The following is a 115,343-nucleotide window of genomic DNA, read 5'->3' on the forward strand; positions in this document are numbered from 1 at the left end:
GAGGGTGAGACCTGATGCCGAGCCGATTGTGGTGAAGTGGATGATCCTATGCTGTCGAGAAAAGCCTCTAGCGATGTTTCATGGCGGCCCGTACCCTAAACCGACTCAGGTGGTCAGGTAGAGTATACCGAGGCGTTCGGGTGAACTATGGTTAAGGAACTCGGCAAAATGCCCCCGTAACTTCGGGAGAAGGGGGGCCGCTTCCGGTGATGGCCTTTACGGCTGGAGCTGGGGGTGGCCGCAGAGACCAGCGAGAAGCGACTGTTTACTAAAAACACAGGTCCGTGCGAAGCTGTAAGGCGATGTATACGGACTGACGCCTGCCCGGTGCTGGAACGTTAAGGGGACCGGTTAGTCACCTTTCGGGGTGGCGAAGCTGAGAACTTAAGCGCCAGTAAACGGCGGTGGTAACTATAACCATCCTAAGGTAGCGAAATTCCTTGTCGGGTAAGTTCCGACCTGCACGAATGGCGTAACGACTTCTCGACTGTCTCAACCATAGGCCCGGTGAAATTGCATTACGAGTAAAGATGCTCGTTTCGCGCAGCAGGACGGAAAGACCCCGGGACCTTTACTACAGCTTGATATTGGTGTTCGGTTCGGCTTGTGTAGGATAGGTGGGAGACTGTGAAGCGGCCACGCCAGTGGTTGTGGAGTCGTCGTTGAAATACCACTCTGGTCGTGTTGGATGTCTAACCTGGGTCCGTGATCCGGATCGGGGACAGTGTCTGGTGGGTAGTTTAACTGGGGCGGTTGCCTCCTAAAGGGTAACGGAGGCGCCCAAAGGTTCCCTCAGCCTGGTTGGTCATCAGGTGGTGAGTGTAAGTGCACAAGGGAGCTTGACTGCGAGACTGACGGGTCGAGCAGGTGCGAAAGCAGGGACTAGTGATCCGGCGGTGGCTTGTGGGAGCGCCGTCGCTCAACGGATAAAAGGTACCCCGGGGATAACAGGCTGATCTTCCCCAAGAGTCCATATCGACGGGATGGTTTGGCACCTCGATGTCGGCTCGTCGCATCCTGGGGCTGGAGTCGGTCCCAAGGGTTGGGCTGTTCGCCCATTAAAGCGGCACGCGAGCTGGGTTTAGAACGTCGTGAGACAGTTCGGTCCCTATCCGCTGCGCGCGTAGGAGTCTTGAGAAGGGCTGTCCCTAGTACGAGAGGACCGGGACGGACGGACCTCTGGTGTGCCAGTTGTTCTGCCAAGGGCATGGCTGGTTGGCTACGTTCGGGAGGGATAACCGCTGAAAGCATCTAAGCGGGAAGCCTGCTTCGAGATGAGGACTCCCACCCCCATGAGGGGTTAAGGCCCCCTGTAGACGACGGGGTTGATAGGCCGGATCTGGAAGCCCTGTGAGGGGTGGAGGTGACCGGTACTAATAGGCCGAGGGCTTGTCCATAGCTGCTTGCGTCCACTGTGTGGTTCCCAGACAACAAACCATTGTTTGCTGGGTTGGCCTGAGTTTGTTCACTTAATTGAAGAGTGTGCTTGTTCGCTGACCCATTGAGGGTTTCGGTGGTCATAGCGTTGGGGAAACGCCCGGTCTCATTCCGAACCCGGAAGCTAAGCCCGACCGCGCCGATGGTACTGCATGGGGGACCGTGTGGGAGAGTAGGTCACCGCCGAACAATTATTGAGGACCTGTGGTCCCAGCGTGAGCGCTGGGACCACAGGTCCTTTTTGTTTGCCGTTCCGGTGCGACCGGAGTTAGAGGAGCGTAGTGATGACCACCAATGGGCCCGACCGGCGTGACGAGGACCGTGACGGCCGCGGCCGGCGTCGTGACGGTGACGGGCGTGGTTTCGACCGGCGGGACGGCGAGCGGCGCGGGAGTCCGCGTCGTGGGGACGGCGACCGGCAGGGGCGTGGTCCGTGGCGTCAGGATGACCGGCCGCGGCGTGATTTCCGGCGTGATGACGATCGGCCCCGTGGTCCCCGCCGTGACGACGACCGGCCGCGGCGTGATTTCCGGCGAGATGACGACCGGCCGCGCGGTCCCCGCCGTGACGACGACCGGCGGGGAGACGACCGGTCGCGGGGCTTCCGGCGTGATGACGACCGGCCGCGGCGGGATTTCGGCCGGGGCGACGATCGCCCGCGGCGTGACTTCCGACAGGGTGACGACCGTCCGCGGCGTGATTTCCGCCGTGATGACGATCGGCCCCGTGGTCCCCGCCGTGACGATGACCGTCCGCGGCGTGATTTCCGGCGTGACGATGACCGTCCGCGCCGTGATTTCCGCCGTGATGACGACCGGCCCCGTGGACCGCGGCGTGACGATGACCGGCCGCGGCGTGATTTCCGGCGTGATGACGACCGGCCCCGTCGTGACTTCGGCCGGGGCGACGACCGTCCGCGGCGCGACTTTCGGCGCGACGACGATCGGCCCCGTGGTCCCCGCCGTGACGATGACCGTCCGCGGCGTGACTTCCGGCGTGATGACGACCGGCCCCGTCGTGACTTCGGCCGGGGCGACGACCGTCCGCGCCGTGACTTCCGGCGCGACGACGACCGCTCCCGGGGTCCCCGGCGGGACGGGTACGCGCGTGGAGGGCGGTTCGAGCGGCGTGACGACCGGCGCGGCGGCGATCGGGCGCGTGGGCCTCGGCGTGAGGGGGAGCGGGCGCCTGTGCGGCGGCTGAGCATTCCCGAGGACGTCACCGGGCAGGAGATCGACAAGGCCGTACGGCAGGAGTTGCAGAGCCTGCCCAAGACGCTTGCCGACGACGTGGCGAAGAACCTGGTCATGGTCGCCCGGCTGCTCGACGAAGACGCCCCCCGGGCCTACGAGCACGCCAAGGTGGCGCTGCGGCTCGCGTCCCGCGTCGGTGCCGTGCGGGAGGCCGCCGGCTTCGCCGCGTACCACACGGGGCGGTATCAGGAGGCGCTGGCCGAGTTCCGGGCCGCGCGGCGGATGAGCGGGCGCCCCGACCTCTGGCCGGTGATGGCCGACTGCGAGCGCGGTATGGGGCGGCCGGAGCGGGCTCTGGCGATGGCGGGTGAGCCGGAGGTGCAGCGGCTGGACAAGACCGGGCAGGTGGAGATGCGGCTCGTCGCGGCAGGGGCGCGGCGTGACATGGGGCAGGCCGACGCCGCCGTCGTCACTCTGCAGAGCCCGGAGCTGGCGTCGACCGGTGTGCACCCGTGGACCGCGCGGCTGCGGTACGCCTACGCCGACGCGCTGCTGGAGGTCGGGCGCGAGGAGGACGCGCGGGAGTGGTTCGCGAAGGCCGTCGAGGCCGACCACGAGGGGCTCACGGACGCCTCCGACCGGTTGGCCGAGCTGGACGGCATCGAGTTCACCGACGCGCTCGACCCGGATGTCGAGGATGACGAGGACGACAACGACGGAGAGGCAGGCGGGGAGGAGCCGGCGGCTTCTGCGGGCGAGGGTGCCGGCGTGCCCGAGGTGAGTGACAGCGACGTCACCGACGACGACGATCCCGCCGGCGACGAGGATTCCCGTCGCTGACTCACTCCAGGTCCAGCGCCCGCAGGACCAGCCCGGTGGCCGGCTTCGGGCCGAACGACGTGGACTTGCGCGGCATGGTCACCCCGTCCCGCGCAAGCTCCCGCACCACGTCCTCCGCCACCGGCTTCATCAGCACGGCCGTTCCGCCCAGGCGCGCCGCCTGGGCGGCGGCGGCCCCGGCCTCGTGGACGTAGCCGATGTGCTCGGGGTCGTCGGGCAGTCGCCAGACGTGCTCGATGAGCGTGGCGTGCAGCACGGTGGCGTCGAGGGTGCGCCACGCCCGCGGGCGGTCGGTTCGTACGGTACGGGCCAGCAGGCCCGGATCCGGGCGGTCGACCAGGTGCAGGCCGTCCGCGCCCGCCAGGAGGAAGGCGTTGCCCCGCGCCTCTTCGAGTGCCGTCAGCGCCGCGGGCAGCGGTATGTCGAGCGGCCGGACGCGGGCGTCGTCGCCGAGGAGGCGCAGTGCGTCGGCGGGCGGGAGCGTGCGCAGGACGCGGTGGATGCCGCGGACGACGAGCGGGTGGCGGGCCGTGTCGACGAGGAGGACCAGCCCGTAGTCCCACGGCCCCGCTCTGTTCGCCGGCGCCGGTTGTTCGGCGCGTAGCCGCAGATACGTCGCCCAGCGGTGGTGTCCGTCCGCGATGAGGGCCTGCCGCCGGGCCAGGTCCGCGCGTACGGCCGCGATCTCGGCGGGGTCCGTCACCGCCCACAGCCGGTGCGCGTAGCCGTCGTCCGTAGTCGTGGCCAGCAGCGGGGTGCGCGCCGTGGTGCGGGAGACGAGGGCCGCCGTGCCGCCTGGCACGCCGTCGCTGCGGTACGACAGCAGCAGCGGCTCGGGATTGGCGGCGGTCTCGCGCATCAGGCCCGCGCGGTCGGCGACGATCTCCTCCATCACGTCCTCGTGCGGCAGTACCACGCCCTCAGCCGGCTCGCTGAGCGCCAGCAGCCCGATGACGCCGCGCTGCACCAGGTCGCCCCCGCGCTGCTCGTAGACGTAGAGCGCGGGCCGCGGGTCCGGGACGAGCACGCCCTCCGCGCGCCACCGGCGCAGTGTGTCGGCGGCCAGGCGGTGGCGGGCGGCGGGGTCGCCGGCCTGGGGGAGGATGAGCCGGACGATGTTGTACGGGTCGGCGGTCTCCAGGTGGTGCAGGCCGTCGGGCCGGACGACGACGTCGTAGGGCGGGGAGGTGACGGCGGCGAGGCTGCGCACCCGGGCCGGCGCGTAGCGCAGCCCGCGGAAGGGGCGGAGGTCGAGACCGGGTGAACGCTGCATGGACCGGATCGTATGCGCCGGGACCGGTGCGCGATGATCGAGGCGTGGATATCGCCCGTTCGAGGAGCCGCCGACGTGACCAGCCAGCTTGTCAGGACCCGTCCCGACGCCTGCGCGGAGCCGCTGTGCACGGCGTACGACACGGCGCTGCTGGACCTCGACGGCGTCGTCTACATCGGCGCTGAGGCCGTCGAGCACGCCGTCGGCGCACTGGGCGGCGCCCGGGCGCGCGGGATGCGGCTGGCGTATGTCACGAACAACGCCTCCCGCCCCGCGGCCGTCGTCGCCGAGCAGTTGACCGCGCTGGGCGTGCCCGCGGGGCCGGCGGACGTGATCACCTCGGCGCAGGCCGTGGCGCGGCTGGTGGCGGAGGAGGTGCCGCCGGGGGCGCGGGTGCTGGCGGTCGGCGGGGAGGGGCTGTACGGGCCGTTGCGGGAGCGCGGGTTCGCGCTCGTGGAGTCGGCGGACGACGATCCCGCGGCCGTGGTGCAGGGGTACGGCGGGCCGGGGATGCCCTGGGGGCGACTGATGGAGGCGGCGTTCGCGGTGCAGCGGGGGGTGCCGTGGTTCGCGTCGAACGCGGACCTGACGATCCCGACCCCGCGCGGCATCGCCCCGGGCAACGGCGCCGCGCTGGCCATGGTGCGGCTGGTCACGGGCGCCGAGCCGCGGGTGGCGGGAAAGCCGCTGCCGCCGATGCACCGGGAGACGGTCATCAGGACCGGGGCGCGGCGTCCGCTGGTCGTCGGCGACCGGCTCGACACCGACATCGAGGGCGCGTACAACGGCGGCGTCGACGCGCTGCTGGTGCTGACGGGCGTCACCCGCGCCGCGGACCTGCCGGCGGCGCCGCCGCGGCACCGGCCGGCGTACGTGGCGGCGGACCTGCGCGCACTGTCGGCCGCGCAGCCGGAGGTGGCGGTGGCGGGCACGGGCGGGGGCGTCGTGGCGCGGTGCGGCGGCTGGAGCGCGTCCGCCGGCGGTACGGAGCCGGAGCTGCGGCTCGACGGCGAAGGGCAACCGCTCGACGGGCTGCGGGCGTTGTGCGCGGCGGCGTGGACGTACGCGGGGGAGGGCTCCTGCGATCTCGACCCGGGCAAGGCGCTGGCGCGCCTCGGGTTGTGAGCGTCCGCACACTCCACCCATTGATCAGGGTAGGCTAACCTAACTGCGTGTTGGTCGACGCTGTTGCCCGTACGGATACCGCATCCAAGGACGCCCCGCCGCGCCGCCGGTGGCTCTCGCCGCGCGCCGCCGGCCTCCTCGCCTCCTGCGCCGCGCTGCTGCTCGTCTGCGTGGCCAGCATCGCGGTCGGCGCCAAGCCCATCCCGCTGGACCAGGTCTGGCACGGCCTCTTCGGCTACGACGGCAGCGACACCGACGTCGTCATCCGGGAGATGCGCGTCCCGCGCACGATTCTCGGGCTCCTCGTCGGTGCCGCGCTCGGCCTCTCCGGCGCGGTGATGCAGGCCCTCACCCGCAACCCCCTCGCGGAACCCGGACTGCTCGGCATCAACGCCGGCGCCTCCGCCGCCGTCGTCAGCGCCATCAGCTTCTTCGGGGTCACCTCCGTCGCGGGCTACGTCTGGTTCGCGTTCGCCGGTGCCGCCGCCGTGTCCGTCGTCGTCTACGCCCTCGGCGGCAGCCGCAGCGCCACACCCGTACGCCTCGCGCTCGCCGGCACCGCCGCCACGGCCGCGCTCTTCGGCTACGTGCGGGCCGTCGAGCTGACGGACACCGCCGCGCTGGACAAGATGCGCTTCTGGACCACCGGTTCGCTCGCCTCCGCCGACATGACGACCATTCGGCAGGTGCTCCCGTTCCTCGCCACCGGCATCGTCGTCGCGCTGCTCCTCGCCCGCCCGCTGAACGCCATGGCCATGGGCGACGACACCGCCCGCGCCCTCGGCGCGCATCTCGCCCGCACCCGCGTGCTGTCCATGCTCGCCGTCACGCTGCTGTGCGGCGCCGCGACCGCCGCCTGCGGGCCCATCATCTTCGTCGGGCTGATGATCCCGCACATGGTGCGGGCCGTGACCGGACCCGACATGCGCTGGATCCTGCCGTACGCGGCCGTGCTCGCGCCCGTGCTGCTGCTCGGCGCCGACGTGCTCGGCCGGGTGCTCGCCCGGCCCGCGGAGGTGCAGGTCGGGATCGTCACCGTGATCCTCGGCGGGCCGGTCTTCATCCATCTCGTACGACGCCGGAGGATGGCGCAGTTGTGAGAACGCTCAACGTACGCGGCACGAAGGGCGATCTGTCGGTCCGCCTCGACCTGCGTGCCCTGCTCGTCTGCCTGCTGCTCACCGCCGCCGCGCTGGCCGCCGCCGTCGTCCTCATCGGCACCGGCGACTTCCCCATCTCCTTCGGCGAGGTGGTGCGCACGCTGTTCGGCGGCGGCACGCCCGGGCAGGAGTTCGTCGTCCGCGAACTGCGGCTGCCGCGGGTGCTCGTGGGGCTGCTCGTCGGCGCGGCGCTCGGTCTCGCCGGGGCGGTGTTCCAGGCCATCTCCCGCAACCCGCTGGGCAGTCCGGACGTGCTGGGCATCTCGCACGGCTCCGCCGTGGGCGCGCTCGTGGTCATCGTGCTGTTCAAGGGCGGCTCCGAGGCGGTCGCGTTCGGCGCCGTCGCCGGCGGGGTCGCGACCGGGGCGGCGATCTACCTGCTCGCCTGGCAGCGGGGCGTGGCCGGCTACCGGCTCGTCCTCGTCGGCATCGGCGCCGCCGCCATCCTCACCGGCGTCATCAACTACCTGCTCACCAAGGCCGACCTGGTCGACGCCGCGCGCGCCACGCTGTGGATCACCGGGTCGCTCGGCGGGCGCGACTGGACGCACGTGTGGCCGCTGGTGGCGGTCTGCGCGGTGCTGGTGCCGGTCGTGCTCGCCTGCGGCCGGCCGCTGCGGATGATGGAGATGGGCGACGACACGGCGTACGCGCTGGGCGTCCCCGTCGAGCGGGTACGGCTCGTGGCGCTGGTGGCCGCCGTGCTGCTCACCGCCGCCGCCACCGCCGCCGCGGGGCCCGTCGCCTTCGTCGCCCTCACCGCGCCGCAGCTCGCCCGCCGGCTGACCCAGGCGCCCGGCCCCAACCTGGCGCCCGCCGCGCTCATGGGCGCCACGCTGCTGATCGTCGCCGACTGGGCGGCGCAGCGCGCCTTCGGCGCCGACCAGGTGCCCGTCGGCGTCGTCACCGGCGTGCTCGGCGGCGTCTACCTCCTCTGGCTGCTCGCCGCGGAACGACGGGCGGGCCGGATATGAACGACCGTACGCCGAACAGGAGCCCCGCAGTGAGCCGTCTCGCCGCCGAGAACGTCACCCTCGCCTACGACAGCCGGGTCGTCGCCGAGCACCTGTCGGTGGCCGTGCCCGACTCCTCGTTCACCGTCGTCGTCGGGCCCAACGCCTGCGGCAAGTCGACGCTCCTGCGGGCGCTGGCGCGGATGCTGAAGCCGCGCACCGGCGCCGTGCTGCTCGACGGCCACGCGATCGGCACGCTGCCGGCGCGCAAGGTGGCGCGGATACTCGGGCTGCTGCCGCAGTCGTCCGTGGCGCCCGACGGCATCACCGTCGGCGACCTCGTCGCCCGCGGGCGCTACCCCCACCAGGGGCTGCTGCGGCAGTGGTCGCGGGAGGACGAGAAGGTCGTCCAGGAGTCCATGGCGGCCACCGGTGTCGGGGAGCTGGCGGATCGCTATGTCGACGAACTGTCCGGCGGGCAGCGGCAGCGGGTGTGGATCGCGATGGCGCTGGCGCAGCAGACGCCGCTGCTGCTGCTCGACGAGCCGACGACCTACCTCGACATCCAGCACCAGATCGAAGTCCTCGACCTGTGCGCCGAACTCCACGAGACCCAGGGGCGCACGCTGGTCGCCGTGCTGCACGACCTCAACCACGCCGCGCGCTACGCCACGCACCTGATCGCCATGCGCGACGGGCGGATCGTCGCGGAGGGGCACCCGAACGACATCGTGGACGCGGAACTGGTCGAGCGCGTCTTCGGGCTCAAGTGCCAGGTGATAGCCGACCCGGAGACGGGCACGCCGCTGGTCGTCCCGGCGGCGCGCAAGGCGCGGGCGGCGGCGGCCGGCTGGGTCTGACCGCGGTCCTGACGGTGGTTCGGGGTACCGTCTGTGGCATGAGCGAGCCCACGCCGATGCCCGCAGCGGAGCCCGAGCCCGCGGCCGCGCCGCCGTACGCGCCGCAGCCTGCCGCGCGGCGGCCCGGGCCGGACGCGGCGGGCGCCGCGGAGCCGGCGGGCGGGGGCGTAGCGGAACGGGAGTACGGGGCCGGAGCGGAACCGGGCTCCGGGGGCGTAGCGGACGGGGCCGACGGGGCCGTCGCGCCCACCCGGACCGCACCGGAAGCGCGGCGGGAGGCCCGGCCGGAACCGGATCCGGAACCCGAGCCGGTGGACACCGGGCCCGAGCCGCTCGGGGTCGGGCGCACCCCCACCGGCAACGCCGACGTCGACGCCGCGCTCGACCGGCTGGCCGACGCCGACGAGCTGCCGACCGGCAGCCACCTGGAGGTCTACGAGGACGCCCACGCCCGGATGCGCGAGGCGCTGGAGGAGCTGGACCGCGCCGAGGGCCCGCCGCCCCCCGCTCCCGCCCACGCGCCCGGGACCACCGGCCCCGCGCACGCGCCCGGAGCCCCGCGCCCCGCAGGACCCGGCCCCGCGCCGTACGGCCAGGGCCACGCCCGTCCCGGCCCGCCCGCGCCCCCGCCTCCTCCCGTGTCCTACGGCCGCACCCCGCCCCACCCCGGGGCCCACCCGTCTCCGTACCGGCCGGGGAACCCGTGAGCGGTGCCCGGCGGCGCCGGCTCGACGCCGAGCTGGTGAGCCGCGAGCTGGCCCGCTCGCGCGAGCACGCCGGGCGCCTCATCGCCGCCGGCCGGGTCACCGTCGGCGGCCTCGTCGCCAGCAAGCCCGCGACGCAGGTCGAGACCTCCGCCGCCGTCGTCGTCGTCCCCGACGACGCCGACCCCGACTACGTCTCCCGCGGCGGCCACAAGCTCGCCGGCGCGCTCGCGGCGTTCGAGCCCCGTGGGCTGCGCGTCGCCGGCCGGCGCGCTCTCGACGCCGGGGCCTCCACCGGCGGCTTCACCGACGTGCTGCTGCGCGCCGGCGCCGCGCACGTCGTCGCCGCGGACGTCGGCTACGGGCAGCTCGCCTGGAAGCTGCAGAGCGACGAGCGGGTCAGCGTCCGGGACCGTACGAACGTCCGCGAGCTGACGCTCGACCACCTCGACGGCGAGCCGGCCGAACTCGTGGTCGGCGACCTGTCGTTCATCCCGCTCGGGCTCGTGCTGCCCGCGCTGGTGCGCTGCGCCACCCCCGACGCGGACCTCGTGCTCATGGTCAAGCCGCAGTTCGAGGTGGGCAGAGAGCGCCTGGGCAGCGGCGGCGTGGTCCGCAGCGCGGCACTGCGCGCCGAGGCCGTGCGCGACGTCGCCGGGCAGGCGGCGGCGCTCGGGCTCGGCGTGCTCGGCGTGACGGCCAGCCCGTTGCCCGGGCCGAAGGGGAACGTCGAGTATTTTCTGTGGCTGCGCGCCGGGGCGCCCGCGCTGGACCCGGCGGACGTGGCACGTGCCGTGGCGGAGGGGCCCGTATGACAGACCGCACCGTGTTCCTGCTCGCCCACACCGGCCGCCCGGCGGCGATCCGCAGCGCCGAGCTGGTCGTCCGCGGCCTGCTGCGCTGCGGCGTCGGCGTGCGCGCGCTCGCCGCCGAGGCGGCCGACCTGCCGCTGCCGCCGGAGGCGGAGCTGGTGGACGCGGGCCCCGGGGTGATGGACGACTGCGAGCTGCTCATAGTGCTGGGCGGCGACGGCACGCTGCTGCGCGGCGCCGCGTTCGCCCGCCGCTCCGGCGTGCCGATGCTCGGCGTCAACCTCGGCCGCGTCGGCTTCCTCGCCGAGGCCGAGCGGGACGACCTCGACAAGGTCGTCGACCGCGTGGTGACGAGGGAGTACGAGGTCGAGGAGCGGATGACGCTCGACGTCCTCGTGCGCAACGAGGGCCGGACCGTGCACGCCGACTGGGCGCTCAACGAGGCGTCCGTCGAGAAGGCGGCCCGCGAGCGGATGCTCGAAGTCGTCACCGAGGTCGACGGCCGGCCCGTCTCCCGCTTCGGCTGCGACGGCGTCGTCTGCGCGACGCCGACGGGATCGACCGCGTACGCCTTCTCGGCCGGCGGGCCCGTCGTCTGGCCCGAGGTGGAGGCGCTGCTGATGGTGCCGATCAGCGCCCACGCGCTGTTCGCCAAGCCGCTGGTGACGTCCCCGGACTCCGTCCTGGCGGTGGAGGTGCAGCCGACGAACCAGCACGGCGTGCTGTGGTGCGACGGCCGCCGCACGGCCGACCTGCCGTCCGGCGCGCGCGTGGAGGTGCGCCGGGGCGCGGTGCCGGTGCGGCTGGCGCGGCTGCACCACGCCTCGTTCACGGACCGGCTGGTGGCCAAGTTCGCGCTGCCGGTGGCGGGCTGGCGCGGGGCGCCGAACTGACGCGCGGCCCGTCCCACGCGCGGTCCTCCCGCCCGGCGCCGCGGCCCGGTGTCACCGCCCGCCCGCGTCGCGGGGCGGACCGCTGATCACGACGCCCCTCGCGACCCGGTGCCGGAACCTCGTATGGTCGTACCGTGTTGGAGGAGATGCGGATCCAGTCCCTGGGCGTCATCGACGACGCGGTCGTCGAGCTGTCGCCCGGCTTCACGGCCGTGACGGGCGAGACCGGCGCCGGCAAGACCATGGTCGTCACCAGCCTCGGGCTGCTGCTCGGCGGGCGCGCGGACGCCGCGCTCGTGCGCATCGGCGCCAAGTCCGCCGTCGTGGAGGGCCGCCTCGCCGTGGGCGACGGCTCGCCCGCCGCGGTACGGGCCGAGGACGCCGGTGCCGAGCTGGACGACGGCGCCCTGCTCATCAGCCGTACGGTCTCGGCGGAAGGCCGCTCCCGGGCACACCTGGGCGGCCGGGGCGTCCCCGTGGGGCTCCTCGGCGAGCTGGCCGAGGACCTGGTCGCCGTGCACGGGCAGACCGACCAGCAGGGGCTGCTGAAGCCGGCGCGGCAGCGGCAGGCCCTCGACCGGTACGCGGGTGACGCGGTCGCCGTGCCGCTGGCCAAGTACACGGCCGCGTACCGCAGGCTGCGCGCCGTCAGCGCCGAGCTGGACGAGATCACCACCCGGGCGCGTGAGCGGTTGCAGGAGGCGGATCTGCTGCGCTTCGGCCTGGAGGAGGTCTCCGCCGCGGAGCCGCGCGCCGGCGAGGACGTCGAGCTTGCCGCGGAGGCCGAGCGGCTCGGCCACGCCGAGGCGCTGGCCGCCGCCTCCGCAGCCGCACACGCCGCGCTCGCGGGTGAGCCCGCGGATCCCGAGGCGGTGGACGCCGGCACGCTCGTCGCGGGCGCACAGCGCGCCCTGGCGGCCGTACGGGCCCACGACCCGGCGCTCGCCGGGCTCGCCGACCGCCTCACCGAGGTCGGCATCCTCCTCGGCGACGTCGCGCAGGAGCTGGCGGCGTACGGGGACGGCATCGACGCCGACCCGCTGCGGCTGGCCGCGGTGGAGGAGCGCCGCTCGGTGCTCACCCACCTGACCCGGAAGTACGGGCACGAGCCGGCCGGCGGAGGAGCGGCCGGCGACGGCAGCGTGTCCGCCGTCCTCGCGTGGGCCGAGGCGGGCTCGGCCCGGCTCGCCGAACTCGACGGCGACGACGAGCGCATCGAGGAGCTGACCGCCGAGCGGGACGCGCTGCGCGGCGAGCTGGCGCAGTTGGCACAGGCGCTGACCGAAGCCCGCGCGGAGGCGGCGGAACGCTTCGGCGCCGCCGTCACCGACGAGCTGACCGAGCTGGCGATGCCGCACGCGCGGGTGACGGTCGACCTGCGCCGCACCGAGGTCGCGGCGGACGCCGACGGGCTGGAGATCGACGGCCGCCACGTCGCGTACGGCCCCACGGGCGTCGACGAGGCCGAGCTGCTGCTCGCCCCGCACCCCGGGGCCCCGCCCCGCGCGATCGCCAAGGGCGCCTCGGGCGGCGAGCTGTCGCGCGTGATGCTGGCGGTCGAGGTGGTCTTCGCCGGCGCCGACCCCGTGCCGACGTACCTCTTCGACGAGGTCGACGCGGGCGTCGGCGGCAAGGCCGCCGTCGAGGTGGGCCGCCGCCTCGCCCGGCTGGCGCGCGGCGCGCAGGTCGTCGTGGTGACGCACCTGCCGCAGGTCGCGGCCTTCGCCGACCGCCAGTTGCTGGTGGAGAAGACCAGCGACGGCGCGGTCACCCGCAGCGGTGTGACCGTCCTGGACGGCGAGGCGCGGGTGCGGGAGCTGTCGCGCATGCTGGCGGGCCAGGAGGACTCCGAGACGGCCCGCGCACACGCGGAGGAGCTGCTCGCGGCGGCCCGCGCGGGGGCGGAGTAGCCGGGTCCGGTGTGATCCGGGGCGCTCGCGCGGGCGGCGGGCCGCGCGTGGGCCGAACGGGTGCCGAGGGGCAACCCGGCCCCTTCACGGTGCGTCTACCGGGATGGTCGGGCGGAATGCACCGTGCTGTCCGCACTCGTCGCGCGTCACCCGGCGCGCAACGGGCGTGCGGGACATCGCCCGGAAGGGTGGTGCATGTCTGACCTGTACGCCCGTACAGAGCGGTTGGCGGCGCAGAGCCGGGTCCGGTGGCTCCCCGGGAGTGGCATCCTGGGCAGGCCCTGCGACGCCACGGACAGGAGTTCCGGCCCAGTGAGCAGCACCCCCGCACCGCCCCACGGCCCCGCCGCGCTGCACGCCGTGCAGCTCGTCGGCCGCGGCGAGGCCGGCAGCGGTGTCCATGTGCGCTCGCTGGCGGCCGGGTTGGTGGCCCGGGGGATCCGGGTCACGGTGGTCGCGACGCCCACCGCCGCCGAGCGCTACGGCTTCGCCGCCGCCGGCGCCCACGTCGCACGGCTGCCCGAGCACGGCGGGCTGGCCACCGCCCCCCTGTGCACGGCGACCGCGCTGCGCGCGGCGTGCGCCGGTGCGGACCTGGTCCACGCGCACGGGCTGCAGTGCGGGCTGATGGCGTGCTCGACGATCCTCGGCCAGCGCAGGCCGCTGGTCTTCACCTGGCACACCAGGAGCCATCCGGAGGGGGTACGGGGCCGGGTGCTGCCGCTCCTCGAACGACGGGTGTCCCGGTCCGCCCGCGTCGTCCTCGGCGCCACCACCGACCTCGTCGACGGCGCCCGCCGCCGCGGCGCCCGTGACGCCCGGCTCGCGCCCATCGCCGTCCCCGCGCCCCGGCAGCCGCACCCGGGTGGCGACGGCGCGGCGCTGCGCCGCCGGCAGGTACGCGCCGAACTCGGCGCCCCGGACCGGCCCCTGGTGCTCACCGCCGCTCCGCTCGACGCGTACGGCGCGTACGAGCCGCTGCTCGACGCCGCCCGCAGGTGGCGGGCGCTGCCGGAGCAGCCGCTGCTCGCCGTCGCCGGCGAGGGCCCGGCGCGCGGGAAGCTGCAGCGCCGTATCGACGCCGAGAAGCTGCCCGTGCGGCTCCTGGGCCGCCGCGACGACCTGCCCCGGCTGCTGGCCGCCGCGGACGTCGCGGTGCTCTCCAGCCCGTGGGAGGCGCGCCCGGTGCTGGCGCAGGAGGCGCTGCACGCCGGCGCCCCGCTGGTGGCCACGGCGGTCGGCGGCGTCCCCGAACTCGTCGGCGACGCGGCCGAGCTGGTGCCGTACGGGGACGCCCGCGCGCTCGCCGACGCGGTGACGGCCCTGCTCCACGACCCGGCCCACCGCGCCGCCCTGTCCATCGCGGGCCGCGCCCAGGCCGCCTCCTGGCCGACGGAGGACGACACCGTCGCCCAGGTCCTCGCGATCTACGACGAGCTGATGACGTAGACGGCCCGGGATTCCCGGTGCCGGTACGGGCCCGGCCCCCGGCGGGCCCTCGCGCGGAGCGCTACCCGTACGCGCCCGACGCGCTCAGCCGCAGCGCCGTGTCGATCAGCGGCACGTGGCTGAACGCCTGCGGGAAGTTGCCCACCTGGCGCTGCAGCCGCGGGTCCCACTCCTCCGCGAGCAGCCCCAGGTCGTTCCGGAGCGCCAGCAGCTTCTCGAACAACTGCCGCGCCTCCTGCACCCGGCCGATCATCGCCAGGTCGTCCGCCATCCAGAACGAACAGGCGAGGAACGCCCCTTCGTCGCCCGGCAGCCCGTCGCTGCCCGTCTCGTCGCCCGCCGTCGGGTAGCGCTTGATGAAGCCGTCGGGGGTGCCCAGCTCGCGCTGGATGGCCTCGATGGTGCCGATGACGCGTTTGTCGTCCGGCGGCAGAAAGCCGACCTGCGGGATCAGCAGCAGCGAGGCGTCCAGCTCCTGCGAGCCGTAGGACTGCGTGAAGGTGTTGCGCTGCCGGTCGTAGCCCTTCTCGCACACGTCGCGGTGGATGTCGTCGCGCAGCCGCTTCCAGCGCTCCAGCGGGCCGTCCGCCTCGCCGGACTCGATGAGCTTGATCGTGCGGTCGACGGCGACCCAGGTCATCACCTTGGAGTGCACGAAGTGCCGCCGCGGGCCGCGCACCTCCCACAGCCCCTCGTCGGGGCGGTCCCAGTTCTCCTCGACCCAGCGGATCATCTTGAGCTGCAGCAGCGACGCGTAGTCGTTGCGCGCGAGGCCCGTCATGTGCGCGAGGTGCAGCGCCTCGACGACCTCGCCGTAGACGTCGAGCTGCAACTGTCCCGCGGCGCCGTTGCCGGCGCGCACGGGGCGGGAGCCCTCGTACCCGGGCAGCCACTCCAGCTCCGACTCGCCCAGCTCGCGCTCGCCGGCGATGCCGTACATGATCTGCAGGTTCTCCGGGTCGCCCGCGACGGCACGCAGCAGCCACTCGCGCCAGGCGCGCGCCTCCTCGTGGTACCCGGTGCGCAGCAGGGACGACAGCGTGATGGCCGCGTCGCGCAGCCAGGTGAAGCGGTAGTCCCAGTTGCGCACGCCGCCGATGTCCTCGGGCAGGGAGGTGGTCGGCGCGGCGACGATGCCGCCGGTCGGCTCGTACGTGAGGGCCTTGAGCGTGATCAGCGAGCGGATCACGGCGTGCCGGTACGGGCCGTGGTACGTACAGTGCTCGGTCCACTCCTGCCAGAAGTCCTCGGTGGCGGTGAGCGAAGCCTCGGGATCGGCGGGCTGCGGCGGCTCCCGGTGCGAGGGCTGCCAACTGATCGTGAACGCCAGCCGGTCCCCGGGGCCGACGGTGAAGTCGGAGTACGTCGTGAGGTCCCGGCCGTACGTCGGCACCGGGGCGTCGATCCACACCGAGTCAGGGCCGGCGACGCCGACGGTGCGGCCGTCCTCGGTCTGGTGGACCCACGGCACGATACGGCCGTAGGAGAAGCGCATCCGCAGCGCGGAGCGCATCGGCACCCGGCCCGTGACGCCCTCCACGATGCGGATGAGCTGCGGCGAGGCGCCGTCGCGCGGCGGCATGAAGTCGATCACACGGACCGTGCCCCGCGGGGTGTCCCACTCGGACTCCAGCACCAGCGAGTCGCCCCGGTAGCGCCGCCGGGTCGCCGGCGGCGGGCCGGCCTCCGGAGCGTACGCGGGGCCCACGCGCCAGAAGCCGTGCTCCTCGGTCCCGAGCAGGGAGGCGAACACCGCATGGGAGTCGAACCGGGGCAGGCAGAGCCAGTCGGCCGTGCCGTCGCGACGGACGAGCGCTGCCGTCTGCATGTCGCCCAGAAGTGCGTAGTCCTCGATCCGCCCGGCCACGTGCCTCTCCAGCTAGAAGTGCGTTCCGCAGAGGATAAAGCCTTCGCGTGCGCGCGTGCGCCACGGTCGCGGAATCCTCCTGGGCCGATCGGGTCGGGCGGCCGGCCGGCGGTCGGCCGCGGGCGGTGACCAGGGGATCACTGATACCCTGGTAGCCCGTGGAGCGGAGGGCCGGCCGGGTATGTGGCGGCGGCGCTCGCCGAGCGACCCACCTCGATCTGGGGCACCCCGCCACGCACCTCGTCAGCGACCACGGGAGCCCCTCTTGGCCATGCCATCCACGACGTCAAAGCACATCTTCGTCACCGGAGGCGTCGCCTCCTCGCTCGGCAAGGGGCTCACCGCCTCCAGCCTGGGCGCGCTGCTCAAGGCGCGCGGGCTGCGGGTCACGATGCAGAAGCTCGATCCGTATCTGAACGTCGACCCGGGAACGATGAACCCGTTCCAGCACGGTGAGGTCTTCGTCACCAACGACGGCGCCGAGACCGACCTCGACATCGGGCACTACGAGCGGTTCCTCGACGTCGACCTCGACGGCTCGGCGAACGTCACCACCGGCCAGATCTACTCCAGCGTGATCGCCAAGGAGCGGCGCGGCGAGTACCTCGGCGACACGGTGCAGGTGATCCCGCACATCACCAACGAGATCAAGTCCCGGATCCGGCGCATGGCCTCCGACGACGTGGACGTGGTGATCACGGAAGTCGGCGGCACCGTCGGCGACATCGAGTCGCTGCCGTTCCTGGAGGCCGTCCGCCAGGTGCGGCACGAGGTCGGCCGGGAGAACGTGTTCGTGGTGCACATCTCGCTGCTGCCGTACATCGGCCCGTCCGGCGAGTTGAAGACCAAGCCGACGCAGCACTCGGTCGCCGCGCTGCGCAGCATCGGCATCCAGCCCGACGCGATCGTGCTGCGTGCGGACCGCGAGGTGCCGGCGGCGATCAAGCGCAAGATCTCCCTCATGTGCGACGTCGACGAGGCCGCCGTCGTCGCCGCCATCGACGCCAAGTCGATCTACGACATCCCCAAGGTGCTGCACGCGGAGGGGCTGGACGCGTACGTCGTCCGCAAGCTGGACATGCCGTTCCGGGACGTGGACTGGACCGAGTGGGACGACCTGCTGCGGCGCGTGCACGAGCCGGCGCACGAGGTGACGATCGCGCTGGTCGGCAAGTACATCGACCTGCCCGACGCCTATCTGTCGGTCACCGAGGCGATCCGCGCCGGCGGCTTCGCCAACAACGCCCGCGCGAAGATCAAATGGGTCACGTCCGACGACTGCCGCACGCCCCAGGGCGCCCGCGAGCACCTCGCGGACGTGGACGGCATCGTCATCCCCGGCGGCTTCGGCGAGCGCGGCGTGGAGGGCAAGATCGGGGCGATCACGTTCGCCCGTGAGAACCGCGTGCCGCTGCTCGGCATCTGCCTCGGCCTGCACTGCATCGTGATCGAGGCGGCGCGGAACCTCGCGGGCATCGCGGGTGCGAACTCCACGGAGTTCGACCGGGCCGCCACCGACCCGGTGATCTCCACCATGGAGGAGCAGCTCGACATCGTCGCCGGCGAGGGCGACATGGGCGGCACGATGCGGTTGGGCCTCTATCCGGCCAAGCTGGCGGAGGGCTCGGTGGTACGGGAGGCGTACGCGGACCAGCCGTACGTCGAGGAGCGCCACCGGCACCGCTACGAGGTCAACAACTCCTACCGCAGCGAGCTGGAGAAGAAGGCCGGCCTCGCCTTCTCCGGCACCTCCCCGGACAACAAGCTCGTGGAGTACGTCGAGTATCCGCGCGAGGTGCACCCGTACCTGGTCTCCACCCAGGCCCACCCCGAGCTGCGCTCGCGGCCCACGCGGCCGCACCCGCTGTTCGCCGGGCTGGCGAAGGCATGCGTCGCCAGACAGGACGAGGCACGACAGGAGGGGGCCGAGCGGACCGGGGCACGGCAGCCGGGCGGCGTACGGCAGCAAGCCGGTCCGCAGGGCGCGCGCGCCGGTGCGCAGCAGCGGGTGGCCGTGGTGCGCGAGGGGGGCGAGTGATGGCGGAGCGGCTGACGGACACGGAGGCCGAGTGGCGGGTCGTCGCCTCCCAGACGCCGTTCAGGGGCGCCAAGACCGCCGTGCGCACCGACGACGTGGTGATGCCCGACGGCACCGTCGCCCGCCGCGACTACCAGGTGCACCCCGGCTCGGTCGCCGTCCTCGCCCTCGACGACGACGACCGGGTGCTGGTGCTCAACCAGTACCGCCACCCCGTACGGCACAAGCTCTGGGAGATCCCCGCCGGCCTCCTCGACGTGCCCGGTGAGAACCCGCTGAGCGCCGCGCAGCGCGAGCTGTACGAGGAGGCGCACGTCAAGGCCGACGACTGGCGCGTGCTGGTCGACGTCTACACCACTCCCGGCGGCTGCGACGAGGCCGTGCGCGTCTTCCTCGCCCGCGGCGTGACCGAGGCGGAGGGCGAGCGGTTCGCCGCCGAGGGCGAGGAGCTGGACCTCAGGCTCGACCGCGTCCCGGTGGCGGACCTGCTGCGCGGCGTCCTCGCCGGGGATCTGCACAACAACTGCCTGGCGGTGGGCGTGCTGGCGCTCCAGGCGGCCCGCGCGGACGGCGGTCTCGACGCGCTGCGCCCGGCGAACGCCCCCTGGCCGGCCCGCCCGTTCACGCCCTGAGCGGGCGGGCGGCGGCCGCCGGGCGGTTGATCCGATGCGGTGATTTTCGTTCCGGCGTTCGGTCATGTGCCGTCACGTGACCCGCCCTTCACGCTGGGTGAATTACGCTCACCGGCGTGACGGAACAGGCCGCCCCCCACCGGTTCGTCGGCAGGACCCGCGAGCTCGACGCCCTGCGCGCCGACATCGCGCGCGCCGGGCTCGACACCCTCGCCGGCCGCCCCGCCCCCCGCAGCAGGGTGCTGCTCATCGCCGGGCGGCCGGGGTCCGGGCGCAGCGCGCTCGCCGCCGAGCTGGCCCGCTCCGTCGCGGCCGGCTACCCCGGCGGCGTGCACACCGCGCGGCTCTCCGGCCCCGGCGGCCAGGCGGTGCCGCTGGAGCGGGCCGTACGCGACCTCTTCGACGCCCTCGGCGTCCCGCCGGTCGTGGGAGCCGGCCCCGGCCACCTCGCCGCGGAGCTGCGCGGCGCGCTGGCCGAGCGCTCGGCGCTGCTCGTCGTCGACGACGTCACCGCCCCCGAGCAGTTGCTCGAACTGGTCCCCGAATCGCGCGACTGCCTCGTCGTCGCCGTCGCCGAGGGCCCGCTGAAGGGTGTGCCGGACGTGCGGCCGTGCACCCTGGGCGGGCTGGAGCCGGCGGCGGCGCTGGCGCTGATCGCCTCGTACGCGGGGGAGACCCGCATCGCCTGCGACCCCGAGGCCACGCACGTGCTGGCCGAGGAGTGCGCCGGCCACCCCGCGGCGCTGGTGCTGGCCGGCGGCTGGCTCGCCGGGCACCCGCAGGCGTGCGTCGCCGACGCCCTGCGGGAGCTGCGCCGCAAGGGCGAGAGCACCGAGGGGTCCGCCGGGCGGCCGTCCGGGCCGAAGGCGCTGGCGCGGGCGTTCCGGCTCGTCTACGAATCGCTGCCGCCGTCCGTCGCGCACCTGCTGCGGCTGCTGCCGCTGGCGCCCGCCGGGCTCGTCGACGCCCACTCCGCCTCCGCACTCGCCGGCTGCACGGTCGCCGCGGCCCGCGGCACGCTCGCGGACTGTGCGAGCCAGGGCCTGCTGCGCGCGGTGCCGCGGCCGGAGCAGGTGAGCCTCACGCAGTACGAGGTGCCGGGCTGCCTGCAGCCGCTGCTGCGCGGGGTGCTGGAGGCCGGCGTGAAGCGGGAGGAGATGCTGCTCGCCCGGGCCCGGATGCTGGAGCGGTACGTACGCCTGCTGCAGTCCTGCCGCGCCGTCACGGAACCCCCGGGGTCCGCGGTGCACACCCGGCTCGCGGGGCTGCCGCGGGCGCTGCGCTTCCCGTCGCCGGAGGCCGCGGCGGCGTGGCTGCGCAGCCGGCTGCCGTCGCTGCTGGCCGCCGCCCGGTCGGCCGTCGCCGACGGGGAGCTGGACACGCTGGCGCGGCGGCTGGTCGCCGAGCTGTCGCGGGCGCTGGGGGCGCACCGGGACGAGGCGGACGCCGCCCCCGAGCAGTACCGGCTGCACGAGCTGGTGCTGGGTGTCGCCGAGCGGCGCGGGCTGGTGCGGGAGAAGGCGGCGGCGCTGCTCAACCTCGGCGACCTGGACCTGCGCGCGGAGCGGCCCGGGGAGGCGCTGGGCCGGTACCGGGGGGCGCTGGCGGCGGCGCGGGAGGTGCGCGATCCGCAGCCGGTGGGCCGGGCGCTGGAGTCGGTCGGGTCGGCGTACCAGGAACTACGGGACTGGGGCCGGGCGGCGGACTGGTTCGGGCGGGCGCTCGCGCTGCGGCAGATGCGCGGCGAGCTGGTCGACGAGGCGCGGCTGCGGGCACGGCTCGGCGCGGTGCACACGTACGCCGGGGCCTGGGGCTGGGCGCTGCGCGAGTGGCGCGGGGCGGCGGCGGCGTACCGCAGGCTCGGGGACGCCGGCGGGCACGCGCGGGCGCTGGGCGAGGTGGCGCGGGTGCAGCAGTACGCGGGATACCCGCGAGAGGCCATGAGGACGTGCACGCGCGCGATGGACGCGGCGCGGCTCTCGGGCGACACCGCGCTGCGGGCGGCGGTGCAGCTCCGGCTGTCGGACCTCGTCGACGGCGCCGGCGACCCGCAGGCCGCGGAGCTCCACCGGGCGGCGGCGGGGCGGCTGGCGGAGCAGGTCCCCGAGGCGGCGGCGATGCCGGCCGCCGCGGCCGTTCCGCAACCGGAAGCGGAACCGGAAGCAGCACCGGAAGCGGAACCCGCACGTGCGGCCGAACCGGAGCCGGCGACCCCGGACGAGCCGGCTGAGCCGACTGGGCCGACTCAGCCGGCAGCGGAACCCGTGCCGGAGCCCGCGACCGGGCCGGAGCGCGCGGACGCAGAGACCCCGGGGGGCGCCGCGCAGGCCGGCTCCGGGACCCCGCCGGACGCCCCCGCGGAGCCGGCTCCCCGGCCCGCGGTGGTCGCCGCGGAGACCGGCCCCGAGGAGGGCCCGCAGGCCCCGCCCGAGGAGAGCCCGCAGGCGGGACCGGCGCCCCGGCCGGCCGCCGCGGACCTGTGAATCCATCGACGCAATCGCAAAAAACTGTCTGTTTCAAAGGCTAGACTCGGAGTATTCCTTTATTTAAGAATGACCGAGCCGCGGGCGGACACCCCGACCGGGGCCTGACGAGATTCCCTCACCCAAGGACCGTGATCCATCGTGAAGGTCGGCATCCCACGCGAGGTCAAGAACAACGAGTTCCGGGTGGCCATCACGCCCGCCGGAGTCCACGAGCTGGTCCGCCACCGCCACGACGTCCTCGTGGAGCAGGGCGCGGGCCTCGGCTCCTCCATCTCCGACGAGGAGTATGTCGCGGCCGGTGCGGAGATCCTGCCCACGGCCGACGCCGTGTGGGCCGCGGCGGACCTCGTGCTGAAGGTCAAGGAGCCGATCGCCGAGGAGTACCACCGCCTCCGCAAGGACCAGGTGCTGTTCACCTACCTCCACCTCGCCGCCTCCCGCCCGTGCACCGAAGCGCTGCTGGAGTCCGGCACCACCGCCATCGCGTACGAGACGGTCGAGGAGGCCGACCGGCAACTGCCGCTGCTCGCCCCGATGTCGGAGGTCGCCGGCCGGCTCGCGCCGCAGGTCGGCGCGTACCACCTGATGCGCTCGCAGGGCGGCCGCGGCGTTTTGCCGGGGGGCGTGCCCGGCGTGGTGCCGGGGCAGGCCGTCGTGATCGGCGGCGGCGTCTCCGGCTGGAACGCCACGCAGATCGCCGTCGGCATGGGCTTCCACGTCACGCTGCTTGACACCGACGTGCGCAAGCTGCGCGAAGCGGACAAGGTCTTCGGTACGAAGGTACGCACCCTGGCCTCCAACGCCTACACCCTCGGGCAGGCCGTCGTGGAGGCCGACCTGGTGATCGGCGCGGTGCTCATCCCGGGCGCGAAGGCGCCCAAGCTCGTCGACAACGAGCTGGTGTCGCGGATGAAGCCGGGAAGTGTCCTTGTCGACATCGCGATCGACCAGGGCGGCTGCTTCGCCGACTCCCGTCCGACCACGCACGCGGAGCCGACCTTCCGGGTGCACGAGTCGGTCTTCTACTGCGTCGCCAACATGCCCGGCGCGGTGCCCAACACGTCCACGTACGCGCTGACCAACGCGACCCTGCCGTACATCGTCAAGCTCGCGAACCTCGGCTGGCGCGCGGCGCTGCGCGGCGACGCGGCGCTCGCGCGGGGCCTCAACACCCACGAAGGACAGGTCGTTTACGGTCCCGTGGCGGAGGCGCACGACCTTCCGGCGGCCGAACTCGCGCGCGTGCTCGGCTGACTTCGCGCAGGTGCGCGGCACATCGACCACATCGGCGACACTGTCAACTCCTGTTCACCGGCCGAACCTTGTCACCAGCGGTTCGGCCGGCCGCCGTGCCGCGGAAAAGGATGCCCGAAGTGGTGTTCCACACCCGACACATCGTGCTCTGTCTGCGGGATTGTGTTGCTGCGGGACCCCGACACGCCATAGAGTCGCCAATCGTCGGCATGGTGCCACGCTGACCAATCGAGAAGTGCCCTGGTCACCTAGGAGGTAGGACGACTTGTGAATGAGTCGACATTTGCTCCCGGGGGTGGTCGTCCAGGCACGCCTGCGCGGGGCCACGGCCCCTCGGGGGTGGAGGCGCCTGTCGGCTCCGTCGCCGTCCACACCTTCTCGGCACACGCACACCAGGGCGGAAACGTATACCAGAGCATGGACGGTCATCACGTGAACGCCATGACCGGCAGCCAGAGCGGCGGCGAGGACACCACACGTCTCGCCGCATCCGCCGCCTCCGACTTCGAGGACCTGTCAGAAGGTCACTTCTACGATCCTGACGCGGACTACGAGCCGGACCCCGAGTACGCCGCCACGCTTGCCCCGGACGCCGCCCGGCAGCGCCGGGAGCGCATCGGTCCCACGGGCCGCCCGCTGCCGTACTTCCCCATCCCGGGCCCGGTCACCGACCACGGCCCGGCGAAGGTCATCGCCATGTGCAACCAGAAGGGCGGCGTCGGCAAGACCACGTCGGCCATCAACCTGGGCGCGGCGCTGGCCGAGTACGGCCGCCGCGTGCTGCTCGTGGACTTCGACCCGCAGGGCGCGCTCTCCGTCGGCCTCGGGGTCAACCCCATGGAGCTGGACCTCACGGTCTACAACCTGCTCATGGAGCGGGGCATGTCGGCCGACGAGGTGCTGCTCAAGACGGCCGTGCCCAACATGGACCTGCTGCCCAGCAACATCGATCTCTCCGCCGCCGAGGTCCAGTTGGTGAGCGAGGTGGCGCGGGAGCAGACGCTCCAGCGCGCGCTGAAGCCGCTGCTGCCCGAGTACGACTACGTCGTCATCGACTGCCAGCCGTCGCTGGGTCTGCTGACGGTCAACGCGCTGACCGCGGCGCACAAGGTGATCGTGCCGCTGGAGTGCGAGTTCTTCGCGCTGCGCGGTGTCGCGCTGCTCACCGAGACGATCGAGAAGGTCCAGGAGCGGCTCAACCCCGACCTGGAGCTGGACGGCATCCTCGCCACGATGTACGACTCGCGGACCGTGCACAGCCGCGAGGTGCTGGCGCGCGTCGTCGAGGCCTTCGACGACCACGTCTACCACACGGTCATCGGGCGCACCGTCCGCTTCCCCGAGACCACCGTGGCCGGCGAGCCCATCACCTCGTACGCGTCGAACTCCGTGGGCGCGGCCGCCTACCGCCAGTTGGCCAGGGAGGTGCTCGCCCGGTGCCACGCCGAGTGAGCCTGCCCGGGGCCGACGAGCTTTTCCGCACCACCGGGGGGACCGCGCTCCAGTCGTCCACGCCGCAGTCGGACCGGCAGCGGGCCAACGGCGAGGCGCCCGGCGGCAGTCCGCGGGTGCCCGCGCCCAGCCGGGAGGGCGACTCGGAGGCCGTGGCATCCGGTTCCGAGGCGGAGTCCGACGCCGACGCCGAGGAGGCGGGCGCGGAGGACCCGGGCGACTCCGGCGGTCACGGCGACGGCGCGCGGGGCGTACGCGCGGGCACCGGCGGCAACGCCGGCCCGGCGGCTCCGGCGGGCAAGCGCACCGCGGGAGCTCCCGCGGCCCGGCGCGACCCCGAGGCGACGGAGCACGGCGGCCGGGAGGCGAGCGCCGAGCCGGCCGCCGGCGGGCGGGCCCGGCAGGGCGAGCGGGAGCCGGCCGCCCAGGCGCGTACGAAGTCCGCGCGGCAGAGCGGCGGTTCGGCCGCGGCTGCCCAGCCCCGGCGCGGCCGGGGCCGCGGCGCGGCGCGGCGGCCCAGCGGCCGGGAGCGGCACGACGAGAAGATCACGGTCTACGTCTCCGCCGAGGAGCTGATGGACCTGGAGCACGCCCGCCTCGTGCTCCGCGGCGACCACGGCTTGGCGGTGGACCGCGGCAGGATCGTCCGCGAGGCCGTCGCGGTGGTGCTGGCCGACCTGGAGTCGCGCGGCGACGCGAGCATCCTCGTACGCCGCCTGCGCGGCCGCTGACGGCCCGCCCCTCCGCCCGGCCCGCACGCGCCGCCCGTCCGCGACGGCCGCGCCCTCCGCCCGGCCCGTACCGGATGACCTGGGCGCCGCCCCGCCGGACGGCAACCGGGCCCGCACCGCTCCGAGCGATACCCTGCGAGCGATGGACGACAGGCACGACGACCCGCAGCGCCCCGCGCGTACCGCCCGGCGCTCCCTCGGCCGCGGCCCCGGGGTCGCCGCGACGCCCACCAAGCCCGCGCCGCGGCCCGCCGACCCGGATCCGGTACGGGAGCCGTACCCCGAGCCGATGCCCCTGCCGCAGCCGGAGGCGCCGCCGCTGCCCATCCCCGCCCCCGCCCCGGGCCCCGACGAGCCGAGCCCCGCGCCCGGTCCTGCGGAGCCCGATCCGGAGCCGCGGCCGGACGACCCCGAGCCGGAGACCGAGCCCGCCCCGGCGGGCCCCGGCGGCACGGAGCCCGCCGAGGAGCCGCCCGGCGGCAGCGCCCCGGGACAGGCCGCGGAACCCGCCCCGGAGACCGGCGAGGGCGCCCCGGACGGCGAGCCGGACGACGCCCCCGACGACGGCGCCTTCCGGGTCCGGCTCGCCAACTTCGAGGGCCCCTTCGACCTCCTCCTCCAGCTCATCTCCAAGCACAAGCTGGACGTCACCGAGGTCTCCCTGCACCGCGTCACCGACGACTTCATGGCCCACATCCGCGCCATGGGCCCCGACTGGGACCTCGACCAGACCACCGAGTTCCTCGTCGTCGCCGCCACCCTCCTCGACCTCAAGGCCGCCCGCCTGCTGCCCGCCGCCGAGGTCGAGGACGAGGAGGACCTCGCGCTGCTGGAGGCCCGCGACCTGCTGTTCGCGCGGCTGCTGCAGTACCGCGCGTACAAGGAGATAGCGGGCATCTTCCACCGCCGGCTGGAGGCGGAGTCGCAGCGCCACCCCCGTACGGTCGGACTGGAGCCGCACCACGCGGAGCTGCTGCCCGAGGTGGTCATCAGCATCGGCCCCGAGGGCTTCGCCCGGCTCGCGGTCAAGGCGATGCAGCCCAAGCCCGTGCCGCAGGTCTACGTCGACCACATCCACGCCCCGCTCGTCAGCGTCCAGGAACAGGCGCAGATCGTCGTCTCCCGGCTGCGCGCCCACGGCTCCGTCAGCTTCCAGGAGCTGATCGCCGACGCCCCCGACCCGCTGACCGTCGTCGCCCGGTTCCTGGCCCTCCTGGAGCTGTACCGGGAGCGGGCCGTGGCCCTGGACCAGGAGGGCGCGCTGGAGCCGCTGACGGTGCGGTGGACGGGGCGGGAGGATGTGGTGCCGGTGGTGACCGACGAGTTCGACACGGCGCCCGGCGACGCGGACGCGGCCGGCGGGAACGAAGGCGAAGGCGAGGACGAGCGATGAGCGACGCAGGGGTGGACGTGCCGGACGCGGCGGAGGCGGACGGGGCGGACGTGGACGGGGCGGACGCGACGGACACGGCAGCCGCCGCCGAGGCAGCCCGGCAGCCGGAGGAGGAGACGGAGACGAGCCCCACCGCGGGCCTCCCGCTGCGCCCTGCCCTCGAAGCCGTCCTCATGGTCGTCGACGAGCCCGTCACGCCCGAGCACCTGGCCAAGGTCCTCGACCGCCGCCCCCGCGAGATCGCCGACGCCCTGCGCGAGCTGTCCGACGAGTACACCGTCCAGGGCCGCGGCTTCGACCTGCGGCACGTCGCCGGCGGCTGGCGCTTCTACACCCGCGCCGCCTACGCGCCCGCCGTCGAGGGCTTCGTCCTCGACGGCCAGCAGTCCCGCCTCACCCAGGCCGCGCTGGAGACGCTGGCGGTCGTCGCGTACCGCCAGCCGGTCTCCCGCTCCCGGGTCTCCGCCGTCCGCGGCGTCAACTGCGACGGCGTCATGCGCACGCTGCTGCAGCGGGGGCTTGTCGAGGAGGCGGGCACGGAGGACGGAACAGGTGCGATCCTGTACAGGACGACGAACTACTTCCTGGAGCGGATGGGCCTGCGCGGCCTGGACGAGCTCCCCGAGCTGGCCCCGTTCCTCCCGGACGCGGACGCGGTGGAGGGCGAGTCCCAGGAGGGCGTCCCGTCGTTCGACGTGGATGACGAGACCTGACCAAACCAACGGACTGACGGTAGCTCGATGCGAAGCAGCGGCGGCAGGAACAGCAGGAAGCCCTCGGGCTCCGACCCCCGGGGGGCGGGCGGCAGGCGGGACGCACCACAGCGCGGGCAGGGCCGCCCCCGCTCCGACGAGCGGGGACGCCCCCGCCCCGAGGAGCGGCGGTACGAGAAGTCCGGCGTCCCCCAGGGCGAGCGCCCGGGCGGCCAGGGGAAGGGCGGCCGCGGGCGCGGCGCCGCGCCCGCCAGGCCCGCGCGCTCCCGCGAGTACGACGCGCAGTTGGAGGAGCGGGCCAGGGCCCGGCACAGCAAGCCGCAGCGCGCGCTGCCGAAGACGTTCGGCGAACCGGAGGGCGAGCGGCTGCAGAAGGTGCTGGCGCGGGCCGGCATGGGGTCGCGGCGCGCCTGCGAGGAGCTGATCGACCAGGCGCGGGTCGAGGTCAACGGGCGCATCGTCACCGAGCAGGGGCTTCGCGTCGACCCGGAGAAGGACGAGATCAAGGTCGACGGGCTGACCGTGGCCACCCAGTCGTACCTCTTCTTCGCCCTCAACAAGCCCGTCGGCGTCGTCTCCTCGATGGACGACCCGGAGGGCCGGCAGAACCTCGGCGACTACGTGGACAACCGCGAGACGCGGCTCTTCCACGTCGGCCGCCTGGACACCGAAACCGAGGGCATCATCCTGCTCACCAACCACGGCGAGCTGGCCCACCGCCTCACCCACCCCCGCTACGGCGTGAAGAAGACCTACCTGGCCGCCATCCAGGGCCCGCTCCCGCGCGACCTCGGCAAGCGGCTCAGGAACGGCATCCGGCTCGACGACGGCTACGCCAAGGCGGACGACTTCCGGGTGGTGGAGAACACCGGCAAGAACTACCTCGTCGAGGTGGTGCTGCACGAGGGCCGCAAGCACATCGTGCGGCGGATGCTCGCGGAGGCGGGCTTCCCCGTCGACAAGCTGGTACGGACGCGCTTCGGCCCGATCGCGCTGGGCGACCAGAAGTCGGGCTGGCTGCGCCGGCTGACCAACACCGAGGTCGGGATGCTGATGCGGGAGGTCGGGCTCTGAGGGCGGGTGCGGGCCGGGCGCCGCGTATCCTTGCGCCGTGCGTACCGCCCTCGTCATCGGCACCGGCCTCATCGGCACCTCCGCCGCCCTGGCGCTGACCCGCAGAGGCGTCACGGTGTATCTCCGGGACGAGGACGCCGACCAGGCCCGTACCGCCGCCTCCCTCGGGGCCGGCACCGACCAGCCGGCCCCCGGCCCGGTGGATCTCGCCGTCGTCGCCGTGCCGCCCGCGCTCACCGGCCGCACCCTCGCCGACGCCCAGCGCCGCGGCCTGGCCCGCGGCTACCTCGACGTCGCCAGCGTCAAGGGCGGCCCCCGCCGCACCCTCCAGGAGCTGGGCGGCGACCTCACCCGCTACATCGGCAGCCACCCGATGGCCGGCAGCGAGCGCTCCGGCCCGCTGGCCGCCACCGCGGAGCTGTTCGAGGGCCGCCCCTGGGTGCTGAGCCCGGCGGAGACCACCGACACCGAGGTGCTGAACCTGGCGCTGGAGCTGGTCGCGCTCTGCCGCGCCGTGCCCGTGGTGATGGACGCCGACGCCCACGACCGCGCGGTCGCCCTCGTCTCGCACACCCCGCAGCTCGTCTCCAGCATGGTCGCGGCCCGGCTGCGGGACGCCGAGGAGGCCGCGGTGCGGCTGTGCGGGCAGGGCATCAGGGACGTCACGCGCATCGCCGCCTCGGACCCCGCGATGTGGATCGACATCCTCTCCGCCAACCCGGGCCCGGTCGCCGAGGTGCTGGCCGAGGTCGCCGCCGACCTCGACGAGACGGTACGCGCGCTGCGCGCTCTGCAGGCCGCCGACGACGCCAAGCGCCGCAGCGGCGCGGCCGGCATCGAGGACGTGCTGCGCCGCGGCAGCGCCGGCCGCGAGCGGGTGCCGGGCAAGCACGGCGCCGCCCCCGCGGACTACGAGACCGTCACCGTGCTCATCGGCGACCGGCCGGGCGAGCTGGCCCGCATCTTCGCCGACGCCGGCGCGGCCGGGGTCAACATCGAGGACGTACGCATCGAGCACGCCACCGGCCAGCAGGCCGGGCGGGTGCAGCTCATGGTCGAGCTGTCGGCGGCGCCCGCGCTCACCGCGGCGCTGCGCGAGCGCGGGTGGCCCCTGAGGCAGTGACGGGGGCCCGCGCGGGTGGCAGTACCCTTGGTCCCGCACAAGTTCGGCTTTACCCCGTCGTCGACCAGAGGAAGGGTGTCGTACGCCCCGTGGACAGCGCCGCCAAGGCCCAGCGGGCCCCCGTGATCGTCGCCATCGACGGCCCCGCCGGCACCGGCAAGTCGAGCACGTCCCGGGCCGTCGCCGCCCGGCTGGGCCTGCGCTACCTCGACACCGGCGCCCAGTACCGGGCCGCCGCCTGGTGGATGCTGGGCAACGGCGTGGACGTGAACGACGCCGCCGCGGTCGCCGCCGCCGCCGAGAAGCCGCAGATCGTCTCCGGCACCGACCCGGGGTCGCCCACGATCACCGTCGACGGCGCGGACGCCGCCGGCCCGATCCGTACCCGGGAGGTCACCGCCGCGGTCAGCGCCGTCAGCGCGGTGCCGGAGGTCCGGACGCGGGTGACCGCGCTGCAGCGGTCGATCGCGGCGGAGTCCGCGAAGAGCGGCGGGATCGTGGTCGAGGGCCGGGACATCGGCACGACGGTGCTGCCGGACGCGGACGTGAAGATCTTCCTCACCGCCTCCGAGGAGGTACGGGCCGCCCGCCGCAGCAACGAGCTGAAGGGCAATGGCGCCCGCCACGTGGCGGCCACGCAGGCGTCGCTGGCCCGGCGTGACGCCGCCGACGCCGGCCGCAAGGTCTCGCCGCTCGCCAAGGCCGCCGACGCCATCGAGGTGGACACGACGGAGCTGACCCTGGAACAGGTCATCCAGTGCGTCGTGACCCTCGTCGAAGAGAAGCAGCAGGGTCGGTGACAGAACCGGCCGGCGCGGTGCCGGAGACACGGGGTGCGCTCGTCGGGCGGCGGATGTCCGCGCCCGTCATGCACGGCTACTTCAGGCCGCGGATACTCGGCGCCTGGCGGATGCCCGCGAGCGGGCCCGTCATCCTGGCCGGGAACCACTCCCACAACGTCGACGGCCCGCTGCTCATGGGCACCTCGCCGCGGCCGGTGCACTTCCTGATCAAGCAGGAGGCGTTCGTCGGGATCGTAGGCTGGTACCTGCGCACCATCGGCCAGGTGGCCATCGACCGCACCACGGTCGACCGGGCGGCGATCACCCGCGCGCTGGGGGTGCTGGACGACGGCGGGGTGCTCGGGATCTTCCCCGAGGGCAGCAGGGGAGAGGGCGACTTCTCCTCGATCCGCGGGGGCGTCGCGTACTTCGCGGTGCGCTCCGGCGCCCCGGTGGTGCCGGTCGCGGTGCTGGGCACGGCGGAGCGGCGCAGCCGCGTGGTCAAGGCCCTGCCGCCGGTCCGCTCCCACGTGGACATCGTCTTCGGCGAGCCCTTCCAGGCCGGCTCGCCGGACGGGCGGCGTACCCGCAAGGCGATGGACGAGGCGACGCTGCGCATCCAGGACCGGCTGACCGCGCACCTGGCCGCCGCCAGGCGCGACACCGGCCGCTAGACCAGACTTGAGGCCGCTGCCCGGACGAACCGGGCCGTACGCGGCCGAGAACGCAAGGACGAGGAACGTGATGAGCGAGACCGGCATCTCCCCGGAGCAGGGCCCGGACGGCGCGGCCCACGACGGGGGCCACGGCGACGAGCACGGGGAGCTGGGCGACGCCGAGTACGCCGAGTTCCTGGAGCTGGCCGCCGAGGAGGGCTTCGACCTCGACGAGGTCGAGGGCGACCTCGCGCGGGCCGGGCACGGCCCGCTGCCGGTGGTGGCGGTCGTCGGCCGCCCGAACGTCGGCAAGTCGACTCTGGTGAACCGCGTCATCGGCCGCCGCGAGGCCGTCGTGGAGGACCGCCCCGGCGTCACCCGCGACCGCGTGTCGTACGAGGCCGAATGGGCGGGCCGCCGCTTCAAGATGGTCGACACCGGCGGCTGGGAGCAGGACGTGCTCGGCATCCACGCCTCCGTGGCGGCGCAGGCCGAGTTCGCGGTGGAGGCCGCGGACGCCGTGGTCTTCGTCGTGGACACGCAGACGGGCGCCACGGACACCGACGAGGCCGTCGTGAAGATGCTGCGCCGGGCCGGCAAGCCGGTGGTGCTCTGCGCCAACAAGGTCGACGGGCAGTCGGGCGAGGCGGAGGCGGCGTACCTGTGGTCGCTCGGCCTCGGCGAGCCCCACCCGGTCTCCGCGCTGCACGGCCGCGGCACCGGCGACATGCTCGACGCGGTGCTCGCCGTGCTCCCGGACGCACCCGCGCAGTCGTTCGCCGGCGGGCTCGGCGGGCCGCGCCGGGTGGCGCTCATCGGGCGGCCGAACGTCGGCAAGTCGTCCATGCTCAACAAGCTCGCCAAGGAGGACCGCGTCGTCGTGGACGACGTCGCGGGCACCACCCGGGACCCGGTGGACGAGCTGATCCAACTGGGCGGGCAGACCTGGCGCTTCGTCGACACCGCCGGCATCCGGCGGCGCGTGCACCTCCAGGAGGGCGCCGACTACTACGCCTCGCTGCGCACCGCCGCGGCGCTGGAGAAGGCGGAGGTCGCGGTCGTCCTCGTGGACGCCGGCGAGACGCTGGCCGTCCAGGACACCCGGATCATCTCGATGGCCGTCGACGCCGGCCGGGCGCTGGTCATCGCGTACAACAAGTGGGACCTGCTGGACGAGGAGCGCCGCTTCTACCTGGAGCGCGAGATCGAGCGCGACCTCGTGCAGGTGCAGTGGGCGCCGCGGGTCAACGTCTCGGCCCGTACCGGACGGCACCTGGAGAAGCTCGTGCCGGCGCTGGAGACGGCGCTGGCGGGCTGGGAGACGCGGGTGCCCACCGGGAGGCTCAACGCCTTCCTCGGCGAACTCGTGGCCGGACAGCCGCACCCGGTGCGCGGCGGCAAGCAGCCGCGGATCCTCTTCGGCACCCAGGCGGGCACCCGGCCGCCGCGGTTCGTGCTCTTCGCCTCGGGGTTCATCGAGGCGAACTACCGGCGCTTCATCGAGCGGCGGCTGCGCGAGGAGTTCGGCTTCGAGGGCAGCCCGATCCGGATCTCGGTGCGGGTGCGGGAGAAGCGGGGCCGCAAGAAGTAGCGGTCCCGGCCCCGCGCGGGTGCGTGTCCCGCGTACGCGCCCGGCGGGTACGCGGCACGGGACGGCGGGTTCGCGCCCGCCCTAGTCCCCGGCCGCGCGGTGGCGGTGCACGTGCAGGTGTGACCGCAGGCGGCCCGTGGACGGCAGTGACGGGCGGGAGTTCATGATGGCGTCGAAGCGGAGCTGCTCCTCGCCGGACCGGTCCCCGGGCAGCGCCCGGAAGAGCCGGCGGTACTCGGCGAACAGGGCGTCGTAGATCGGCGTCCCCGAGGTGCCGGCGGCCGCGCGGGGCTCGTGGGCGGGGCGCATGCCGGGAATCACGTGGTATCGGTGCACACTTGTGCAACGAAGGCGCGGCACGCGGGGATACGGGTGCGCGTTGCTCCGATCAGGTACCGGTGCCCCGGCGGGGGCGGGGATCAGGTTCCGGTGAGGGGCATCGTCGCGCCGACGAGGAGCCCGCGCCCGGCGGCCTGCGCCAGCGCCTCGCCGAGCAGGTCCTCGCGCGGCTGCCGCCCGATCGCGCCGACGGGCGCGGCGTACACCAGCACTTCCTGCTCCTTGGCCGCGGTGGCCCGCCAGCCGTCGGACACGTGCAGCGGCTGGTGCGCCCGCCACCAGGCGGTCGGCGGCTGACCGGCGGTGCCGGGCTGCATCACGGCGTGCAGGTGACCGGCGACGAGCAGCACGGACCAACCGGTCGCCGGCGCCGGGGGCTTGACCATGTCCATCACGGGCAGGAAGCCGCTCTCGATGAGCAGCGGCAGGAAGTCGTCGCCGGGGCCCTCGGAGCCGGGCCGGACGACGGGCGCGGTGGGCTCGACGACCAGCGCGGGCCGCGCGTCCTCGCCGCACATCACCAGCCCGCAGGTGACGCCGAGCACCGCCTGCGCCTCGCCCGGGTCGCCGCCGGTGTCCGCCGCGGGAGCGGGGGCGGAGGCGGCGGCCGGTGCGGCGTGCTGCGCGGGTGCCGCGGAGGGTACGACCGCGGCCGGGGAAGCGGGGGCGCCGGCGGAGACGTGGGGCTGCGGCGCCGGGAAGGCCGCGGGCGCGAGGGCGGCGGCGGCCACGTGCGGTGCCACGGGGGCGGGTGCGGCGGCCGGGGACGGGGCCCGCTCCGGTCCTTCGTCGGCGGTGATCGAGCGCACGGCGCCCTGCAGTTGGTCCTCGGAGACCGGGACGACCTGCGAGGGGATGCAGGTGGCGTGGGCGAAGGCGAGCACCGCGGTCTCCTCGCCGACGAAGAGCACGGTGCTCGTCCGCTCCTGCGCGGAGTCGCCGGGGGCGCGGCAGGAGGTGCAGTCGTACGCGCCGGGGGCGGACTCGCCGGCGGCGAGCCGGTCCGCCTCCTCGTCGCCGATCTCGGCGCGTACGGCGTCGCTCACTTCGAGCATGCGGGGCACGAGTCGCTCCTCGGTGTCGTGGTGCCTGTTCATCTGGGCACAACGGGCGACCTGTGTGCGGAGTCACGCCCCCGGCGTCGATTGCCGGAACGGGGTGTACGGACCGTAGGGAGTTGACCGGAAATTCTCACTGTGAGTCAACTGATGTGCGAATCACGGTCGTTGGTGCCGTGAGGCGAGCCACAGCTCGACCGAAGATTTGCCAGACAAAGCCTGATTTGACCGGCGCGGCACCCTGTCCGGTATTGATCGATACCCACGGTAACCGGCAACTGGCCTCGAATGACGGGGTCTTGGTTGATTACGCCCGACAAGGCTGCCTAGATTCGGCCGCCGCGTGCACCGAGCACCGCCCGGGCAGGGGACCCGGGGCCACCGAGAGGAACGTATGCCTTTCCCGAAGGGCGACATACGCGCCACCCGCAGTGACCGTACGACCAGTGAGGCAGGCACCACCATCAGCACCAGCAGGACACGCAGGAACGCCGCCGTCGCGACCGGAGCCGCCGCGCTCCTCGCCCCCCTCGCACTCCTGGCCTCCGCCGCCCCGGCGGGCGCCGCGGACAGCGGGGTCTGGGACCGCATCGCGCAGTGCGAGAGCGGCGGCGACTGGTCCATCAACACCGGCAACGGCTACTACGGCGGGCTGCAGTTCGCCGCGTCCACCTGGGAGGCGTACGGCGGAACCGCCTACGCGGCCACCGCGGACGGGGCCAGCCGGGAGCAGCAGATCGCGGTCGCCACCAAGGTGCAGGCCGCGCAGGGGTGGGGCGCCTGGCCGCACTGCTCCGTCGAGGCCGGCGCGTCGGGCGGGGCACCCGCGGTGGCGCAGCCGGAGCAGGAGGAGCCCGCGCAGGAGGAGCCCGCGCAGCCGCGTTCCGAGCCGCGCGCGGACCGCGGCGAGCAGCAGCGGCAGCCGCTCAAGCGCGGCGACGGCAACTACACCGTCAAGGCCGGCGACACCCTCAGCCGCATCGCCGACGCCCACGGCACGCCGTGGCGCGAGGTCTACGAGGCCAACCGCGACGTCATCGGCGGCGACCCGGACGTCATCCTGCCGGGCCAGCGCCTGCACGTCTGACCGGCCCTCAGCGGGCCGCCGTGCGCCACGGCGGCCCCACTTCGGCGGGCTCGCCGCTGAACACCACGTTGCCGCGACGGAGTTCGTGCACCACCGTCGCCGCGGCCGCAAGGCCGGGCGGCAGACTCTGCTCCGCGACGACGACGGTGGCGGCGAGCCCGCCGAGCAGTTCGTGCGTACGGGCCGCCACCGCGGCCGACATCCCCTGGCCCGGCTCGTCGAGCAGGACGAGCCGGGCGGGGGACAGCAGCGCGCGGGAGACGGCCAGCATCCGCTGCTCGCCGCCCGAGAGCGTGCCCGCGCGGTGCGTCAGCAGCCGCGCCAGTTCCGGATACGCGGCCAGCGCGGGGCCGGTGTCGCCGTCGCGGGCGGCGAGCCGCAGGTTCTCCGCCACGGTCAGCGAGCCGAACACCGCGCGCACCTCCGGAGTCAGCGACAGCCCGCGGCGGGCACGGGCGTACGCGGGCATCCGCGTGACGTCCTCCCCGCGCCACACCACGCGCCCCGCGGCCAGCGGCACGGTCCCGGCGAGGGCGCGCAGCGCGGTCGTCCGGCCGGAGCCGTTGCGGCCCAGCAGCACCGTGAGCCGGCCGGCGGGCACGGGGAGGTCGACGCCGTGCATGGCCTCCAGCGGGCCGTAGCGGACGCGGGCGCGGTGCAGCGCGATCTCGACGCTCACGGCGCCTCCGCGGCTGCCGTGCCCGTCGCCGCGAGCACGTGGGCGGCGGTGCCGGAGGCGACGATGCGGCCGGCGGCCATCGCGTAGACGGTGTCGGCGAGTTCGCCGACGAGTTCGAGGTCGTGCTCGACCACGAGCAGGGCCGTGCCGTCGGCGGCGAGCGCACGCAGGACGCGGACGAGCGCGGCGGTTTCGGCGAGGTCGAGGCCGGCGGCGGGCTCGTCGAGCAGCAGCACGCGGGGGCCGCCGGCGAGGGCGCGGCCGAGTTCGACCCGGCGGAGGACGCCGGTGGGCAGGTCCTCGGCCGGCGCGTCGCGCAGCGGCCCGTCGAGGCCGAGGAGCCGCAGCACGGGGTCGGTGGCCGCGGGGTCGCGGACGCGGCCCTGCTCGGCGCCGACGCCGACGTTCTCGGCGACGGTGAGGGTGGGGAAGACGGCGGGCTGCTGAAACGTCCGCGCCAGCCCGAGCCGGTTGCGCGCGTGCGCGCTGCGCCGGGTCACGTCCCGCCCGTCGAGCACGACCCGCCCGGCCCGCGGCCTGAGGGTCCCGGCGAGACAGTGGAACAGGGTGGACTTCCCGGCCCCGTTGGGCCCGACGAGGGCGGTGACCTGCCCGGCGGCGACCCGGAGGTCGACGCCGGAGAGCACGGAGAAGTCCCCGTACGAAACGGAGACGCCGCGCGCGACGAGCGGATCGCCTGCGGCGGGCACCGCGGACGGCCGCGCCCGGCGCGCACCGCGGGGCGGCCTGCGGCCGGCGGCGCGGGGGTCGGTGGCGGACCGGTTGCCGGTATGCGGTGGTGGTGGTGGTGCGGCTTCGGCGGCGGGGGGTGCGGGTGCGTGTGGGCGGTCAGGGTTGCGTGCGTGGTCCGGGTCTTCGTGGGTCGGCCTGCGGCCGGCGGCGGGGGTGTCCGGGGTGGAGTGGGCGTCGGTATGCGGCGGATGTGCGGCTTGGTCGGTGGGGGGCGCGGGTGCGTCGCGGCGGTCAGGGGTGCGTGCGTGGTCCGGCTCTCCGCGGGTCGGCCTGCGGCCGGCGGCGCGGGTGTCCGGGTCGGTCTGGGTGCCGGTGTGCGCCGGTGGCGCGGGCGCGTCGCGGCGGTCAGGGTTGCGTGCGTGGTCCGGGTCTCCGCGGGTCGGCCTGCGGCCGGCGGCGCGGGTGTCCGGGTCGGTCTGGGTGCCGGTGTGCGCCGGTGGCGCGGGCGCGTCGCGGCGGTCAGGGTTGCGTGCGGCGTCCGGGTCTCCGCTGGCCGGCCTGCGGCCGGCGGCCCGGACGTCCGAGTCGGGCTCGGCACCGCCGACCCGTTGCGGTGCTTCGCCCGTGCTCGGCTCGGGCGTGTTCGGCACGGCGCTCGTCGGCCCCCGGCCGGGGGCCCGTGCGCCTTCGGCGCCGGACCGGCCGACGGGCGAGGGCCGCGCGGCTTCGCCCGCGGCCGGGCCGGGCGTGTCCCTTCCCCCGGGGTCCTCCGCGGCCCCCGCGGTCGCCCTGGAAGCCAGCTCGGCGGTGGCGTCCCTCGGCCACAGGGCTTCCGCCGGGCCGGGCTCCGCCGTGCCTTCCGCGCCGCTCTTTCCGCGCCTCGCCGCAGGCGCCGGGCTGTCCGTGTCCTGCGCCGGCCGGGGCCCGGCGACCGTGCGTGCCAGGAGCGGCCCGGTTCCGGCCGCCCCCGCCGGAGGCGCCACGCGTGTCGTCCCGACCGCCCGGGGCGCTTGTGCCAGGTGCGTGCGCAGCCGCAGGCCCCGCGGTGTCAGGCCCGGCCGCCGGAGGCGGCGGGACGCCGCGCGGTGGAGGGCCTCGTACAGGCCGCCCGGGAAGCGGCCCAGCAGGACCGCCAGGACGCCGATGACCGCCGCCGCCATCCCGCCGCGGGTGCCCGCGTCCAGCCCCACCAGCAGCGCCGACGCCAGCAGCGCGCCCAGCATGCTGTCCGCGCCGACCACGACCACCGCCGCGAACCACAGCAGACTCCGCACCGGGTCGAAGGCGTTGGGGTCGAAGGCGCGGGCGCCCATGGCCAGCATGCCGCCGCCCAGGGCCGCCAGGGCGGCGCCCGCCGCGAAGGCGGCGACCTTCAGCGACGGCACCGGCACCCCCGCCGCCGCGGCGCCCGACTCGTGGTCCCGCATCGCCGCCAGCGCGCGGCCCGGGCGCCCCCGGCGCAGGGCGTGGGCCGCCGTCAGCGCGCCGGCGAGCAGCACGAGTTCGAGGACGTAGAACGCCCGGTCCCCGGTGAAGCCCGCGGGGCGGCCCAGCGTCAGGCCCGAGGTCGCGTACGGCTGCGCGAAGACGAAGCGGCTCACCGCCACCCCCACCGCCAGCGTGACCAGCGCCAGCGCCAGGCCCTGCCGGCGGATCGCCGGGTACCCCGTGAGCAGCCCCAGCGGCGCCACCAGCAGCACCGCGACGCCGAGCGCCACCAGCTCCGGCAGCTCGGGCAGCCCCGGGAACCGCCCCGCCGCCAGCAGCGCCGTGAACAGTGCTCCCAGCCCGGCGTACGCCGCCTGCCCCAGCGAGACCTGGCCGCCGCGCCCCGTGACGACCACCAGCGACAGCAGCACCACCGCCAGCGCCGGCACCTGGACCGACGTGGTCAGGTCGGAGCCCGCGAAGCCCAGCGGCAGCAGGAACAGCACCCCGGCGACCAGCCACGTCCGCCCGTCGCCGGCCGCCGAGTCCAGCGTGTCGGCCGGTACCCGCAGGAAGCCGTCGCCGGAGCCCGTCCAGAGCCGCGGCAGGGCCAGCGCCGCCACCAGCAGCAGCACCGCGAAGAGGTTCGCGCCCAGCGCCTGCACCAACTGCTCGCCCCAGCCCCCCGGATGGAGCCGGGTCAACTGCGCCTGGCCCACGCCGACCGCCAGCGCCACCGCCACGACCGCCGGCAGGCTCCGCAGCCCGGCCGCGACCGCGACCCCGATGACGGCCATCACCAGCAGCGGCAGCCCGTACGGGTCGAGGCGGTACTCCGGTGCCAGCAGCACGCCCGTGACGCCCGCGGTGAACGTGCCGAACGCCCAGCCGGCGTCGGCGACCCGGTCGGCGTCGATGCCGCTGAGTGCGGCGAGCCGCCGGTTGTCGACCACCGCGCGCAGCTCCCGCCCGAACCGGGTCCACCGCGTGACCGCCGCGACCGCGCCCGCCAGCGCCACCGCCGTACCGAGCTGCACCCACGGGTCGGACGGCAGCAGTTCGGGCGCGTCCGTGCGCGCGCCCGTGCCCCACAGGAGCCCCGCCGCGCCCATCAGCAGCACGAACACCCCGAGCGACGCCACCAGCGCCTGCGCGCCGCCGGCGCCGGCCCCGCCCGACTGGAGCACCGACAGCGGCCGGAAGACGAACCGCCCCATGAGCAGCCCGATGCCGGGGGCGACGACGAGCAGGCTGACGGCCGCCGCCGCCCACAGCGGCCAGTCCCAGCCGACGGCGAGCTGGCGCATGACGTACGCGGTGAACATCGCGACCGCGCCGTGCGCCAGGTTGAGCACGCCGGTCGCGCGGTACGTGACGACGACGCCGATGCCGGAGAGCGCCGCGGCGCTGCCCACCGCGAGCCCGGCCAGCGTCAGTTCGTAGGTGAGCGACACCTCACGCCTCCGGCGCGGCGCCGGGCGCGGGGCCCGGCTCGCAGACCGGGCACGGGGTCAACTCCCGCTCCGCACCCGCCGCTTCCGCCGGATCCGCGACCGGTACGGCGCCGGGCTTGCCGCCGACGAGGGGGCAGCCGGGGCGGTGGTAGAGCGTGCCGCCGGGCACCGCCAGGTACGGGGCGGCCCCGCCGGACTCCGGCCCGGGCGCGGGTCCCGGCGAGGCTTCGGCGTGAGACCCGTCCGCGTCGCCGTCCCTGTCAGCGGCCACGAGCAGCCCGTACAACTCCTCCACCCGCGCCGCCGCAAGACCCTGGTCGCCGCGCGACAGCAGCACTGCCCCGGCGACGATCAGCGCCGCCCCCGGGATCGTGCAGGACGCCAGGTACGGGATCTGCCGCTCGGCGAACCGCTCGCCCGACACCCCGTACCAGCCGACGGCGCACAGCACGGCCCCGGCGGCGAGCGCGGCCCAACTGCCCCACCGCAGGGCCATGGCCGTCAGCGAGTGCCCGCGCGCCGGGCCGGTTTGCCGCATTATGCCCCCTGTGCATGTCGGCCGCTTGGGATGCACTATGCCGTGTGTGGTTGTACTACGCAGTAGACCGCACGGATCGGCGGGACACTTGACGCATGACGACGTTCAGGGGTGAGGACGGATGACCCGACGAGCACGCACGCGCAGCGCCGCGTGGCTGGCCGCGGCGGTACTGCTCACGGGGCTGGGCGCGGCCGGCTGCGGAGACGAGGGCGGCGGGGCGGACACGCCGGACAAAGCGCCGAGCGCGCCGGCGTCGGAGAGCAGCCCCGCCTCGGAGACGAGCGAGGGGGCGGACGACGGCGCCGGCGGCGCGGAACCGGCCGACCCGGCCGCGGCGGAGAAGGAGATCGAGGAGAACTGGACGACGTTCTTCTCGCCGGACTCCGACGCCGACGCGAAGCTGGCGGTCCTGGAGGACGGCGAGGCGATGCGGCCGCTGATGGTCGCCTTCTCCGACGACGAGCGCTGGAAGCAGGTCGCCGCCGAGGTCACGGCGGTGGAGTTCGAGTCCGCCGAGGAGGCGGAGGTGACGTACGACATCGCGCTGAAGGGCGAGACGGCCGTGCCCGGCGCCACGGGCATCTCGGTGCTGCAGGACGGCACCTGGAAGGTCTCGAAGAAGGCGATCTGCACCCTCGTGGAGATGAGCGGGTCGCCGGGCCCCGGGTGCTGAGATGAGCCGGTCGGGGGGTGCCGCGCTGGCGGCGGCGGTGCTGGTGCTGCTGACCGCCGCCTGCGGCAGCCGGGTGCCCGAGAGCGAGTTCGCCGAGCGGTCCGCCGTGCCCGAGGGCGCCCGGCCCGGCGGCGCCGCGCCCTCGGGCGAGGCGCGCGGTGAGCCGGTCAGGGTCGGCGTCATCGCCAGCGAGACCAGCCCGGTGGGCGACGCGTTCAGCGGGCCGCAGGACGGCGCGCGGGCCTACTTCGAGGCGCTGAACGCGCGCGGCGGGGTGAACGGCCGCCCCGTCGAGGTCGTCACCTGCGACGACGGCGGCAGCGGCCTGGGCAACAGCGACTGCGTGCGCGAACTGGTGCTGAAGGAGAAGGTGTTCGCGCTCGTCGCCACGACCTCGCTGAACTACGCCGGCGCCCCGCAGGTCAGCGACGCCGGCGTGCCGGACATCGGCGGCCAGCCGATCGGGGCCGCGTACGAGACGTACCCGCACCTGTACGGCATCTACGGCAGCCGCGCCCCGCGCACCGGCGGCGAGGCCGGCTGGGACGGCGACCTGTACGGCGGCACCGAGGTGTACCGCTACTTCAAGCGGGAGCACGGCGCCCGCACCGCCGCCGTCGTCTCGTACAACCAGGCGGCCTCGGCCTCGTACGCGCGCAGCGTGACCAGCGGTCTGGAGGCCGAGGGCTACGACGTCGTCACCGCGCAGGTCGACTTCTCGCTGCCGAACTTCGACGCGGTCGCCGCCGACCTGCGCGCCCGCGACGTCGATCTGGTCTTCGACGCCGTCGACACCGGCGGCAACGCCAAGCTGTGCAAGGCGCTCGACGAGGCCGGCGTGGAGCTGACCGCGAAGGTCACCAACGTGCAGAACTGGAACTCCGACGTGGCGGAGGACTACGCGGACGCCGAGCGCTGCCGCAACTCCCTCTGGGTCACCGGCTCCAGCCGCAACTACGAGGACGACGGCGACCCGGCGGTCAGGGCGTTCCGGGACGGCATGGACCGCTACGCGGACACGGACACCCGCTCGCAGTGGCAACTGGAGGGCTGGGCCGCCGCGATGTGGTTCGCGGACGCGGCGAAGTCCTGCGGGGCGGAGCTGACGCGCGGGTGCGTCGAGGACTTCATGACGCGCGCCGAGCCGTACGACGCCGGCGGGCTGCTGCTGCCCGTACGCTTCGAGCAGTTGCCGCAGCCGCCGAAGACCCGGCCCACGTGCGTGTCGGCGGCGCGCTGGCAGGACGACGCGAACGACGGCGCGGGCGGCTGGGTCAGCCAGGGCGAGATGACGGAGAACTGCTTCACGGTGCCGCAGCTCCCGTACCGGCCCTGACCCCCCGGGAGCCCCGGAACGCCCGGCCGGCCTGACCCGCCCCGACGGTGCCGACCTGCCGTGATGCCGAGGTGCGGCGGCTGTGCGAGGCTGAGGGCAGGGGACTGCCCGCACCCGTCCCGAGGTACCCGACCGCCATGAGGATCTCGTTCCTGATCAGCAACGCGTACGCCGTCGGGGGCACCGTCCGCACCACCTTCACCCTCGCCCGCACGCTCGCCGAGCAGCACGACGTGGAGATCGTCTCGGTCTTCCGCCCCGAGGACGCGTACCGCGAGCACCTGCGGCTGCCGGGCGTGGCGGTGACCGCCATCCCCAACGGCGTGCCGGCGCCGGACGTGCCGCCGTCCGACAACACCGCCCGCTGCGTCCTGGCCGCCGGGCGGCTCGCGCCGCTCAAGCGCTACGACGACCTCTTCGCCCGCCTCCATGCCCACCGCCCGACGCTGCCGCTGACCGGCACGGTGCTCGGCGGGCTGTACGCCCACCGCACCCGGGAGGGCGCGGAGGCCGCCTGAGCCGCGCCCGCCCGCCCGCGCCTCACTCCGCCTCGGGGTCGAGCACGTCCCGTTCGCCGGCCGGCCCCCGCTGCTCCCGCGGTACGGCGTACGGGTGGTGCAGGTCGAAGGCCGGCGACTCGGAGCGGATCCGCGGCAGGGTGGTGAAGTTGTGCCGCGGCGGCGGGCAGGACGTGGCCCACTCCAGGGAGCGGCCGAAGCCCCACGGGTCGTCCACGTCGACCTTCTCGCCCTCCTTCGCCGTGCGCCACAGGTTGTACAGGAACGGCAGCGTGGAGGCGCCGAGGAGGAAGGCCCCGATGGTGGAGATCGTGTTGAGCGTGGTGAAGCCGTCGGCGGCGAGGTAGTCCGCGTACCGCCGGGGCATGCCCTCCACGCCCAGCCAGTGGTGCACGAGGAAGGTGGCGTGGAAGCCGACGAACAGGGTCCAGAAGTGGATCTTCCCCAGCCGCTCGTCCAGCATCTTTCCGGTGAACTTCGGCCACCAGAAGTAGAAGCCCGCGAAGGTCGCGAACACCACCGTCCCGAAGACCACGTAGTGGAAGTGGCCGACGACGAAGTACGTGTCCGTGACGTGGAAGTCCAGCGGCGGCGAGGCCAGCAGCACGCCCGTCAGCCCGCCGAAGAGGAAGCTGACCAGGAACCCGATCGCCCACAGCATCGGGGTCTCGAACGACAGCGAACCGTTGATCATCGTGCCGATCCAGTTGAAGAACTTCACCCCCGTGGGCACCGCGATGAGGAACGACATGAGGGAGAAGAACGGCAGCAGCACCGCCCCGGTGGCGAACATGTGATGCGCCCAGACCATGATCGACAGGCCCGTGATCGCGATGGTGGCGGCGACCAGCATCACGTAGCCGAAGATCGGTTTGCGGGAGAAGACCGGGATGATCTCGGTGATGATGCCGAAGAACGGCAGCGCGATGATGTAGACCTCCGGGTGGCCGAAGAACCAGAACAGGTGCTGCCACAGCAGCGCCCCGCCCACGGACCCGTCGAAGACGACCGAGCCGAAGCGCCGGTCCGACTCCAGCACCAGCAGCGCCGCGGCCAGCACCGGGAACGCTTGGAGGACGAGGATCGAGGTGAAGAGGACGTTCCAGGTGAAGATCGGCAGCCGGAACATCGTCATGCCGGGCGCGCGCATCCCGATGATCGTGGTGAGGAAGTTGACCGCGCCCAGGATCGTGCCGAAGCCCGCCAGGGCCAGACCCATGATCCACAGGTCCGCGCCCAGGCCGGGGGAGTGCACCTCGCCGTTGAGCGGCGCGTACGCGAACCAGCCGAAGTCCGCGGGCCCGCTCGGCGTCAGGTAGCTGCTCAGGATGATCAGCCCGCCGAAGAGGAACAGCCAGTACGACAGCATGTTCAGCCGCGGGAAGGCCACGTCGGGCGCGCCGATCTGCAGGGGCATGATCTCGTTGGCGAAGCCGGCGAAGGTCGGCGTGGCGAAGAGCAGCAGCATGATCGTGCCGTGGATCGTGAACGACTGGTTGAACTGCTCGGGGCTGAGGAGCTGCATCCCCGGCCGGGCCAGCTCCGCCCGCATCACCAGCGCGAGCACGCCGGCGAAGAGGAAGAAGGCGAACGAGGTGATCAGGTAGAGATGCCCGATCTTCTTGTGGTCCGTGGTGGTCAGCCAGTCCACGACCACCGAGCCGTGCCGGTGGTGGCGCGGGGGAGCAGGTGCCGGTGCCGGTGCCGCCTCTGTCGTCCCCATCGCCTCTGCACCTTCCGCTTGTAGGTCACGTGTGACGACGCGCGCGTCCACGGCACGACGGTGCCATCGGTGTGCGGATCCGGCGCGCTACGCGCGTTCGCCCGGTGTGTCGCGGGAGCCACCCGGAGGATTTATGCGGAGCTGACACGGGCCGCCGCCGCAAGGGGGAAATTCGATGAATTCCAGGGGGGCCGTCGGGTAAACAGCAGGTGCGATTAGAGCGGGTGGCAGCAATTCCCGATAGCCCGTCAGGAGACGCCTCTCGGACGCCTGTACGGGCCCTCTCGCGGGCCGCCCGGCGGCCGGCGGGCGCTGTGACAGAAGTGTGACCCGCGGTGAACAGGGCCGCGACATCCGCGTGGCCCGCTGCCCTACCGCGTCCGTGACCTGGGGCATAGCGTGGGCGCCATGGCGACTCCACCGAACCTGCCGACACCGTCCTCGAACCCCGACGACGACACCGAGAGCTACGTCGGCCTGGCCGCCGCCGACGCCGAGGAGCGGGCCAGGGGCCGCGGCTGGACCACGGTCCGCTCGCTGCCCCCGGGGGCCGTCATCACCATGGAGTTCATGGGCGGACGGCTGAACTTCACCGTCCAGGACGGCCGGGTGACGCGCTGCTGGGTCGGGTAGGGCGGGTCAGCCGCCCGTGCGCGCCTGCGGCCGGCCGCCGGGGCGGTCCGACTGCGGCGGGCGGCGGTGGCCGGCCGGGGTGACCGGGGAGCGCTCGTGCCGCGTCGTGTGCGGGCGCGGCGCCAGGTGCGGCCAGGTGTCGGGCCGGGCGGCCGTGCCCTGGCCGGAGTTCGCGCGGGCCATCTCGCGGGTGGTCTGCCCGGCCCCCGTGGGGCGCTGCGAGACGATCGACACGCGCGTGGCCAGCGGCGACAGCGAGGCCGGCGCGGGCGAGCCGGCCGGGGAGCCGCGCAGCCGGTCGCGCAGGTGCAGCAGCCACGCCTCCGCGCGGGCCACGACGGGCTCGAACCACGGCAGGGCCAGCAGCACGAGCAGGCCGGCCACCCAGCCGAGCAGCACGTCGCTGAGCCAGTGCGTACCGAGGTAGACCGTCGTCCCGCCGACGCCCAGCGCCACCATCGCGCAGACCACGGAGGCGGTCCTGCGGGCCCGCGGCGTCGTCGCCAGATAGGCCACGACACCCCAGGTCACGACGGCGTTCGCGGTGTGACCCGAAGGAAATATATCGCCGCCGGCCCACATCTCGTTCGAGCCGATCTCGGTGGCGTAGTGCGGGCCGAGCCGGCCCATGCCGATCTTCGCCGCCCCGACCGTGACGTTCAGCAGGAGCAGCGAGCCGGCCAGCATGAACAGCGGGCGCAGGGTGTGCTGCCGCCAGGCGCGCCAGCCGAGCCAGGCCAGCACGGCGACGGCGGTGGGGGCGCGCTGGCCGAGCACCACGAAGTAGTCCAGGAAGGCGTGGAACTCCGGCCACTGCTTGTACGGCCGGAAGAGCATCAACTGCCAGTCGAGGTGCACCAGCCACGACGTGGTCACCACGGCCGCGACGATCGCCGCGTAGACGGCCAGCGACGACCAGAACAGCCACAGCCGGGTCCTGGTCATACGCGGCCGCCAGCCGCCGTGTGTGGTCGGACGCTCCGCTCCCTGCGGACGTCTCTCTTCGGTACGCACGGAATCGACGTTACCTCGCCGACTGCCGCGGATTGACCAATCGGCTGGATCTGTAATGCCTATGTGATGTGGACTGCGTGGTCAACGGCACTTACCCCACCGCCTTTTCAGGACTCATGTCTTCCGCTTTCTGGGAATATCTGAGTACGGCCAATCGGTCAATTGTTTTTCGCGCTCCTCCGTTTATCGGAGATTCGCCGTGCCGTTGCGGACCGTTCGCCTGGCGGACGCCCCGCGGGCGTGTGGCGGGTGCCACACATCGTGCGCAAAGCCCTCAACCAGTGACTTCCCGGACCGGGGGCGGGCAATCATGGCACGTCAGCGGAGCCGTTCCGGCGGACGGGCGAGGGGAGCAGGAGCAGGAAGGAGCAGGAAGGAGCAGAAAAGGGGTCGGGAAGGGGACAGGAAGGGACGGGAAGGGACGGGCTTCGCCGCAACCGGTGGCGCCGTCACCTCAACGGGTAGTGCCGCCACCTGCGTCCGGAGGACTCGCGTACGCTGTCGACTCGCGCGAGTCCGGGAGGTGCGTAGATGTCAGGGACGGCCACGGCCGCGAGCCCGCCGCGGGACGTTCCCGGCGCCTGCGGCGGCGGCGCCGGACGCTGGACCGTGCTCGCCGTCCTCTGCTCCAGCCTGCTGCTCGTCGCCCTCGACGCAACCGTCCTGCACGTCGCCGTCCCCGCGCTCACCGAAGACCTCAAGCCCGGCGCCGTCGACCTGCTCTGGATCGTCGACGCCTACCCCCTGGTCGCCGCCTCCCTGCTGATCCTCTTCGGCACCCTCGGCGACCGCGTGGGCCGCCGCCGCGTCCTGCTCCTCGGCTACGCGATCTTCGGCCTGGCCTCCGCGCTCGCCGCCGCGGCGAGCGACCCGCACGTGCTGATCGCCGCCCGCGCCCTCCTCGGCGTCGGCGGCGCCATGATCATGCCGGCCACGCTGTCGATCCTGCGCCAGGTCTTCCCCGACCGCCGCGAGCGCGCCGCGGCCATCGGCCTGTGGAGCGCCACCGCCGCCGTGGGCGCGGCCATCGGGCCGCTGCTCGGCGGCTTTCTGCTGGAGCACTTCTGGTGGGGCTCGGTCTTCCTGATCAACATCCCGCTGATGGTGATCGCCGTGCCCGTGGGCCGCTGGCTGCTGCCGGAGTCCACCGCCGACCGGGCCGGCCCCTGGGACGTCGTCGGCGCGCTGATGGCGGCGGCCGGCCTCTTCGGCGTCGTCCTCGCACTGAAACAGGCCGGCGCGGGCGACGGGCCGCTGCACCCGGCCGTCGCCGGGCCGCTGCTCCTCGGCTGCGCGCTGCTCGTCCTCTTCGTCCGCAGGCAGCGCCGCCGCGCCCACCCGCTCGTCGACTTCGACGTCATCTCCTGCCGGTCCTTCGGCACCGCCGTCGGCTGCATCGTGCTGGCGCTCCTCGCCCTCGTGGGGCTGCAGCTCGTCGCCGTGCAGTACATGCAGCTCGTCCTCGGCCTCAGCCCGCTGGAGACCGGGCTGCGGCTGATCCCGCTGACCGTCGCCGCCGTGGCCGCGGGGCTCGCGGGCTCCCGGATGGTCGCCAGGCTCGGCCCGCGCGCCATGGTCGCGCTCGGCTTCCTGCTCACCGCCGTCGCCGTCGCCGGGCTGATCACCCTGGGCGAGGAGGACCGGCCGCTGGTGCTGGGCGCGGGCTTCGTGCTGCTGGGGTACGGGCTGGAGACGACCATCTTCGGCGCGTACGAGTCGATGCTCAGCGAGGCGCCGGCGGAGCAGGCCGGCGGGGTCGCGGCCATCGGCGAGACCTCGTACCAACTCGGCGCGGGCATCGGCATAGCGCTGCTCGGCAGCGTCATGAACGCCGTCTACCGCCCCGCGCTCGGCACCGTGCCCGGCGTGCCGTCGAGTGCGACCGACGCGGCGGGCAACTCGCTGGGCGAGGCGTACGAGACCGCGGGCGAGCTGGGCGGCGCCGCCGGCGCCACGCTGCGGGACGCCGCGCGGGACGCGTTCGTCCACGGCATGCACGTGACGCTGGCCGTCAGTGCCGGGCTGCTGCTGCTCGGGGCGCTCACGGCGCTGCGGCTGCCGCGGTCGATGGAGTGCGGCGCGCCCGGCGAGGCGGGCGGCAGCGCGGCGAAGGGCGCCGGCGCGGCGCCCGGCGCGCGTCCCGTGGCCCCGGCCGGGGTGCGGCGCGAGCGGTGGGCGGCGGGCGGCGTACGGGACGGCGCCGGCCGGACGGGGGAGCGGAGTGCGCGGGCCGGGCGCGTACGGGGTGTGGAAGAGGTCACGCCGCGCGCGGCGAGGCTGGACGACGTGGAATACGCGCAAGTAGCGTCGGGCCGTGACCCCGACGGCCGGCCGGAGGACGACAGCCATGCCCGCAAGCACTACGCCGCCGTTCAACCCCGGCGATCCGCTCGGAGTTGACGACCTCCTCAGCCCCGAGGACGTCGCCGTCCGCGACACCGTGCGCGGCTGGGCCGCCGACCGGGTGCTGCCGCACATCGCCGACTGGTACGAGCGCGGCGAGCTCCCCGGCATCCGCGAACTGGCCCGCGAACTGGGCGCGATGGGCGCCCTGGGCATGTCCCTCACCGGCTACGGCTGCGCCGGCGCCTCCGCCGTGCAGTACGGGCTGGCCTGTCTGGAGCTGGAGGCCGCCGACTCCGGCATCCGCTCGCTCGTCTCCGTGCAGGGCTCGCTCGCGATGTACGCGATCTGGCGCTTCGGCTCCGAGGAGCAGAAGCAGCGGTGGCTGCCGCGGATGGCCACCGGCGAGGTCATCGGCTGCTTCGGCCTGACCGAGCCGGACCACGGCTCCGACCCGGCCGGGATGCGCACGCACGCGAAGCGGGAGGGCTCGGACTGGGTGCTCACCGGCCGCAAGACGTGGATCACCAACGGCTCGGTGGCCGGCGTCGCCGTCGTGTGGGCCCGTACCGACGACGGCATCCGCGGCTTCGTCGTCCCCGCCGACACGCCCGGCTTCGCCGCGCCCGAGATCAGGCACAAGTGGTCGCTGCGCGCCTCGGTCACCGCGGAACTGGTCCTGGACGAGGTGCGGCTGCCCGCCGACGCCGTGCTGCCGGAGGCCGCCGGGCTGCGCGGCCCGCTGAGCTGTCTGACGCACGCCCGCTACGGGATCGTCTGGGGCGCCATGGGCGCGGCCCGGTCGTCCTTCGACACGGCGCTCGAGTACGCCCGTACCCGCGAGCAGTTCGGCAGGCCCATCGGCGGTTTCCAGCTCACCCAGGCCAAGCTCGCCGACATGGCGGTCGAGCTGCACAAGGGCGTGCTGCTCGCGCACCACCTGGGCACGCGGATGGACGCCGGCACGCTGCGCCCGGAACAGGTCAGCTTCGGCAAGCTCAACAACGTCCGCGAGGCGATCGAGATCTGCCGGACGGCCCGCACGATCCTGGGCGCGAACGGCATCTCGCTGGAGTACCCGGTGATGCGGCACGCCACGAACCTGGAGTCGGTGCTGACGTACGAGGGCACGGTGGAGATGCACCAGCTCGTGCTGGGCAAGGCGCTGACGGGGCTGGACGCGTTCCGGGGCTGAGCCGCACGGCCCAGCCCCGGTCGCCGTCGTTCCGGCGGTCGTCGCGTCAGCTCTGGTTGAAGAACCCGCCCTGCGTGGAGCGGGGCACCTCGCCCGGCACGATCGCGTACTCCGCGGGGGTCAGCAGGAACACCCGCGTCGCCACCCGTTCGATGGAGCCGCGCAGGCCGAAGGTCAGACCCGCGGCGAAGTCGACGACGCGCTTGGCGTCGGCGGCCTCCAGCATCGTGAGGTTCACGATGACGGGGACGCCCTCGCGGAAGAGTTCGCCGATCCCGCGCGCGTCCCGGAACCCGTCCGGCGACACGGTGGCGATACGGCGCCCTTTCTCCTGGGCGGCCTGGGACGCCACGCGCACGCGCGGGTCCGTCGTCCAGGCGGCGTCTCCCTGGGTGTCCGCGCTGTCGTCTTCGTACCCGTCGTAGTAGCGCTCGTCTTCGTTGTCGTCGACGAGGCCGAGCCAGGCACTAGCCCTGCGTACCGATCCCATGACGCCTCCTCTCTCTCCCGCGGCGTGGGCTGTCCCCGGAGCGGTCCGGGGATGTCTGTCCGCTCACCTATGGTCATCCATGATGCGGATGATGTGCCAATCAGATAGAGGGCACGCGCCGGGTTCGTGACAGTACTGGCACAGAAACGGCTGTCGGTTCGTCAGAGTTCCCCCGGCGCAGGGGGTCTGACGGGGTGACAGGAGATTACCGCAGGGCCGGACGGGTGTTTCGGCGTCCGCTCGGGTGGTTGCCGCGCTGTTCGAGTGGACGGCGGCCCGCCCGGGCCGGTCGGCCGGGACGGGGGGCGTGATTGCGCCAACATGTCCAAGTGCCTACTTGTGCACACCTGTCATCGTCTGAATACTCTCAGCAGCGCTTGTCAGGGGCACGACGAAAATAAGGGGCCCGCACCCCCAACGGCCGGCAGTACGGAACCCGGCCGGGCGAGCCGCTTCGCGTTTTCCCGGCCCCGTGGCTGCGCCTCACGGACCTGCCCGCCGGCGGGTCCCCGAGCACACTCGGAGGACTGAGTGAGGATCAAGCGCACACCCCCACTGAGCGGCACCAAGAAGCGACTGCGGCTGGTCGCCGCGCTGACCGCCGCCCTGGCCGGCGCCGCGCTCGCGGTACCGGCGTCGGGCGCCGCCCAGCAGCCCGAGGGCTTCAGCGCCGCCACCCTGGAGAGAGCCGGCGACGCCGTGCTCGCCGCCGACGTCGGCGGCACCGCATGGGGCGTCGACAAGAAGTCCGGCACCCTCGTCGTCAGCATCGACGAGACCGTGACCCCCGCCGAGGTGGCCCGCATCAAGCGGACCGCGGGCCCCGACGCGGAAGCCATGCGGATCGAGCGCATGCAGGGCAAGCTCCAGCGCTACATCAACGGCGGCCAGGCCATCTACGCGTCCGGCTGGCGCTGCTCGCTCGGCTTCAACGTCCGCAGCGGCAGCACGTACTACTTCGTCACCGCCGGTCACTGCACCGATGGCGCGGGCACCTGGTGGAGCAACTCCGGCCGCACCACCACCATCGGCCCGACCGCCGGGTCGAGCTTCCCGACGAACGACTACGGGCTGGTCCGGTACACGAACTCGGCGCAGACCCACCCCGGCTCCGTGAACCTGTACAACGGCAGCAGCCGGGACATCACCGGCGCCGCCAACGCGACCATGGGCCAGTCCGTGCAGCGCAGCGGCTCCACCACCGGCCTCCACGGCGGCAGCGTCACGGGGCTGAACCAGACCGTGAACTACGGCGGCGGCGACGTCGTCTACGGCATGGTCCGCACCAACGTCTGCGCCGAGCCCGGCGACTCCGGCGGCCCGCTGTTCTCCGGCACGACGGCCCTCGGCCTGACCTCCGGCGGCAGCGGCAACTGCTCCAGCGGCGGCACGACCTTCTTCCAGCCGGTCGTCGAGGCGCTGAACGCGTACGGGGTGAGTGTCTACTGACCCTGACGCGCGGGGCCTGAGCGCCCCGGCCGCCGCCCCCGCCCGGACCCCCACCGGGCGGGGGCGGTGCGGTTTCCGGGCCGGACGGAGCGGGTTCCGGTACCGGGCGGCGCGCGACGCGGTACGGGCGCGGCGGCCGCACGCTGCCCCGGCCCGGCGTCGGGGCTACCGTGGAGACAGAACGGCTGACTCGCACACGACGCAGGGGGCCGTGATGATCGAGGCACTGATCGCAGTAATAGTGGCCATCGTCTGCCTCGGGGGCATCTACGTGCTGGCCGGGGCCCGGGTGGTCAAGCAGTACGAGCGGGGGCTGGTCTTCCGGCTCGGCCGGCTCAGGCCCGGAATCCGCGGCCCCGGCTTCAAGATGATCGTCCCGGTCGTCGACCGGATGCGCAAGGTCAACATGCAGATCGTGACCCTGCCCATCCCGGCCCAGGAGGGCATCACCCGCGACAACGTGACGGTCCGCGTCGACGCGGTCGTCTACTTCAAGGTCGTGGCGCCGGTGGACGCCGTCGTGCAGGTCGAGGACTACCGCTTCGCCGTCTCCCAGATGGCCCAGACCTCGCTGCGGTCCATCATCGGCAAGAGCGACCTGGACGACCTGCTCTCCAACCGGGAGAAGCTCAACCAGGGGCTGGAGCTGATGATCGACAGCCCGGCGGTGGAGTGGGGCGTGACCATCGACCGGGTCGAGATCAAGGACGTGTCGCTGCCCGAGACGATGAAGCGCTCCATGGCCCGGCAGGCGGAGGCGGCGCGCGACCGGCGCGCGCGGGTCATCAACGCCGACGCGGAGCTGCAGGCGTCCCGGAAGCTGGCACAGGCGGCACGGCAGATGTCCGACCACCCCTCGGCGCTCCAGTTGCGGCTGCTGCAGACGGTGGGGGCGGTGGCGGCGGAGAAGAACTCGACGCTGGTGCTGCCGTTCCCGGTGGAGCTGCTGCGGTTCCTGGAGCGGGCGCAGTCCGGCATGGCCGGGCAGCCGCCGGCCGGCGGGCCCGGACCCGCGCCGCCGCCGGTGGACGGTGCGGAGCCCGGGGCGGAGGACGACGAGGACGTGCCGGCGCCGGTGGACCCGATCGACCCGCTGGGCGCGGTGGAGCAGATCGGAGGGCCGGAGGGCTCCGTGGATCAGGGGCTCGGGCCGGAGGCGGTGGACCCGGGCGACGTGGCGTCCGTCGAGGAGCTGGAGCCGCCGCCGCGGGACCGGCCGGACCGGGAGGACTGACGGCCGGAGCCCCGGCTCGTACGGGTCCGGAGTGCCGACGGCCCGGGCGCGGGCCGGCGGCGGTCGGCGGGCGGGTACGGGCGGTCCGCGGCGGTTCGCGCCGCGCGCATCAATCGCCGAAGGCCGCGAGCGCGTCTTCGGCGGAGTTGCGGGCCCACACGTACTCGTCCGCCCACGCCGCCGCGCCCGCGTAGCCGGATTCCGCCGCGATCCGCGCGCAGGCCGCCCCGTAGTCGTACGCCGTCCGCCGCAGCGCCACGCCGCCCGCGCCGAGCAGCGCCCAGTGGGCGCCGGGGCGGCCGTACGGCATGCCGACGCTGCCCGGGTTGACCACGAGGCGGCCGTGCGTGAGCCGGGCGAACGGCATGTGCGTGTGCCCGAGCACCACGGTCTCGACCTGCGGCCCGAGGCCGCCCAGCACCTCGGCCCAGCGCCCGGGCGCCGCGTCGACCAGCACCGTCTCGTCGTCGGCGCGCGGGGTGGCGTGGCAGAAGTACACCTGCCCGAGGCCGCCGACCGGCAGCGTGGCGCTCGCCGGCAGCGACGCCAGCAGCTCGACCTGCTCCGCGCGCAACTGCTCCGCCGCCCACGGCGCGATCGGGTCGGGGAGGGCGGCGCGGGCGCCGCGCCGGTACGCGACCAGCTCGCGGTCGGCGTTGCCGCCCACCCACACGGCGCGCCCGCCGAGCGCGGCCAGCGCGTCGAGGGTGCGGCCGGGGAGCGGTCCCGCGGCGAGGTCGCCGGTCAGGACGACGGTGTCGGCGGCGCGTACGTCGGGCTCGGCGAGCACGGCTTCGAGCGCGGGCAGCACGCCGTGGATGTCGGAGAGTACGGCGACGGACTCGGGCATGGGACCAGGGTGCCGGGCGCCGGGGCCGTCGCGCGCGGGGATTCGCCGAGAGCAGGACGCCGCCGGCGACCCGGGGCGGGCGGCACCGTGCGGGCGGCCTCAGCACTCGACGCGGGCCTCCCGCCAGGCGCGGGCCAGGATCTCGTCCGCCGTCTCCGCCGGCGTCTGGCCGGAGGTGTCCAGCCACAGCCCGAGGCGCGGGGTCTCGTTGCGCAGCACGCCGTCCAGCTCCCGTACGCCCCACGCCGGCCCGTACGCCGTCTTCGCCCGCCCCGCCTCGCGGGCCGCCACCGCCTCCGGGCACGGCGCCAGGACGACGACGAGCAGCGGGTCCGTACGGAACAGCGCCGCGGTCCGCGGCAGCTCGGCACCCAGCACCACGTCCTGGGCGACCGCCGTGAAGCCGGCCGCCGCGTACGCGTCGGCGGTGCGGGCCATCAGCCCGTACCGCAGTCTCAACTGCCGCAGCGCCTCCGGCGAACCCTCCGGCGTCACCTCGGCGCGCCCTCCCACCACCATGCGGCGGAAGACGTCGCCGCGCACGTGCGCCGAGCGCGGCAGCCGTTCGGCGATCAACTGGGCGACGGTGGACTTGCCGGCGGCCTGGACGCCGGTCAGCAGCAGGACCGCCGGGGTGTCGGGGAAAATGGTCGGCTCCTCGGAATGCGGCCGTGAGGGTCGGCGTTGACGCTGGCGTCAGATGTTGCGTGTATCCGTACCACATCAGGGAGATGGCCCATGGCGGCTGCCACCGGTGAAACGCCCAAGGTCGACTTCTACTTCGACCCCGTCTGTCCGTTCGCGTGGATCACCTCGCGCTGGATCCTCGAAGTGGAGCGGCAGCGGGACGTGGACCTGCGCTTTCGGGTGATGAGCCTGTCCGTGCTCAACGAGGGCCGCGACCTGCCGGAGGGGTACCGCGCGCTGATGGACCGGGCGTGGGGCCCGGTCCGGGTCTGCATCGCCGCCGCGCAGCAGCACGGCGAGGGGGTCCTGCGCGACCTGTACACCGCCCTCGGCACCCGCATCCACAACGGGGGCGAGGAAGACCTGACGGCCGTCATCGAGGCCGCCCTGGCCGAGGTGGGCCTGCCGGCCGAGCTGGCCGCCGCCGCGGAGAGCGACGAGTACGACAAGGCGCTGCGCGCGAGCCACCACGAGGGCATGGACCCGGTCGGCGAGGACGTCGGCACCCCGACGATCCACATCGACGGCGTGGCGTTCTTCGGGCCGGTGATGACCGCCATCCCGCGGGGCGAGGAGGCGCTGCGGGTCTTCGAGGGGGCGCTGGCGATGGCGGCGTACCCGAAGTTCTTCGAGCTGAAGCGGACGCGCACGGGCGAGCTGAACTTCACCTGAGCACGCCGGCGGGGACCGGGCCGGCGGGGAACGAGCGGTAAGGACCGGGCGCCGTGGCGCCCGGTCCTTACCCGTGTGCCGACGAACCGGCCCCCGTCGCCGGCCGGCGGCGTCTCGTGTACAGCCACGCCGCCGCCGTCACCGACAGCGGCCACAGCAGGTACGGGCCGGAGGCCACCAGCAGCGCCGCGACCGCGACGAGCGCCGGCACCGCCGCCTTCCGCCCCGCGCTCCCGCGCGGCAGCAGCCGGAACGCGGCGGCCACGCCCACCGCGTAGACGGTGGTGAACGAGCCCGTGGTCAGCAGCACCAGCGGCTTCGTGCCGGTGTCCGTCAGCGTCACCGCGGCCAGCGCCGCGAACGACAGCGCCGAGAGCACCGCCAGGCTCCGCCGCGGCACCTCCCCGGCCTCGCTGCCCCGCGCCAGCTTCGCCGGCAGCGCGCCGTCGCGCCCGAGGGCGGCGCCGAGCTTGGCGGCCCCGGCGTAGTAGACGTTCATGACCCCGAGGGTGAGGAGCAGCGCGGCGCCCGCGGCGAGCGGGCGGGCGGGGCCGCCGAGGCCGCGGGCCATGAGGTCGCCGAGCGGCGCGTCGGAGTCCGCCGCGGCGGGGCCGAGGACCGCGACGACGGCGAAGGCGACGGACAGGTAGAGCACCCCCACCAGCGCGACGGCCGCGCCCGTCGCGCGCGGCAGGTCGCTGGCCGGCCGGCGGAACTCGCCCGCCAGGTGCGTGATCGCCTCCCAGCCGGCGAAGCTCCAGACCAGCAGCGCGGCGGCGGGCGCGACGGCCGTCCAGCCGTGCGGCGCGAAGGGCCGCAGATGGTCCGTACGGGCATGGGGGAGCGACATCAGCACCGCGGTCACCAGGAGGACGACGAGCAGGACCGCGAGCGCCAGTTGCAGCCGGCCGGTCACCCGCAGCCCCGCGGCGTTGGCGGCGGTGACGGCGGCCATGAGGCCGGCGGCGGTGGCGGTGGTCGTCGCCGTGCCGCCGCCCACGGCGGCGGAGACGTACGCGCCGCCGAAGAGCGCGGCGGCCGCGGCGCCCGGGGGTATCGCGAGGAAGAAGCACCAGCCGACGACGGTCGCGGCGCGCTCGCCGAAGGCGAGCCGGGCGTACGTCGAGACGCCGCCGGAGTCGGGGTGGCGGGCACCGAGGGCGGCGAAGGTGGCGGCCAGCGGCACGGAGACCAGGACGAGCGCGGCCCACGCGACGAGGGAGGCGGGGCCCGCGGTGTCGGCGGCGAGCGCGGGCAGGGTGATGACGCCGGTGCCGAGGACGGCGCCGACGTACATCGCGGTGCCCTGCGCGGCGGTGAGGCCGCCGGGGGAGTGCGCGGGGGCGCGGCCCGGTGCCGGGGGGTTCGGGGCGCGTTCCGGGGTACGCCCCGGGCGTACCCGGGCCGCGGCATGCGTCGGCTCCGCGCCGCCCGCCGGGGCGGCGCCGCTGGTCGTGTCGGCCATGACCGGAGCCTCGCGTGCCGGCCCCCTGCGCGACCATGGGCAGAAATGCCTCTCTGCGCTAAATTCCTGCCATGCCCGCGCCGACCCGGAACCCGACGGTGACACCGACGCCGCGCCACGTCGTCGGGGTCGCCGTCACGGACGGCGCCCCCGCCTACGAACTCGCCGTGCCCTGCGAGGTCTTCGGCCTCGACCGCAGCGACCTCGCCGACCCCTGGTACGAGCTACGCCTGTGCGCCGCCCAGCCCGGCCCGCTGACCACCGCCCCCGGGCTGCTCCTGCAGAGCCCGTACGGCCTGGACGACCTGGCCGAGGCCGACACCGTGCTCATCCCCGGCCTCACCCGCAGCCACCAGCTCGACCCGCCGCCCGGCCTCGTCGCCGCCGTGCGGAAGGCATACGAGGCGGGCAAGCGGATCGTCTCGCTGTGCGCCGGCGCGTACGTACCGGCGGCGGCCGGTGTGCTGGACAGGCGCCGGGCGACGACCCACTGGATGAACGCCGCCGACTTCGCCCACCGCTTCCCCCGCGTCCGCGTCGATCCCGACGCGCTCTACTGCGAGGACGGCCCCGTCTTCACCTCCGCCGGCACCGGCGCCGCCGTCGACCTCTGCCTGCACCTCGTCCGCCGCGACCACGGCGCCGCCGTCGCCAACGAGGTCGCCCGGCGCATGGTCGTACCCCCGCACCGCGAGGGCGGCCAGGCCCAGTACGCCAAGCTCCCCCCGGCCCCGGCCCGCCCGGCCGCCCCCGACCACGGGCTGGCACCGGTGCTCGACTGGGCCCGCGCCCGCCTCCACGAGCCGCTCACCGTGGCCCGACTGGCCCGCGCCGCGCACCTCGCGGAGCGCACCTTCGCCCGCCGGTTCCGCGACACCCTCGGCGTCACGCCGCTGCAGTGGCTGCTGCACGAGCGGGTCCGGCTGGCGCAGGAGCTGCTGGAGACCACGGACGTCCCGGTGGAGGCGGTGGCGCGGCGCGCGGGGCTGGGGAGCGCGGCGAACCTGCGGCACCAGTTCGCCCGGCAGACGGGGGTCTCGCCGCGGACGTACCGGCACGTGTTCCGCGACCGGGCGCGCTGACCGCGACCGGCGCGCACGGCGCGCGCTATGCGGCCTGCGTCACCGCCAGGTGCGTACGGCGGTGGCGGGGCGACTCCGCCTCGTCCAGCAGGGCGACGGCGAAGTCCGGGTACGAGATGCGCGCCGCGGGGTCGCCGTGGGGGGAGACCCGGTAGCCGCGGTCCGTACGCCCGGCGCCGTGGTCGAAGTCACCGGCCGGGCTGACGTAGAGCCAGTCCAGCTCCGGCGGCGCCGCGCGGAGGGTCTCCAGGCCCGCCGCGTGCGCCTCGCAGAAGGGGCGGAACTCCGCGGGGAACCCCGGGGCGTCGAGCAGCCGGCGGCCCGTCGCGTCCGGCAGCAGCGACGACAGCCCCACCAGCACCAGCCGCGCCACCCCCGCCCGGGCGAGACCGGCCACCAGCGCCTTCGCCGAGCCGCGGAAGAATGCGTCCGGGTCCGTGCCCTCCCCGTACACCGCCGCCGCGGCGATCGCCGCGGTGCAGCCGGCGGCGCCGGCCGCCACCGCCCCGGGGTCCGTCACGTCTCCGGCCACCGGGCGTATGCCGTCGCCCGCGAGGTCCGCGTGCGTCGCCGGGTCCCGCACCGCGGCCACCACCTCGTGCCCCCGCCGCCGCGCCTCCGCCACCGCCTGGCGGCCGGCCCTGCCGCCCGCCCCGTACACCACGATCCTGCCCATGCCGCGTACCTCCCGCGTCGGTCGTCGTCGTCCGCGCACGCTAACGGGACCTGCGGTTTCCTCCGGGATACCGGGATCGCCGCCTACGCTGGCGGGATGAGCGAGCCGCTGCGTCCCGACATGTTCGACGAGCTGTGCCCGTCGTCGATGCTGCCGTTCCGCTTCGGCGACAAGTGGGCCGGCCTGATCCTCAGGTGCCTGGAGGACGGACCGCGCCGCTTCTCCGAACTCCGCGTTCCGCTGCGGCGGGTGACGCCCAAGGTGATGACCCGCTCGCTGCGCGGCCTCGAACGCGACGGGCTGGTGTCGCGCACGGTGGCCGAAGGGCCGCCGCAGCGGGTGGAGTACGCGCTGACGCCGCTGGGGCGGAGCATGCTGGAGCCGCTGGACGCGGCGTGCGCGTGGGCGGCGGAGCACTGGGACGAACTCCTCGACGCCCGGGAGGCGTACGAGCGGAGGGCGGTCGCCGCGGAGGCCGCCCGCGGCTGAACCGGCGGCTCCCGCCGGGGCTTCAGCCCGCCCCCGCGTCCGCCTCCGTCCTCGCGTCCGCGTCCGTACCCGCGTCCGCCTCCGCGCCCGGCGGGCCGTGGCCGCCCGGGGGACCGTGGCCGCCCGGGGACGCACCCAGCGGGAAGCGCAGCCACTCCCGCCACCGCCTCCCGTCGTACGCGACGAGGTCCACCGCCCCCACCCGCGCGGCCACCGGCAGCCGGGGCGCGAGGTCCGCCTCGATCGCCGCGTGCACCGCCTCACCGCCGCTGTTGGCGACCGTCAGGTGCGGGTCGAGATCGCCGAAGAGGCCGCCGTACGGAGGGTGGCCCGGCCACTGCCCGACGACCGCCTTCGTCAGCGCCCGCAGCGGGCCGTCCGGCTCGGGCACCAGGTACAGCACCCCGGGGAAGCGGGCGCAGCGCCCGAAGGTCACCGGGAACGCCTCGTGCGCGGCGAACAGCCGCCGCAGCGCGGCGCGTACGGGGGCGCCGACGCGGTCGCGGTGCAGAAAGGGGTAGAGCACCGTGACGTGGGCGGTGCCGCCGTGGGCGGCGGCGGTGTCGTGGCGGGCGCGCCAGCGCCGTACGACGGGATCCACCTCGGGCAGCGACACGCTCAGCGCCGTCGTGCCGGTCGCGGTGGGCCAGCCCTCCGGCTCTCGCGGCCGTGCGCGGGGTCGGCCGGGGCGCTGCATGCGGTGATCGTACCGGCGTACGTTGCGCCGATGACAGACGACCGCCTCACGCTCGCCCGCCGGCCGTGCCGCCGCCGGGAGGAGAACGGCCTGCCGGGCGAGGACGGCGGGCAGTTGGCGGCCGACGCGGGTGCGCGTCGGCCGCCCGCGGTATCGGCGCGGGCGCGGGCGGCGTACCGTGTCGATCATGGATACGGACCCCGAGCTGCACCGGCGGCGCGCCTCCTCCTTCGGCAGCCAGGCCGCCGCCTACGCCGAATTCCGCCCCGACTACCCCGTCGCCGCGGTCCGATGGGCCCTGGAGCCGGTCGCGGACCGCGGCGACCCGCACGTGCTCGACCTCGCCGCCGGCACCGGCAAGCTGACCGCCGCCCTGGTCGCCGAGGGCCTGCGGGCCACGGCCGTCGAGCCGGACCCGGCGATGCGGGCCGAGTTGCGGCGTACGCTCCCGGACGTGCCGGCGCTCGAGGGGACCGCCGAGCGGATCCCGCTGCCCGACGGCTCCGTGGACGCGGTGCTGGCGGGGCAGGCGTTCCACTGGTTCGACCCGGAGCGTGCCATGCCGGAGATCGCCCGCGTGCTGCGGCCCGGCGGGGTCGTCGCCGGGCTGTGGAACCAGGGCGACCACGAGGTGAACTGGATCGCCGGGCTGGACCAGATCACCCGCGGCGAAGCCTGCTTCGCCGACCTGTCCGACGAGGTGGAGCTGCCGGCGCACGAGGAGTACGAGCCGGTGCGGCGGCACCGGTTCCCCAACAGGATGCGGTACACGCGCGATTCGCTGACGGCGATGGTGGCCACGCACTCGCGGGTGCTGCTGCTGCCGGAGGACGAGCGGGCGCAACTGCTCGCCCGGGTGCTCGGATACCTGGCGGCGCGGCCGGAGACGCAGCGCACCGAGTTCGAGGTGCCGCTGGTCACGCTGGTCGACAGGGCGGTGCTGCGGGGCTGAGCGGGCGCGCGGGCGGGAGCGGGCCCCGTACCCGTCGTACCTGAGAGCTACCCGGCGGATGGGCTCTCCGGCGGGACGCCGGCGAGGGCCGGCCGTCCGTAGCTTTCTCACCGGATCACGAGACGCACCCGGTGAGAGGACCCCGCCATGGCACCGCCCCGCCCGCGCGCACCCGGCTTGAGCGGTGGGGCGATCGGCCGGCTTCCGCGCGGGGCCGGTGGTGCCGCGGGACCGCGCGACTCCCGGTTGCGCCGGGTCCGTTCGCGTGCCGCCCGGCTGCGGCGTGCGCTGCTCGCCGGCCTCGTCGCCGCGTCCGTGGCGCTGCCCGTGGCCGCCGCGGCGCGCCCCGCCGCCGTGCCGGCGCCGGTGCCGGACGTGCCGTTCGAGGTGGGTGCCGCGACCCCGGCGGCCCTCGCGCAGCGGTACGCCGCCAACCGGGACGGCATCCGCGCCGCCGAGCGGATGGCCGCCGCCCACGGCGACCGGCGCCGCGCCGGGTCGCTGCGCGCGATGGCGGCGCCCGGGCGGCAGTTCCTCTCGTTCGACGGCCGCGCCGGCGGGCGCAGCGCGGAGGTGTTCGGCGACCTGGCGCGCGCCCGGCGCATCGCCGTCCTCGTCCCCGGTTCCGACACCGGCCTCGACTCGTACGGCCGCTTCCGCGCAGGCGCGGTGGCGCTGCACCGCGAACTGCGCGCCGGCGCCCCCGGCGACGGGGCGGGCGCCGTCGTCGCCTGGCTCGGCTACGCGACGCCGGGCACGGTCGGCCCCGCGTCGCTGACCGCGGGCCGCGCCGAGGCCGCCGCACCCCGGCTGCGCGCCTTCGTCCGGTCGATGAACGCCGCCCGCCCGGGCGCCCGGGTCTCGCTGCTCTGCCACTCGTACGGCTCCGTGGTCTGCGGCCGCGCGGCGGAGGGGCTGCGGGTCGCGGACATCGTCCTGTACGGCAGCCCGGGGACGGGCGCCGGCAGCGCCGCCGACCTGGGCGCGTCCGCCACGGTGTGGGCGGGCCGGGGCGCGGACGACTGGGTGGGGGAGGTGCCGCACGTACGGGTCCCGCTGCTCGTGACGACGCTCGGCTTCGGCGCGGACCCCGTCTCGCCGGACTTCGGCGCCTGCCCCTTCGCCGCGGGGTCCGGCGGCCACAGCGACTACCTGAACCCCGGCTCCGTACCGCTGCGGAACCTGGCCCGGATCGTGCGCGGAGAGGCCGGGTGCGCCGCCGCTCCGCACCCGCGTCCGTCCGCCCGCACCGCCCCCGGCGGCACCCGTGCGTGACGCCGTGCCACGCGCCGCCGCTCCGGTCACCCGCGACCGCGGGATCGACGCCCTGCGCGCCGTCGCCATCCTCGGCGTCGTGCTCGGCCACTGGCTGGTCACCGCCCTCGTCGTCGACAGCGGCACCGTGCGCGCCGCCAGCCCGCTCCAGTACACGCCCGCGCTGACACCCGCCTCCTGGGTCTTTCAGACCCTGGCCGTCTTCTTCTTCGTCGGCGGTTACGTCGCCGCCCGCGGCTCCGCCTCGACCGGCGCCGCCCGGGCCCTCCGCCCCCGCCGGCTCCGCGCCCGGCTCGGCCGGCTCTTCCGGCCCGTCGGCGCCCTGCTCGCGGTGTGGGCGGCGGTGCTCGGCGTGCTGCTGGCGGGCGGCGCCGGGTACGTGACCGTGCGGGCCCTCGGCAAGCTCGCGCTGTCGCCGCTGTGGTTCCTGCCGGTGTTCGCCGCGCTGACCGCGGCGACCCCCGTGGCCGCCCGGCTGCACCCGCTGTGGCCGCTGGCCGTGGTCGGCTGCGTGGACCTGTGGCGGCTGCGGTTCGACGGGCCGCCCGCGCTGGGCTGGGTGAACGTCGCGGCGGGCTGGCTCGTGCCGTACGCCCTGGGCGCGCGCGGCGCCCGCCGCGGGCTGCCGGGGCGGCGTACGGCGTGGGCGCTGCTCGGCTGCGGTGCGGCGGCGACGGCGGGGCTGGTGCGGTACGCCGGCTACCCCGCGGCCATGGTCGGCGTGCCCGGTGCCGAGGTCTCCAACCTGAACCCGCCGACCCTCGCCGCCGTCACCTTCGGCCTCGCCCAGTGCGGCGCCGCGCTGCTGCTGCTCGGGCCGCTGCGCCGGGTGCTGCGGCGGCCGGCGGCGTGGGCGGCGGTGGCGCTGCTCAACCTGTCGGCGATGACGGTCTTCCTCTGGCACCAGACGGCGATGATGGCGGTCTCGGCTCTCGGCCTGCTCGCGGGCGGCCCGCTGCCGGGGCTGCACACGGTGCCGGACGGGGGCGGCTGGGTGCCGGCCCGGCTGCTGTGGCTGCCGGCGTTCGCGGCGGTGCTGCTGGTGTGCCGGGCGGCCTTCCAGCCGTACGAGCATCCGTACGAGAGAAGTCCGCGAGGTACCTAGGGTGGGGCGAGGGAGGGAGGGGAGGATGGCGAAGCGACCGGCCGACGGGCTCCGCACGGTGATGCGGGCGCTGCGCGCGGACCTGTGGACGACGGCCGTCAGCCCGGCGCCACGTACGCCACCGGCCACCGCCGGGCGCTCCCGGCTGCGCGAGTGGCTGCCGGCGCTGGCCGTGCCGGCCGTGCTGGTGCTCGCGGCCCTGCACATCGCCGCCACCAACCAGTACGCCTTCGGCTACGACATGGGCATGCGCGTCGCCAGCCTGCTCGCCGCACTGCAGTCCGCGGCTGTCCTCGTCGCGGTCGTCCGGCCGGTGCTCGCCTGGTGGGTCGCGACGGCGGTCATGCCGGTGGTCGCGCGGTACGCGGACGTCTCCGCCCCCGGCCCGGACGCGATGTTCCCGTGGACCGCCACCGGGCTCGTGCTGCAGGCCGCGGTGCTCTTCGCGGTGGCGCTGCGGTGCCGGCCGCGGATCGCGGCCGAGACGCTGGCGATCAGCGTGCTGGCCGGCCTCGGCTACGGCCTGTTCGCCACCGGCGACACCGAGGGCGTGCCGTTCGCCGTGCTGGTCCTCGGCCTGTGCGCCGGCGGCGGCGTCGCGCTGCGCGGGCGCCGGGTGGCCCGTACGGAACTGGCGGCGCAGGAGGAGCTGACCGCGGAGGAGCGGGCCCGGCGCGTTCTGCTGCAGGAGCGCACCAGGATCGCGCGGGAGCTGCACGACGTGGTCGCGCACCACATGTCGGTGATCTCCATCCAGGCGCAGGTCGCGCCGCACCTGGTGCGGGATCCGCCGGCGGAGCTGAGGGAGAACCTCGCGGGGATCCGCGCGAGCGCCGTCGAGGCGCTGACCGAGCTGCGCCGGGTGCTGGGCGTGCTCCGCGCCGACGACGGCGGCACGGGCGGCACGGGGGCCGCGGAAACCCCCGGCGCCCCCGCGCTCCACCCCCACGACGTGCGCCACGCCCCGCAGCCCACCCTCGACCGCCTCGGCGACCTCGCCGCCGCCGTGCGCCGCGCCGGGGTCGGCGTCGACACCCGGACCACCGGCGAGCCGTACGCGCTGCCGCCCGGCATCGAGCTGTCCGCGTACCGCATCGTGCAGGAAGCGCTCAGCAACGTGGCCCGGCACGCGCCCGGGGCCCGCGCCCGGGTCGAGATCGGCTACCACCCCGCCGGGCTCACGGTCCGCGTCGCCAACACCGCGCCCGAGCGCGCCGCCCCGCCCTGGGCGGGCGCGGGGCACGGGCTGCTCGGGATGCGGGAGCGGGCGGCGATGCTGGGCGGCGAGCTGGCCGCCGGCACCATCCCCGACGGCGGCTACGAGGTCACGGCGATACTGCCCGTGGCGCCGCCCGCCGCGCCCGCGACCCCGGACGGTGAGGACACCCCGTGACGAACATCCGCGTGCTGATCGCCGACGACCAGGTCATGGTGCGCCAGGGCTTCACCGTGCTGCTCGACGCCGAGCCCGGCATCGAGGTCGTCGGCCAGGCGGTGGACGGCGCCGACGCCGTCGCGAAGGCCGCGGAACTGCGCCCGGACGTCGTACTGATGGACATCCGGATGCCCGGCCTCGGCGGCATCGAGGCCACCCGCCGCCTCACCGAGCCGCCGGCCTCGCCGGACGCCGACGTCCGGGTGCTGATCCTGACCACCTTCGACCTCGACGAGTACGTGTACGAGGCGCTGCGCGCGGGCGCGTCCGGGTTCCTGCTGAAGGACGCCTCGGCCGCGGAACTGGCCCACGCCGTACGGGTCGTCGCCACCGGCGACGCGCTGCTCGCCCCCGCCGTGACCCGGCGCCTGATCACCGAGTTCGCCCGGCTGACCCGCGTCCCGCGGGCCCCGCTCAAGGACCGCGTCGGCGGGCTGACGGAGCGCGAGACCGAGGTGCTGAGCCTCATCGCGCAGGGCCTGTCGAACGCGGAGATCGCCGGGCGGCTGGTGGTGGCGGAGCAGACGGTGAAGACCCACGTGGGCAGGATCCTCACCAAACTGGCCCTGCGCGACCGCACCCAGGCGGCGGTCTTCGCCTACGAGTCGGGTCTCGTCCGCCCCGCCGGCCGCTGACCGGCGCCCCCCCCGCCGGCCGCTGACCGGCGCCGGACGGCCGGGCCCGCCGCCCCGCCGTCGACGGGTGCCGTCCCGGCCGCCGCGCGCCGCCCGGGCGAGTGACGAATCTCATGTCCGGCCGCCTCGGCGGCCAACTGGGTTGCCCGGGCGGCGAGATGGCGGAAAGCGCGCCCCCGGCGGCCTTCGTGGCGCCGCCGAGCTGGGGGATCACGTGCTCCGGGCCGTTCGCCTGGCGGCTGGGGAGAGCTAGGGTAATCGAACGGATGTACGATGAAATCTATCGTGACAAAGAGCCGAAATGGGGTGGAGTGATGGAGGTGCGGCATGGTGGGCTTCGCCCACGTGCACGTCGCGTCCGGTTACTCCGCCCGCTACGGCGCGGCCCATCCGGAACACCTCGTCCGGCGGGCCGCCGAGCGCGGCATGGGAGCCCTCGCGCTGACCGACCGGGACACCGTCACCGGTCTCGTCCGGTTCGTACGGGCCTGCGAGAAGGCCGGGGTCCGGCCGGTGCCGGGGGTCGACCTGGCGGTGGCGGGCGTGGCGCCGCCGCCGCCCGGGCTGCGGCGGCGTACCCCGGCGCGGGGCGGGGCGCACGTGGTCGAGCCGCCGCTGCGGTTCGTGCTGCTCGCCCGGGACAGGGCGGGCTGGGCCCGGCTGTGCCGCATCGTGTCCGCCGCCCACGCCGGCGCGACCGGCGGCACCCCGCCGGTGGTGCCGTGGGAGGCGCTGCGCGAGCACGGCGGCGCCGGCCTGGTGGCCCTGCTCGGCCCGCTCTCCGAGCCGGTGCGGGCACTGGCGGTGGGGCGGGAGGACGTCGCGGCGAAGCTGCTGGCGCCGTGGCGGGAGGTCTTCGGGGACGGGCTCCGGCTGGAGGCCGTCGCCCACAAGCGGGCGGGCGACGGACCCGGGTCGCTGCGCCTCGCCGCCCGCACCCTGGCGCTGGGCGACCGCGCGGGCGCCACCGTCGTGCTCTCCAACGCCGTCCGCTACGCCGACCCCGCCCAGCACCGGCTCGCGGACGTCCTGGACGCCGCGCGGCTGCTGCGCCCGATCGACTGGCGCCGGCTGGACAGCGGGCAGCGCTGGCTCAAGGACGAGAGGGCGATGGCGGCCGTCGCGCGGCTGGTCGCCGAGTGCGCGGGAGCGGACGTACGGCGGGCGCGCCGCCTGCTGGCGGACACCGCCGCCACGGCCGCCGCGTGCACGATCGACCCCGAGGCGGACCTCGGGCTGGGACGGCGGCACTTCCCGGAGGCGGCGCTCTTCGGCGCCGGGCCCGCCGCCGGCGGCGCCGCGCGGCTGCTGCGCCGGCAGTGCGAGGCCGGCATGGTCCGGCGCGGCCTCGACCGCGACCCCGCGGCCCGTACCCGACTGGACGAGGAGCTGACGGCGATCTCCACGCTCCGCTACGACTCGTACTTCCTCGCCGTCGGCCAGGTCGTGGCCGACATCCGGGCCAAGGGCATCCGGGTCGCGGCCCGCGGCTCGGGCGCCGGCTCGCTGGTCTGCCACGTCCTGGACATCGCCACGGCCAACCCCCTCGACCACCGGCTGCTGTTCGAGCGCTTCCTGAGCGTCCGGCGCAACTCGCTGCCCGACATCGACATCGACGTGGAGTCGGCCCGGCGGCTGGAGTGCTACGACACGATCTTCGACCGGTTCGGCAGGGAACGGGTGGCGGTCACCGCCATGCCCGAGACCTACCGGGCGCGCAGGGCGCTACGGGACACCGGTCTCGCCCTCGGCATCGCGCCCGCCGACGTCGACCGGATCGCCAAGAGCTTCCCGCACCTGCGCGCCGCCGACATCACCGGCGCCCTCGCCGAACTGCCGGAACTGCGGCCACTGGCCGCCGAGGCGCACCGGTACGGCCCGCTGTGGGAACTCGCCGAGGGCCTCGACGCCCTCGTGCACGGCATGGCCATGCACCCGTGCGGCGTGGTCATCAGCGACGCCACCCTGCTGGACCGGCTGCCGGTGCAGCCCACCCCGCAGGGCGACTACCCCATGGCCATGGCCGCGAAGGAGGAGATCGAGGACCTCGGCAACATCAAACTCGACGTCCTGGGCGTGCGCATGCAGTCCGCGATGGCCCACGCCGTCGCGGAGATCGAACAGGCCACGGGCAACCGCATCGACCTGGACGACCCGGAGCAGGTGCCGCTCGACGACGTCTTCGCGTTCAAGCTCATCCAGGACAGCGACACCCTGGGCCTGTTCCAACTGGAGTCACCCGGCCAGCAGGACCTGCTGTCCCGGCTCAAGCCGCGCGACCCGCAGGACGTCATCGCGGACATCAGCCTCTTCCGCCCGGGCCCGGTCGCCGGCGGCATGCCCGAGCGCTACGTCGCCGCCCGCCACGGCGGCGCACCCGAGTACGCCCATCCCGACCTCGAACCGGTGCTCGCCGACACGTACGGCGTGACCATCTGGCACGAGCAGATCATCGAGACCTTCAGGGTGATGACCGGGTGCGACCGGGCCCTGGGGGAGATCGCCCGGCGCGCGCTCGGGGACGGGGACCGGCTGCCCCGGGTCAGGGACTGGTTCCACCGGCAGGCGCGTGCGCGCGGCTACGACACGGCCGTGCGGGACGAGGTATGGAAGACCGTCGAGGCCTTCGGCGCCTACGGCTTCTGCCGGGCCCACGCGGTCGCCTTCGCCGTCCCCGCGCTGCAGAGCGCCTGGCTCAAGGCGCACTACCCGGCGTTCCTGCTGGCCGGCCTGCTCGAACACGACCCCGGCATGTGGCCCAAGCGCGTCCTCGTCTCCGACGCCCGCCGGCGCGGCGTGCCGGTCCTGCCCGTCGACGTCAACCGCTCCCGGGCGAAGCACACCGTGGAGGAGGCCGGCCCGGGCCGGTGGGGGGTGCGGCTCGCGCTGTCCGCGGTGCACGGCATCAGCGAGGACGAGGGCGTACGGATCGAGGAGGGCCGGCCCTACACGTCGCTGTCGGACTTCTGGCAGCGGGCCCGTCCCAGCAGGCCGGTCGCCGAGCGCCTGGCCGGGATCGGCGCCCTGGACAGCCTCGACGGCCTCGATGAGGGTCGCTTCACCCGCCGCGACCTCCTGCTCCAGATCGAGGAGCTGCACCGGCAGTCCCGGGCCCGCTTCGCGGGCGGGGGCCAACTGCCCATCGGCGCGGACGCGGCCGGCGGGACGGAGCCGAGCGGGCTGCCGGAGATGACCGGACGCGAGAGCCTGAGCGCCGAACTGAACACCCTCGGCATCGACGTCTCCCAGCACCTGATGGAACACCACCACCGGCTGCTGCGCGAGATCGGCGCGACGGACGCGGCTCACCTCGCCGGCCTGCGCCCCGGTCAGCAGGTGCTCGTCGCCGGCGTGCGGGCCGCCACCCAGACCCCGCCGATCGCCAGCGGCAAGCGCGTCATCTTCGTCACGCTGGAGGACGGCTCCGGCCTGGTCGACCTGGCGTTCTTCGAGGACTCCCACCCGGCCTGCGCGCACACCGTCTTCCACAGCGGCCTGCTGCTGGTGCGCGGCACGGTCCAGGTGCGCGGCACCCGGCGCACCGTCGTCGGCACCATGGCCTGGGACCTGGACCGGATCGCCGCCGCCCGCCGCGACGACGGCCCCGAGGCCGCACTCGCCCTCCTGGGCGAGGACCGCCCGCACCCGACGCCCGCCCAGCCCCGCCGCACCCTGACCGACGGCACCGCGGGCGCCCGCCTGCACCCGTACGCCGACCTGCAGCCCGCCGGCAGCCGGTCGGCCGATCTGAAGAAGTTCGGCTACACCAGCCCGGGGAGCGCGGGATGACCGCACGCCTGCGGCACATCGCGCACCTTCATCTGCACGCCTCGCTGAGCGGGGAGCGGTACGGGGACGTCGTCGAGCTGATGTCCGGCGTCACGCCGCACGTCCAGGAGATGCCGCCCGACGCCGTCCAGCTCGACCTGACCTCCGCGCTCCGGTACTTCGACCTGACGCCCTACGACGCGGTGCAGCTCGTGAAGATGAGGCTGAAGGCCCTCTACGGCATCGACAGCAGCGCAGGACTCGCGGGCAACCGCATGCTCGCGGCCATGGCGGCCGACGCGTCCGCGCCGGGCGCCACCACCTGCGTCCCCGCGGGGCAGGCGGCGCGGTGGCTGTCCCCGCGCCCGGTCGCCGCCCTCCCCGGGGTCGGCCGCGCGACCGCGGAGAAGCTCGGACGGTACGGCCTGCACACCGTCGGGCAGCTCGCCGAGCTGCCCGCGGTGACCCTGCAGCGGCTCCTCGGCGTCAGCCAGGCCCGCCTGCTCGGCGACCGCGCCCGCGGCCACGACCCGCGCCCGGTCACCCCCGCGGAACCGGCGGCGTCCCTGGCGGCGGAGCTCGTGCTGGACGCCGACTGCCTCGATCCCGTACGGCACCACCGGTCCGTGCTGGAACTCGCCGAGCGGATCGGCCAGCGCCTGCGCGGGGAGGGCCAGGTCGCCGGCCGCCTCACCCTCGTGGTGAGGTACGCCGACCGCAGCTCGACCACACGGACCCGGGTCGTCGCCGAACCCACCGACCACTCGCCGGCACTCGCCGCCACCGCCCTCGGCCTGCTGGCCGCCCTCGGGTTGCAGCGGGCGCGCGTACGGGCCTACGCGCTCCGCGCCGACCACCTGCTGCCGGCGGCCGGCGCGTACCGCCAGCTCTCGCTGGACCCCGGCGACGTCCGCGCCCGCCGCGCCGAGGCGGCCGCGGACCGGGCCCGCCGGCGCTTCGGCGCCGGGGCCGTCCGGCCCGCGACCCTGGCGATCGGGGAGCCGCCGGCGGCGGGATGGGAGGCGCGGGGACCGGCCGGCCGGCGGTGAGCCGGTGCGGCTCACCGCCGGGCGGCGAGCGGCGGAGTCAGTCCGGCGTGCCCGGGCGCTCGTACGCGCTGCGGTGCACGTCCTCCCAGCCCATGTCCACCCCGTCGCGGTGGTACGGATACCGCCACAGCCGGACCGGCTTCCTCGGCCGCAACGGGTCCAGCCGCGCGATGCTGTCGCTGACATGGCTCACCAGCCCCCGCCAGCCGTCGGGGTCGGCCGGGAAGGCGGCGTCCTCGTCGCCCGCGTTGCGGTGGCTCGGCGCGCGGAACTCGGCCTCTCCGGCGGCGTTCACCGTCAGGGTGAACCAGGTCCGGTGCCCGGCTCCGTACCCGCCCCGGTCCTCGACGTCCCAGCGGTAGCCCACCGTGCGCCACGTCGGCGTGAGAGTCCCGTCGTAGTTGTAGCCGACCTTCTCCTGGTACAGCCGCGGGGCCACGAGCGCCTCGTGCAGGGTCAGGGAGCGGTGGTCGGGGGCGGGCAGGGTGCCGATCCGGACGTCCCGCAGGTCGGTCCGCAGGCGGTGCCACCGCCCGCGGGCCTCCGGCCCCCTGGCGTGGTAGCGCCGGTACTCGCGCTCCCACGCCCTGATCAGTCTCGGTGTCCTGCCGGGAAAGCGCCCCACGCGCAGCTCGCTCGCAGCCTTCAGCACCAGCTCCCCGGCCCGCCGCTTGACGTCCGCGCCGGAGCGCGTGACGGGTTCCCTCCGTGCCATGTCAGCCCCCCAGGGCGCGCTTGAGGACCTTGCCCATGTCGTTGCGGGGCAGGGCGTCGAGGAAGTGGACCTTACGGGGGCGCTTGTGCGGCGCCAGGTGCTCGGCCACGTAGGACGACAGCTCCGCGGCGGACGGCGGCGTGCCGTCCGGGACCACCCAGGCGACGATGCGCTCACCCAGGTCCGGGTCCGGCTCCGCGGTGACCGCCGCCTCGGCGACGGCCGGGTGCTCCAGCAGCGCGTTCTCGATCTCCCCGGCGCCGATCTTGTAGCCGCCGGACTTGATGAGGTCCGTGGCGCGGCGGCCGACGATGCGGAAGCGGCCGGCCGCGTCCCGTACCGCCATGTCGCCGGTGCGGAACCAGCCGTCGCGGAACGCCGCCGCCGTCGCCTCGGGGCGGTTGAGGTAGCCGGTGAAGAGGTTCGGGCCGCGGACCTCGATCTCGCCGACCGTCTCCCCGTCGTACGCGGTGAGTTCGGCCCCCACGTCGTCGACCAGCCGGGCGGCGACGGACGGCAGGGGCACGCCGACGCTGCCGGTGCCGTCCGGGTCGTCGGGGCGGACGCTGGTGTTCATCAGCGTCTCCGTCATGCCGTAGCGCTCCACGACCCGGCGGCCGGTCGCCGCGGTGAGGCGGCGGTGGTCCGCCACCGGCAGCGCCGCGGAGCCGGAGACCAGCAGCCGGGCGCGGGCGAGGGCGGCGGCCAGGGACGTACCGGCGGTGCTCCCCGTGCTCCCGGGCGCGGTCGCCGGCTCCGCGTCGAGGGCGTCGGCCAGCCGGTGGTACATCGTCGGCACCCCGAACAGCATGGTGCCGCCCGCGGCCAGCGCCGCCGCCACCGTCTCCGGCGCGAAGCGCCCCACGTGGTGCACGGCGCCGCCGCGGCGCAGCGGGCCCAGCACGCCGAGCACCAGCCCGTGCACGTGGAACAGCGGCAGCGCGTGCACCACCGTGTCCCGCTCCGTCCAGCCCCAGACCTCCGCGAGGTCGTCGAGCGTCGCGGCCACCGCCCGCTGCGGCAGCACGACGCCCTTGGGCGGGCCGGTCGTGCCGGAGGTGTAGACGACGAGCGCGGCGGTCCCGGGCCCGGGGGCGGTGGTGCCGGGCCGGGGGGCCGGGGTCCGGGCTCCGGTGGGGGAGCCGGCCACCGGCGGCGCGGCCGGTGCTTCCGGCGCGGCTGGTAGGTCCGGCAGGTCAGGTACGTCCGCCGCGACGCCCGCCGCCACGTCCACCCGCTCCACTCCCGCCAGCGCCTCCGGCAGCTCCGCCCCCGGCGCCGCGAGCACCAGCTCCGGCCCGCTGTCGGCCACGATGTGCGCCAGCTCCCGTACCCCGATGCGGGGGTTGAGCGGCACCGCCGCCACGCCCGCCACCAGCGCCGCCGTCACCGCCACCGCGGTCGCGGGCTCCGGCGTCGCCCAGACCGCCACCCGCCGGGCGCTCCCGATCCGCCGGGCGACGCCGTCCGCCGCCGCGGCCAGCTCGCCGTACGTCAGGGCGGTGCCGCCGAAGCGCAGCGCGAGCCGCTCGGGCGCGGCACGCAGCGCCGGGAACAACTCCCACCGCGTGTCCGCCCCGTGTACCCCCGGCGCCGCCCCGGACTCCCGCGGCCCCGCCCCCGGGGCCCTCTCCGTCTCCCGCATCCCCGTCACGCCTTCCTCCCCGCGGACCCGCGCCGCACCCTGCTGCCGCGCGCCCGCGGAGGGCACCGTATCCCGCCGCGGCCCGCGGCCCTCAGCCCAGCGGCCGGAAGCGCCGCAGCCGGAGGCTGTTGGCGACCACCGAGACGGAGGAGAAGGCCATCGCCGCGCCCGCGAGCATCGGGTTGAGCAGGCCCGCGGCGGCGAGCGGGAGGGCGGCGGTGTTGTAGCCGAACGCCCAGGCGAGGTTGGTCCTGATGGTGGACAGGGTGGAGCGGGCGAGCCGGATGGCGTCCGGTGCGGCCCGCAGGTCGCCGGTGACCAGGGTGAGGTCGGCGGCCTCGATGGCGGCGTCGGTGCCGGTGCCGATGGCCAGGCCCAGGTCGGCCTGGGCGAGGGCGGCGGCGTCGTTGACGCCGTCCCCGACCATCGCGACCGTGCGGCCCTCGGCCTGGAGCCGCCTGACGGCCTCGACCTTGTCCTCGGGGAGGACTTCGGCGATGACCTCGTCGATGCCGACCTCGGCGGCGACGGTCTTCGCGACGGCCGTGTTGTCGCCGGTGAGCAGGATCGGGGTCAGCCCCAGGTCCCGCAGCCGGCCGATGGCCTGCGCGCTGGTGGGCTTGACCGCGTCGGCGACCTCCAGCAGGGCGCGGGCCTCGCCGTCCCAGGCGACGGCGATCGCGGTGCGCCCGGCCTGCTCCGACCGCTCCTTGGCCGCGGCGAGTTCGGGGGGCAGCGTGATCGCCCACTCCGCGAGGAGCTGCTGCCGGCCGACGAGGACCGCGTGTCCTTCGACGACGCCCTGGACGCCGAGCCCGGGCACGTTGGCGAAGTCCTCGGGCACCGGGAGCGTGCCGACGCGGTCGGCCGCCGCCGCGGCCACCGCCTGCGCGATGGGGTGCTCCGAGGCGTGCTCCAGCGCGCCCGCCAGCCTCAGCACCGTCTCCTCGTCCGCGCCGTCCGCGCCGTCCGCGCCGTCCGCGCCGTCCGCGCCGTCCGCGCCGTCCGCGCCGTCCGCGCCGTCCGCGCCGTCCGCGCCGTCCGCGCCGGCTGCGGTGTCCGCGCCGGTTGCGGTGTGCACGGCGTGCAGGGTCATGGTGCCGGTGGTCACGGTGCCGGTCTTGTCCAGGACGACGGTGTCGACCTTGCGCGTCGACTCCAGCACCTCGGGGCCCTTGATGAGGATGCCGAGCTGCGCGCCGCGGCCGGTGCCGACCATGAGGGCGGTCGGGGTGGCCAGCCCGAGGGCGCACGGGCAGGCGATGATCAGCACGGCGACCGCGGCGGTGAACGCGGCGGAGATCCCGTCGCCCGTGCCGAGCCAGAAGCCCAGGGTGCCCAGGGACAGGGCGATGACGACGGGGACGAATATGCCGGAGATCCGGTCGGCGAGCCGCTGCACGGCGGCCTTGCCGTTCTGGGCGTCCTCGACCAGGCGGGCCATCCGGGCCAGTTGCGTGTCCGAGCCGACCCGGGTGGCCGCCACGACCAGCCGGCCGCCGGCGTTGACGGTGGCGCCGGTGACGGCGTCGCCCACGGTGACCTCCACCGGGACGGACTCGCCGGTGAGCATGGAGGCGTCCACGGCGGAGGTGCCGTCGACGACGGTGCCGTCGGTGGCGATCTTCTCCCCGGGCCGGACCACGAAGCGGTCGCCGACCGCGAGCCGGTCCACGGGCACCCGCTCCTCGCGGCCGTCCCGCAGCACCGCGACCTCCTTGGCGCCCAGCTCCATCAGCGCGCGCAGCGCGGCGCCCGCCTTCCGCTTGGACCTGGTCTCGAAGTACCGCCCGGCGAGGATGAACGTCGTCACACCGGCCGCGGCTTCGAGGTAGATGTTGCCGGAGCCGTCGCCGCGGGCGATGGTCAGCTCGAAGGGGTGGGTCATGCCGGGCTCGCCCGCGGTGCCGAAGAACAGCGCCCACAGCGACCACAGGAACGCCGCGGTCGTGCCGACCGAGATCAGCGTGTCCATGGTGGCGGCGCCGTGCCGGGCATTGGTCAGGGCGGCCCTGTGGAACGGCCAGGCACCCCAGACCACCACCGGCGCGGCCAGCGTGAGCGAGAGCCACTGCCAGTACTCGAACTGCAGGGCGGGGACCATCGCCATCGCGATCACCGGCACCGACAGCGCCAGGGAGCCGAAGAGCCGCTGCCGCAGCGTCCGCAGCTCGTCGGGCGGGCCCTGCCCGCCCGCCCCGTCCTCCGGGCCGACGCCCGCGCCCGGCGCGGCGGGGGCGGGGGGTGCGGCGGTGTAGCCGGTACGTTCGACGGTGGCGATCAGGTCGTCGACGGCCACGTCGTCCGCGAAGGTGACCTTGGCCTTCTCGGTGGCGTAGTTGACGGTGGCCTCGACGCCCTCCATGCGGTTGAGCTTCTTCTCGATCCGTGCGGCGCAGGAGGCGCAGGTCATGCCGCCGATCGCGAGTTCGACCTCGGCGGTCCTGCCCGGCGTGGTGGTGGTCATCACTGCTCCTCGTGCTCGCTGCATGCTGCGCTATACCCCTAGGGGGTATGAGTTCCCTCGCTACCATGTATACCCCTGACCCGTATTCGACGCAAGGGGCGGCCTCGCTTGACTTTATACCCCAGGGGGGTATGGTCACCTGTGTCGAGGCCGGTCACAGCGACGGGCCGACCGAGAGGAGCGAACGATGAACACCGCAGCCAGGGCCGGACTCTTCGCGGGCACACTGGCCGTCGCGTTCGCGGGGGCGTACGGGGTCGGCAGCGCCGTGGGGCCCGTCACCGACGAGGACGCCGCCCCGGCCCACGGCCACGCCGCGGACGAGGGCGCGGCGGAAGGCGCGGCGAAGAAGGGGGACGGGCACGGCGGCGGCCACGGCGCGGACGCGGGTCCCGCCGCGGGCGGGCTGCAGCTCTCCGAGTCCGGCTACACCCTCGACCTGGACACCGCGCGGATCGGCGCCCCCGGCCCCGCCGAGCTGCGCTTCGCCGTGCGCGGCGCGGACGGCGAGCCCGTGACCGCGTACGAGCGGGAGCACGGCAAGGAGCTGCACCTGATCGTCGCCTCCCGCGACCTCGGCACGTACCGCCACCTCCACCCCGTCCGCGACGCCGCCGGCACCTGGCGCACGCCCGTCGACCTGCCCGGGGCCGGTGACTACCGGGTCTTCGCCGACTTCGTGCCCACCGGCGGCCCGGAGAACGGGCTGACCCTCGGCGGCGACCTCGCCGTCGCCGGCGACTACCGCCCGGCGCCCCCGGCCGAGCCGGAGCGGACCGCGACCGTCGACGGGTACGAGGTGACGCTCGACGGCGCGCTCACGCCCGGCTCCGCCCGCGACGTGGAGTTCACCGTCGAGAAGGACGGCAGGCCGGTCACCGACCTGCAGCCCTACCTCGGCGCGTACGGGCACCTCGTCGCGCTCCGCGCCGGTGACCTGGCGTACCTGCACGTCCACCCGGGCGGCGAGCCCGGCGACGGCCGCACGGAGCCCGGCCCCGGGGTGGCCTTCTCCGCCACCGCGCCGAGCACCGGCTCGTACCGCCTGTTCTTCGACTTCAAGCACGACGGCGAGGTGCGCACCGCGGCCTTCACCGTCACCGCGGGCGGCGGCGCGGCAGGTCCCGGCGAGGCGGACGGCGGTGGTCACGGCCACTGACGGCCGTGGTAGACCTGCTGCATGCGCAGCAGGAAAGCTCTCGTCCGCCGCCCCGGACCGCGTCTCGCCGAGGGCCTGGTCACGCACATCGCACGCACCCCCGTCGACGCGGACCGGGCCCTCGCCCAGTGGCGGTCCTACGTGGCCGCCCTCGAACTGCACGGCTGGGAGACCGTCGAGGTCGAGCCCGCCGACGACTGCCCGGACGCCGTCTTCGTCGAGGACACGGTGGTGATGTACAAGAACGTCGCCCTCGTCACCCGCCCCGGCGCCGACTCCCGCAAGCCGGAGACCGGCGGCGTCGAGGCGGCCGTGAGCCTCATGCGCTGCTCCGTGAACCGCGTCCGCGAGCCCGGCACGCTCGACGGCGGCGACGTGCTCAAGGTCGGTGACACGATCTACGTGGGCCGCGGCGGGCGTACCAACGCCGACGGCGTCCGGCAGCTCCGCGCCTGCTTCGAACCGCTCGGGGCCCGCGTCGTGGCCGTCCCCGTCACCAAGGTGCTGCACCTGAAGTCCGGCATCACGGCCCTGCCCGACGGCACCTTCGCCACCCACCCCGGTCTTGTCGACGACCCGTCGCTCTTCCCCGGCCGCATCGAGGTGCCGGAGGCCGCCGGGGCGCACGTCATCCTGCTCGGCGGCGGCGCGCTGCTGATGGCGGCGAGCGCACCCCGGACCGCCGCGCTCTACGAGGAGCTGGGCTATACGCCGGTGCCGGTGGACATCAGCGAGTTCGAGAAGCTCGAAGGCTCGGTGACGTGCCTGTCGGTACGGATGCGCGGCCTGTACGCCTGACGCGGCCGGCGCCGCGGCGGGGAACGGGACGCGCCGGCCGCCCGCCCCCGCTCCGCGGTCTCAGCGGCTCTCCGCCCCCACGCGCAGCGGGCCCCGCGGCGTGCGGAGGGCGGGGGAGAGGTCCGGGGCCGGGGTGAGGTGGCCGCCGAGGCGGCGGCCGGCCGCGACCGGCGCGCGGAGGGCCGCGGGCAGGCCGACTGACGCGCGTAGAGCCGAGGCCTGACGACGTACCCGGGCGGCGGCCACCTCGCCCCCCGCGCCGCCCGCGGCGGCGTGCGCGGCGGCGAGCACGTCGAGCGTGCGCGACGTCCAGTACGGGGTGTCGAGGTGCCGCCAGATCGACAGCGCCTGCCGCGCCGTCGCCTTGGCCTCCGCCGGGCGGTGCGCGTGCAGCAGCAGATCCGCCTGCGCGCGCAGCGTCAGCGCCTCGCCGAACCGCTCGCCGAACCTCCGGTACGCGGCGAGGCTGTCGTCGAGCATCCGCTCCGCCCGCGCCGGCTCCCCGGCCACGTCCGTCAGGTGCCCGAGCCACTGCAGCGCGTGCACCTCGCCCACCCGGTCGCCGCTCTCCACCGCCAGCTCGCAGCTCCGCAGCATCCGCGCCGCGGCGGCGTGCACGCGGCCGGCGGCGAGGTCCGCGAGCCCGAGGTTGCGCTCCGCGGACGCCTCGCCGTGCCGGTAGCCGTCCTGCTGCGCCAGGGCCAGCGCGTGGTCGAACTCGCGCCGGGCGGCGCCCGGTTCGCCGCACTCCAGATGGACGGTGCCGAGGCCGCAGCGCGCGTACGCCTCGGACCGCACGTTGCCGCCCGCCCTGGCACGTTCGATGCCGCGGCGCAGACAGGCGGCGGCCTGCGCGTACTGCCCGCGCAGCCGGAGCAGCACGCCGAGGCCCGCCGCCGCGGCGGACTCGGCGGGGTGGTGGCCGCCGCCGTCCTGGCGGCCGTCCCGGGCCGGGTCGCGGGGGCGGTCGCCGGGCTTCGCGCGGGGGACCGCGCGCGGGCGGTCCAGCGCCGCGAACTCCTTCAGTGACCGCTTGAACGCCACCACCGCCTCGCCGTAGTGGTCCTGCACGGTCTCCAGCTCGCCCAGGTTGCGGTGCAGGACGGCCACGCCGAGCCGGTCGCCGGCCGCGGTGGCCGCCGCCAGCGCCGTGCGGTGCGTCTCGCGCCAGTCGTCGAAGTGCGCGGACGACTCGAAGTACGCCGCCAGCGCCGCGGCGAGCCGCCACGCGGTGCCGGCCTCACCGGCGTCGGCCGCCTGGCGGACGAGGGCGCGCAGCGTGGTCCGTTCTGCCTCCAGCCAGGCCAGCGGCTCCGCCGCGACCCGGGCCGCCTCCGCGGCCGGGGGGCTGTGGCCGGGGGCGGGCGCCTGGACGCGGCCGGAGAAGCCGGAGGACAGGGCGTCGTCGGCGCGGCGGGCCAGGTCGAGGTAGGCGGTGTGCACGCGGCGGAGCGCGGCGGCGCGTTCGGCGGGCGGCTCCTGGGCGTGGGCGCGTTCGCGGGCGTAGAGGCGCAGGAGGTCGTGGAGGCGGTAGCGGGGTTCGGCGGCGGGGTCGGGGGCGTGGACCTCGACGAGGTGGTTGTCGACGAGCGCGTCGAGGGACCGCTCGGCGAGGGCCGCCGGGTCGGCCCGGGGCGTGCCGTGGGCGCTACCGCCCCGGGGTGTGCCGGCTGGGGCCGTGCCGGCCCGGGGCGTACCGCCCGGTGCGTCGCCGAGGAGCGCGGCGACCACCCAGCCGGGCACCGCCGGCACGTCCAGCAGGCCGAGGAGCCGGAACGCCCGCTGCGCCGCGGGGTCGAGAGCCGCGTAGCCGAGGGTGACGCTGGCCCGTACCTCCAGGTCGCCCGCGACCAGCTCGTCCAGCCGCCGCCGCTCGTCGGCCAGGGCGTCCGCCAGGCGCGGCAGCGACAGGTGCCGCCGGGTCGCCAGCCGGGCGCCCGCGATGCGCAGCGCGAGCGGCAGGTTGCCGCACTGCGCCGCGATCCGCGCGGCGACCTCCGGGTCGCGGCGCGTACGGTCGTCGCCGGCCGCCCGCGCCAGCAGCTCCAGCGCCTCCGCGTCGCTGAGCAGGCCCAGGCCGACGCGCAGCGCCCCTTCGAGCCCGGCGAGGGCGGCGCGGCTGGTGACGAGCACGGCGCTGTCGCCGGTGCCGGGCAGCAGGGGGCGTATCTGCCGCTCGGAGCCGGCGTTGTCGAGGACGACGAGCACGCGGCGGTCGGCGAGTTCCGCGCGGTAGCGCCGGGCCCGCTCCTCCACGCTCTCGGGGATGCCGGCGCCGGTCATGCCGAGGGTCTTGAGCAGGGAGGCCAGGACGTCGCCGGTGTCGGCCGGGTGCCCCGCCGCGGTCCGCAGGTCGGCGTGCAACTGGCCGTCGGGGAAGGCGTCGCGGAGCAGATGCGCGGCGTGCACCGCGAACGTGGACTTGCCGGCGCCCGCGACGCCGGTGACGAGGACGGTGCGCGGCGCCGGGTGACGCGCGTCGACCTGCCACGCGTCCAGGCGCGGAACCCCGCGATCCGCCACCCCCTCCGGCCGCCCCAGCCACCGCAGCACCTGCACCAACTGCTCCCGCCGCCCCACGAAGTCCGGGATACGCGCCGGAAGCTGGCAGTACGCCGGCCGGCCCGCGACCTCGTGCCGCGGCGCCGGCTCGGGACCGCCCGCCAGCACCGCCGCGTGCACCTCCTGCAACTGCGCCCCCGGCTCCACGCCCAGCTCGTCCGCCAGCGTCCGGCGGGCCCGCGCGTACGTGCGCAGCGCGTCCGAGCGCCGCCCCGAGCGGTGCAGCGCCAGCATCAGCCGGCCCCACAGCGGCTCCCGCAGCGGGTGCTGCGCCAGCAGCGCGCCCAGCTCCGCGGCCAGTTCCGGGTGCCGGCCCACGGCCAGCTTCGCGTCGGCCAGGTCCTCCCAGGCCGTCAGCCGGCACTCCTCCAGGCGCGCGGCCTCGGCCCGTACGGCATCGGTGGCCGGCACGTCCGCGAACGCCGGGCCGCGCCACAGCCCCAGCGCCTCCGTCAGCGACTCCACGGCCGCGGCGGGCCGCCGGTCGGCCAGCTCCGCGCGCCCGGCGGCGGCCAGGGTCGTGAAGCGGGCGGCGTCGGTGCCGTCGGGCTCGACGGCCAGCTCGTAGCCGCCTGGGCGGGTGTGCAGCGTCTCCGGTTCGCCGCCCAGGGCGCGGCGCAGCCGGTGCACGTACACCTGCAGGGACTTGGCGGCGGAGTCCGGTACGTCGTCGCCCCACAGCTCGGCGATGAGCGCGTCGGCGGGGACGAACCGGCCCGCGTTGATGAGCAGATGGGCGAGCAGGGCGCGCTGCTTCGCGGCGTTCAGCGGGATCCACCGCGTGCCGCTGCAGACGTCGAGCCTGCCGAGGACCCGATAGCGCATCACACCGTCCCCTGGTCAACGGTCGTCGTGTGCTGCTTCGGCGTCACCATCCTTGTACTGGGCGGTACATGTCAAGGTCGCGTGGGTTCGCACAGGAGACGACCCTCTTGACGTGCGGTGATGTGAACCCCTTGATCGGCAGCACGGGCGCCAGGGATTTCTGAGGGACTTTCCGCCGGTTTCCGTCGGACAGCCCGCGCCCACGGCATCGTCCAAGCCTGCCTGATCCGGCACATCCTCGACCTGGCCGACCGTGCCTACCAAGCCCGCGGCGCCACATTCCGCACGCCCTACCACCCCCGACCCTGCTCAGACGGCGGTCGGCCACTCGCCTCGGTGCTGAGCCGCCTGGGACACCGCGAAGTGCGCCGCGCCCCGGCCCGCCAGATACGCAGCCACCGAGGTCGGTATCACGTCCGGGTAGTCCGTGTTGCGCACATCCCGCAACGAGGCCGTTCCGTCGAACATCGCAACCTGGTACTGCAGCGCTACGTACTCGACCACGCTGGATGCCGTGAACTGCCGACGCGCGATTTCCGCGCGCAGCTCGTCGAGCGAACCCCTGCGCACCAGCTCCCACCGCCGCCCGGACGCCGCATCGATCTCGTTCCGTAGCTCCAGCATGGAAAGCTGCTGGCCGACCACGTGCACCTCGCGGCCCGCGGTCTTCGGGTCGAGCGCGATCGCGGCCGTGAACGCGGCCGTGTCCGGAATCGTGGTGATGTCGATCGGGCGCATGCCGTCACCCCACACCGAGAACGTGCCCGCGGCCGGGTCGAGCACCTCGTGGACCGGGCCGAGAAAATACTCCGGGAACGCGCCGATCGCCACCGATGTGCGCGCGACCGTCGAGGTCGCGAACGCGTCCGCGAACACTCGGCGCAGGTCGGACAGCACGTTGATGCCGTAGCCGTACCCGAAGAGGTTGACCGAGAAGTCGGACGGAATCATGCGGTGTACGCCGCCCCGCTCCGCTGCGCGCAGCAGCTCCCGCTGCCCATCGATGATCACCTCCGGCCCGCCCTGGACTGCGGACACCACGACCTCCACACCGTCGACGTGCCGCTGCAGTGTGTCGGCACCGTCTGCCAGGTCGCCGACGCACAGCGTCAGATTCGGGTGTGCCGCCAGCTTGTCCCTTGAGGACTGACGGACCAGCGCGCGTACGGCCGCGCCGCGCTCCAGAAGGTTCTTCACGATCAGGCTGCCGAGGCTTCCGGTCGCGCCCGCCACGAGTACTGTCGTCATTGCGGTTACTCCTCGTTCGATCTGCTTGCGGACGGCCGGCCGGCCCGGTGCGGCGTCGCGAGATCCGGGCGGCTGATCCTCGGGTTCTCTCCGAGGGGAGGTGAAGGTGTTCCGGGTGCCTGCGGCGGTGGGCGCGGTCGATCAAGCCCCGGCGGCCAAGCGCGTGTGCCTGGGGATGCTGCCGAACTTGCCGGAATGGAAGTCTCGGTACGCCTGAACGATCTCGGCCCGGCTGTTCATCACGAACGGACCGTGGGCGACGACGGTCTCCCCGATGGGCCGGCCGGAGAACACCATCACCTTTGTCTGTTCGTCGGCGTCGCCGGCGGCCAGGAGCAGCGTGGTCGGGTCACCCTGCCGGGACACGGGATCGGACCAGGCGATCTCTCCCGCGCGTACGGTCCGCCCGCCGACCGTCAGGCAGCCCGCGATCACGTACGCGAAAGAGCGTTCGCTCCCGTCGAGTATCTGCCGGTACTCGGTTCTCGGGTCGAGCGTGATCACCATGCCCAGAATCGGCCAGTGATTGACTGCCGGCCCGCGCACTGCCCCGGTCCCGCCCGAGATCAGCTCGACCAGGACACCCGGCTCGGTATGCACGGCGTGGCTACCGGCCCGCAGGTCCTGGTAGCCGGTGGGTACCGACTTCTGATGCGACGGAAGGTTGAGCCACATCTGGATCACATGGGCGTGCTCCGCGCGGGCAGCGACCTCACGGTGGATGACGCCCCGTCCGGCCGTCATCCACTGCACGTCTCCGGGCCCCAGGACACCGGTGTTGCCCATACTGTCACCGTGCTCCAGGGCCCCGTCCAGAACGAGGGTCACGGTCTCCATCCCGCGGTGCGGATGCCACTCGAACCCCGGCTGACTGACCCGTTCCTCTCCCATGAGCAGGAACGGGTCGGTCCACGCGTCGTCGCCCGGCGGGATGATCAGCGCACTGTGGTCGGACATGGGGGTCGGACCGATGTCCACCTTGGCGACAACCCGGTCCACCCGTCGCTCCGTCGGCGCGGTTCGTGCGGTCATGGTGCCTTCCCTCTCGTCGGCCCGGGACCAGCATCCGGCCCGGCGGCCTGCATCGACAAAGAGCACCGAAGTTACTTATCCTGGAGAAGTGACTGGATCGCCTGACTCCCCTGTCGACGAGGAGAGCTGCCACCGCATCCTGCGCGCGCTCGACATCATCGGGGTCCGCTGGACCGGACCGATCCTGCTCGCCGGGGCCCGGGGTGCCCGCCGGTTCAAGGAGTACCGCGCTCTGGTCCCGGGCATCTCGGACCCGCAGCTGTCACTGCGACTCAAGCAGTTGCAGAGCCGCGGGCTCATGGAACGCACAGTCGTCCCCAGCACGCCGGTCCAGATCATGTACGCCCTCACTCCTGACGCTGAAGAGCTGATCTCCGCCCTTCAGCCGTTGTCGCGCTGGAGCGAACGAAACTCCCTGCGCGAAGCGAGACGTGACGCGGAACAACCCCCTGCCTCACCCGGATCCACCGGCTCGCTTCGCGGTTGATCATCTCCGGTGATCGGGGGGCGGCGTCCTGGACAGGATCGAACCTGCGACGCCTGCTTGAGGAGTGGGATCGAATCTCTGCCGGGTATTGCCTGAGGCTGCCGCGTGCGGCTGCTGCGCCTGATCAGCGCCACGTGCCTGACGACCTCCGCCGTCGAGTGGGAACGGCGCGGGAAGCGTCCCCCTGCCCCGTCCCCTCCCGCTCTGGGGCCGGGGAGCCCGTCCCGCGCCGTTGCCGTTCCCACGGCCGGCAGCGGAGCGGAACCGGCGCCGCGGCCAACCGGCCCCGTACCGGCTCGGGCCGGCGGTCCGTCCGCGGTGTCGTCAGCGGCTCTGCCGGCGCCGCCACACGTGTCGGCCCGCCGTCGCCGCCGTGTGAACACCGCCGGTGCCAGCAGCAGGCGCACCGCGGCCATGACACTCAGTCTCATTCGGAGATCACTTCCAGTCGGGTGACCCACTTGGTCTGCAGGACACCGGGGCGGTTGGGGGCGATGACGCGGGCCGGACAGCCGTGATCCGGCGCCAGGACATCGCCGCAGCGCCAGCAGCGCCAGCAGCGTCAGATCGTCGCGTGTGTACGTGCGGTCCCTCTCCGAGACGCCGTATCCGCCGCGGGTCTGCAGTGATACGACGCGCAGCCGCGCCCCGCCGGGGAGCCCGGCCCGCTCCAGCAGGTCCTTGATCCGCACGCCCTCCCAGTGGGCCGACTTCGACCAGCCCTCGACGCAGGCGATCGGCAGCGTCGCGGAGTGCTGCGGCAGGGCGCGTAGCTGATCGAGCGTCAGCTCGTAGCCGGTGGGGCCACCTTCGCCGAGGACGCCTCGAAGATCCGCACCGGCCACGGCCCGGCCGACATGGCCACCCTGCGCAACTTCGCGATCAGCACCCCCGAGGCCACCGGCCACCACGGCATCGCCGCCGGGCTCCGATACCTCTCCCACCAACCCCACACCCGACCGCTTGACCTCATCGGCCTGCCCTGACCAGCACCAACTCGTGACCACGCAGACTTTGAATCAGCCCTGTCCGGCGCTGCCCGCAGTCTCCCCGCGGACTCCGGGCGGTTGAACCGCCCGGCACCACATGGATGCTCGGAATCGATGCCCCCGAGATCACCACAAACAAGCGAAAGCATCCATCGCGCGAGCGGCAGTTCCGCCTCGGCAAGCGTGCGCGTACTCATGTGACTGCCACCCCCTCCGTGCATTGACCGAGGCGGTGGAGTTTCCCCCGGATCTGATCGGTGTCGGGGTGGTCGATCGCTTCGTAGACGGCGAGCGCTTGTCGCCAGGTGGTGTGGGCGGCTTCGGGATCGCCGACGTCGAGGAGGACATCGCCGAGGTGGCCGAGGGTGTCACCCTCGGCCGAGACGTTGCCGATGTCGCGGTGCACCTGAAGAGCCTGGTGGTAGTGGTCGATAGCCTCGTGGTGGCGGTGGAGGCGGTGGTGGATGGTGCCGAGGACGTCGAGTGTGGCGCCTTCGACCCAGCGGTTGCCGGTGGCGCGGAGGATGGTCAGTGCCTCCTGGAGGTGGCCGGTGGCCTCGTCGTAGCGGCCGAGTCGCTGGCAGGCGTCGCCGAGGTTGCCCAGGGCGACGCCCTGGCCCCAGGGGTTGCCGCTGGCGCGGTGGAGTGCCAGGCCCCGGCGGCAGTATTCGACGGCCTCGTCGGGCCGGCCCGCCTGGAGGTAGGTGTGGCCCAGGTGGGACATGGTCCGGGTTTCGCCCTGGGTGTCCCCGAGTTCTTGCCAGAGGGTCATCGACCGGCGGAGGTGGGTGACGGCTTCGTCGAATCTGTGCATCGCAGTCAGCGCGGCGGCCACGTCGCCGTGACTCCATGCCTGACCCACCCGGTCGTCGCCGTCGCGGACGGCGTCGAGCGAGGTGGTGGCGATGTCGAGCCAGTCGTGCAGGTGGCTGCGGAGGAGGCAGAACCCCCACAGTGCCGCGGCCAGCCGCCACGCGATACCCGGTCGGCCGGCTGCTACGGCCTGGTGCACCGCGGCGACCAGGTTGGGGCGCTCGGTCTCGCACCACTCCAGCGCCCGGCCGTGCGCGGTGAACGTCAGCGGACGACAGCCGGCTGGCGGAAACATCAGCGGGATCCGCTGCCGATGCGGGGTCAGATGCGGGTAGGCGGCGTCCGCGGTGTGCAGATACCAGCACAGCAGCCGCTCAGACGCCCGTTCCCGCTCCGCCCGTGTTTCCTGCGCCTGCACCCGCTCGCCGGCGTGGACACGCAGCAGGTCGTGCAGGGTGTAGCGCCCCGGTACGTGCTCGGTGAGCAGGTGGGCGCGTGTGAGCTCGGTCAGCAGTTCGCGGGCTTCGCGCAGTGCCACCCCGGCCAGCGCAGCCGCCGCGGGCGCGGAGAGATCGGGCCCCGAATGCAGGCCCAGCAGCCGGAACAGCCGGGCGGCGGGCACCGACAGCGCCTCGTACGAAGTGGCGAAGACCGCCCGTACATCCGCGCCGAGATCGCCCCCGGCAAAGGCGTCGAGGCTGTTCCGCCCCTCGCGCAACTCCTCGGCGATGGCACCCAGCGGGAACTCGGGGCGCGTGGCCGCCCGCGCCGCGACGATCGCCAGCGCCAGCGGCAGCCGGGCGCACCGCTCAAGTATCTCCTCCGCCGCCCGCGGTTCCGTCGCCAGCCGCGCGGCTCCGAGGCGGCGCACCAGAAAGTCGTGTGCCTCAGCCGGTGTCAGCGGGCTCAGCGTCAGCGGCTGCGCCCCGTTGTTGACGACCAGACCGGTGAGCCGGCTGCGGCTGGTCACGATCACCAGACAACCCGGCGCACCCGGCAGCAACGGCCGCACCTGTTCACTGTCCCGGGCATTGTCCAGCACCACGAGCACCCGCCGGCCGGCCAGCAAGGTGCGGTACAGCGCTGCCTGAGCCTCCACGTCAGCGGGGATGCGCTGCGCGGGAACACCCAGCGCATCCAGGAAGATCCGAATCGCCTCAGCCGACGAAACCGGAGAGCCGACCGGGTCGAAGCCGCGCAGGTTGATGTACAGCTGCCCGTCCGGATAGCGGTGGGCGACCCGGTGCGCCCAGTGCACGGCCAAAGCGGTCTTCCCGATACCCCCCATGCCTCCGATCGCGCTGATCACCACCGCCGGCGGCACCACCCCGCCATCCGGCAACAACGCCTCGACCTGCGCCAGTTCGATGTGCCGACCGGTGAACGCAGCGAGGTCGGCGGGCAGTTGCGCCGGGCGAGCCGACTGCTCGACGACCGGGTCCGCCCCCGCGTCGGCCCCATCGGGAGCAGTGAGGTCCGGGGGGAGCTGCTCGGGCCCGGCCGCCTGCCTGGCGGCCGGGAGCACCTCCTGCACGGCCTCTTGCCGTACGGGGGGAGGGTGGAGGGAGGTGTCGGCGGTGAGGATGCGGTGGTGCAGCTCCTGCAGTGACGCGCCGGGGTCGATGCCCAGTTCCGTGGCCAGGATGCGGCGTGTGCTGCGATACGCCGCCAGTGCCTCGGCCTGCCGTCCGGACCGGTACAGCGCCAGCATCAACAGATGGCACAGCCGTTCGCGCAGCGGGTACTCACCGGTCAGCACGCCCAACTCGGCGATCACCTCGCCGTGCCGTCCGAGCCGGACATCGACCTCCAGCCGGGCCTCCAGCGCGGTGAGCCGCAGCTCCGCCAGCCGGGAACGCTCGGCCTCCGCCAGCGGCCCGGGCAGGCCGGCCAGCGGCACACCCTGCCACCCGTCCAGCGCGGCGCGCAGCATATCCGCCGCGGCCGGCGCCCGGCCGGTATCGCGCAGCCGCTTCGCCTCGGCGACCCGCTGCTCGAACACGCCGAGGTCCAGGGCGTGTTGGGGTACGCGGGCAAGGTATCCGTCCGCGGTCGAGACGATCACCTGCGGGGACGCGCCGACGGCGTGCCCGGGTTCGAGCACCTTGCGCAGACGCGACGCATAGGTGCGCAGCACCGACACCGCCGCGGGCGGCAGCTCATCACCCCACACGGCGTCGATGAGTTCGGCGACGGTGACAGGCCGCCCGCGCCGCAGCAACAACGCCGCCAGCACCACACGCTGCTGCGGCGAACCCAGCGCCACCTCACGCTCACCGCACCACGCACGCACCGGCCCCAACACCGAAAACCGCAAAGATCCCTCAACAGGTCCTTCAAAGGCTGCGTTCATGATTCGCCCAGACGCCCTTCAGCGCGATCGCCGTACTGACCGTCATGCCCCTGCCGACCGCGAACGTGGAACGGACCGGCATCAGCGCCACGCAGGCTACCGGTGCGAGCACGCGGAGTGGGTGCCGCCGTCTGGGCGGTCTACTGCGGCCGATGCACTCCGGGCTGTGAGGCCCCGGTGCGGGCACCTCGGATGCTTGCGTCGTGTGGTGATCATGATTCCCTTCTCGGCCGTCACGTACCACCGGGCCGCGGCAAGCGCGTCGTCCGGGGTGTCAAGGGGTCTTGAATCTCGCCACTCCCTGTTCAGGGGAGCGAAAATATCTCGCAGTCGACTGTCCCCAGCCGTCGGGTGGTAATGATCAGCGTGAGGAGTAGCGGTCAGCTCTCAACCGCGATGACCGGGGGTCGTCCCGGGCCGTCTCCTCGTACTGGGCGGTGCGCGTCGAGGTCGCCCGTGTCGTGGCAGGCAGTGGCCGCGCAACCGTCGCGCAACCGCCGCGCTCCCGCCATCGCGTAGACACGTGTCGCAGGAGCCTCACGGCGGACGGCGTCATCGGCCCGGCGACCTGGGGCGCGTTGCTGGCGGGCACGTGAGCGGCGATCCCGCGGAGGAGAACGCGATGAGGAAGACGACCACACGCACGAACAGACCGCTGTTCCGTACGGCCGCGCTGATCGCCGCCGTGGCCGCCCTGATCCTGGGCCTGGGCGCACCGGCGAACGCCTACCCGCAGGCCGCCTTCCCGACCCAGAGCACCGGGAACAGGGGCACCGACGTGCTCGCGCTGCAGCACCTGCTGACCGGACAGGGCATCGCGGTGTCGGCGGACGGGATCTTCGGCCCCGCCACGAACATCGCGGTGCGTCAGTTCCAGACCGCCAAGGGCCTCGGCGTCGACGGCATCGTCGGCCCGCAGACCTGGGGCGCGCTGACCCCGACGATCCGGCAGGGCGACACCGGCGGTGCCGTCAGGGCCCTGCAGGCCGCGCTCAACGCCAAGCGCGGCGCCGGGCTCCCGGTCAGCGGCACCTTCGACGCCGCCACGACCTCGGCCGTACGGACCTTCCAGGGTCACGCCGGGATCGGCGTGGACGGCATCGTCGGCCCCGTCACCTGGAAGAACCTGCTCTGGCACTACGAGAACACCAGCTTCGGCAGCACGATGTGCGGCCAGAGCCCGGACGGCAACGCGAACGCCCACTGGGGCACGTCCGCGGCCGTCGCCCAACTGGAGGCCGCCGCCGCCTCCTTCGCCGGCACCGGCAACGGCAAGCTGCCGGTCGGCGACATCGGGTTCGAGCACGGCGGCGACATCCCGGGCCACGCCAGCCACGAGCTGGGCCTCGACGTCGACGTCTGGCCGGCGCGCACGGACTCGGCGCAGTGCACCGCGGGGCGGATCACCTGGCAGTCCGCCGCGTACGACCGGGCGGCGACCCGCGAACTGGTCAAAGCGATCCGCGCCTCGGCCCCCGGGCACATCAAGCTGATCTTCTTCAACGACCCGCAGTTGATCTCCGAGGGCCTCGTCACGCAGTACGCCAACCACGACAACCACCTGCACGTGCGCTACTGCGAGAAGGTCCACGGGAACGCGCTGTACGACTGCTGAGCGGGCGCGGGCGCGGTCGGTCACGTGTCAGTCGCGGCTGCGATGATCGGCGCATGAGCGCAGAAGCGGCGGACACCGCACCGCAGGACCGGTCCTCCGGGCGCGAACGGCCGCACCGCCACCGGGAGATCGTGGACGTGCACCTCCTGCTCCTCCGGCGCACCCCCGCGCCGGAGGTGCTGCTCGCCCGCCGCAGCGGCACGGGCTACGCGGACGGGCTGCTGAACCTGCCCAGCGGCCACCTGGAGGACGGCGAGGACGTGCGGGCGGCGGTGCTGCGCGAGACCGCCGAGGAGATCGGGCTCGTGCTCGACCCGGAGCGGGTCGCCGCGGCGCTCGTCATGCAGCACAAGTCGCCGGCGGGCCGGTCCCGTACGGGATGGTTCTTCGCCGCGGAGCTGCCGCCCGGCGCCCGGCCGGTCAACGCGGAGCCGGACAAGTGCGCGGGCATCGGCTGGTATCCCCTGGCCGCGCTGCCGGACGACATGGTGGCGTACTGCCGGGCGGGCATCGAGGCGTACCGCGCGGGGGAGCGGTTCGTGCTGCACTGGCACGAGGCGGACGACCCCGTCGCGTACGACCCGGAGGTGCCGGACCGGGCGGTGGCGCTGCCGCAGGCGGAGGGCCCGCCGTGACCCCGGTGGGCCGGGGCCTCAGAGGTCCTTGATGCAGCGCGTCTCGATGAGGAACAGCTCGTAGCCGAACCAGCGGTTGATGGCGAGCATCGGCTCGTTGTCACCGTCGTTGCCCGTGAAGGCGTCGGTGTACCCGGCCGCCCGTGCCCGCCGCAGCGACTCGTGCTTCGCGAGCTTCGCCAGCCCCCGGCCGCGGAACGCCCGGCGGCTGCCGGTCATCCCGGACAGGTAGCGCCCCCGCCCGTCGGTCTCGGCCAGGGAGAACGCCGCCACCTCACCGTCCACCACGGCGGCGATCGTCAGGTCGTGGTCGAGCAGCGGCTCGCGCCAGGTGTGGTCGAGCCAGTGCTCGTACGCCATGGCGTCGACCGGGGTGTCGCTCGGTTCGTCCAGGGCCGCTTCCGCGTCGGCCTCGTACAGAGGCCGGGGATCGTCGAAGTCCGCGAACGCGCGCAGCTCCACGCCGGCCGCCGGTTCCGGCCGCGGCGGGAGCGCAGCGCGCAGGTCGAGGTGGAGGACCCGGCCGGTGCGGCCCCGGTGATAGCCGCGCCGCTCGGCGAAGCGGAAGTCGCGCTCCGGGTCGTACACCCAGGTGTAGACGGTCGTCGCGCCCTGCGCGGCGAGGTGGGCCTCGGCCGCCGCGAGGAGCGCGGTGCCGACGCCGCGGCCGGTGTGCCCGGGGTGCACGTGCGGCTGGGCGGCGCCCTGCCCCGGCGTGCTGCTGTCGAAGATGAGGTGCGCCGTGCACTCGCCGACGATCTGCCCGTCGACCTCGGCGACCAGCGGCCGCAGCCGCTTCTCCGGCGGCGCGGAGGCCACGTTCCAGCGCACCGACTCGGCGGTGGTGACGGCGAACGGCACGGCCGCGCGCTGCACCTCGGCGACGGCGTCGGCGTCCTCGGGCCGGAAGTCCCGTACGCGCACACTCATGGCGCCGCACGGTACGGCGACGGGGGTGCCGCTGTCGTGCGAATTTCCCCCCGCGGCCCACAATGAGTCCGTGACCATCCAGATTTTCGTCGATCAGCAGGCGCCCGAGGCCCCGTACGAGCAGGTGCGCGCCCAGATCTCCGCCCAGGCGCGCGGCGGCGTGCTGCCCGCCGGCACCAAGCTGCCCACCGTGCGGGGCCTCGCCGAGCAGTTGGGCCTCGCACCGAACACCGTCGCCAAGGCGTACCGCGCACTGGAGAGCGACGGGGTGATCGAGACCCGCGGTCGGCACGGCAGCTACGTGGCCGCCGCGGGCGACGCCGCACACCGGGAGGCGGCCGCGGCGGCACAGGTGTACGCGCAGCGGGCGCAGCGCCTCGGACTCGACCACGGAACCGCGCTGACCGCGGTGGAAGAGGCGCTGCGCGCCGCATACGCCGACGCGTAGGGCCCCACCGGGCGGACCCGGCCCGGGCCCTCGGGGGTACGCGCCGAACCTGGGGCCTCCTTCACCCCGGGCCGGGCCGTCGTCGCCCGCGGCTGTGCGGTGCCGGGCGGGCGGTCGGCGCGCAGCGGCCCGGCCGACGAGGCCCACCAAGGGCCGAGCCGACGACTGCGCAGACCGCACCCGGAGCCGCCCGCGAACCGGCCCGGCCCGGGAGGCCGTCGCGCGGCGCCGAGCGGATACCCCCGTATTCCGCCCGGCGCCGCGCCGCTTGGGTGCTGGAGCGCTTGGCTTGGTGCTGGTGACAAGCCTGCGGACCGGAACGAACCGACCGCAAGCGAATGGCGTCGAAACGGGAAGCTGGAACGGGAATCCGACCACCGACCAGCGCGAACGGGACTAGGGTGGAACGCGTCGGAACGGGGGCAGGACGTGAGGGACGCGGCGACGGAGAAATTCGCGGCGCTGCTGCGCGAGTTGAAGCAGCGCTCGGGGCGCAGCTATGGCTCGCTGGCGGCCCGCCTGCACGTGAGCACTTCGACCCTTCACCGCTACTGCAACGGCGACGCCGTGCCGTCGAGCTACGCACCGGCGGAACGCTTCGCGCGCCTGTGCGGCGCGACGCCGGACGAGCTGGTGGAGCTCCACCGCCGCTGGCACCGCGCGCACGGCATCCGCCGCGGGGCGGCTCCGTCGTGGGCGGCGGGCGAGGAGCCGCGGGGCGGCGGCCGGGGCCGGGACGCGCGGTCCCCGAAGCGGGGAACACCCGCGGCGGGCGCGGGCCGTGCGGGAGCGTCCGGTCGGCGCCCTGCCGTGCCGGACGGACCCCGGGGGCACGACCCGGCCGCGGGTGCGGACGGCGAGCCGACCGCCGACGTGAGCACCGACACGCGGTCGCCCGCGGCGGCAGTACCGGGCGCCGCGGACTCCGTACCCCGCGGTGCCGCCGCGCGCGAGGGCCGCGGCGGTGGGGCGTCGGCATCTGATGGCACCGGCGGCTCTGTCGACAAGTCGGCCCCGGACGATGCCCCGGCCGCCGGCGGTGCGGGCGACTCCGGTTCCGGTGACACCCCGTCCTCCGGCGCCGCCGTCCCCAGAGCGGCCCGCGGCCACCGGTGGTCGCGCCTCTCCCTGTCCCTGCGCGGTGCCGCGGCGGGCGGCTTCCGGGCCGCCGGACTCCGCGGCCGGTGGGTGGGCCTGCCGGTCGCCGGGGTGGTGGCGGTGGCGCTGGTCGCCTTCGTCGCCATCTCCAGCGGGTCCACCGGCGAGGGCCGGGCCGGCGGTGGCGACGGGCGCGAGAGCGGGGTCGTGGCCGACGGGAGCCGGGGCGGCGGAGGCGCGAAGGGAGGCGAGACGGCGGAGAAGGACCGGGCCGCCGATCCGTCCGGACGGCGCAAGCCCTCGCCCGCCGGCGGCGGCGCGGGGGAGGACCACCCGGAGGACGGCGCGAGCCCCCGCAAGGGCGGCGCGGCGCCGCCCACGGGCCGGGACGAGGGCAGCGTGCAGACCCCTCTCGCGTGGTCCGTCCGATCGCACGTCTGGGAGAACGGCTGCGACCACCGCTACGTCCTCGACAAGTCCCCCGACGACGTGCCGCCCCCGCCCGTGGCGCAGGACGCCGAGGCGTGGGCCGCCAGCCAGGGCGCCGTCCACGGCGGGACGACGAACATCGAGACCGCCATCGAGCCCCGCGGCGCCGAGCCGGTGACCGTCACCGCCGTCCACGTGCGCAAGTCCACGACCGGCGCGCCGCTGCCGTGGACCGCGTTCGCGATGTCCGACGGCTGCGGCGGCGAGGTCACCAAGGCGGCGTACACCGTGGACCTGGACACGCCCCGCCCCGTTCTCAAGCCCATGCAGGGCGGCGACTCCACGCAGACCTGGGATCCCCCCGCGCTTCCGTACCGCGTCACCCCCGACGATCCGCTGTCCCTCCTGGTGTACGCCAACACCGAGGACCACGACGTCCGCTGGTACCTGGAGGTCGAGTGGAGCACCGGGGACGACTCCGGCGTCATACGCATCGACGACCGGGGTGCCCCGTTCCGTACCAGCGCGATCCAGGACCGCCCGCTGTACGGCTACGACTACGCCAACGGCTTCTGGCGCTCGTGGCCGCTGGCCGACGACCCCGACGCGCAGGACCCCGCGTCGTCCGCGCCCCCGGCGCCGTAGGCACGGCGCCGGCCGGAGGAACCGCAGGAACCGGAGAAAGCGGAAGACGAGCCACCGGCGAGGGGCGTATTCCAGCCAGATGAAACGGTTCTCCTGGTCAAGACCGCGTTCTGGGCCGGGAATTGGGGATGATTCCGCTGTGGGGGATGCGCATGTGACGCAGGCAGACGATAGGGTTAGCCTGCCCGGGCCGGGAGCCCTCGTCAGGGTGGGGAGTGTCATGGATCAGATAGCAATGCGCGGCAAGGCGCGAGTTCCTGCAGTCAACTGCGGGAGCAGCGCGTCGCGGGCACGCGTCGACCGGCATCTCGCCGTGCTCGGCGGACCCGCCGCCCCCCAGGGGGACACGGACAGCGCCACCATGCTGATGCGTGAGCTGACCGCACGCGAGGACAGGGCCGCGAAGCCGGGCCGCATGGCGCGCGTCTCCCTCTTCGCCCCGCTGCGGAAGCTGCGGCGCACCCTCTTCGGCAACCGCAAGAGCTGACAGACGACTCGTATCGGGGCGGGCCGCGGCGACCCGGCATGCCGCGCCCGCCCTGATCGCTGCCCGCGTACGGCAGCACCCCCGCACCCGGGGAGCGCCACGAAACGCGCGCTCCCCGTCGCCGTTCCCCCGTTCTTCGTTTCTCGTTTCTCGCTGCTCAGCCACGTCCCCGCGCGCTGCGCCGCACCGCGAGCGGTACGAACACCGCCAGCAGCACCGCAGACCAGGCCAGCGCCGCCGCCACCGGATGCGTCATCGGCCACGCCGCGCCCGCCGCGTCGTCAAGACCCGGCGGCGCGCTGCCCGTCAGGTCCCGTACGGCGGTGACGTACGCGCTGAGCGGGTTCCACTCCACCACCGCCCGCAGCCACCCCGGCATGCCGTGGGTCGGCACGTACGCGTTGGAGAGCAACTGCAGCATGAACGTGGTGCTCGCCAACTGCCCCGCCGCCTCCTCGTTGCCGACCACCATGCCGAGGTGGCTCCCGATCCACGCCGACGTGAACCGCAGCAGGAGCAGCAGCCCCAGCGCCCCCGCCGTCGCCGCCGCACCGCCGTCGTTCCGCCAGCCCACGGCGTAGCCCACCGCGACCAGCGGCGCCAGCCCGGCGGCGAACAGCAGCACGTCCGCGACCGCGTGCCCCAGCGGCACCGCCGCCCGGCTGATCGGCAGCGCCCGGAAGCGCTCGGTGACTCCGCGGCCGGTGTCGCCGGCGGCCTGCAGCATGCCGGTGACCAGGCCGCCGGCCGCCGTGGTGGCGAAGAGGCCCGGGACGATGTACGAGCGGTAGTCGGCGCCGCCGGGGAGTGAGACGGAGTTGCCGAAGACGTAGCCGAAGAAGAGCAGCAGCGTCAGCGGCATCACCTGGGTGATGACGAGCAGCGCGGGGTTGCGCCGGGCGCGCCGCAACTGGCGGCCGACCATGGCCATGCCGTCGTACGCGAGGTCGCTCATGCCGCCGCCTCCTTCGCGGTCCCGGCACCGTCCGCCGCGCGGCCCGCGTCGCCGTCCGCCCCCGTGAGCCGGAGGAACACCTCGTCCAGCGTCGGCCGGCGCAGAGTCGCGTCGACCAGCGGCACCCCCGCCGCGTCCAGCTCCCGCACCACGCGCGGCAGCGTCAGCCCCGGGTCGTACGCCGCCGCCCCCACCGCGCGCCGCTCCGCGTCCAGCCGCGGTTCGCCCCCGGTCAGCGGCCCGAGCACCACGGCAGCCGCCGCCAGCGCGGCCTCCTCGGCCACGACGACCTCCGCGTACGCGCCCACGCGCCGCTTCAGCTCGTCGGGCGTGCCGGTGACCGCCGCCCGGCCGTGGTCGACGACCACCACGGAATCCGCCAGCCGGTCGGCCTCTTCCAGGTACTGCGTCGTCAGCAGCACCGTCGTGCCCGCCGCCGCCAACTCGCGCACCGCCGCCCAGATCTGCTCGCGGCTGGCCGGGTCGAGCCCGGTGGTCGGCTCGTCCAGGAAGAGCACCCGCGGCCGGGCCAGAAGGCTCGCGGCCAGGTCGAGCCGCCGGCGCATGCCGCCCGAGTACGTCCGGACCGCCCGGTCGGCCGCGTCCGCGAGGCCGAACCGCTCCAGCAGCTCGTCCGCCCGCTCCCGGCCGGCGGGCCCGCGCAGCCGCAGCAGCCGGGCGAAGAGGTGCAGGTTCTCGCGCCCCGACAGGTCGTCGTCCACCGACGTGGCCTGCCCGGTGACGCCTATGGCCCGGCGCACGGCGGCCGGCTCGGCTACCACGTCGTGCCCGGCGACCCGCGCGCCGCCGCCGTCCGGCGGGACGAGCGTGGTCAGCACGCGCACGGCGGTGGTCTTGCCGGCGCCGTTGGGGCCGAGGAGGCCGCAGACGGTGCCCTCGGGGATGGCGAGGTCGAGGCCGCGGAGGGCGTGGACGTCGCCGTAGCGCTTCTCCAGGGCCTCACTAAGTACAGCGTACGTAGTTGTCATGCCGCCGAGCATAACCGACTCAGTACGCTGTACGTAAACCAGTGGCCGACGGCCCGTGGGAAGGCAGCGATGGCAGCGAGCGGACGAGCCGCGGACGGGGCGGCGCACGGCGCCACCCCCGAGGTGATCTGGACCCGCCCCGAGCGCGCCGGCCGCGGCCCGCGCCCCGCGCACAGCCGCGCCGCGATCGCCGCCGCCGCGGTCCGGATCGCCGACGCGGACGGCCTCGACGCCGTCTCGATGCGCCGGGTCGCCGCCGAGATCGGCAGCGGCACCATGTCGCTCTACAACTACGTGCCGCGCAAGGAGGACCTGCACGAGCTGATGGTCGACGCGGTCAGCGCCGAGTACGACCTGTCGGCACCGCTGACCGGGGACTGGCGCGCCGACGTGCTGGCGCTGGCGGAGCAGTCGCGGGAGCTGATGCGCCGGCACCCCTGGCTGCCGCGGCTCACCGCGACCACGGCGTACGGGTTCACGCCGCACGCGCTGCGCTACCTCGACCGCTTCCTCGCGGCCCTGGAGGGCCTGGACGCGGCGCCGGGCACGAAGATGGAGCTGGTCGCGATGGTCACGGCGTCGGTGACCAGCTACGTGACGTTCGAGATCGCGCTGGCCGAGCGGGCCCGGGCGCTGCCGTGGAGCGAGGCGGAGGAACAGGCGGTCCGGGGGGCCTATCTGGCGGGGCAGTTGGCGACGGGGGAGTACCCGCACCTGGCCGCCGTACTGGCGCAGGCGGCCGAACCCGGGGACCACGACGAGGCGTTCCGGCGGATGCTGGGGCGGGCGCTGGACGGCTTCGAGCCGCCGGGCGGTGCCGCGCCGGGCGCCGGGACGCCGGGCGACGGGGTGGGCTGACGGATACCGCCGCCGGCCACGGGAGTTGGGCGCGAAGCACACTTGAAACGCGTCCGGCCCGGCAATTACGTTCCTCTGACATGTATCTCGCCCGGCGCCTGCTCGCCCTGCCGCTGACCCTCGCCGACCCGACGTTCACCGACGTCGAGAGCCCCACCGACTCCACCCCGGCCGAGCGCACCGTCGACCCCGCCGAGTGCCCCGTGGTGCCGCACATGCTGCCCGGCGTCGTCAGCGCCGCGTCGGTCGGCTCCGAGAACCTCAAGTCCGACCACTCGGACCACGGCCTCGGCGTCATCGACGTCGCCGCCCCGGGCGGCGACGACTACCAGATCCCCGACACCCCCTCGAAGGACCCCTACGTCCTGTCCACCTGGATCGACGGCGCGTACGCCTCGGGCCCCGGCACCTCCGCGGCCGCCGCCCAGGTCTCCGGCGTCGCGGCCCTCCTCAAGAGCGAGCACCCGCACGCCTCCCCCGCGAAGCTGCGCGCCCTGCTCTTCGCCCAGGCCGACAACCCCGGCTGCCCCGACTTCTACGACCCGGACGGCGACGGAGTCGAGAACGCCGTGTGCACGGGCGACGACCGGCTCAACGGCTTCCACGGCGCGGGCGTCGTCGACGCCCTCGACGCGGTCCGCCGCTAGCGGTCCGCCGCCGGTCGCCCGGCCCCGCGGTTCAGATCAGCGCGAACTGCCCCTCCGGGCCCTCCTCGTGATGGTCCAGCACCGACGCCGGGCGGCGCGCCGACGCGGGGACCGGCAGGACGCCCGCCTCGTGCAGCTCGGCCGCCGTGATCTCCGCTCCGGACGCGCCGGAGGCTCCCTCCGGGCCCCGTGCCTCGTCCGCGCCCGGCTCCGCCGCCTCCGCGAGCAGCGCCAGCACCGTGATCAGCTCCAGCAGCTCCGACGTCCACTCCTGCGGCCACGCCGCGGGCCGTATCGCCGCCAGCGTCCCCGGCTCCGCCGGCTCCAGCCGCGCGGCGATCCACTGCTCCAGCACGGGCACGCCGCCCTCCGTGAACTCCCAGGCCGCCCGCGGCACCGGCGAGATGCGTCCCGCGCCGAGGAGCAGCGCCTCCTCCTCCGGGTCGTACGACACCTCCGCCGGCCGGGCCGGGATCGCCGCCCGCACGTACGGCCGCCGGCCGCCCGGCAGCCGGGGCTTCCCGCCGCCGCGGGCGCCGCGGAGCTGCACCTCCAGCAGCCGCCGGCCGCGCGCCACGCCCGCCTCCCACACGGCGGCGTCCGCGGTCAGCGGCACCGCGCACCCGCGCGGGGTGGCCCGCCCGGCGGCCAGCACCCAGGCGAACACGTCCTCCGGCGCGACCTTGCCGCCCAGCCGCCTGCCCAGCAGGCGCAGCAGCCGCGGGGCGAGGTTGGGCTCCCGTCCCCGGGGCCGCCGGTACAGCGGCCGGATCCGCCCCGGCCGCCCGGCGGGCGACCGCCCGTCCGGCAGCAGCGCGGAGGCGACCACGGCGAGCCCGCCGGACCCGGCAGGCCCCTGCGCCGCGTAGCCCGCCTCGACGGCGAACAACTGGCGGTCGTCCGCGACCCGCCACAGCTCCGGCCGGGCGGCGTCGATGAGCCGGTTGTCGGGGATCAGCCACTGCGGGTCGTACGCCCCGTGCAGCACCCGCACCGGCTCGGGACACGGCCCCGCCTCGCGGGCCAGCCGCCCGGTCCCGGCCGCCCGCCCGGGCAACTGCGCCACGGCGCTGCGCGCCGTCCGCGCCCGGGTCGCCCGGAAGAGCGCGTCCCGGTCGGCTCCTTCGGCCCGTACGAGCGCATCCCACCGCGCCCGCAGCGTCGCGGCGCCGGGCGCCATGACCCACCCCCGCCCGAGCCGCAGCGGGGCGACGGACCAGGGCATCAGGTCGGCGAGCAGCGGGGCGGAGAGGATCGCGGCGTCCGCGCCCTCGGCGTCCGCGCCCGCGGCATGCGGGCCCTCGCCGTCCGGACCGGCGCCGGCGGGACTTCCGGCGCGTACGCGCTGGGCCGGCACGGCTGTCGCCGGCGCGTCCTCGACCGGCGCGTCCTCCGCCCGCTGCACCGCCGCCGCGGGGTCCTCCGGCGCGGGAGCGGCGGCCTCCGCCACGGCCGGGCCGCTGTCCGCCGAACTCCCCATGGACCGTCCTCCCCTCGACTCCCGAGCCGCCCGCAGGGCGCTTCGCATCCTACGATCCCGCTGCGACATCCCCCTCGTCACCGCGAGCGGTTCACCCGTGTCATGATCCGTCGATGACTCCCGGAACGATCACCGCGGACGCCGCCGGCACCTGGCGGCTCGGCGACCTCACCGTCCACCGCCTCGGCTTCGGCGCCATGCGCCTGCCGGCCGCGGCGGAGCCGGCGGCCGGCGGCCGGGCGCGCGCCCACGCCGTGCTCCGGCGCGCCGTCGAACTCGGCGTCAACCACATCGACACCGCCGCCTTCTACTTCTCCCCGTACCGCTCCGCCAACGAACTGATCAACTCCGCCCTCGCGCCGTACCCCGACGACCTCGTCATCGCCACCAAGGTCTGGGCCGGCCGCGACCCGTCGGGCGCGTGGGCGTGGGCCGAGCCCGAGCAGATCCGCGGCCAGGTCGAGGAGAACCTGCGCCAGCTCGGCCGCGACCACCTCGACGTCGTCAACCTCCGCCTCCCGCCCAGCCGCCGCCGCGCGAACGGCTCGCTGGCCGACCACTTCGGCGCCCTCGCCGAGTGCCGCACGGCCGGCCTCGTCCGCCACCTCGGCGTCTCCAACGTCAGCGCGGACCAGCTCGCCGAGGCCCGGACGATCGCCCCGGTCGTCTGCGTCCAGAACGCCTTCGGCGTCGGCGCGGACGACGAGGAGCGGGCCCTGCTGCGTACCTGCGACGAACAGGGCGTCGCCTACGTGCCGTTCTTCGCCATCGCCGGCGAGGGCCGCGAGGCGGGCCCCTCTGGTACGGACACCGAGGAGGTCCGCGCCGCCGCCCGCGCCCACGGCCTGACCCCCGCGCAGATCCGCCTGGCCTGGACCCTCCACCAGGGCCCGCACGTCCTCGCCATCCCCGGCACGGGCAACCCCGACCACGTCACGGAGAACGTCGCCGCGGGCGCGGCCCGCCTCACCGACGAGGAGGCGGGGCTGCTCGGCTGAACGCGGCCCGGGGAGCGCCCGCTACGGCGCCTCCAGCGTCATGCTGAACGAGAACCGGTCGCCCCGGTAGCGGATCCGGGCCACGTCCACCACCCTGCCGCCGTCGTCGTACGAGACGCCCGTGTAGTGCAGGATCGGGCTCAGCAGCGGGACTCCCAGCAGCTCGACCGTCTCGGGGTCGGCGAGCGTGGCGGTCACCGTGTCCGTGATGCGGGCGATGCGGACTCCGGCGCGGTCGCGGAGGACCTTCGTCATCGGCCAGCGCTCCAGGTCCGCCGGGTCGATGCGGGCCGCCGCCTCCGGGTGCACGGTGTTGACGGCCCAGTTGGTGGGTTCGCCGGTCTCGCCGTCGTGGCGCAGGCGGCGGTACGTCACGGCCTCGGCGAGGTCCGGGAAGTAGTCGGCGAGGTCGGCGGGGACCGGGGCCGGTCCGTGGTCGAGGAGCTTCGTACGGTCCCCGGACTGCTGGGCGACGATCGCGTCGACCGAGCCCAGCAGCCGGACGGGCGCGGTGCGCCGGGCGGTCGCCTCGATGAAGGTGCCGCGGCGGCGGTGGCGCGTGATCAGGCCCTCCTCCTCCAGCTCCTTGAGGGCCTGGCGGAGGGTGAGCACGCTGACGCCGTAGTGCTCGGCGAGCCGTTCCTCCGTCGGCAGCCGCAGGGGCGCGTCCGGGGAGCGGCCGAGGATGGAGGCGCGCAGGGACTGCGAGACCTGGTACCACAGCGGCAGCTTGCGGTTGAGCTGGAGTGAGTCGGGCGCGAAGAGGCCGGTCATGCCCGGAATTCTTGCCGCAGCCCCCGCCACACGTCGTCGTAGCCCTGCTGCAGGTGGTCCGCGTCGCGTGCCTGCGGCGTGAGCGTGACCGGCCAGCGCGTCTCGAACATGAACGCCAGCCCGTCCTCGATCTTCTGGGGCTTCAGCTCCGCCGCCGAGGCCCGGTCGAAGGTCTCCTGGTCGGGGCCGTGCGCGGACATCATGTTGTGCAGCGAGCCGCCGCCGGGCACGAAGCCGCCGGGTCCGGCCGTCTTGGCGTCGTACGCGCCCTCGACGAGGCCCATGTACTCGCTCATCACGTTCCGGTGGAAGTACGGCGGCCGGAACGTGTCCTCGCCGACGAGCCAGCGCGGCGCGAAGACCACGAAGTCGACGCCCGCCAGGCCCGGGGTGTCCGAGGGCGAGGTGAGGACGGTGAAGACGGACGGGTCGGGGTGGTCGTAGCTGATGCTCCCGATGACGTTGAAGCGGTGCAGGTCGTAGACGTACGGGACGTGGTTGCCGTGCCAGGCGACGACGTCCAGCGGGGAGTGGTCGTACGTGGCCGTCCAGAGGTTGCCGCAGAACTTGCTGACGACCTCGACCGGGCCCGTCGTCTCCTCGTACGCCGCGACCGGGGCGAGGAAGTCGCGGGGGTTGGCCAGGCCGTTGGCGCCGATGGGGCCGAGGTCGGGGAGGACGAAGGGCCTGCCGTAGTTCTCGCAGACGTAGCCGCGCGCCGTGACCCCCGCGTCCAGCGGCTCGACGCGGAAGCGGACGCCGCGCGGGACGAGCGCGACGTGCCCCGGCTCGGCGCGCAGCAGGCCCAGTTCGGTGCGGAGCAGCAGGCCGCCGCGCTCGGGGACGACGAGGAGTTCGCCGTCGGCGTCGGAGAAGACGCGGGTCATGGGGGCGTTGGCGGCGTAGAGGTGGATGGCCATGCCGGTGCGCTGCGCGGCGTCGCCGTTGCCGCCGAGGGTCCACAGGCCGGCCACGAAGTCGGTGCCCGGCGGGGGTTCGGGCAGCGGGTCCCAGCGGAGCCGGTTGGGGTCGGGGACCGCCTCGGTGAACGGGGCGGAGCGCAGACCGCCGTTGTCCGCACGGACGAAGCGGGGGTGCGCGGCGGAGGGGCGGATGCGGTAGAGCCAGGAGCGCCGGTTGTGGGCGCGGGGCTCGGTGAACGCGGACCCGGACAACTGCTCGGCGTAGAGCCCGAGGGGGGCGCGCTGCGGGGAGTTGCGGCCGGTGGGCAGGGCGCCGGGGACGGCCTCGGTGCTGTGCTGGTTGCCGAAGCCGGAGAGGTACGACAGCCCCTCGGCGGTCTTGCGCGCCCGCTCGGCGCCCGCCTGCCCGTCGGGTGCCCGTTCCGCGCGTGCCTGTGCTGCGCTGCTGGTCATGGTGGTGTCGCCCGCCTTCCCTCACCATTCCTATGGAGGACCATAGGAATGGTCTCAGGTGTACGCCGCCGGCGCCACCCGGCCCCGCGTGACCCACCGCACTCCCGGCCGCCCTGGGCGCCGAAAACTACCGGCGCTAGTTTGGTGCCGTACGCACACCGCCGACCCACCGGGAGACGTACCGATGCAGGCTCACGACGGCATGTTCCTCGACGGCCGCTGGCGGCCCGCCGCCGGCGACGGCGTCATCGAGGTCGTCGACCCCGCCGACGAGCAGGTCATCGCCACCGTCCCGGCCGGCACCGCCGCCGACGTGGACGCCGCCGTCGCCGCCGCCCGCGCCGCGTTCCCCGACTGGGCGGCGACCCCGCCCGCCGAGCGGGCCGCGCGCGTTCGGGCGCTCAGCGACGCGCTCGCCGCCCGGGCGGAGGACGTCGCCGCGACGGTCACCGCGGAACTGGGCGCGCCGCTGACGTTCAGCCGGAAGGTGCACGCCACGGTGCCGGTCGCCGTCTCCGCCTCGTACGCGGACATCGGCGCCTCGTTCCCGTACGAGGAGAAGGCCGGCAACTCCACCGTCCTGCACGAGCCCGTGGGCGTCGTCGGCGCCATCACGCCGTGGAACTACCCGCTGCACCAGATCGTCGCCAAGGCCGCCCCGGCGCTCGCCGCCGGCTGCGCCGTGGTGCTCAAGCCCGCCGAGAACACCCCGCTGGTCGCCCGCCTCTTCGCGGAGGCCGTCGCCGCGGCCGGCTTCCCGCCCGGCGTCCTGGGCGTCGTCACCGGGCTCGGCGCCGAGGCCGGCCGCGCGCTGGTGGAGCACCCCGGCACCGACTTCCTGTCGTTCACCGGCTCCACCGCCGTCGGCCGGACCGTCGCCGCGGCGGCGGGCGCGGCGGTCAAGCCCGTGGCGCTGGAGCTGGGGGGCAAGTCCGCGAACGTCATCCTGCCGGGCGCCGACCTCGCCAGGGCCGTCAGCGTGGGCGTCGCGAACGTCATGGCCAACTCCGGCCAGTCCTGCAACGCCTGGACCCGGATGCTCGTCCACCGGGCCGCGTACGACCAGGCGCTCACCCTCGCCACCACCGCCGTCGCCAAGTACGCCCCCGGCGATCCCCGCGACCCCGCCACCCGCCTCGGCCCCGTCGTCAGCGCCGCCCAGCGCGACCGCGTCCGCGGCTACATCGAGCGGGGCACCGCCGAAGGCGCCGTGCTCCTCGCGGGCGGGCCCGAGGCGCCGGCGGGGCGGGGGCGGGGCTACTTCGTCCAGCCCACCGTCTTCGCCGACGTCACGCCGGAGATGACCATCGCGCAGGAGGAGATCTTCGGGCCGGTGCTCGCGATCATGCCGTACGAGGACGAGGACGACGCCCTGCGCATCGCCAACGGCACGGTCTACGGCCTCGCCGGCGCCGTGTGGGCGGGCGACGACGCGACGGCGGTGGCGTTCGCGCGGCGGATGGAGACCGGAACGGTCACCGTCAACGGCGGGAAGTTCGACCCGCTGGCGCCGTTCGGCGGCTACAAGCAGTCCGGCATCGGCCGCGAGCTGGGGGTGGCCGGGCTCACGGAGTTCCTGCACACCAAGTCGCTGCAGTTCTGACGTACGTACCCACGCACCCGAGACCCCCCGAGACGCCCCCGAGACGCCCCCGAGAGACGGAGCCACCGATGACCCGCGCCGCCGTCCTGCCCGCGATCGGCTCCCCGCTCGAACTCGCCGACATCGACATCCCCGCCCCCGGCCCCGGCCAGGTGCGCGTCCGGCTCGCCGCCGCCGGCGTCTGCCACTCCGACCTCTCCCTCGCCAACGGCACCCTGAGCCAGCCCGCGCCCGCGGTGCTCGGCCACGAGGGCGCCGGCACCGTCGTCGCGGTCGGCGAGGGCGTCACCGGCGTGGCCGCCGGCGACGAGGTGGTGCTCAACTGGGCCCCGTCCTGCGGCGCGTGCCACCACTGCCGGCTCGGCGAGCCGTGGCTGTGCGCCGCCGCCGGCGCCGCCGCGGCCGAGCCGTACGCCACCCGCGACGGCGCCGGGCTCTACCCGGGCCTGGGCACCGCCGCCTTCGCCGAGGAGACCGTCGTCCCCGCGCGCGCCGTGCTCCCCCTGCCCGCCGGGGTGCCGCTGGCCGACGGCGCGCTCCTCGGCTGCGCCGTACTCACCGGCTGGGGCGCCGTGCACCACGCCGCCGCGGTGCGGGCCGGGGAGTCGGTCGCCGTCTTCGGCGCCGGCGGTGTGGGGCTCGCCGTGCTGCAGGCCGCCAGGATCGCGGGCGCCGGGCCGCTCGTGGCGGTGGACGTGTCGCCGGCGAAGGAGGAGCTGGCCCGCGCCGCCGGGGCCACCGACTTCGTCCTCGCGGCGCCGGGCGGGGGGCGCGACACCGCGAAGCGGATCCGGACGCTGACGGCGGGGATCGGCGCCGACGTGGCGATCGAGTGCGCCGGCCGGGCGGAGTCGATCCGTGCCGCCTGGTCCTGCACGCGCCGCGGCGGGCGGACGACGGTCGTCGGCATCGGCGGGCAGGAGGACCGGGTGTCGTTCTCGGCGCTGGAGCTGTTCTACTTCGGCCGCACGCTCGCCGGTTGCGTCTACGGCAACAGCGACCCGGCCCGCGACCTGCCCGTCATCGCCGCCCACGTACGCACCGGGGAGCTGGACCTCGGCGGGCTCGTCACCGCTCGCATCGGGCTGGACGGCATCCCGGCGGCCTTCGAGGCGATGCTCGCGGGGCGCGGGGGCCGGGCGCTCGTGGTCTTCTGAGCGGACCGCCGCCTTCCGCACACCGTCAGCCGATTACTTGACGGACGTCCCGGCGGGCGGAAAGAAAGTGCCCTGACGATCAAGCTGCGACAACGCCCTTGTCTTCACTTCTTGGAGGCACCTGGGCCGCCGGATGTGCTTTCGGTCAACTCCCCCGGGCTTTTGACTCTTGGTGGATAAAGTTTGTTTGCGGTTGAGTCGAAGCAGTTCCCAGGGTGAGGAAAAGAAGTTAACTTGTTGCGGACCGGTCAACCGGGACGGCGTCGTCACCCCCTCACTCGGACGCCGCCGCCCCGTGGCGCGACGGCGCGCGCCTGTGCAACCCCCCACCGACCCTCTCCCCGGAGGCAACGCGTGCACAGGAAACTCAGAAAGGTCATCGCCGCATTGTCAGGCGGCCTGCTCGTGACATCGGGCGTGGTCGCGCTTACCGTCAGCCAGACGGCCACGGCCGCCCCGCCCGCGGCCGCGGCCGCGGAGTTCCGGCAGGTGGAGCTGGCCAAGGGCGTGCCCGAGATGGGCGAGCCCATGTCGCTGGCCGTGCTGCCGGACCGGTCGGTGCTGCACACCGCGCGCGACGGCACGGTGCGCCTGACCAACGCGAACGGCGACACCAGCGTCGCGGGCAAGCTCTCCGTCTACTCCAACGACGAGGAGGGCCTGCAGGGCGTCGCCGCCGACCCGGGCTTCGCGCAGAACCGCTTCGTCTACCTCTTCTACGCCCCGCCCCTGAACACCCCCGGCGGCGGCGCCCCCGAGACGGGCACCCCCGCCGACTTCGCGCCCTTCGACGGCGTCAACCGGCTCTCCCGGTTCGTCCTCGGCGAGAACGGCACGCTGGACATGGGCAGCGAGGTCACCGTGCTGGAGGTCCCCACCTCCCGCGGGCAGTGCTGCCACGTGGGCGGTGACATCGACTTCGACGCCGAGGGCAATCTCTACCTGTCCACCGGCGACGACACCAACCCGTTCGCCTCGGACGGCTACACGCCCATCGACGAGCGCGGCAACCGCAACCCCGCGTTCGACGCCCAGCGCTCCTCCGCCAACACCAACGACCTGCGCGGCAAGGTGCTGCGGATCAAGGTCAACGCGGACGGCTCGTACGACATCCCCGACGGCAACCTCTTCGCCCCCGGCACGGAGAAGACAAAGCCCGAGATCTACGCCATGGGCTTTCGCAACCCGTTCCGGATGAGCGTCGACAAGGCCACGGGAGTCGTCTACCTCGGCGACTACGGCCCCGACGCCGGATCGGCCAGCGGCACCCGCGGCCCCGGCGGCCAGGTCGAGTTCAACCGCATCACCGAGCCCGGTAACTTCGGCTGGCCGTACTGCACCGGCGACAACGACGCCTACGTCGACTACGACTTCGGCAACGGCTCCTCCGGCGGCGCCTTCAACTGCGGCGCTCCGGTCAACAACTCGCCGCACAACACCGGCCTGACCGAGCTGCCGCCGGCCCAGGCCGCCTGGATCCCCTACGACGGCAACTCCGTCCCCGAGTTCGGCAACGGCTCCGAATCCCCGATGGGCGGCCCCGTCTACAACTACGACGCCGGTCTCGACTCGGCCGTGAAGTTCCCCGAGGAGTTCGACGGGGACTACTTCGCCGGCGAGTTCGGCCGCCGCTGGATCAAGAACATCAAGGTCGACGGCTCCGGCGGGGTCGAGTCCATCAACGCCTTCCCCTGGTCCGGCACGCAGGTGATGGACATGGCCTTCGGGCCCGACGGGGCGCTGTACGTCCTGGACTACGGCACCGGCTTCGGCAGCGGCGACGCCTCCAGCGCGCTCTACCGCATCGAGAACGTGCCGGCAGGGCAGGCGGGCGGCGCCTCGGCCGGTGAAGAGCCCAAGGTGGTGAAGGCCGGCGGCGCGGACAGCGGCACGCCGAAGGCCGAGAGCGCGGCCACGGTGGAGCTGAAGCTCCCCGGCGACGGGCAGCTCTTCGAGTTCGGCGACGCCGTGGACTTCGAGATCGAGGTGACCGACCCCGACGGCGGTGAGGTCGACTGCTCGAAGGTGACGCTCGACTACCTCCTGGGCCACGACTCGCACGCCCACCACCTCGCCTCCGCCTCGGGCTGCTCCGGCACCCTGCAGACGCCCACGGACGGCGGGCACGACGTGAGCGCCAACATCTTCGGCGTCTTCACCGCCAAGTACACGGACGCGGACGGCACGATCGTCACCGACCAGCACCTCGCGCAGCCCCGGCACCGGCAGGCGGAGCACTTCAAGACCACCGAGGGCGTCGAGGTCGAGGAGGCCGAGTCGGCGGAGGGCGGCACGCGGGCCGGCGGCATCGACGACGGCGACTGGATCGCGTTCTCCCCGTACCTGCTCCAGGACGGCGACTTCACCGCCCGCGTGGCCGCGGAGGCGGCGGGCGGCAGCATCGAGGTCCGCGCCGACGCACCGGACGGGACGCTGCTCGGCACGGTCGACGTGCCGGCGACGGGGGGCGCGGACACGTACGAGGACGTGACCACCACGCTGGCCGACGCGCCGGCCGAGACCACGACGCTCCACCTGGTCTTCACGGGCGCGGCCGACGCGCCCTTCACCGTCGACTCCTTCACCATCGGCTCCGGAGGCGAACAGTGACCGACAACATGAAGCGGCGGGCCCGGCGGCTCGCCGTCCCGGCCGCGGCGTGCGCGCTGCTGTGCGCGGCGGCGGTGCCGATGACCGGCGCGACGGCGTCGCCGGCACCCGAACCTCCGGCCGCGCCCGCCGCCGAAGCGGCCCCCTTCGACGTGCTGGTCTTCTCCAAGACGGCCGGCTTCCGGCACGACTCGATCGACGAGGGCGTCGCGGCGCTCACCCAACTGGGCACCGAGAACGACTTCACCGTCACGGCCACGGAGGACGCCGGGGCGTTCACGGCGGAGAACCTCGCGCAGTACGAGACGGTCGTCTTCCTGCACACGACGGGCGACGTGCTCGACGCGGCGCAGCAGACCGCGTTCGAGGGCTACGTCACGGGCGGCGGCGGCTACATGGGCATCCACGCGGCCGCTGACACCGAGTACGACTGGCCGTTCTACGGCGAGCTGGTCGGCGCCTGGTTCGCCTCCCACCCGCACATCCAGGAGGCCACGGTGCAGGTGGAGGACCACGCGCACGACGCCACCGCGCACCTGGACGACCAGTGGGTCCGTAACGACGAGTGGTACGACTACCGGGCCAACCCGCGCGGCACCGCGCACGTGCTGGCCACGCTCGACGAGTCGACCTACGACGGCGGGCAGATGGGCGAGGACCACCCCATCGCCTGGTGCCAGGAGTACGAGGGCGGCCGGTCGTTCTACACCGGCGGCGGCCACACCGCCGAGTCGTTCGCCGAGCCCGACTTCGTACGCCACCTCCTCGGCGGCGTCCGCTGGTCGGCCGGCGCGGTGGAGGCGGACTGCGCCTGAGCCCCTGTCCCCGAGACCCGTCGTCGCCGCGAGGGGCGGCGACGACGGACCGGCCCCCGGGCCGGCACGGCGAACGGGTGGCACGCCGACCACCCCACCGCCGAACCCAGGTGCCCGGCCGTCCCGGCCGGGCACCTGGTCCGTCCCTCAGACGTCCTGGATCCGGCGCCAGGGCCGGTCGGCCTCCAGCGCGAAGGCCAGCTCCAGCAGCGTGCGTTCGTCGCCGTGGGCCGCCGAGAGCATCACGCCGACCGGCATGCCGCCCGCGGGTGCCGGGTCGGTGGCGGGGGCGGGCAGTGAGACGGCCGGGCTGCCGTTGATGTTGTTGATCGGCGTGAAGGCCACGTACGCGCGCAGGCGGTTCAGCAGTTCCTCGTACGGGACGTTGGGCGACAGGTGTCCCAGGCGCGGGGTGGTGTGCGCGAGGACCGGGGAGAGCAGCACGTCGTAGCGGGTGAGCGCGGCGTCGTACGCCTCGTCCGCCGCGCGGCGCAGGCGGCGCAGGAACGCCGGGGTGGTGTGCATCCGGCGCAGGTACGTCGCCCGCAGGCCCTTGCTGAGCCCGTCCATCCGGCGGCCGTCGAAGTGCCGGTCGTACACGAACCGGCCGCCGGCGCCGGCGAGGAAGGCGAGCAGACCCCAGTAGGAGATGAAGTCCTGCTCGAACCGGCCGTCGAGCGGCAGCGCGTACGGCTCGACCGCGTGCCCCTGCCCCTCCAGCGCCGTGGCGACCGCGGCCACCGCCGCGCGCGTGGCGGCGTCGGTCGGGGCGCCGGTCGGCGACTCCGCCACCAGGCCGATGCGCAGGCGGCGCGAGCCCGGGCCCTCGACCAGGCCGAGCGGGGGCATGCGCGGGTTGCGCCAGTGCCGTTCGGCCGCGGCGAGGAACGCGGCGGTGTCGCGCACGGACCGGCTCAGGACGCCGTCGCCGACCATGTCGATGGGCAGCCGGCGGCCCGTCTCGTTGGCGACGACCCGGCCCCGGGTCGGCTTGAGGCCGACGAGCCCGCAGCACGCGGCGGGGATGCGGATGGAGCCGCCGCCGTCGTTGGCGTGCGCGATCGGCACGGCGCCCGAGGCGACGAGCGCGGCGCTGCCCCCGGAGGAGCCGCCGGGGGAGTAGGAGGGGTGCCAGGGGTTGCGGACCGGCTCGTCGTTCTCGTACTCCGTGCTGGCGTTGAAGCCGAACTCCGGCAGCCGGGTCTTGCCGAGGAACGTCATGCCGGTGCTGAGGAACTGGCGTGTGAACGGCGCGTGCCGCGGCGCGGTGCGCGGGGTGAAGGCGGCGCTGCCGTGGCCGGTGGGCAGGCCCCCGTAGTCGGTGTTGTCCTTGAGCAGGGTGGGCACGCCGGCCAGCGGGCCGGTGGCCGCGCCGTCCCGCTCGTACGTGTCATAGGCGGGGACGGCGACGGCGTGCAGCTCGGGCTCGACGAGGCGGATGCGCTCGACGGCGGCGCGGGCCAGCTCACCGGCGCCGACCTCGCCGGCGCGGACGAGGGCGGCGAGGGCGACCGCGTCGTGCGCGCCGAGGGCGTCGTCACGGAAGGCGTGGACGCGCGCACGGTCCGCGGGCGTGCCGTCCGCGGGCGCCGCCGCGTCGCGCGCGCGGGCACCGGCGCCCGGGCCGCCGCGCCCGGCCGGCGCGCCGCGCTTCCCGGCGGCCGTGCCGCGCTTGCTGTCCGCGGCGCCGCGTGCGCGCGCGGCCGGGCCGTCCTGCCGGTCCTCGGTGACGTCGTCGGTCATGCTCTGCCTCCCGGCTGGGGTGACGCTTCCACGGCGGCGGCCATCCGGTCCACCGCCTCGGTCAACACCTCGGGCGAGGTGGCGAAGTTGAGCCGCGCGTGGCCGGCGCCGCCCGTGCCGAACGGGATCCCCGACGCCAGCGCCACGCGCCCCCGCTCCAGGAACACCGCCGCGGGATCGTCCCCGAGCCCCAGCGCGCGGCAGTCCAGCCAGGCCAGGAACGTACCGTCCGGAACGCGGTACTCCACCCCCGGCAGCCGCTCCGCCAGCAGCCGCCCGAGCAGCCGGCGATTCTCGTCCAGCCCGGCGAGCAGCGCGTCGAGCCACGGGTCGCCGTGCCGGAACGCCGCCACGTGCGCGATCGCCCCGACGTGGCTGGCCCCGTGCGAGACCTCCTCCGGCAGCAGCGCCAGGTCGCCCGCCGACTCCTCGCCGGCGACGGCCACCGCCGCCTTCAGCCCCGCGAGGTTCCACGCCTTCGACGCCGACAGCAGCGCGAAGCCCCGCCCGGCCCCCGGCACCGTCAGATACGGCACGTGCCTGGCGCCGGTGCCCGGCGGCACCAGCGGGGCGTGGATCTCGTCGGCGACGATCCGCACCCCGTGCTCCCCGGCGAGCACGGCGACCTGCGCCAGCTCGGCGGCCGTGTGCACGGTGCCGGTCGGGTTGTGCGGGCTGCACAGCAGGAACGCCGCGCGGTGGCCGCCGGCGCGGGCGGCGGTGAACGCCTCGTCCAGGGCGCCGAGGTCGATGCGGCGGTCCTTGCCGAGCGGGGCCTCGACCACGCGCCGGCCCAGGTTCTCGGTGAAGGCGTAGAACGGCGGATAGACCGGGGAGTTGACGACGACGGCGTCGTCCGGGCCCGTGACCAGCTTCAGCACCTCGACGATGCCGAGCATCACGTCCGGCACGAGGGCGACCCGCTCGGCCGGAATCCGCCAGTCCCAGCGGCGCCCGGCGAACTCCGCCAGGGCCTCGGCGTACGGCTCGACGGTGGCGTACCCGGTGTCGCCCAGGTCGATCGCGGTCCGCACCGCCTCGGCGACGGGCTCGGCGAGCAGCGTGTCCATCTCGGCGACCCACAGCGGCAGCACGTCGGGCGGGTACGTCCGCCACTTCATCGACGTCCGCCGGCGCAACTCCGCGAGCGACGGCCCGCGCAGCGGGTCGGCCACCGGGACGCCGGGCGCCCCGGCGCTCACCGGCGCCCGCCCGCGGGGCGTGGCGGGACGGGGCGGGCGAGGGGACTGTCCGATCGGGCCATGCCTGCCATCGTAGGTCGGCCCGCCGACACCGGACCTGCGAATTCCCGCCTCCCGACGCGACGCCCGGCGGCCGGCCGGCGCACCGGACCGGAACCCGGCACGGCTAGCCCTCCGCCACCTGTGCCAGCCACCGCCGGTACGCCCCGGCGAACGGCTCCGCGCCCTCCGTCACCGCCGCCATCAGCCACTGCGCCGACGCCGTCGCGCGCGCCACGGTCTCCTCCGAGTAGCCGTAGCGCACCCGGTGTTCGGCGAACTCGTCCTCGTCCAGCAGCCGCGGCGCGTGCTCCCCGCGCCGCCGGGCGACGTCGAGGTCCAGGTCCACCATGGTGACCTCCGCGGCCGAGCGCCAGCGCGGCGGAGTGGTGACGTCCGCGTAGAGGTCGGTGCGCCGCGGCGGGGCGTTGAACTCGGCGGTCCACCAGGCGTCGCGGGGGAAGAGCGCCACGTGCGCGCACTCGAGGGTCACGGGCGGTCCCGTGCCCTTGCGCGACGTGCCGCCGGGCGGCTGGCCGAGCCACACGCCGTGCTCGTCCTCGCCGAGGCGGCGCATGGTCGAGTTCCAGTGGAGGGTGCCGTCGTACTTGCGGTAGATCACGCGTACCAGGTCGGCCATTGCGGGATCATAGCCCCGGCCGCGGCCCGCGCCGCGCCGCCCCGGTGCCCGGCCCGCGTCAGCCCGACGGCTGCCCGCTGAGCTGGGCGAACTGCATGCGCAGCCCGTCCACGAGGGCCCGCAGCCCGGTGTCGAACGCGCCCTCGTCCACCTCCCGCCGGTGCTCCGCCAGCAGATGCGCCCGGCCGAGGTGCGGGTAGGCATCCGGGTGGTCCTCCGGGCGGTACACAGCGGGGTCGGCGACGAAGCCGCCCGCGAACGAGCCGAGCGCGGAGCCGGCCACGTAGTACCGCATCAGCGCGCCGACCCGGGTGGCATGCGCCGGCGGCCAGCCCGCGGCGACCATGCCGCCGAAGACGGCGTCCGCCAGCCGCAGCGACGCCGGCCTGCGGCCGGGGCCCTGGGCGAGCACGGGCACGATGTTCGGGTGCGCGGCCAGCGCCGCCCGGTACGACCTGGCCCAGGCGAGCAGCGCGTCGGGCCACGGCGAGCCGTCCGCGAACATCGACAGGTCGACTTCCGCGACGACGGCGTCGACGGCGGCGTCCAGCAGTTCGTCCTTCGTCGTGAAGTGGTTGTACAGCGACGGCCCGCTGACGCCCAGCTCGGCGGCGAGCCGCCGGGTGGACAGGGCCTGCAGCCCCTCGGCGTCCACGAGGGCGAGCGCCGCCGTGACGATGCGCGCGCGGCTCAGCAGGGGCTTGCGGGGGCGGGCCATGCCGCACATTTTAGAGCGGGCGAAGCCGGAAACTAGCAGCGCTAACCGCGGTCACGGCCCGGGCACCGGCCGCCCGGCCGGGTCGCGAGGGCCTAAGCGCTTGCTCAGCGTCGGGGGGTAGGGTGTTCTCCGCGGCCCCCGGGAGAGCGGAGAGCGAGCATGCAGGACGTCCAGGAGCCCGCGGCCTGGGGCGGCGTCGAGCCGGAGGCGGCGCAGCGGCTGCTCACCGCGGGGGTCGAGGCCTTCGCGGAGCGCGGCTACCACGCCACCACCACCCGCGACATCGCCGGCCGTGCCGGGATGAGCCCTGCCGCGCTGTACATCCACTTCAGGACCAAGGAAGAGCTGCTCTTCCGCATCAGCCGCGTCGGCCACGAGCGGGCCCGGGGGGTCATCGCCGCCGCGGCGGAGTCCGAGGGCACGGCGGGGGAGCGGCTGGCGCGCGCCGTACGGACCTTCGCGCGCTGGCACGCGGAGCACCACACGACGGCGCGCGTGGTGCAGTACGAGCTGGCGGCGCTCGGCGAGGAGCACTACGCGGAGATCGTCGCGCTGCGGCGGGACATCGACCGGCTGGTGCGCGGGATCATCGAGGACGGCGTACGGGACGGCGAGTTCGCGGTGGCCGACGTGCCGGGGACGGCGCTGGCCGTGCTGTCGCTCTGCGTGGACGTGGCCCGCTGGTTCAGCGCGGCGGGCAGCAGGCCGCCGGGCGAGGTGGGGGCGCTGTACGCGGACCTGGTCGGCCGGATGGTCGCGGCGCCGGACGCGCGGGGCGGTCAGAAGGAGAACGCGCGGGGCGGTCAGAAGGAGTAGCGGACCACCGACTCCGCGACGCACACGGGCTTCTCGCCGCCCTCGCGCTCGACCGTGTACCGCACGGCGAGCTGCACGCCGCCCGCGACCTCGGTCACGTCCACGATCACGGCGGACGCCCGCAGCCGGGAGTTCACGGGGACGGGGGCGGGGAAGCGCACCTTGTTCGTGCCGTAGTTGACGCCCATGCGGACGCCCGTGACGTCGATGAGCTGGGGGCCGAAGAGCGGCAGCAGCGAGAGCGTGAGGTACCCGTGGGCGATCGTGCCGCCGAACGGGCCGCCGGCGGCCCGCTCCGGGTCGACGTGGATCCACTGGTGGTCGCCGGTCGCCTCGGCGAACAGGTCGATGCGCCGCTGGTCGATCTCCACCCAGTCGGTGGGCCCCAACTGCTCGCCCACCGCGCCCTTCAGCTCGTCGACCGAGGTGAACGTGCGGGGCTCTGCCATGGCGTGCCTCCCGGGGCGGACGAGGGTTGCGTCGGGATGGTCTAAGCGACTGCTTAGCATGGTCGGACCGCGGGTGACTGTCAACGGCCGCGCCGCCGGTGGCGGCTCCTGTCCGAGAGCTTCCCCGCGGCATACCGACCGGTTAGTCTGCGCGGTGTCGGCAACCGCGGGGAAGGGGCACCATGGGCAGCGTGCGGGACGCGCGGGCGGTGGTCACCGGCGGCGGCGCCGGCATCGGCGCCGCGCTGGCGCGGCGGCTCGCCGCGGCGGGTGCCCGGGTCGCCGTCAACGACCTCGACGCCGACAGGGCAGCGGCCGTGGCAGCCGGGATCGGCGGCGTCGCGCTGCCCGGCGACGCCTCCGGCGCCGTGGCCGCCGGCCGCGAGGCGCTCGGCGGCATCGACCTCTTCTGCGCCAACGCAGGCGTCGCCACCGGCGGCGGCCCCGAGGCCGCGGACGACGAGTGGTCCGCCGCCTGGGACGTCAACGTCATGGCCCACGTGCGGGCCGCGCGCGAACTGCTGCCGGAGTGGCTGGAGCGCGGCGAGGGCCGGTTCGTCGCCACCGTCTCGGCCGCCGGCCTGCTGTCGATGGTCGGCGCCGCCCCGTACAGCGTCACCAAGCACGCCGCGCTCGCCTTCGCCGAGTGGCTGTCCCTCACGTACCGCCACCGCGGCATCGCCGTGCACGCGGTCTGTCCCCAGGGCGTACGCACCGACATGCTCCGCGCCACCGGCGCCGCCGGGGACCTCGTCCTCGTCCCCGGCGCCCTCGAACCCGAGCAGGTGGCCGACGCCGTCCTGGCCGGCATCGCCGAGGACCGCTTCCTGATCCTGCCGCACCCCGAGGTCGCCGGCTACAGCGCTCTCCGCGCCACAGACCCGGACCGCTGGCTGGCGGGCATGAACCACCTGCAGCGGACACTGGAGGACGGCCGGGGCTGACGCGGGCGCCCCGCGGGTCCCTCCCGCCCGCCGGGACGCGCCGGGGCGCAGGGCCGACACTGGAGGCCGGAACGACGAAAGGGCGAGGAGATGGCGACGACGACGGGCGGGAGCGGCGGGACGGTGCCGGAGCGGCTGCTCGCCGCCGCCACGAGGCTCTTCGCGGAGCGGGGTTTCGACCGCACCTCGGTGCAGGAACTCGTCGAGGCGGCGGGCGTCACCAAGGGCGCCCTCTACCACTACTTCGGCTCCAAGGACGACCTGCTGCACGAGATCTACGGCCGCCTCCTGCGGCTCCAGCAGGAGCGCCTCGACCACTTCGCGGCGCTGGACGCCCCGGTCGAGTACCGCCTGCGGGAGGCCGCCGCGGACGTCGTCGTCACCACCGTCGACCATCACGAGGACGCGCTCATCTTCTTCCGCTCGATGCACATGCTGAGCCCGGAGAAGTCCAAGGAGGTACGGGCCGAGCGGCGCCGCTACCACGAGCGGTTCCGCAGCCTGATCGAGGAGGGCCAGGCCACCGGCGTGTTCTCCACCGTCACGCCGGCCGACCTGGTGGTCGACTACCACTTCGGGGCGCTGCACCACCTGGGCAGTTGGTACCGCAGGGACGGGCCGATGTCGGCGCGGGAGGTCGGCGACCACCTGGCCGAGCTACTGATGCGCGCGCTGCGCCCGTAGCGCCCGAAGCTCCGGGCGTACGACTCACGCGCCCGGCGCGTACTTCCTCAACTCGCGCCGGGCCAGCGACCGCTGGTGCACCTCGTCCGGACCGTCCGCCAGCCGCAGCGTGCGCGCGCCCGCCCACAGCTCGGCCAGCGGCGTGTCCTGGCTGACGCCCGCGGCGCCGTGCAACTGCACCGCGCGGTCCAGGATGCCGGTGACCTCGCGCGGCACGGCGATCTTGATGGCCTGGATCTCCGTGTGCGCGCCGCGGTTGCCGACCGTGTCCATCAGCCACGCGGTCTTCAGCACCAGCAGCCGCAACTGCTCCACCGCCACCCGGGCGTCCGCGATCCACGTCTGCACCACGCCCTGCCGCGCCAGCTCCTTGCCGAACGCCGAACGGTCCAGCGCGCGCCGGCACATCAGCTCGATCGCCCGCTCCGCCATGCCGATCAGCCGCATGCAGTGGTGGATACGGCCCGGCCCCAGCCGCGCCTGCGCGATGGCGAAACCGCCGCCCTCCTCGCCGATCAGGTGCGCCGCCGGGACCCGTACGTCGTCGAGCACGATCTCGGCGTGGCCGCCGTGCAGATGGTCCTCGAAGCCGTAGACCTGCATGGCCCGGCGGACGGTGAGGCCGGGGGTGTCGCGCGGGACGAGGACCATGGACTGCTGGCGGCGCGGGTCCTGCCCGTGCGGGTCGGTCTTGCCCATGACGATGAACACGGCGCAGTCCGGGTTCATCGCCCCGGAGATGTACCACTTGCGGCCGTTGAGCACGTACGAGCCGCCGTCCCGCTCGATCCGGGTCTCGACGTTCGTGGCGTCGGAGGACGCGACGGCCGGCTCGGTCATCGCGAACGCCGACCGGATACGTCCCTCCAGCAGCGGCTCCAGCCACCGCTCGCGCTGCTCCGCCGAGCCGAACTCGGCCAGCAGTTCCATGTTCCCGGTGTCCGGCGCGCTGCAGTTGAGCGCCACCGGCGCCAGGTGCGGGCTGCGGCCGGTGATCTCGGCGAGCGGCGCGTACTGCAGGTTGGTCAGGCCGGCGCCGTACGCGCTGTCGGGAAGGAAGAGGTTCCACAGCCCCCTCTTGCGTGCCTCGGCGCGCAGCTCGTGCACGACGGGCGGGTGCACCCACGGGTCGCCCTGCTCGGCGAGCTGCGCGGCGGCGACCGGCTCCGCGGGGTAGACGTGCTCGGTCATGAAGGCGAGCAGGCGCTCGCGCAGTTCCTCGGTACGGGCGTCGGGTGCGAAGTCCATGGCCGGTCAGCCTTCCTGCAGAGTGGTGCGGCCGCCCGCGATGAAGCGCGGCACGAGCTCGCCGATGCGGTCGAAGCCGGCGCCGACGGTCTG

93 protein-coding genes, 2 rRNA genes and 4 pseudogenes (2 of these 99 running past the window's edge) are annotated in these 115,343 nt (G+C 74.7%); 63 read left to right on the plus strand and 36 right to left on the minus strand.

Translation table 11 applies throughout. The features are described 5' to 3' along the window. From O7599_RS32275 to O7599_RS32290, 4 genes are all read left to right on the plus strand, one after another. Window positions 1–1,397, plus strand: a 23S ribosomal RNA gene (locus O7599_RS32275); it begins 1,732 nt to the left of the window's first position. Window positions 1,398–1,509: 112 nt separating this feature from the next. Continuing rightward, window positions 1,510–1,626 (plus strand): 5S ribosomal RNA (gene rrf / locus O7599_RS32280). A 120-nt stretch (window positions 1,627–1,746) separates the two neighbouring features. Continuing rightward, window positions 1,747–2,640, plus strand: coding sequence for a hypothetical protein (locus O7599_RS32285; protein ID WP_281619143.1), 894 nt, complete (start codon window positions 1,747–1,749; stop codon window positions 2,638–2,640). Further along, window positions 2,628–3,470, plus strand: a complete 843-nt coding sequence (locus tag O7599_RS32290; RefSeq protein WP_281619144.1) for a hypothetical protein — start codon at window positions 2,628–2,630, stop codon at window positions 3,468–3,470. The genes O7599_RS32285 and O7599_RS32290 overlap by 13 nt, the downstream gene beginning before the upstream one ends. 1 nt (window position 3,471) lies before the next feature. On the opposite strand, the gene O7599_RS32295 is transcribed toward O7599_RS32290, so the two are convergent. Further along, window positions 3,472–4,743: a DUF1015 domain-containing protein gene (locus tag O7599_RS32295; protein ID WP_281619145.1), complete on the minus strand. Its 1,272-nt coding sequence runs from the start codon at window positions 4,741–4,743 to the stop codon at window positions 3,472–3,474. Between the two features lie 33 nt (window positions 4,744–4,776). Between O7599_RS32295 and O7599_RS32300 the strand changes: the two genes are divergently transcribed. The 9 genes from O7599_RS32300 to O7599_RS32340 all read left to right on the plus strand — a co-directional run bounded on the left by O7599_RS32300 (window position 4,777) and on the right by O7599_RS32340 (window position 14,609). Beyond that, window positions 4,777–5,868, plus strand: a complete 1,092-nt coding sequence (locus tag O7599_RS32300) for an HAD hydrolase-like protein (RefSeq protein ID WP_281623608.1) — start codon at window positions 4,777–4,779, stop codon at window positions 5,866–5,868. A 50-nt stretch (window positions 5,869–5,918) separates the two neighbouring features. Further along, on the plus strand, window positions 5,919–6,968 hold the full coding sequence (locus O7599_RS32305) for an iron chelate uptake ABC transporter family permease subunit (protein ID WP_281623609.1): 1,050 nt from the start codon (window positions 5,919–5,921) through the stop codon (window positions 6,966–6,968). Continuing rightward, complete coding sequence (locus O7599_RS32310) at window positions 6,965–8,002, plus strand: iron chelate uptake ABC transporter family permease subunit (RefSeq protein WP_281619146.1); 1,038 nt, start codon at window positions 6,965–6,967, stop codon at window positions 8,000–8,002. Before O7599_RS32305 ends, O7599_RS32310 begins: the two co-directional genes overlap by 4 nt. Next, window positions 7,999–8,841 carry an ABC transporter ATP-binding protein gene (locus O7599_RS32315; protein ID WP_281619147.1) on the plus strand — a complete coding sequence of 281 codons (843 nt, stop codon included), beginning with the start codon at window positions 7,999–8,001 and terminating at the stop codon, window positions 8,839–8,841. Before O7599_RS32310 ends, O7599_RS32315 begins: the two co-directional genes overlap by 4 nt. A gap of 38 nt (window positions 8,842–8,879) precedes the next feature. Next, complete coding sequence (locus tag O7599_RS32320; protein WP_281619148.1) at window positions 8,880–9,548, plus strand: hypothetical protein; 669 nt, start codon at window positions 8,880–8,882, stop codon at window positions 9,546–9,548. Further along, on the plus strand, window positions 9,545–10,360 hold the full coding sequence (locus tag O7599_RS32325; protein ID WP_281619149.1) for a TlyA family RNA methyltransferase: 816 nt from the start codon (window positions 9,545–9,547) through the stop codon (window positions 10,358–10,360). The genes O7599_RS32320 and O7599_RS32325 overlap by 4 nt, the downstream gene beginning before the upstream one ends. Then, entirely contained in the window at window positions 10,357–11,250 is an 894-nt protein-coding gene (locus O7599_RS32330; protein ID WP_281619150.1) for an NAD kinase, read from the plus strand. The genes O7599_RS32325 and O7599_RS32330 overlap by 4 nt, the downstream gene beginning before the upstream one ends. Before the next feature lie 146 nt (window positions 11,251–11,396). Further along, on the plus strand, window positions 11,397–13,160 hold the full coding sequence (recN, locus tag O7599_RS32335) for a DNA repair protein RecN (protein WP_281623610.1): 1,764 nt from the start codon (window positions 11,397–11,399) through the stop codon (window positions 13,158–13,160). Between the two features lie 312 nt (window positions 13,161–13,472). After that, window positions 13,473–14,609, plus strand: a complete 1,137-nt coding sequence (locus O7599_RS32340) for a glycosyltransferase family 4 protein (protein ID WP_281619151.1) — start codon at window positions 13,473–13,475, stop codon at window positions 14,607–14,609. Window positions 14,610–14,670: 61 nt separating this feature from the next. Here O7599_RS32340 and O7599_RS32345 read toward each other — a convergent pair whose 3' ends face one another. Continuing rightward, entirely contained in the window at window positions 14,671–16,476 is a 1,806-nt protein-coding gene (locus O7599_RS32345) for a glycoside hydrolase family 15 protein (protein ID WP_281619152.1), read from the minus strand. 271 nt (window positions 16,477–16,747) lie between these two features. Here O7599_RS32345 and O7599_RS32350 point away from each other — a divergent pair, with 271 nt between their 5' ends. From O7599_RS32350 to der, 13 genes are all read left to right on the plus strand, one after another. After that, window positions 16,748–18,514, plus strand: a complete 1,767-nt coding sequence (locus O7599_RS32350; RefSeq protein WP_281623611.1) for a CTP synthase — start codon at window positions 16,748–16,750, stop codon at window positions 18,512–18,514. After that, window positions 18,514–19,146 carry an NUDIX hydrolase gene (locus O7599_RS32355; protein ID WP_281619153.1) on the plus strand — a complete coding sequence of 211 codons (633 nt, stop codon included), beginning with the start codon at window positions 18,514–18,516 and terminating at the stop codon, window positions 19,144–19,146. Before O7599_RS32350 ends, O7599_RS32355 begins: the two co-directional genes overlap by 1 nt. Before the next feature lie 116 nt (window positions 19,147–19,262). Then, the gene (locus tag O7599_RS32360; RefSeq protein ID WP_348652578.1) at window positions 19,263–21,629 is read left to right on the plus strand and encodes a tetratricopeptide repeat protein; all 2,367 of its coding nucleotides are present in this window, start codon (window positions 19,263–19,265) and stop codon (window positions 21,627–21,629) included. Between the two features lie 141 nt (window positions 21,630–21,770). Next, window positions 21,771–22,886 carry an alanine dehydrogenase gene (gene ald / locus O7599_RS32365; protein WP_281619154.1) on the plus strand — a complete coding sequence of 372 codons (1,116 nt, stop codon included), beginning with the start codon at window positions 21,771–21,773 and terminating at the stop codon, window positions 22,884–22,886. 267 nt (window positions 22,887–23,153) lie between these two features. Further along, a complete protein-coding gene (locus tag O7599_RS32370; RefSeq protein ID WP_281619155.1) occupies window positions 23,154–24,338 on the plus strand; it encodes a ParA family protein in 1,185 nt (394 codons plus the stop codon). Continuing rightward, window positions 24,323–25,069 (plus strand): hypothetical protein, encoded by a 747-nt coding sequence (locus O7599_RS32375; protein ID WP_281619156.1) that lies wholly within the window; start codon window positions 24,323–24,325, stop codon window positions 25,067–25,069. The genes O7599_RS32370 and O7599_RS32375 overlap by 16 nt, the downstream gene beginning before the upstream one ends. Window positions 25,070–25,211: 142 nt before the next feature. Continuing rightward, window positions 25,212–26,462, plus strand: coding sequence for a segregation/condensation protein A (locus tag O7599_RS32380; protein WP_281619157.1), 1,251 nt, complete (start codon window positions 25,212–25,214; stop codon window positions 26,460–26,462). Next, window positions 26,459–27,175, plus strand: coding sequence for an SMC-Scp complex subunit ScpB (gene scpB / locus O7599_RS32385; protein WP_281619158.1), 717 nt, complete (start codon window positions 26,459–26,461; stop codon window positions 27,173–27,175). Before O7599_RS32380 ends, scpB begins: the two co-directional genes overlap by 4 nt. Window positions 27,176–27,202: 27 nt before the next feature. Then, window positions 27,203–28,249: a pseudouridine synthase gene (locus O7599_RS32390; RefSeq protein WP_281619159.1), complete on the plus strand. Its 1,047-nt coding sequence runs from the start codon at window positions 27,203–27,205 to the stop codon at window positions 28,247–28,249. Window positions 28,250–28,286: 37 nt separating this feature from the next. Continuing rightward, complete coding sequence (locus O7599_RS32395) at window positions 28,287–29,372, plus strand: prephenate dehydrogenase (RefSeq protein ID WP_281619160.1); 1,086 nt, start codon at window positions 28,287–28,289, stop codon at window positions 29,370–29,372. Window positions 29,373–29,461: 89 nt separating this feature from the next. Next, on the plus strand, window positions 29,462–30,172 hold the full coding sequence (gene cmk, locus O7599_RS32400) for a (d)CMP kinase (RefSeq protein WP_281619161.1): 711 nt from the start codon (window positions 29,462–29,464) through the stop codon (window positions 30,170–30,172). Between the two features lie 53 nt (window positions 30,173–30,225). Further along, on the plus strand, window positions 30,226–30,828 hold the full coding sequence (locus tag O7599_RS32405; protein WP_281623612.1) for a lysophospholipid acyltransferase family protein: 603 nt from the start codon (window positions 30,226–30,228) through the stop codon (window positions 30,826–30,828). 70 nt (window positions 30,829–30,898) lie between these two features. Further along, complete coding sequence (gene der, locus O7599_RS32410) at window positions 30,899–32,401, plus strand: ribosome biogenesis GTPase Der (protein ID WP_281619162.1); 1,503 nt, start codon at window positions 30,899–30,901, stop codon at window positions 32,399–32,401. 81 nt (window positions 32,402–32,482) lie between these two features. Here the strand turns inward: der and O7599_RS32415 are convergent, their stop codons facing one another. Both O7599_RS32415 and O7599_RS32420 read right to left on the minus strand, forming a co-directional pair. Then, window positions 32,483–32,710, minus strand: coding sequence for a hypothetical protein (locus O7599_RS32415; RefSeq protein WP_281623672.1), 228 nt, complete (start codon window positions 32,708–32,710; stop codon window positions 32,483–32,485). Window positions 32,711–32,820: 110 nt separating this feature from the next. Further along, entirely contained in the window at window positions 32,821–33,837 is a 1,017-nt protein-coding gene (locus O7599_RS32420; RefSeq protein WP_281619163.1) for a hypothetical protein, read from the minus strand. Window positions 33,838–34,192: 355 nt separating this feature from the next. On the opposite strand from O7599_RS32420, the gene O7599_RS32425 reads away from it, so the two are divergent. Beyond that, complete coding sequence (locus O7599_RS32425) at window positions 34,193–34,885, plus strand: transglycosylase family protein (protein WP_281619164.1); 693 nt, start codon at window positions 34,193–34,195, stop codon at window positions 34,883–34,885. Window positions 34,886–34,892: 7 nt separating this feature from the next. On the opposite strand, the gene O7599_RS32430 is transcribed toward O7599_RS32425, so the two are convergent. Genes O7599_RS32430 through O7599_RS32440 form a run of 3 tightly spaced genes read right to left on the minus strand, consistent with a single transcriptional unit; the run spans window position 34,893 to window position 39,635 of the window. Continuing rightward, on the minus strand, window positions 34,893–35,564 hold the full coding sequence (locus O7599_RS32430) for an ATP-binding cassette domain-containing protein (protein WP_281619165.1): 672 nt from the start codon (window positions 35,562–35,564) through the stop codon (window positions 34,893–34,895). Further along, on the minus strand, window positions 35,561–39,139 hold the full coding sequence (locus tag O7599_RS32435; RefSeq protein ID WP_281619166.1) for an ATP-binding cassette domain-containing protein: 3,579 nt from the start codon (window positions 39,137–39,139) through the stop codon (window positions 35,561–35,563). Before O7599_RS32435 ends, O7599_RS32430 begins: the two co-directional genes overlap by 4 nt. A gap of 1 nt (window position 39,140) precedes the next feature. Beyond that, complete coding sequence (locus tag O7599_RS32440) at window positions 39,141–39,635, minus strand: hypothetical protein (protein WP_281623613.1); 495 nt, start codon at window positions 39,633–39,635, stop codon at window positions 39,141–39,143. A 163-nt stretch (window positions 39,636–39,798) separates the two neighbouring features. Here O7599_RS32440 and O7599_RS32445 point away from each other — a divergent pair, with 163 nt between their 5' ends. From O7599_RS32445 to O7599_RS32455, 3 genes and pseudogenes are all read left to right on the plus strand, one after another. Beyond that, complete coding sequence (locus tag O7599_RS32445; RefSeq protein ID WP_281619167.1) at window positions 39,799–40,353, plus strand: hypothetical protein; 555 nt, start codon at window positions 39,799–39,801, stop codon at window positions 40,351–40,353. Window position 40,354: 1 nt separating this feature from the next. After that, window positions 40,355–41,689: an ABC transporter substrate-binding protein gene (locus O7599_RS32450; protein ID WP_281619168.1), complete on the plus strand. Its 1,335-nt coding sequence runs from the start codon at window positions 40,355–40,357 to the stop codon at window positions 41,687–41,689. 137 nt (window positions 41,690–41,826) lie between these two features. After that, window positions 41,827–42,132 (plus strand): annotated as a pseudogene (locus O7599_RS32455) (hypothetical protein); the annotation flags it as partial. Window positions 42,133–42,229: 97 nt separating this feature from the next. Here the strand turns inward: O7599_RS32455 and ctaD are convergent. Then, on the minus strand, window positions 42,230–43,930 hold the full coding sequence (gene ctaD / locus O7599_RS32460) for a cytochrome c oxidase subunit I (protein ID WP_281619169.1): 1,701 nt from the start codon (window positions 43,928–43,930) through the stop codon (window positions 42,230–42,232). Window positions 43,931–44,338: 408 nt separating this feature from the next. On the opposite strand from ctaD, the gene O7599_RS32465 reads away from it, so the two are divergent. Beyond that, a complete protein-coding gene (locus O7599_RS32465; protein ID WP_281619170.1) occupies window positions 44,339–44,563 on the plus strand; it encodes an I78 family peptidase inhibitor in 225 nt (74 codons plus the stop codon). Between the two features lie 6 nt (window positions 44,564–44,569). Here the strand turns inward: O7599_RS32465 and O7599_RS32470 are convergent, their stop codons facing one another. Next, on the minus strand, window positions 44,570–45,577 hold the full coding sequence (locus O7599_RS32470; RefSeq protein ID WP_281619171.1) for a phosphatase PAP2 family protein: 1,008 nt from the start codon (window positions 45,575–45,577) through the stop codon (window positions 44,570–44,572). A 531-nt stretch (window positions 45,578–46,108) separates the two neighbouring features. Between O7599_RS32470 and O7599_RS32475 the strand changes: the two genes are divergently transcribed. Then, entirely contained in the window at window positions 46,109–47,977 is a 1,869-nt protein-coding gene (locus O7599_RS32475) for an MFS transporter (protein WP_281619172.1), read from the plus strand. Further along, window positions 47,925–49,115, plus strand: a complete 1,191-nt coding sequence (locus tag O7599_RS32480) for an acyl-CoA dehydrogenase family protein (RefSeq protein WP_281619173.1) — start codon at window positions 47,925–47,927, stop codon at window positions 49,113–49,115. Before O7599_RS32475 ends, O7599_RS32480 begins: the two co-directional genes overlap by 53 nt. A 46-nt stretch (window positions 49,116–49,161) precedes the next feature. Here O7599_RS32480 and sepF read toward each other — a convergent pair whose 3' ends face one another. After that, entirely contained in the window at window positions 49,162–49,605 is a 444-nt protein-coding gene (gene sepF / locus O7599_RS32485) for a cell division protein SepF (protein WP_281619174.1), read from the minus strand. 531 nt (window positions 49,606–50,136) lie between these two features. Here sepF and O7599_RS32490 point away from each other — a divergent pair. Both O7599_RS32490 and O7599_RS32495 read left to right on the plus strand, forming a co-directional pair. Then, on the plus strand, window positions 50,137–51,054 hold the full coding sequence (locus O7599_RS32490) for a S1 family peptidase (RefSeq protein ID WP_281619175.1): 918 nt from the start codon (window positions 50,137–50,139) through the stop codon (window positions 51,052–51,054). A gap of 214 nt (window positions 51,055–51,268) precedes the next feature. Then, window positions 51,269–52,288, plus strand: a complete 1,020-nt coding sequence (locus O7599_RS32495) for a slipin family protein (protein WP_281619176.1) — start codon at window positions 51,269–51,271, stop codon at window positions 52,286–52,288. Between the two features lie 109 nt (window positions 52,289–52,397). Here the strand turns inward: O7599_RS32495 and O7599_RS32500 are convergent, their stop codons facing one another. Further along, complete coding sequence (locus tag O7599_RS32500; RefSeq protein WP_281619177.1) at window positions 52,398–53,138, minus strand: metallophosphoesterase family protein; 741 nt, start codon at window positions 53,136–53,138, stop codon at window positions 52,398–52,400. A gap of 99 nt (window positions 53,139–53,237) precedes the next feature. After that, complete coding sequence (locus O7599_RS32505) at window positions 53,238–53,762, minus strand: AAA family ATPase (protein ID WP_281623614.1); 525 nt, start codon at window positions 53,760–53,762, stop codon at window positions 53,238–53,240. A gap of 114 nt (window positions 53,763–53,876) precedes the next feature. Between O7599_RS32505 and O7599_RS32510 the strand changes: the two genes are divergently transcribed. Further along, window positions 53,877–54,497 (plus strand): DsbA family protein, encoded by a 621-nt coding sequence (locus tag O7599_RS32510; RefSeq protein WP_281619178.1) that lies wholly within the window; start codon window positions 53,877–53,879, stop codon window positions 54,495–54,497. A 67-nt stretch (window positions 54,498–54,564) separates the two neighbouring features. Here O7599_RS32510 and O7599_RS32515 read toward each other — a convergent pair whose 3' ends face one another. Further along, window positions 54,565–55,962 (minus strand): APC family permease, encoded by a 1,398-nt coding sequence (locus tag O7599_RS32515; RefSeq protein WP_281619179.1) that lies wholly within the window; start codon window positions 55,960–55,962, stop codon window positions 54,565–54,567. Between the two features lie 71 nt (window positions 55,963–56,033). Between O7599_RS32515 and O7599_RS32520 the strand changes: the two genes are divergently transcribed. Beyond that, window positions 56,034–57,044 carry a helix-turn-helix domain-containing protein gene (locus tag O7599_RS32520; RefSeq protein ID WP_281619180.1) on the plus strand — a complete coding sequence of 337 codons (1,011 nt, stop codon included), beginning with the start codon at window positions 56,034–56,036 and terminating at the stop codon, window positions 57,042–57,044. A 25-nt stretch (window positions 57,045–57,069) separates the two neighbouring features. Here the strand turns inward: O7599_RS32520 and O7599_RS32525 are convergent, their stop codons facing one another. Then, a complete protein-coding gene (locus tag O7599_RS32525) occupies window positions 57,070–57,720 on the minus strand; it encodes an NAD(P)H-binding protein (protein WP_281619181.1) in 651 nt (216 codons plus the stop codon). A 96-nt stretch (window positions 57,721–57,816) separates the two neighbouring features. Between O7599_RS32525 and O7599_RS32530 the strand changes: the two genes are divergently transcribed. Then, window positions 57,817–58,209 carry a helix-turn-helix domain-containing protein gene (locus O7599_RS32530; protein ID WP_281619182.1) on the plus strand — a complete coding sequence of 131 codons (393 nt, stop codon included), beginning with the start codon at window positions 57,817–57,819 and terminating at the stop codon, window positions 58,207–58,209. 22 nt (window positions 58,210–58,231) lie between these two features. Here the strand turns inward: O7599_RS32530 and O7599_RS32535 are convergent, their stop codons facing one another. After that, complete coding sequence (locus tag O7599_RS32535) at window positions 58,232–58,906, minus strand: 2'-5' RNA ligase family protein (RefSeq protein ID WP_281619183.1); 675 nt, start codon at window positions 58,904–58,906, stop codon at window positions 58,232–58,234. 187 nt (window positions 58,907–59,093) lie between these two features. Between O7599_RS32535 and O7599_RS32540 the strand changes: the two genes are divergently transcribed. From O7599_RS32540 to O7599_RS32570, 7 genes are all read left to right on the plus strand, one after another. Further along, window positions 59,094–59,858 (plus strand): class I SAM-dependent methyltransferase, encoded by a 765-nt coding sequence (locus tag O7599_RS32540; protein WP_281619184.1) that lies wholly within the window; start codon window positions 59,094–59,096, stop codon window positions 59,856–59,858. Window positions 59,859–60,146: 288 nt separating this feature from the next. Continuing rightward, window positions 60,147–61,133, plus strand: coding sequence for an alpha/beta hydrolase (locus tag O7599_RS32545; protein ID WP_348652638.1), 987 nt, complete (start codon window positions 60,147–60,149; stop codon window positions 61,131–61,133). Continuing rightward, entirely contained in the window at window positions 61,126–62,238 is a 1,113-nt protein-coding gene (locus O7599_RS32550) for an acyltransferase (protein WP_281619186.1), read from the plus strand. Before O7599_RS32545 ends, O7599_RS32550 begins: the two co-directional genes overlap by 8 nt. A gap of 25 nt (window positions 62,239–62,263) precedes the next feature. Next, window positions 62,264–63,631, plus strand: a complete 1,368-nt coding sequence (locus O7599_RS32555; RefSeq protein ID WP_281619187.1) for a histidine kinase — start codon at window positions 62,264–62,266, stop codon at window positions 63,629–63,631. Beyond that, a complete protein-coding gene (locus tag O7599_RS32560) occupies window positions 63,628–64,308 on the plus strand; it encodes a response regulator transcription factor (protein ID WP_281619188.1) in 681 nt (226 codons plus the stop codon). Before O7599_RS32555 ends, O7599_RS32560 begins: the two co-directional genes overlap by 4 nt. Before the next feature lie 327 nt (window positions 64,309–64,635). Further along, on the plus strand, window positions 64,636–68,097 hold the full coding sequence (gene dnaE / locus O7599_RS32565) for a DNA polymerase III subunit alpha (protein ID WP_281619189.1): 3,462 nt from the start codon (window positions 64,636–64,638) through the stop codon (window positions 68,095–68,097). Beyond that, complete coding sequence (locus O7599_RS32570) at window positions 68,094–69,125, plus strand: ImpB/MucB/SamB family protein (RefSeq protein ID WP_281619190.1); 1,032 nt, start codon at window positions 68,094–68,096, stop codon at window positions 69,123–69,125. Before dnaE ends, O7599_RS32570 begins: the two co-directional genes overlap by 4 nt. A gap of 37 nt (window positions 69,126–69,162) precedes the next feature. Here O7599_RS32570 and O7599_RS32575 read toward each other — a convergent pair whose 3' ends face one another. From O7599_RS32575 to O7599_RS32585, 3 genes are all read right to left on the minus strand, one after another. Continuing rightward, window positions 69,163–69,840 (minus strand): hypothetical protein, encoded by a 678-nt coding sequence (locus tag O7599_RS32575; protein ID WP_281619191.1) that lies wholly within the window; start codon window positions 69,838–69,840, stop codon window positions 69,163–69,165. Window position 69,841: 1 nt separating this feature from the next. After that, the gene (locus tag O7599_RS32580; protein WP_281623615.1) at window positions 69,842–71,485 is read right to left on the minus strand and encodes an AMP-binding protein; all 1,644 of its coding nucleotides are present in this window, start codon (window positions 71,483–71,485) and stop codon (window positions 69,842–69,844) included. A gap of 91 nt (window positions 71,486–71,576) precedes the next feature. Next, on the minus strand, window positions 71,577–73,952 hold the full coding sequence (locus O7599_RS32585) for a heavy metal translocating P-type ATPase (RefSeq protein ID WP_281619192.1): 2,376 nt from the start codon (window positions 73,950–73,952) through the stop codon (window positions 71,577–71,579). A gap of 187 nt (window positions 73,953–74,139) precedes the next feature. Between O7599_RS32585 and O7599_RS32590 the strand changes: the two genes are divergently transcribed. Both O7599_RS32590 and ddaH read left to right on the plus strand, forming a co-directional pair. After that, complete coding sequence (locus O7599_RS32590; RefSeq protein ID WP_281619193.1) at window positions 74,140–75,111, plus strand: hypothetical protein; 972 nt, start codon at window positions 74,140–74,142, stop codon at window positions 75,109–75,111. A 21-nt stretch (window positions 75,112–75,132) separates the two neighbouring features. Beyond that, complete coding sequence (gene ddaH, locus O7599_RS32595; protein WP_281619194.1) at window positions 75,133–75,909, plus strand: dimethylargininase; 777 nt, start codon at window positions 75,133–75,135, stop codon at window positions 75,907–75,909. 60 nt (window positions 75,910–75,969) lie between these two features. Here ddaH and O7599_RS32600 read toward each other — a convergent pair whose 3' ends face one another. From O7599_RS32600 to O7599_RS32610, 3 genes are all read right to left on the minus strand, one after another. Continuing rightward, window positions 75,970–79,296: a BTAD domain-containing putative transcriptional regulator gene (locus O7599_RS32600; protein ID WP_281619195.1), complete on the minus strand. Its 3,327-nt coding sequence runs from the start codon at window positions 79,294–79,296 to the stop codon at window positions 75,970–75,972. Between the two features lie 309 nt (window positions 79,297–79,605). Beyond that, complete coding sequence (locus O7599_RS32605) at window positions 79,606–80,529, minus strand: NmrA family NAD(P)-binding protein (protein WP_281619196.1); 924 nt, start codon at window positions 80,527–80,529, stop codon at window positions 79,606–79,608. A gap of 156 nt (window positions 80,530–80,685) precedes the next feature. Then, on the minus strand, window positions 80,686–81,576 hold the full coding sequence (locus O7599_RS32610) for a pirin family protein (RefSeq protein ID WP_281619197.1): 891 nt from the start codon (window positions 81,574–81,576) through the stop codon (window positions 80,686–80,688). 88 nt (window positions 81,577–81,664) lie between these two features. Here O7599_RS32610 and O7599_RS32615 point away from each other — a divergent pair, with 88 nt between their 5' ends. Next, window positions 81,665–82,063: a helix-turn-helix domain-containing protein gene (locus O7599_RS32615; RefSeq protein WP_281619198.1), complete on the plus strand. Its 399-nt coding sequence runs from the start codon at window positions 81,665–81,667 to the stop codon at window positions 82,061–82,063. Between the two features lie 427 nt (window positions 82,064–82,490). Here the strand turns inward: O7599_RS32615 and O7599_RS32620 are convergent. Both O7599_RS32620 and O7599_RS32625 read right to left on the minus strand, forming a co-directional pair. Beyond that, window positions 82,491–82,869 (minus strand): annotated as a pseudogene (locus O7599_RS32620) (molybdopterin-dependent oxidoreductase); the annotation flags it as partial. Between the two features lie 376 nt (window positions 82,870–83,245). Next, entirely contained in the window at window positions 83,246–86,131 is a 2,886-nt protein-coding gene (locus tag O7599_RS32625; protein ID WP_281619199.1) for an AfsR/SARP family transcriptional regulator, read from the minus strand. 709 nt (window positions 86,132–86,840) lie between these two features. Here O7599_RS32625 and O7599_RS32630 point away from each other — a divergent pair. Then, window positions 86,841–87,833 (plus strand): penicillin-insensitive murein endopeptidase, encoded by a 993-nt coding sequence (locus O7599_RS32630; protein WP_281619200.1) that lies wholly within the window; start codon window positions 86,841–86,843, stop codon window positions 87,831–87,833. A gap of 107 nt (window positions 87,834–87,940) precedes the next feature. Beyond that, window positions 87,941–88,468 (plus strand): annotated as a pseudogene (locus O7599_RS32635) (NUDIX domain-containing protein); the annotation flags it as partial. An 18-nt stretch (window positions 88,469–88,486) separates the two neighbouring features. Here the strand turns inward: O7599_RS32635 and O7599_RS32640 are convergent. Then, on the minus strand, window positions 88,487–89,392 hold the full coding sequence (locus tag O7599_RS32640; RefSeq protein ID WP_281623616.1) for a GNAT family N-acetyltransferase: 906 nt from the start codon (window positions 89,390–89,392) through the stop codon (window positions 88,487–88,489). Window positions 89,393–89,468: 76 nt separating this feature from the next. Here O7599_RS32640 and O7599_RS32645 point away from each other — a divergent pair, with 76 nt between their 5' ends. The 3 genes from O7599_RS32645 to O7599_RS32655 all read left to right on the plus strand — a co-directional run bounded on the left by O7599_RS32645 (window position 89,469) and on the right by O7599_RS32655 (window position 92,505). Further along, window positions 89,469–89,846 (plus strand): GntR family transcriptional regulator, encoded by a 378-nt coding sequence (locus O7599_RS32645; protein ID WP_281619201.1) that lies wholly within the window; start codon window positions 89,469–89,471, stop codon window positions 89,844–89,846. 429 nt (window positions 89,847–90,275) lie between these two features. After that, window positions 90,276–92,018 carry a helix-turn-helix transcriptional regulator gene (locus O7599_RS32650; protein ID WP_281619202.1) on the plus strand — a complete coding sequence of 581 codons (1,743 nt, stop codon included), beginning with the start codon at window positions 90,276–90,278 and terminating at the stop codon, window positions 92,016–92,018. Window positions 92,019–92,238: 220 nt separating this feature from the next. Next, complete coding sequence (locus O7599_RS32655; RefSeq protein ID WP_281619203.1) at window positions 92,239–92,505, plus strand: hypothetical protein; 267 nt, start codon at window positions 92,239–92,241, stop codon at window positions 92,503–92,505. 157 nt (window positions 92,506–92,662) lie between these two features. Here the strand turns inward: O7599_RS32655 and O7599_RS32660 are convergent, their stop codons facing one another. Both O7599_RS32660 and O7599_RS32665 read right to left on the minus strand, forming a co-directional pair. After that, window positions 92,663–93,460: an ABC transporter permease gene (locus O7599_RS32660; protein ID WP_281619204.1), complete on the minus strand. Its 798-nt coding sequence runs from the start codon at window positions 93,458–93,460 to the stop codon at window positions 92,663–92,665. Beyond that, window positions 93,457–94,449, minus strand: coding sequence for an ATP-binding cassette domain-containing protein (locus tag O7599_RS32665; protein ID WP_281619205.1), 993 nt, complete (start codon window positions 94,447–94,449; stop codon window positions 93,457–93,459). Before O7599_RS32665 ends, O7599_RS32660 begins: the two co-directional genes overlap by 4 nt. A gap of 69 nt (window positions 94,450–94,518) precedes the next feature. Between O7599_RS32665 and O7599_RS32670 the strand changes: the two genes are divergently transcribed. Both O7599_RS32670 and O7599_RS32675 read left to right on the plus strand, forming a co-directional pair. Continuing rightward, window positions 94,519–95,307, plus strand: coding sequence for a TetR/AcrR family transcriptional regulator C-terminal domain-containing protein (locus O7599_RS32670; protein WP_281619206.1), 789 nt, complete (start codon window positions 94,519–94,521; stop codon window positions 95,305–95,307). Window positions 95,308–95,426: 119 nt separating this feature from the next. Further along, window positions 95,427–95,954: pseudogene (locus O7599_RS32675) on the plus strand (S8 family serine peptidase); the annotation flags it as partial. A gap of 31 nt (window positions 95,955–95,985) precedes the next feature. Here O7599_RS32675 and O7599_RS32680 read toward each other — a convergent pair. Continuing rightward, a complete protein-coding gene (locus O7599_RS32680; RefSeq protein ID WP_281619207.1) occupies window positions 95,986–97,434 on the minus strand; it encodes a type ISP restriction/modification enzyme in 1,449 nt (482 codons plus the stop codon). A 113-nt stretch (window positions 97,435–97,547) separates the two neighbouring features. Here O7599_RS32680 and O7599_RS32685 point away from each other — a divergent pair, with 113 nt between their 5' ends. Then, a complete protein-coding gene (locus O7599_RS32685; RefSeq protein WP_281619208.1) occupies window positions 97,548–98,432 on the plus strand; it encodes an aldo/keto reductase in 885 nt (294 codons plus the stop codon). 21 nt (window positions 98,433–98,453) lie between these two features. Here O7599_RS32685 and O7599_RS32690 read toward each other — a convergent pair whose 3' ends face one another. Both O7599_RS32690 and hmgA read right to left on the minus strand, forming a co-directional pair. Then, window positions 98,454–99,206, minus strand: coding sequence for a GntR family transcriptional regulator (locus O7599_RS32690; RefSeq protein WP_281619209.1), 753 nt, complete (start codon window positions 99,204–99,206; stop codon window positions 98,454–98,456). Continuing rightward, window positions 99,203–100,582, minus strand: coding sequence for a homogentisate 1,2-dioxygenase (hmgA, locus tag O7599_RS32695; protein WP_281619210.1), 1,380 nt, complete (start codon window positions 100,580–100,582; stop codon window positions 99,203–99,205). The genes O7599_RS32690 and hmgA overlap by 4 nt, the downstream gene beginning before the upstream one ends. A 184-nt stretch (window positions 100,583–100,766) precedes the next feature. Here hmgA and O7599_RS32700 point away from each other — a divergent pair, with 184 nt between their 5' ends. The 4 genes from O7599_RS32700 (at window position 100,767) to O7599_RS32715 (ending at window position 106,767) form a co-directional block, all read left to right on the plus strand. Then, complete coding sequence (locus O7599_RS32700; RefSeq protein WP_281619211.1) at window positions 100,767–102,185, plus strand: aldehyde dehydrogenase family protein; 1,419 nt, start codon at window positions 100,767–100,769, stop codon at window positions 102,183–102,185. Window positions 102,186–102,253: 68 nt separating this feature from the next. Then, complete coding sequence (locus tag O7599_RS32705) at window positions 102,254–103,342, plus strand: Zn-dependent alcohol dehydrogenase (protein WP_281619212.1); 1,089 nt, start codon at window positions 102,254–102,256, stop codon at window positions 103,340–103,342. Between the two features lie 405 nt (window positions 103,343–103,747). Continuing rightward, window positions 103,748–105,952 (plus strand): PQQ-dependent sugar dehydrogenase, encoded by a 2,205-nt coding sequence (locus tag O7599_RS32710; RefSeq protein WP_281619213.1) that lies wholly within the window; start codon window positions 103,748–103,750, stop codon window positions 105,950–105,952. 8 nt (window positions 105,953–105,960) lie between these two features. Further along, window positions 105,961–106,767 (plus strand): ThuA domain-containing protein, encoded by an 807-nt coding sequence (locus O7599_RS32715; protein ID WP_281623617.1) that lies wholly within the window; start codon window positions 105,961–105,963, stop codon window positions 106,765–106,767. A gap of 147 nt (window positions 106,768–106,914) precedes the next feature. Here O7599_RS32715 and O7599_RS32720 read toward each other — a convergent pair whose 3' ends face one another. The 4 genes from O7599_RS32720 to O7599_RS32735 form a co-directional block, all read right to left on the minus strand. Further along, entirely contained in the window at window positions 106,915–108,510 is a 1,596-nt protein-coding gene (locus O7599_RS32720) for an amidase (RefSeq protein WP_281619214.1), read from the minus strand. Further along, the gene (locus O7599_RS32725) at window positions 108,507–109,712 is read right to left on the minus strand and encodes a MalY/PatB family protein (protein ID WP_281619215.1); all 1,206 of its coding nucleotides are present in this window, start codon (window positions 109,710–109,712) and stop codon (window positions 108,507–108,509) included. Before O7599_RS32725 ends, O7599_RS32720 begins: the two co-directional genes overlap by 4 nt. A 166-nt stretch (window positions 109,713–109,878) precedes the next feature. Then, the gene (locus tag O7599_RS32730) at window positions 109,879–110,391 is read right to left on the minus strand and encodes a DUF402 domain-containing protein (protein ID WP_281619216.1); all 513 of its coding nucleotides are present in this window, start codon (window positions 110,389–110,391) and stop codon (window positions 109,879–109,881) included. A 58-nt stretch (window positions 110,392–110,449) separates the two neighbouring features. Continuing rightward, complete coding sequence (locus O7599_RS32735) at window positions 110,450–111,109, minus strand: TetR/AcrR family transcriptional regulator (protein ID WP_281619217.1); 660 nt, start codon at window positions 111,107–111,109, stop codon at window positions 110,450–110,452. A 159-nt stretch (window positions 111,110–111,268) separates the two neighbouring features. On the opposite strand from O7599_RS32735, the gene O7599_RS32740 reads away from it, so the two are divergent. Continuing rightward, window positions 111,269–111,925, plus strand: coding sequence for a TetR/AcrR family transcriptional regulator (locus O7599_RS32740; protein WP_281619218.1), 657 nt, complete (start codon window positions 111,269–111,271; stop codon window positions 111,923–111,925). On the opposite strand, the gene O7599_RS32745 is transcribed toward O7599_RS32740, so the two are convergent. Further along, the gene (locus O7599_RS32745; protein ID WP_281619219.1) at window positions 111,913–112,374 is read right to left on the minus strand and encodes a MaoC family dehydratase; all 462 of its coding nucleotides are present in this window, start codon (window positions 112,372–112,374) and stop codon (window positions 111,913–111,915) included. The two genes, O7599_RS32740 and O7599_RS32745, sit on opposite strands and share 13 nt — an antisense overlap. Window positions 112,375–112,556: 182 nt before the next feature. Here O7599_RS32745 and O7599_RS32750 point away from each other — a divergent pair, with 182 nt between their 5' ends. Together O7599_RS32750 and O7599_RS32755 are read left to right on the plus strand one after the other, a co-directional pair. Next, on the plus strand, window positions 112,557–113,318 hold the full coding sequence (locus tag O7599_RS32750; RefSeq protein WP_281619220.1) for an SDR family oxidoreductase: 762 nt from the start codon (window positions 112,557–112,559) through the stop codon (window positions 113,316–113,318). 90 nt (window positions 113,319–113,408) lie between these two features. Beyond that, window positions 113,409–114,002: a TetR/AcrR family transcriptional regulator gene (locus O7599_RS32755; protein WP_281619221.1), complete on the plus strand. Its 594-nt coding sequence runs from the start codon at window positions 113,409–113,411 to the stop codon at window positions 114,000–114,002. Window positions 114,003–114,026: 24 nt separating this feature from the next. Here O7599_RS32755 and O7599_RS32760 read toward each other — a convergent pair whose 3' ends face one another. Continuing rightward, window positions 114,027–115,250 carry an acyl-CoA dehydrogenase family protein gene (locus O7599_RS32760; protein ID WP_281619222.1) on the minus strand — a complete coding sequence of 408 codons (1,224 nt, stop codon included), beginning with the start codon at window positions 115,248–115,250 and terminating at the stop codon, window positions 114,027–114,029. 6 nt (window positions 115,251–115,256) lie between these two features. Continuing rightward, a protein-coding gene (locus O7599_RS32765) for a phosphotransferase family protein (RefSeq protein ID WP_281619223.1) crosses the window boundary here: on the minus strand, window positions 115,257–115,343 show its final stretch. It continues 933 nt past the right edge of the window; 87 of the gene's 1,020 nt are visible here — the last part of the coding sequence; its start codon lies beyond the right edge, outside the window — the gene reads right to left on this strand; its stop codon occupies window positions 115,257–115,259.

Source organism: Streptomyces sp. WMMC500 (assembly GCF_027497195.1).
In the GTDB taxonomy this organism is placed as follows: domain Bacteria; phylum Actinomycetota; class Actinomycetes; order Streptomycetales; family Streptomycetaceae; genus Streptomyces.

Excerpts from the sequence above, each read along its gene's own strand:
- ctaD (WP_281619169.1), bottom strand. The coding sequence starts at position 43,930 with ATGGGGACGACAGAGGCGGCACCGGCACCGGCACCTGCTCCCCCGCGC.
- O7599_RS32525 (WP_281619181.1), bottom strand. The coding sequence starts at position 57,720 with ATGGGCAGGATCGTGGTGTACGGGGCGGGCGGCAGGGCCGGCCGCCAG.
- O7599_RS32350 (WP_281623611.1), top strand. The coding sequence starts at position 16,748 with ATGCCATCCACGACGTCAAAGCACATCTTCGTCACCGGAGGCGTCGCC.
- O7599_RS32745 (WP_281619219.1), bottom strand. The coding sequence starts at position 112,374 with ATGGCAGAGCCCCGCACGTTCACCTCGGTCGACGAGCTGAAGGGCGCG.
- O7599_RS32670 (WP_281619206.1), top strand. The coding sequence starts at position 94,519 with ATGGCAGCGAGCGGACGAGCCGCGGACGGGGCGGCGCACGGCGCCACC.
- O7599_RS32320 (WP_281619148.1), top strand. The coding sequence starts at position 8,880 with ATGAGCGAGCCCACGCCGATGCCCGCAGCGGAGCCCGAGCCCGCGGCC.
- O7599_RS32475 (WP_281619172.1), top strand. The coding sequence starts at position 46,109 with ATGTCAGGGACGGCCACGGCCGCGAGCCCGCCGCGGGACGTTCCCGGC.
- O7599_RS32750 (WP_281619220.1), top strand. The coding sequence starts at position 112,557 with ATGGGCAGCGTGCGGGACGCGCGGGCGGTGGTCACCGGCGGCGGCGCC.
- O7599_RS32425 (WP_281619164.1), top strand. The coding sequence starts at position 34,193 with ATGCCTTTCCCGAAGGGCGACATACGCGCCACCCGCAGTGACCGTACG.
- O7599_RS32315 (WP_281619147.1), top strand. The coding sequence starts at position 7,999 with ATGAACGACCGTACGCCGAACAGGAGCCCCGCAGTGAGCCGTCTCGCC.
- O7599_RS32495 (WP_281619176.1), top strand. The coding sequence starts at position 51,269 with ATGATCGAGGCACTGATCGCAGTAATAGTGGCCATCGTCTGCCTCGGG.
- O7599_RS32480 (WP_281619173.1), top strand. The coding sequence starts at position 47,925 with ATGCCCGCAAGCACTACGCCGCCGTTCAACCCCGGCGATCCGCTCGGA.
- O7599_RS32440 (WP_281623613.1), bottom strand. The coding sequence starts at position 39,635 with ATGGCCCTGCGGTGGGGCAGTTGGGCCGCGCTCGCCGCCGGGGCCGTG.
- O7599_RS32300 (WP_281623608.1), top strand. The coding sequence starts at position 4,777 with ATGATCGAGGCGTGGATATCGCCCGTTCGAGGAGCCGCCGACGTGACC.
- O7599_RS32665 (WP_281619205.1), bottom strand. The coding sequence starts at position 94,449 with ATGACAACTACGTACGCTGTACTTAGTGAGGCCCTGGAGAAGCGCTAC.
- O7599_RS32540 (WP_281619184.1), top strand. The coding sequence starts at position 59,094 with ATGGATACGGACCCCGAGCTGCACCGGCGGCGCGCCTCCTCCTTCGGC.
- O7599_RS32715 (WP_281623617.1), top strand. The coding sequence starts at position 105,961 with ATGAAGCGGCGGGCCCGGCGGCTCGCCGTCCCGGCCGCGGCGTGCGCG.
- O7599_RS32510 (WP_281619178.1), top strand. The coding sequence starts at position 53,877 with ATGGCGGCTGCCACCGGTGAAACGCCCAAGGTCGACTTCTACTTCGAC.
- O7599_RS32530 (WP_281619182.1), top strand. The coding sequence starts at position 57,817 with ATGAGCGAGCCGCTGCGTCCCGACATGTTCGACGAGCTGTGCCCGTCG.
- O7599_RS32610 (WP_281619197.1), bottom strand. The coding sequence starts at position 81,576 with ATGACCGCACGAACCGCGCCGACGGAGCGACGGGTGGACCGGGTTGTC.
- O7599_RS32580 (WP_281623615.1), bottom strand. The coding sequence starts at position 71,485 with ATGCGGGAGACGGAGAGGGCCCCGGGGGCGGGGCCGCGGGAGTCCGGG.
- O7599_RS32720 (WP_281619214.1), bottom strand. The coding sequence starts at position 108,510 with ATGACCGACGACGTCACCGAGGACCGGCAGGACGGCCCGGCCGCGCGC.
- recN (WP_281623610.1), top strand. The coding sequence starts at position 11,397 with ATGCGGATCCAGTCCCTGGGCGTCATCGACGACGCGGTCGTCGAGCTG.
- O7599_RS32680 (WP_281619207.1), bottom strand. The coding sequence starts at position 97,434 with ATGGGGAGTTCGGCGGACAGCGGCCCGGCCGTGGCGGAGGCCGCCGCT.
- O7599_RS32515 (WP_281619179.1), bottom strand. The coding sequence starts at position 55,962 with ATGGCCGACACGACCAGCGGCGCCGCCCCGGCGGGCGGCGCGGAGCCG.
- O7599_RS32500 (WP_281619177.1), bottom strand. The coding sequence starts at position 53,138 with ATGCCCGAGTCCGTCGCCGTACTCTCCGACATCCACGGCGTGCTGCCC.
- O7599_RS32535 (WP_281619183.1), bottom strand. The coding sequence starts at position 58,906 with ATGCAGCGCCCCGGCCGACCCCGCGCACGGCCGCGAGAGCCGGAGGGC.
- O7599_RS32330 (WP_281619150.1), top strand. The coding sequence starts at position 10,357 with ATGACAGACCGCACCGTGTTCCTGCTCGCCCACACCGGCCGCCCGGCG.
- O7599_RS32420 (WP_281619163.1), bottom strand. The coding sequence starts at position 33,837 with ATGAACAGGCACCACGACACCGAGGAGCGACTCGTGCCCCGCATGCTC.
- ddaH (WP_281619194.1), top strand. The coding sequence starts at position 75,133 with ATGCGCAGCAGGAAAGCTCTCGTCCGCCGCCCCGGACCGCGTCTCGCC.
- O7599_RS32655 (WP_281619203.1), top strand. The coding sequence starts at position 92,239 with ATGGATCAGATAGCAATGCGCGGCAAGGCGCGAGTTCCTGCAGTCAAC.
- O7599_RS32520 (WP_281619180.1), top strand. The coding sequence starts at position 56,034 with ATGCCCGCGCCGACCCGGAACCCGACGGTGACACCGACGCCGCGCCAC.
- O7599_RS32735 (WP_281619217.1), bottom strand. The coding sequence starts at position 111,109 with ATGGCCCGCCCCCGCAAGCCCCTGCTGAGCCGCGCGCGCATCGTCACG.
- O7599_RS32570 (WP_281619190.1), top strand. The coding sequence starts at position 68,094 with ATGACCGCACGCCTGCGGCACATCGCGCACCTTCATCTGCACGCCTCG.
- O7599_RS32700 (WP_281619211.1), top strand. The coding sequence starts at position 100,767 with ATGCAGGCTCACGACGGCATGTTCCTCGACGGCCGCTGGCGGCCCGCC.
- O7599_RS32390 (WP_281619159.1), top strand. The coding sequence starts at position 27,203 with ATGCGAAGCAGCGGCGGCAGGAACAGCAGGAAGCCCTCGGGCTCCGAC.
- dnaE (WP_281619189.1), top strand. The coding sequence starts at position 64,636 with ATGGTGGGCTTCGCCCACGTGCACGTCGCGTCCGGTTACTCCGCCCGC.
- O7599_RS32380 (WP_281619157.1), top strand. The coding sequence starts at position 25,212 with ATGGACGACAGGCACGACGACCCGCAGCGCCCCGCGCGTACCGCCCGG.
- O7599_RS32405 (WP_281623612.1), top strand. The coding sequence starts at position 30,226 with ATGTCCGCGCCCGTCATGCACGGCTACTTCAGGCCGCGGATACTCGGC.
- O7599_RS32555 (WP_281619187.1), top strand. The coding sequence starts at position 62,264 with ATGGCGAAGCGACCGGCCGACGGGCTCCGCACGGTGATGCGGGCGCTG.
- O7599_RS32760 (WP_281619222.1), bottom strand. The coding sequence starts at position 115,250 with ATGGACTTCGCACCCGACGCCCGTACCGAGGAACTGCGCGAGCGCCTG.
- O7599_RS32450 (WP_281619168.1), top strand. The coding sequence starts at position 40,355 with ATGAGCCGGTCGGGGGGTGCCGCGCTGGCGGCGGCGGTGCTGGTGCTG.
- O7599_RS32295 (WP_281619145.1), bottom strand. The coding sequence starts at position 4,743 with ATGCAGCGTTCACCCGGTCTCGACCTCCGCCCCTTCCGCGGGCTGCGC.
- O7599_RS32415 (WP_281623672.1), bottom strand. The coding sequence starts at position 32,710 with ATGCGCCCCGCCCACGAGCCCCGCGCGGCCGCCGGCACCTCGGGGACG.
- sepF (WP_281619174.1), bottom strand. The coding sequence starts at position 49,605 with ATGGGATCGGTACGCAGGGCTAGTGCCTGGCTCGGCCTCGTCGACGAC.
- der (WP_281619162.1), top strand. The coding sequence starts at position 30,899 with ATGAGCGAGACCGGCATCTCCCCGGAGCAGGGCCCGGACGGCGCGGCC.
- O7599_RS32445 (WP_281619167.1), top strand. The coding sequence starts at position 39,799 with ATGACCCGACGAGCACGCACGCGCAGCGCCGCGTGGCTGGCCGCGGCG.
- O7599_RS32355 (WP_281619153.1), top strand. The coding sequence starts at position 18,514 with ATGGCGGAGCGGCTGACGGACACGGAGGCCGAGTGGCGGGTCGTCGCC.
- O7599_RS32660 (WP_281619204.1), bottom strand. The coding sequence starts at position 93,460 with ATGAGCGACCTCGCGTACGACGGCATGGCCATGGTCGGCCGCCAGTTG.
- scpB (WP_281619158.1), top strand. The coding sequence starts at position 26,459 with ATGAGCGACGCAGGGGTGGACGTGCCGGACGCGGCGGAGGCGGACGGG.
- O7599_RS32590 (WP_281619193.1), top strand. The coding sequence starts at position 74,140 with ATGAACACCGCAGCCAGGGCCGGACTCTTCGCGGGCACACTGGCCGTC.
- O7599_RS32600 (WP_281619195.1), bottom strand. The coding sequence starts at position 79,296 with ATGCGCTATCGGGTCCTCGGCAGGCTCGACGTCTGCAGCGGCACGCGG.
- O7599_RS32575 (WP_281619191.1), bottom strand. The coding sequence starts at position 69,840 with ATGGCACGGAGGGAACCCGTCACGCGCTCCGGCGCGGACGTCAAGCGG.
- O7599_RS32730 (WP_281619216.1), bottom strand. The coding sequence starts at position 110,391 with ATGGCCGACCTGGTACGCGTGATCTACCGCAAGTACGACGGCACCCTC.
- O7599_RS32685 (WP_281619208.1), top strand. The coding sequence starts at position 97,548 with ATGACTCCCGGAACGATCACCGCGGACGCCGCCGGCACCTGGCGGCTC.
- O7599_RS32755 (WP_281619221.1), top strand. The coding sequence starts at position 113,409 with ATGGCGACGACGACGGGCGGGAGCGGCGGGACGGTGCCGGAGCGGCTG.
- O7599_RS32690 (WP_281619209.1), bottom strand. The coding sequence starts at position 99,206 with ATGACCGGCCTCTTCGCGCCCGACTCACTCCAGCTCAACCGCAAGCTG.
- O7599_RS32585 (WP_281619192.1), bottom strand. The coding sequence starts at position 73,952 with ATGACCACCACCACGCCGGGCAGGACCGCCGAGGTCGAACTCGCGATC.
- hmgA (WP_281619210.1), bottom strand. The coding sequence starts at position 100,582 with ATGACCAGCAGCGCAGCACAGGCACGCGCGGAACGGGCACCCGACGGG.
- O7599_RS32740 (WP_281619218.1), top strand. The coding sequence starts at position 111,269 with ATGCAGGACGTCCAGGAGCCCGCGGCCTGGGGCGGCGTCGAGCCGGAG.
- O7599_RS32705 (WP_281619212.1), top strand. The coding sequence starts at position 102,254 with ATGACCCGCGCCGCCGTCCTGCCCGCGATCGGCTCCCCGCTCGAACTC.
- O7599_RS32630 (WP_281619200.1), top strand. The coding sequence starts at position 86,841 with ATGAGGAAGACGACCACACGCACGAACAGACCGCTGTTCCGTACGGCC.
- O7599_RS32465 (WP_281619170.1), top strand. The coding sequence starts at position 44,339 with ATGGCGACTCCACCGAACCTGCCGACACCGTCCTCGAACCCCGACGAC.